We start from the raw sequence: 115343 nt of genomic DNA, 5'->3' as shown, positions 1-115343 counted from the left end.
CGGTGATGGGCATCGTCGGCTCGATCCTGGTCGCGCGCTGGGCGTTCGGCCTGCTGCGCGAGTCCGGCAAGATCCTGCTGGACGCCGAGATGGACCAGCCGGTGGTCGATGAAATCCGCGACGTGGTGCGCGATCAGTTCGCCACGGCGGCGGTCAGCGACCTGCACGTCTGGCGCGTCGGCCGCGACAGCTACGCCTGCATCCTCGGCCTGGTGGCCACCTCGGCGATCAGCGCCGAGGAAGTCCGCCGGCAGTTGGCCGTGCACGAGGAACTGGTGCACGTGACTGTCGAGGTCGCGGTGGCCTAGGGACGCTCTGATCTCGCATTCGCCACAACGTCGGTATGACGCGCCCGCCTGGGCAGCCGCTACCCGGGCGCGCCGAATCGATGGCGCCGGTCGCGGCTACGCGACCAGCGTTCCCTGGTGAAACACGATGACCCAGTCGTCGCCGTCGCGTCGCCAGATCGTGCTGCGCCGGCTGACGCGCTCGCCCTGTTCCAGCGTGTAGCTGAGCAGGTAGGTGTGCGCGCCGAGTTCGCGGCAGTGGAAGTCGCGGGTGATCCAGCTGTGTTCGGCGGGATCGGGGGTGCGGTGTTCCAGCACGTCGAGCACGCAGGCGCGGCTGTAGCACTGGCCGGAGGCGCCGATCTCGAAAAAGTCGGCAGCGGTCATGCGTTCGAAGTCGGCGCGCGTGCGACCGAACTCGGGGCGATGGAAGATCGGCTCGCGCTTGCGCAGGGCCTGCAGCACACCCAGCAGTTCCGGCGGCGTGACGGGATCGGGTTCGGGTTCGGGTTCGGCCGAAGGATGCATCGGCGGACTGTTCCTGCGCGAAGGGTCAGCTGATGGTATCGCCGCCTGCGTCCGCCGTTCCACGGCAAGGTCGCGCGTGGCGGCCTTGCCGCTGTGGTGCGGTCAAGCGTGCGTCTGGTCGAGCTTCTGCATCTTGAGCGCGCGCTGCACGCCGGGGTCGGCGCGCATGCGTCGCTCGAATGCCTGCAAGTTGGCGAGGCCGCCAAGGTCGACGTTCACCGCGTGGGTCCAGCGCAGGGTGACGAACAGGTAGGGGTCGGCAATGGAACGCTCGCCGGCCAGCCAGTCGCGTCCTTCCAGGTGCTTGTCCAGCCGCTCGAACCAGGTGCGCAGCTGCTGGCGCGCGGCGTCCTTGCTCTTCTCGATCATCGCCTCGTCGCCAAGGTAGCTGGTGGCGCCGAACAGCGGTTTGAACGCCGGGTGCACGTCGGAGTTGATCATTGCCAGCCAGCGGTTCACCTCGGCGCGGCCGCGCGGAGTAGGTTCGCCGCCCAGCTTTGCGGCGGGGAACTTGTCGGCAAGGTAGTTGAGGATGGCGGCGTTCTCGTTGAGCGCCCAGCCGTCGTCGTCGAGGATCGGCACCTGGCCGTTCGGGTTCAATGCGCGGATCGCCGGGCTCGCCAGATCATTCTTCTGCAGCAGTTGCAATTCGTAGGGCTGGCCGATCCATTCGAGCACGATGTTGGCGCCCAGCGCGCACGAGCCGGAAAAACTGTAAAGCTTCATGGATGTCTCCTTGGGTGAAGCGGATGCCGCGTGGCAGACGCGGCGGAATGGCGTGCAGCAGCACGTCCTGTCCAGATGCCGGCGGCAGCGGCGAACTTCAAGCCGCCGTCGGGGCCTGGGCCGGCGGTTGCCACAGTTCGATGCGGGTGCCTTCGGGATCGGTGATCCAGCCGAAGCGGCCGAACTCGCTTTCGTCGACGCGCTCGTCCACCTGGACGCCATCGGCGCGCAATTGCGCCAGCAGCGCGTCGAGGTCGTCGACGCGGAAGTTGATCATGTACGACTGCGGGCCCGCGCCGAAGTAGCTGGTGTCGGCCGCGAACGGCGACCACAGCGTGTAGCCGGGCCGCTGTTCGTCCTCGTCGAAGCGCACGCCGCCCCATGCCTCGGCATCCAGGCCGAGATGTTTCGCGTACCACGCCGCGAGCGCGGCGGGATCGCGCGACTTGAAGAAGATGCCGCCCAGTCCGGTGACCTTGGCCATGTCGTTGTCCTGTCGCGTCGGATGTTCCGGCCCATCGTATCCCGGCGCGTCACGTGCAGGGCGGGCGCTGCCCGCCGCTCCCCGGCCATGCAGATAAGGGGGAGAGTATCAACAAGGACAGGACAAGGAGCTCTCATTGCCTTCGTCCCCTTGTTCCTGTTCCGGAGAACCTCAAGCCGCCGCCGGCTCAGGCCTGCATCCTGACTGCCGGTTCGCGAAATGCGGGTCAACGAGCCGCGCCCTATTCCCGTATCATCTGCGCCGCCCGCCTCGACCTCGGTACGAATGGAATCGGATGAAACGCAACAAGCTCGTCACGCTGGCAATCCTGCTCGCCGTTCCCCTCGCCGCGTGCATGCAACCGCAGGATGCCGGGGAAGCACCACCGGCAAACCCCGCCAACAGCCCTGACCTGTCGGAAGCCTGCAGTTCGGTCGATGCCGAAACCGGTGCGCTTGTTCCCTTTGCGCGCCTGATCCAGGTGCACGTGGAATTGCGCTACCGCGTCGACTACCTCAGCGAATTCAACGACAACGACGGCACCGCAAGCAATCGAACCGAAATGCACGCGCTCGTCCAAGGCTCCGCAGACCTGCTCGCCTGTACATGGAAGGAGTTCGGCTACAACCAGTACATGTTCCATCCAGCGCGCGAAGACGAACTGCCTCCCTTTCCCGCCCCTGCGTCCGGCACGGTGAGCCTGAAGGGCCTGCGCACCGGGCGTGCCGTGGTACACGGCGAAACCATCACCACGAAGGAAACCGTGCAGGCCAGCGGCAAGCTGCGGGGGGTCACGCTGTCCGTCCCGACCCGCGATGAAACCATGCCGGACGGCGACGGCACCTGCATTGAAGTGGGTTTTGATGCGCCGATGTCCGGCAACTGGACTCTCGATGTCGCAAGCACCGATGGCACTCGCAAGCATGAGGAGAGGTCGCCGGAGTCGCTGGAAGGCAGCGTCTATTCGGCCTTTGCCGTCAGAACCTACGACACCGGCGAATCCGAGTTCATCAATCATTCGCTGACGCTCTGCGATGGCCCGCGCAACCGGCCCGACCAGATGACGCAGGGTCTGCCCGCCGGCGGCATGACGATCAGTCCGGACGAGTCCGTGTGGACCCGCAGCGGCGAGTGGGTCGGCCACAACACGGTACCGGCCGAGCATCGCTACATCGACTTTTCCCTCAAGGTCGTGCCTCGAACCCTGCCATATCCGAATCCGTAGCTGCCCGGGGCAACACGACGGCTGTCAGGGCGTGCCGGCAGCCAGCGCGGGTCTTCGGCCGGGTCTGTGAAGCAAAGGCTGGCGGGCGGCGCAGCCCTACGACGGCAGGTCGAAGAAGGCTTGCACGTCAGCCAGCTCGCGGGTGCGCGGCATCGGCGGGACACTGGCGAGGAACAGCTTGCCGTAGCCCTTGCCGGTGAGGCGCGGGTCGCACAGCACCAGCACGCCGCGGTCGTGCACGCTGCGGATCAGGCGGCCGGCGCCCTGCTTCAGCGCGATCACGGCGCTGGGCACCTGCCAGCCCATGAACGGATTGATGCCGGATTGTTCCAGCGCGGCGAGGCGCGCCATCAGCACCGGATCGTCGGGCGCGGCGAACGGCAGCTTGTCGATCACCACCACGCTGAGCGCCTCGCCGACCACGTCGACGCCTTCCCAGAAACTGGCCGCACCGAGCAGCACGCCGTGCCCGCTGGCGCGGAACTCCTCCAGCAGTCGCGGCCGCGGCGCGCTGCCCTGCACGAACAGCGGCCACGGCACCTTGTCCTGCAGCAGCTCGGCGGCGCGGCGCAGTGCGCGGTGCGAGGTGAACAGCAGGAAGGCACGGCCGTTGGAGGCCTGCAGCACCGGCAGCACCGCCTCGATCACCTGCTCGGTGTAGTCGCGTGCGTTCGGGTCGGGAAGGCCAGCGGGCAGGTAGCACAGCGCCTGGTGCGCGTAATCGAACGGGCTGTCCAGGCTCAGTGTCTGCGGCTCGTCCAGGCCGAGCTGGCGCGCGAAGTGGTCGAAGTTGCCGGCCACCGACAGCGTGGCCGAGGTGTGGATCCACGCCGCCTGGGTGCGTTCGCGCAGGCCGCGCATCGGCGCGGCGAGATCCAGCGGCGTGGCGTACAGCGCGAAGCCGCGCGGGAAGGTTTCGTACCAGCGCACGTCCTGGTCGCCATGCGTCTCGATGATGCGCTCCAGCCGCCCGCCGAACAGCGCGGCGCGTTCGTGCAGGTTGGCGAAGCCACGCGAGCGCTCGGCCTGCGAGGCGAGCAGCTCGGCCAGCGTGGCCAGCAGTTCGCCCAGTTCGTGCAGTGCGGCGCGCACCTCGGCGCGATCCTCCAGCAGCGCGAAGGCGCCGCGCGAGGGCAGCGGCTCCAGCGCCAGGCGCAGCTTGCGCAGCGCGTTCTGCAATGCCTCGACCGGTTCCAGCAGCAGGCCGATCGCGCCGGTGACGCCGCTGCATTCGGTCAGCGCGTCCTGCGCCATGTCGGTGAGCTGGCGCGCGCTGACGCTCTGCGAAAAGAACTGGCCGGCGAGTTCGGGAATCTGGTGCGCCTCGTCGAGGATGAAGGCCGTCGCGCCGGGCAGGATCTCGCCGAAGCCTTCCTGCTTCAGCGCCAGGTCGGCGAACAGCAGGTGATGGTTGACCACCACCACGTCCGCCTCCATTGCCTCGCGGCGTGCCTTGAACACGTGGCAGTCGTCGTAGAACGGGCACTCGACGCCGAGGCAGTTTTCCGCGGTGGAGGTGACGCGTGGCCACAGCGGCGACTCCTCCGGCACCTCGGCCAGTTCCATGCGGTCGCCGCGGCGGGTGCGCGCCGACCAGGCGCGGATCGCGGCCAGCTGCGCGGCCTGCGCCGGCGCCAGGCTGCCGCCATCGCGCACGGTCTGGTCGAGCCGGTACAGGCAGAGATAATTCGCGCGACCCTTCAGCAGCGCCGTCTTCAGGCGTGCGCCCAGCACCGAGCGCACCTTCGGCAGGTCACGGAAGTACAGCTGGTCCTGCAGCGCCTTGGTGCCGGTGGAGATGATCACGCGCTCGCCCGACAGCAGTGCCGGCACCAGGTAGGCGTAGGTCTTGCCGGTGCCGGTGCCGGCCTCGGCAACCAGCGTGTCGCGCCCGGCGATGGCCTGCTGCACTGCCCGCGCCATCGCCTGCTGGGCCAGCCGCGGCGCGAAGTTCGGCAGCTCGCGGGCGAACGGGCCGTCGGCACCGAGCAAGGCGCCGACGTCGTCGTCGGACACGGTGTCGTCGGGAGCGATCATCCGCCGATTATGGCCGAGCGACTGCCGTCGACAAAGCGGCGCGGGAACCGCGACGGTGGCCGGCGCATCCACTGGCATGCCACCCGCCCGCCACTCCAAGGAGGCAGCCGTGAGACTGTTCGCACCCGAAACCGCACCCGTACTCGACCTGGTCGACATCCACGGCCAGGCCATCGCGACCAGCCAACCCGGTCGGCTTACCCTGCTCTCGTTTTTCCGTGATGCGGCCTGCCCGTTCTGCAATTTCCGCATCTACGAGCTGACCCAGCGGCACCAGGAATTGTCCGAGCGCGGGCTGGACGTGGTGGCAGTGTTCAGCGCCTCGCAAGCCGAGGTGCTGCGCTTCGCCGGCCACCGCCCGCGGCCGTTTCCGCTGGCGGCCGACCCCACCTCGCGTGCGCACGAGGTCTACGGCATCGAGCGTTCGCTGTGGCGCAAGTTCAAGGCGATCGTGACGCGGGTGCCGACCCTGATCCGCGGCCTGCGCCTGGTCGGTTTCGCCGGCCTCAACACCGGCAACCTGATGCCGGCGGATTTCCTGATCGACGGCCGCGGCCGCATCGTGGAGGCCTACTACGGCCGCGACGCCGGCGACCGGATTCCGCTGCAGCGGGTCGAAAGCCTGCTGCGGCAGGATCGCAGCCGCCGCGCGGCGTAGCCTGGGGCCACTGGCGAGAAGCCGCGGCTGGATTCACCATGCGCCCACCATCGCCGGAGGAGTGCGTCGTGACGACCGAACTTTGCATGCTGCTGTGGAGTGTGGTGCTGGGGCTGGTGCAGATCGCCCTGGCGGCGAGCTGTTCGATCGGCCAGCGCGGGCTCGGCTGGATCGCCAGCGCGCGCGACGAGGTGAAGCCGCCGCTGACCGGCGTCGGCGGACGGCTCGATCGTGCCCGCGCGAACTTCCTGGAAACCTTCCCGCTGTTCGCCGCCGCGGTGCTGGCCGCGCAGGTGATGCAGCAGCACGACCCGCTCACCGTGCTCGGTGCGCAACTTTATTTCTGGGCACGCGTGCTCTACGTGCCGGTGTATGCCGCCGGCATTCCCTACCTGCGCACGCTGGTCTGGGCGGTGAGCCTCGCCGGCATCGTGTTGTTGCTGGTGGCGCTGCTCTGAGCGGCCGGGGCCCCGCCGCTCAATACCGGGGCACACCCGCCTTGCGGCACTGCTGCACCCACTTGCGCGCGGTCGACGCGCCGACCGTGTCGTTCGCCTGCAAGCGGGTCTCGACGATGGTCTGCCAGTTGCGCGCGCACAGCGGACCAAGGCGCGGGCCCAGCGTCCACGACTTGTGCGCCAGCTTTTCGGCGCGCACGAAATTCTTCAGCCGAATCGCGATCTCGGCGCGCTCCTGCAGCAAGTCGGGCGCATCGGGGCTGATCTGCAGCGCCTTGTCCAGCGTGGCGGCGGCGGCAGTGTAGTTGCCGCTGCGTTCGTCCTGTTCCGCCTGGACCATCAGCGCATCCACGGCCGGGTCGCGCAGCGGCTTCACGTCGATGACCGAATCGTCGTGCGCGCCGGCGGCACGGATCGCCGCCACCGCGTCATGCTCCGGCGCGGCCGGCGGCGCTGGTGCCGGCGCGGAACGAAACAAGCTGCAGCCGGCCAGGGTGGCAAGCAGCGCCGACAGCAGCAGCGGCGCGAGGCGTCGGGAAGTCATGGACATGGTCACGGCGTGGTGGTCGAGGGAGCGGGGGTGGCGGCGTCGCCGCCGAACAGGCTTTGCCAGAAGCAGCCCTCGGCATCGGCCGGCAGGCTGCCGGCGACCACCGGCACCTGCTGCGCGCCCTGGCATTGCGGCTCGGTGCGGCGGCCATCGGCGGGGTTGATCCAGGCCATTTCCAGGCCCGGTCCCGGCGCGGCGGACAATGGCGTGGTGGGCAGCTTGGCGAACAGGTCGCGCCAGGCGCGCAAGCCGCCGCTGGCGCCGAACAGCGTGGTCGGCTTGTTGTCGTCGCGGCCCATCCAGAACACCGCCAGGTGGTCGCCGGTGAAGCCGGCGAACCAGCTGTCGCGCATGTCGTTGCTGGTGCCGGTCTTGCCGGCGGCGTGCAGCGAGGCCAGCGCGGAGTTGCCGATCGCGCTGGCGGTGCCGTACTCAGCCACCTGCTGCATTGCCCAGGTGGTCAGCCGCACCGCCTCCTGGTATTCGCCGGGACCGGGCTGCACCTGGTAGCGCTTGATCGTGCGGCCGCTGCCGTCGAGCACGCCGCGCACCGCCAGCAGCGGCAAGGCGTGACCATCCGCCGCCAGATACTGATAGAGCTGCGCCACCTGCAGCGGAGACAGGTCCAGCGCGCCGATCAGCAGCGAGGGGCTGGGATTGACGTCGGTGAGCCCGAACGATTCGAGGAACGCACGGATACGCGGCAAGCCCACCGCCATGCCGAGGTGGATCGTGGCGAGGTTCCACGAATGCGCCAGCGCGTCGACCATGATCAGCGGGTCGTGGCTGCGGTGGTCGTCGTTCTGCGGCGTCCACATGCTGCCGTTGGGCTGGCGCATGCTGATCGGGCTGTCGTCCATCATGCTGGCCAGGTTCCAGCGCTCGGGCTGGGTCAGCGCGACCAGGTAGACGAACGGCTTGATCGTGGAGCCGATCTGCCGGCGGATGTCCAGCGCGCGGTTGAAACCCGGCTCGCCCGGATTGCGGTTGCCGACCACGGCAAGCACGCTGCCGGTGTGCGCATCGGTCACCACCGCCGCCGCCTGCACGCCGTCGCCGCGCTTGCCCAGGCCCTTGAGCGAACTGGTGATCGCTTGCTCGGTGTACAGCTGCGCGGCCGGGTCCAGCGTGGTGAAGATCGACAGGTTGCCTTCGCGCAACGCCTTCTCGTCGAAGTCGGTGGTGATCTGCTTGCGCACCAGATCCATGAACGCGGGGAAGCGGTTGTGCGGCAGCTGGCCGTTCTTGATCACGTCCAGCGGCGCAGCCTGGCCCGCATTGAGCTGCGCGGCGCTGATCAGGCCGGTGTCGAAGAACTCCTGCAGCACCAGGTTGCGCCGCGCCAGGGCGCGCTTGGGTGCGCGGCGCGGGTCGTAGTAGCTCGGCCCCTTCACCAGGCCGACCAGCAAGGCGATCTCCTGCGGCCGCAGCTCCTGCAGCCGGCGCCCGAAATAGAACTCCGACGCGGCGCCGAAACCGTGCACCGCCTGCGCCCCCTGCTGGCCCAGGAACACGTCGTTGACGTAGGCCTCCAGGATGCGCCCCTTGCTGTAGTGCGCCTCCAGCAGCAGCGACATCAGCGCCTCGTTGATCTTGCGCGTCAAGGTCTGGTCGCGGCTCAGGAACAGGTTGCGCACCAGCTGCTGGGTCAGCGTGGAACCACCCTGCACGGTGTGGCCGGCACGCAGGTTGGCCAGCGCCGCGCGCGCGATCGCGCCGAAGTCGATGCCGATGTTGTTCTTGAAATTGCGGTCCTCGACCGACTGCAGGCCCTTGACCAGCAGCGGCGGCACGTCGCGCAACTGCACGAAGCGTCGCTCCTCCTGGCTGGCGCCGTACAGCGTGGCGATGCGCGCCGGGTCGAGATGGGTCTGCTTGATCGGCTGCTTGTCCGCCGCGGTGTGCACCGAGGCCACCTCGCCGCCGCTCAGGGTCACCACGATGCGCTTGGGCAACTCGCCACCGTCGGGGCCGACGTAGCCACGCGAGGAGATCGTGTAGCGGCTGCCCTGCTTCATCCAGCTGCCGGGCACCTGGCCCTTGCCGTCGTGGCTGTAGCCGGCGAAGGTCAGTTCCAGTTCCAGCGCGGCGCTGGTCATCGGCTCGCCGGCCTGCAGCGGCAGCGGCCGCGCATACACCCGCGTGGGCACCGCGAACACCAGGTCGTTGAAACGATCCTGCACGCGCTTGTTGAGCACCAGCACGTACGGCAACACGAAACCGACCAGCAGGCCCAGGCCGATCCAGCACGGAATGCGCAGCCACGGCCAGCTGCGGCGGGCGAGGGAACGGGTACGGTCGAGGAAGCTCAAGGGCGGCGGAATCCGGCGATCAGGTTTCCCGATGATAGGGCGTGCATCCCGGCGCGCCCATGAACGCCGCGGCGGTTTTGCGGGCAATTCCCGGGCATGTGGATGGTAGGGCGGGCACTGCCCGCCGGTTTTGGGCATGCCTTGGCGTTCCGGGCGGCGGGCCATGCCCGCCCTACGCCGGTGGCTGCCACGTCCCCGCATCCGGCCGAAACGGCCGCGGGTGAATGCCCAGCAAGCGCTGCAACTCGCCGTTGTCGGCGACCAGATCGCGGTCCAGCCGGCTCAGCGGGCCACGCAGCGGCGGGCACGTGCGGGCAAGCAGCCGCAACAACCAGGCGGGCAGCGGCACTGTCACGGTGGCGCGCGGCAGGCTGTCGCGCACGCGCGCGAACATCTGCGGATACGGCAGCCGTTCGCCGCCGCCGATCGGCACGATGCGTCCCGCCGAGGCGGGACAATCCAGCGCGGCCAGCACTGCCTGCGCGACGTCGTCGGCATGCACCGGCTGGCGCAGGCCACGCGCGGCCGGGATCGGAAACAACCGCGTGCGCAGCGCACGGCGCGCGATCGGGGTGAGGCTGCGATCGAGCCCGGCGCCATACACCAGGGTCGGCCGCAGCACGGTCCACGCGCAGCCGTGGCGGGCGCAGGCGGTGGCCAGCGCAGCCTCGCCCTCGCGCAGCTGGCGCGCGATCGCGCGCTCGGCCGGCACCACCGAATCCCGCTTGCTTTCGGCGCTCATCGAACTGGTGGCCACCACCCTCGGCGCGCCGACCAGGCTGGCATGGGCCAGCCATTCGGCCAACGCCAGCAAGGGACCGAAACTGATGATTGCCGACAGTTCGGGCAACGTCGGCATGTCGTGCGGCAGGTTACCGCGCAGCCACTGCACCCCGTCGCGCGCGGGCCGCGGATGCCGGCTCAGCGCCAGCACCGGCTCACCGGTGGCGCGCAGGTGCGGCAGGAGGAAGTGGCCGATCTGGCTGCTGCCGCCGACGACCAGCACCGTCATGCCGGCCTCACGGATTGCCCTGCAGTCGCGCGGCGAGCTCGGTCACGCGCGGATGGTTGGGCGCGAGCTTACGCGCGCGCGCGAGCGACTGGCCGGCGCCGATGCGGTCGCCGCCATCGAGCTGCTGCTGGGCCCGATCGACCCAGGCGCTGGCCAGCTGGTTGCTCAGCCCCAGCTGTGCCGGATCGCCCGGCGCCAATTCGCCCAGGTTGGCCAGCATGTCGCCGGCCTGCTTCAGCTGGCCGGCCGCGAGGGCCTGCTTGAACAACTGTTCGACCCGGCCCGGCAAGGCCTGCAGGCCCTGCCGCGCAAGCACGTCGTTGCCGTCGATCGCCAGCGCGCTGCGGTACAGGTCGTACGCGCTGTCGCCGGGCGGCATCATGATGTTGCCGCTGGCGGTGGCCTGCTGCGCGCGCTGCACCAGTTGGGCCACGGCTGCGCTTTGCTGCGGCGACAACGCGGCGGCGACTACCGGGGCCTCGTCGGCCGCGTGCACCGTCTCGGCGGGTTCGTCCGCGGGTGGCTTGCTCGCCGGCGGCTTGCTCTGCAGCCGCGCGCGGGCGGCGGCCAGATCGGCCGACTTCGGCGCCAGCGCATTCGCCTGGCCGAGCAGTTTGGCCGCCTGCGCGCGATCGCCGTCATCCATCGCCGCATTCGCCTGCACGGTCAGCGCCTGCGCCACGTCGCCCAGCCCGGCCTTGGCCTCCTCGCTGTCCGGATCAAGCGCCAACGCAGCCCTGAAGTGCGCCAGCGCGGTGTCGTCGCCGGAGCCGGCGATGCGGCCGTCGCGCAAGGCCTCACGGCCCTGGGCAATGGCATCCTTTACCGCGCCATCCTGTTGCTGGCGCCGCTGCGCCTGCAGCGCGCGCAGCGCCGGCAGCGAGCCGTTGTTCGGCCGCAGCGCGGCGATCTGCAGCACCAGCGGATCGGCCTTGGCCAGGTCGCCCGCCTCCAGCGCGTCGTGTGCCTGCACCGCCAGCGCGTTGGCGACCTGGTCCAGCCCGTGCGCGGCCACTGCGTTGTCCGGGTCGGTGCGCAACACGCGCTGGTAGAGCGCGCCGGCGCCGTCGGCACCATCCAGCTTGCCCTGCGCCAATGCCTGCTTGGCCTGGTCGACCAGGTCGCCGGTGTGCATCTGGCCCGCCTGCGCCTGGCGGATGAGCATGTCGAGGCGATCCACGTCGCGCCCGCCACCGAGCAGTTCGCGGGCGACCGTGGCGCGCTGGGTGGCCTCATCCAGCCGGCCTGCCTGCAGCGCTGCATCGGCTTGCGACAACTCGGCCTGGCCAACCTGGCGCAGGCCGTCGCGGGCGCGATCGTTGTCCGGCTCGCTGGCCGCCACCTGCTGGAACAGTTCGCGCGCGCTGGTGCCGTCCTCGCCATCCAGGTGGCCCGCGTCCAGCGCCTGCTGCGCCTGCGCCAGCACGCTGTTGAGGTCGGTGCGCGGCAACATGCCGCGCAGCCGGTTCTGGCTGAACCAGAGCGCCGCGCCGAGCGCGACGACCAGCAGGATCAAGATCGGCAGCAGCCAGCCGCGACGCCCGCGCGATGCCGCGGTGCGAATCCCGCGGGCACGACGCCTTTCCACGGTGACCCGCGGCAGGCCATCGGCAGCGGACGCGCGCGGCTTGCCCTCCACCTGATCGAGGTCGCCCAGGGTGGGCTCGCTGCGGTTCGGTGGCCGGGCATCATGCGGGTTGCGGCGGCTGCTCATGATTCATGGCACTGGCGATAAGCGGTCGCAGCTTAACATCGCGCGACCGGACGGCCCGGCCTGCGCGATACCGGCGTTCAGCGTCCAGCGCTGCTGGCGAGGGCGGCGCGGCGCCCGGCACCCCGGCGCCACGCTAGGCGCTGATGCGGCGCACTTCAGTGACGTTGGGCAGCGCCAGCAGCTTGCCCAGCAGGGTGGACAGCTGTTCGAAATCGCGCACGCGCAGGGTGTAGCGCATCTCCACTTCGCCGGTCTGCGGACGCGAGCGGCTGGACGAGGCGATGATGTGGGTGCCGGCGTTGCTGATGAGGTTGGTGACGTCTTTCTGCAGCTCCTTGCGGTCGTAGCCGCGCAGTTCGATGTCCACCTCGTAAGCCTGGCTGGCGACGTGGCCCCAGCTCACCTCGATCACCCGGTCCGGGTCGCGCCGCGCGAGCCGCGCCAGGCTGCCGCAATCGGCACGATGCACCGAAACGCCGCGGCCCTTGGTGATGTAGCCGCGTACCGCGTCGCCCGGCAGCGGCTGGCAGCAGCGCGCCAGCGTGGTAAGCAGGTTGCCGACGCCTTCGATGCTCAGCGCGCCCTGGTCCAGCGTGGCCGGCCGCGCCGGCGGCGGTGCCGGCGCGGGCGGCGGCGGCTGCGCCGCCTCCTGCAGCACGCGGGCGATCTGGCCGGGCGTGACCTCACCCAGTGCCAGCGCGATCAGCAGCTCGTCCTGCGTCTGCAGGTGGAATTGGGCGGGCAGCTTGCCGATGTCGGCGGCGGGCAGCGCCAGGCGCTTCAGTTCGCGCTCGAGCATGGCGCGCCCGACGCCGAGGTTGGCGTCGTGCGCGATGCGGCGGAACCACGCGCGCACCTTGTCCTTCGCCCGCGCGGTGTTGAGGTAGCCATGGTGCGGCGAGAGCCAGTCGCGGCTGGGTTCGGCGACCTTGGTGGTGAGGATCTCCACGCGGTCGCCGCTCTGCGGCTGGAAGGTCAGCGGCACGATGCGGCCGTTGACCTTGGCGCCGCGGCAGCGGTGGCCGACCTCGGTGTGCACCAGGTAGGCGAAATCCAGCACGGTGGCGCCACGTGCCAGGTCGAACACCTCGCCCTTGGGGGTGAGCAGGTAGACGCGGTCTTCCAGCAGCTCGGTCTGCAGCTCGGCGGCGAGGTTGCTGTCGTCGCCGCTGCGCGGCTCCAGCAGCTTGCGCATCCAGGCGATCTTGGCCTCGAACTCGGCGTCGCTGCCGCCGCCCTCCTTGTAGCGCCAGTGCGCGGCCACGCCCAGTTCGTTGGCGCGATGCATCTCGTGGGTGCGGATCTGCACCTCCAGCGTCTTGCCCTGCGGCCCGACCACCGCGGTGTGCAGCGACTGGTAACCGTTGGGCTTGGGCCGCGCGATGTAGTCGTCGAACTCGTTCGGCAGGTGCGGCCACAGCGCGTGCACCACGCCCAGCGCGGCGTAGCAGTCGGTGACGCTGTCGACCAGCACGCGCACCGCGCGGATGTCGTAGAGGTCGGAAAAATCCAGCGACTTGCGCTGCATCTTTTTCCAGATCGAGTAGATGTGCTTGGGCCGCCCCGCCAGGTCGGCCTGCAGGCCGGAGGCGTCCAGCGCCTGTTTCAGCTCGTCCAGCGACTGGCGGATGAATGCCTCGCGATCGACGCGGCGCTCGTCGAGCAGCTTGGCGATGCGGCGATAGGTGTCCGGCTGCAGGTGGCGGAACGCCAGGTCCTCCAGCTCCCATTTCAGTTGCCAGATGCCGAGCCGGTTGGCCAGCGGGGCATGGATGTCGCGGCTCAACCGCGCCAACGCGGCGGCCTGCTCCGGCGGCAGCGACGCCGCGGCGCGCATCCGCGCGAGCTGGCGCGCCAGCAGCACGAACACCACGCGCAGGTCGCGCACGATCGCCAGCAACAGCCGGCGCAGGCCTTCGGTCGCCCCGCCGGGTGCGCGCTGCGCGTGCAAGGTCCACACCTGTTCGGCCGCCTGCTGGCCGGCGACCAGGCGCTGCACGTCCGCCGGCAGGCCCGGGCCGCGCGCAGCCCACAACGCCGGATCGACGCGCGCCAGCTCGAACCACAACGCCGCCGCCTGGGTCGACGCGTCACAACCGAGCATGCCGAGCAGGTCGAGGGTGTCGCCGCACTCGGCCTGGTCGACCGGATGCTCGCCGCAGGCCTCCAGCGCATCGGCCAGATCGGGTGACAGCGTGTCGGCGCGCTTGCGCCATGCGGCGAGGCTGCCTGAATGAGTGCGCGGGGCCATGATGGCGGCCATTGTAGTGGCATGGTCGCGGCGGGCGGCCTGCGGCGCTTGGCCTCGGGCCGCTTGGCGGGCAGAATCGGGATTCGCCATTCCGGCTTCGAGGAAATCCCCATGTCCTTCCGCGCACGCTGTCTCCCGCTGTTGCTGGCCCTCCCGTGCTGCGCCGTGTACGCGCAGCAGACGTCCGGCGACCTGCAGCAACGCATGAGTCCTTCCGAGTTCAAGGCCGCTGGCCTGGACAAACTCTCGCCGCAGGAACTGCAGAATCTCGACGCCTGGCTGCGCACGCACGCCAAGACCACCACCAAGATGGTCAGTGCCAGCGGCAAGCCGGTGTTCTACGCGAGCGATGCCAAGCGCGAGAAGATCGAGACCCGCATCAAGGGCCACTTCGACGGCTGGAGCGGCAACAACGAGTACACCCTGGACAACGGACAGGTCTGGCGGCAGATCGGCTCGGACAATGTGTCGTGCATGACTGCCGACAATCCCTCGACCAAGGTCAAACCCTCGATGATGGGCAACTGGCTGATGTACGTGTCCGGCTGCAACGGCAGCGTGCACGTGGAACGCGTGCGCTGATCCGGCCGCTCACGCGAGCGCGGCCAGCGCCTTCGCCAGCCGCTTGGCCGACACCGGCTCGGCGGTCTTCAGCTCCTGCGCGAACAGCGACACGCGCCATTCCTCGATCAGCCAGCGCAACTCGGCCAGTTCGGCCGAGTCGCCGCCGGCGGCGCGGTGTTGCAGGTACGCGCGCCAGTACGGCAGCACCTGCAGCATGCGTTGCTGGTCCTTCGCCGGGTCCTGGCGCAAGCGTTCGCCACGCAGGCGCATCGCCTTGAGGTAGCGCGGATAATGCGCCAGCCGTGAAGGCGGCAGCTCGCGCAGGAAACCGGGCACGAGCAGCGCGTCGAATTGTTCGCGCAGGTCGTCGTAGCTGGCGCGGGCGAAGCCGAGCAGCGGCGGCTCGAGCCAGGGCTTTGCCTCGGCCTGCTCCTCGATGATCGGCTCGGCCAGCTTGAGCCGCTCGACGCCGGCACCGAACAGTTCGCGCGAACACTGCGTGCGCAGCGCCTCGAACGCGCCGGCGGTACGCACGTCCAGTGCGTGGCGTTCCAGCAGATCGGTGAAGCCGCCTTCGAGCAGGTCTTCGCGCAAGCCGTCGACGCCGCCCAGCGGCGCGTATTTCAACGCCAGCGCGTTGCCGATCGGCAATCGCCGGCGCGCCTGCTTCGCCTCGCTGGCCAGTGCGTTGCGCAGCAGCCGCACCACGCCGGCGGCATGCGCCACGCGCGCTTCGTCGCTGCGCTCGAATACGCGCAGCGCCACCGTCTCGCCCAGGTCGACCAGGGCCGGAAACGCGGTGAGGCCGGCGTCCGAACGCACCTGCGCAGGGATCGCCTCGAAATCCCAGCTGGCCACGTCTTCGCGAGTCAGCTCGATATCGGTCTTGCGCGAGAACGCCTCACGCGCCTGGCCTTCCCACTGCCCACGCAGCGCAGCCAGGTCGCGGCCACTGGCCAGCGTCTTGCCGCGCTCGTCATGCAGGCGGTAGCGCATCAGGAAATGCGGCGGCAATTCGATGCCGGCGAACTCGCCGGCGCCGATGTCGACGCCGGTGGCGCGTTTCAGGAAGGCGGCCAGCGCCTTGACCAGCGACTCGTCGCGGGGCGATTCCGCCTCGGTGAAGGCGCGCGCGAAATCCGGCGCCGGCACGAAGTTGCGGCGCAGCGCCTTGGGCAGGCCGCGGATCAGTTCGGCCACCTTGTCCGCCAGCAGGCCCGGCACCAGCCACTCGCAGCGCGCCGCGGGCAGCGCATTCAACATTGCCAGCGGCAGTTGCAGGGTCACGCCATCGGCCTCGTCACCCGGTACGAAGCGGTATTCCAGTTTGTATCTCTGCGGCACCTCGATGGCGGCGGGAAACGCCTTCGCATCCAGCGCGGCACCAGCGCCCATCACGTCATCCAGCGACCAGCGCAGCGCGGCCTGTTCGGCCGGACGGGCCTTGCGATACCACGCGTCGAGCGCACGCGAGCTGGCGATCTCTTCGGGCAGCTTGCCCTCGAAGAACGCGACCAGTTCGTCCTCGTGACGGATCAATCCTTCGCGGCGCTGCCTTGCCTCGATGCCCAGCGCCTCTTCCAGCACGCGCTGGTTCGCGCGCACGAAATCCGCGGCCGCTCCTGCGCGTCCTGCGCCCGCGGCACTTGACCGTCCATGATCGGCGCCGTCGATGTCGCCGCGCACCAGCGCCTCGCGCAGGAAGATCGCGTGCGCCAGCGCCGGGTCCTGCTGCTGGAAGGTGACCGGCCGCTTCTCCACCAGCACCAGGCCGAACAGGCTGACCTGTTCGTACGCCACCACGCAGCCGCGCTTCTTCGACCAGTGCGCATCGCGGCAATGGATGCGCAACAGATGCGCCGCCTGCTGCTCGATCCACAACGGCTCCACCCGCGCATTCGCCATGCCCCACACGCGGCCGCCCACGTCGAGGATCTGCGCGGAGAAGATCCAGTTGGGTGGTGCCTTCGACAGGGCCGAACCGGGAAACACCTGGAACTTGCGCTCGCGCGTGCTCTGGTAGATGCCCTTCTCGTCCTTGCGGCCGACCTGGGTGGGCAGGCCGGCCAACAGGCTGCGATGGACCGCTTCGAAGAGGCGATCCATCGCAGCTTGCTGATCAATAACTCGTTCTTCGCGTTCGCCTCCTCTCCCCTCCGGGGAGAGGATTGCGACCGCAGGAAGTCCCCTTTTCGGGAAGGTGAGGGGCGGGTGCTCGCGCGAAGCCTCCCTGCCTTTGCTTTTCTTTCCGAGCTTTGATGCACCAGCCTGTGAAGTCTTCCGCGACCCCGCTCCCTCACCCCAACCCTCTCCCCGCAGGGGAGAGGGAGCAAGGCGCCAGCCCAGCTCTTCAACGACCAGCAGCAACTGCCGATGCAGCTCGCGCCATTCGCGCATGCGCATGAAGCTGAGGAAGTGTCGCGAGCACCAGTCGCGCAGCTTCGACTGGGTCAGTTCCTCGTGGGCGTCGTGATAGGCCCGCCACAGGTTCAGCACGCCGATGAAGTCGGACTTCGGGTCGGCGAACACGGCGTGCGCGGCATCGGCCTGCTGGCGTGCATCGCCGGGCCGCTCGCGCGGGTCCTGGATGCTGAGGAAGGCGACGATGACCAGCAGCTCGCGCAACGCATGCAGTTTCTCGCCTTCGACCAGCATGCGCGCCAGCTGCACGTCGATCGGCAGCCGCGCCAGCGTGCGGCCGATCGCGGTGAGCCTGCGCGCCTCGTCGATCGCGGAAATCTCGGTGAGCCGGCGGAAGCCGTCGGCGATCACGCGCGGGTCGGGCGCTTCCAGGAACGGGAACTCATCGACCTCGCCCAGCTTCAGCGCCAGCATGCGCAGGATCACGTTGGCCAGCGACGAGCGCAGCAGCTCCGGATCGGTGAACGCGGCGCGGCCGGCGAAATCGGCTTCGTCGTAGAGGCGATAGCAGACGCCAGGTCCGACGCGGCCGCAGCGGCCCTTGCGCTGGTCGGCGGCGGCCTGCGAGATCGGTTCGACATGCAGCCGCTCGAGCTGGCTGCGCTGGCTGTAGCGCTTGACCCGCGCGGTGCCGGTGTCGATCACGTAGCGGATGCGCGGCACCGTGAGCGAGGTCTCGGCGACGTTGGTGGCCAGCACCACGCGGCGCTTCACGCCGGGCTTGAACACGCGGTCCTGGTCGCCGGCGGAAAGCCGCGCGTACAGCGGCATGATCTCGGTCTCGCGGTATTGCCGGCGCGACAGCAGCTGGTGCGCGTCGCGGATCTCGCGCTCGCCGGGCAGGAACACCAGCACGTCGCCGCGCGGATCGTCGCGGGTGATTTCGTCGAGCACGGCGGCGATGTGTTCGGCGCTGCCCTGCTGCATGCCCTTGCCTGCGGCTTCCACCGGCCGCCAGCGCAACTCCACCGGGTACGCCCGTCCTTCCACCTCGACCACCGGCGCGCCGCCGAAGTGTTCGGCGAACCTTGCGGTGTCGATGGTCGCCGAGGTGACGATGATCTTCAGCTCCGGCCGCTTCAGCGCCAGACGCTTGAGGTAGCCGAGCAGGAAGTCGATGTTGAGGCTGCGCTCGTGCGCCTCGTCGATGATGATGGTGTCGTAGGCACTCAGCCACGGATCGCCCTGGGTCTCGGCGAGCAGGATGCCGTCGGTCATGAATTTGATCAGGCTGCGCTCGGACACCTGGTCGTTGAAGCGCACCTGGAAACCCACGACCTCGCCCAGCGGCGTTCCCAGTTCCTCCGCCACGCGGCGCGCCACCGAGCGCGCGGCCAGCCGACGCGGCTGGGTGCAGCCGATCATGCCCGCTTCGCCGCGGCCGGCGGCCAGGCACAGCTTCGGCAACTGGGTGGTCTTGCCCGAACCGGTCTCGCCGGCGATCACCACCACCTGGTGTTCGCGGATCAGCTTGACGATGTCCTCGCCGCGCGCGCTGATCGGCAGCGACTCGTCCAGCCGGATTTCGGGCTTGGCCGCGGCACGGTCGCGGCGTCTGGCCGCGGAGCGCTCGATATCGGCGGCCAGCGCCCCCATCTTCTTTTCGTCGGGTCGGCGCGACAGCGTGCGCCAACGTCCCAGCAGGCGACCGAAGTCGCGACTGCACACCGCATCCAGCTGCCGGCGCAAGGTGCGCAAGCCTGGATCGGCAGCGGGATCGGATGCGGGCGCGCAGTGGTCGTTCATCGAACTGCGCATGATAGCCGGTGGCACGCCTCGACCCGATAGTCGGCGACTATCGCCAACATCCGAAGGATTCATTTCCCGCGCGAGCGCCGAGCCACTACCGTTGATTCATTGCATCCACCCCCAAAGGAGCACGCCATGGCCATTTCCATCGGTATCGCCAAGAAGGACCGCGAAGCGGTCGCCAAGCACCTGTCCAAGCTGCTGGCCGACACCTACTCGCTGTACCTGAAGACGCACAGCTTCCACTGGAACGTCACCGGCCCGCAGTTCAACAGCCTGCACCTGATGTTCGAGACCCAGTACAACGCGCTGTGGCTGGCCGCCGACGAGGTCGCCGAGCGCATCCGCACACTGGACGTGTTCGCGCCCGGTTCCTACAGCCAGTTCGCCGAGCTCAGCTCGATCAAGGACGAGCCCGGCGTGCCGGACTGGCAGGAAATGGTCGGCCAGCTGGTCGAAGGCCACGAGATCGTCGCCGCCACCGCCCGCGACGCCCTCAAGGCCGCCAACGCCGCCGGCGACGACGGCACCGCCGACATGGTCACCGGCCGCCTCAAGGAACACGAGAAGACCGCCTGGATGCTGCGCTCGCTGCTGCGCTGATTTGCGCGTGGCATGAACGAAAGGGCCCGTCGATGACGGGCCTCTTCTGGCGACGTGCCGGGTCGCCTCAGCACGTGATCCCCACCCGTGGCTCGGTTGGAGCGCACTTTGCCCGCGAGAGTTTTTGTCCTCCGGCTCACTTGAATCGAGGCATTTGGCTGCGCCAGGCGAGCGACTCTCCGCCCAGTCGCGTTACCGCCGGCAGCGGATGCGTCCGGCATCGGTCACCCCGACGTCCCGGTCCGTCACCGCCTGCATGCCGCCACCCGCCATGACCTCACGCTGACTGCGGCGGCGCAGCATGATTGGCCGATGGCGTCACATTCGGTAAGCTCCTGCGGTTAAACCGCCTGTCGCGCAGGCCTTGCCGGGAACCTTCTTGAGCGCCACCGCAGCCATCCCACACAGCCGGTTCCCCCTGTTCAGCGCCATCGTGCTCGCGCTGCTGGCGGCGGCGCTGAACATCGCGCTGTGGTGGGGGGGCAACTACCCGCACGGGCCGGACGACTGGCACGGCAAGATCAGCGGCTTCGCGGTGTCGTTCTTCCAGCGCTACCAGAGCCCGTTCAAGCAGAGCTACCCGAGCGACGAGGAGCTCGGCGCCGACCTCAAGCTGCTGCACCGCTACACCGACCACATCCGCACCTACACCATGCAGCAGAACCCGCAGGTGTACCGGCTGGCACAGCAGCAGGGGTTGAAGGTGATGGCCGGCGCGGAGATCGACAAACGGCTGGAGAACAACGAACGCGAGATCGAGTTGCTGATCGCCAAGGCGCGCGCCTACCCGGACACGATCACCCGCGTGATCGTGGGCAACGAGGTGCTGTTCCGCAACGACCTCACGCCGGAACAGATGATGGCCTACCTCGACCGCGTGCGCGCGGCGGTGCGCCAGCCCGTGTCGATCGCCGAGCCGGACTACATCTGGCTGAAGTACCCCGAGCTGGCGCAGCACGTGGACTACATCACCATCCACCTGTTTCCGTTCTGGAACGGCGTGGTGCGCCACAACGCGGTGGACGCGGCCTATGGCGCGTACGAGTCGATCGTGCAGCGATTCCCCGGCAAGCCGGTGGTGGTGGGCGAGATCGGTTGGCCGTCGAACGGCGACCGCCACGAATACGCCGACCCGTCGACCTCCAACGAGGCGATCTTCGTCCGCGACTGGATGAACCGGGCCAAGGCCGCGCACATCGAGTACTACCTGCTCGAAGCGTTCGACCAGCCGTGGAAGGAGAACCTCGGCGAAGGCCGCACCGGCGCGTACTGGGGCATCTTCAACGCCGACCGCCAACTGAAGTTCCCATTGACCGGGCCGGTGGTGGAGGACACCGCCTGGCCGTGGAAGGCGCTGGCGGCGAGCCTGCTGGCATTGCTGCCGATGATCCTGTTTGCGCGCCGCTTCAGCCGCTTCAAGCTGGTCGGAAAGTTCTTCTTCTGCGCGCTGATCCAGCTCGCCTGCGGACTGATCGTGTGGGCGGCGACGCTGCCTTTCAATTTCTACCTGAGCTGGGTCGACTGGACCATGCTCACGCTGCTGTTCCCGGCGCAGATCGCGATCCTGGCGATCCTGCTGATCAACGGCTTCGAGTTCACCGAGGTGCTGTGGCGGCCGAAGTGGATGCGCCACGCCGGCATGCTGAAGCCGGATCATCCGGACCAGCAGCCGTTCGTGTCGATCCACCTGGCCTGCTACAACGAGCCGCCGGAGATGGTGATCGTCACGCTCGATTCGCTGGCCGCGCTGGATTACCAGAACTACGAAGTGCTGGTGATCGACAACAACACCAAGGACCCGGCGGTGTGGGAGCCGGTGCAGGCGTATTGCGAAAAGCTCGGCAAGCGCTTCCGCTTCTTCCACCTGGCGCCGTGGCCAGGCTACAAGGCCGGCGCACTGAACTTCGGCCTGAAGGAAACCGCGCCCGAGGCCGACGTGGTGGCGGTGATCGACGCCGACTACGAGGTGCGCGCCGACTGGCTGTCCACGCTCACCGGCTACTTCCACGACCCCAAGGTCGCCGTGGTGCAGTGCCCGCAGGCGCACCGCGAGTTCGAGCAGAATACGTTCCGCCGCATGACCGCGTGGGAGTACGACGGTTTCTTCCGCATCGGCATGCACCACCGCAACGAGCGCAACGCGATCATCCAGCACGGCACCATGACGATGGTTCGGCGCAGCGCGCTGGAAGGCACCGGCGGCTGGTCGGAGTGGACCATCTGCGAGGATGCGGAATTGGGCCTGCGCCTGATGCATGCCGGTTACGACCTGGTCTACGTCGACGAACTGATGGGCAAGGGCCTGACCCCGGCCGACTTCAAGGCGTACAAGAGCCAGCGCTACCGCTGGGCCTTCGGCGCGATGCAGATCCTCAAGGGCCGCTGGCACTGGATGACGCAGAAGGGCCCGCTCTCGGCCGGCCAGCGCTTCCACTTCCTCACCGGCTGGTTCAGCTGGTTCGCCGACGCGCTGCATCTGATCTTCACCCTGATGGCGCTGTTCTGGACCGCGGGCATGGTCGCCTTCCCGCAGTACTTCAGCCTGCCGATGCAGCTGTTCCTGATCCCGGTGATCGGCTTCTTCTTCGCCAAGGCGATCTTCGGCATCGTGCTGTATCGCGCCCGCGTGCCCTGCAGCTGGCGCGACACGCTGATGGCCTCGCTGGCCAGCATGGGCCTCTCCCACGCGATCGCCCGCGGCATCCTGCACGGACTGACCCGCGAGAAGACCTCGTTCGTGGTCACCGCCAAGAGCCGCCGCCTGGGCGGCAGCAACTTCGCCGCGTTCGCGCCGGTGCGCGAGGAGCTGCTGATGGCGCTGGCGCTGATGCTGTGCATCGCCGGCATGGCCGAGGCGTTCGGCACGCGTTATATCGAGGGCACGTTGTGGATGATCATCCTCGCCGCGCAGTCGATCCCCTACGTGTCGGCGGTGACCGGTGCGTGGATCGCGCATCGATCGGGCGACAAGGCCGGTTGAAATCCAGCGTGGCCCGCAGGCCCGGGCACCGAAGCCACCTGCCGGCATTCATGCGAGCCCTACGCCCATTTGGGTAAGCTGCGGCGACCTGTCATCCCGTCCAAGGACGCCCTTCGCGCATGCGCCGATGCCGCCGACGCCTGAGCCTGCTGTTGTTGCCGTTGCTTGCGCTGGCTTCGCTGGCGCACGCGGGCGTCGCGCTGCACGTGGACGGCGTGGAAGATCCGCTGAAGGCGGCGGTGATCGACCGCCTGGAGCTGTCGCAGTACGCCAAACGCGAGGTCACCGCCGCGCAGGCCGCGCGCCTGTACCAGCGCGTGCCGGAGCAGGTGCGCGCGGCGCTGCAGCCCTACGGCTACTACGACGCCAGCGTCACCGGCGAGCTCAGGCAGGTCGGCGCGGACTGGCAGGTGAACCTGCATGTGACGCCCGGCGAGCCGGTCAAGGTGACCAAGGTCGAACTGAAGCTGGATGATGCCGCCGGCAAGATCGCGCCGATCCGCCGCGCGCGCCGCGCGATCGAGCGGCTCGCCGGCAAGACGCTGAACCACGAAGCCTACGAGGAGGCGCGCGACGCCATGAGCGCGCAGCTGACCGCCAACGGCTACCTCGACGCCCGCCTGCTCACCCATCGGGTGGAGGTGAACCGCGGCGAACGGCGCGCGGTGGTCAAGCTGGCATGGGAAACCGGCCCGCGCTATCGCTACGGCCAGGTGCACTTCGAGGGCTCGCAATTCAACGAGGGCTTCCTCGACCGCTACGTTCCGTTCCAGTCCGGCGACTATTTTTCACAGGACCAGTTGCTGACCCTGCAGCAGGCCTTGAACGGCGCGGACTATTTTGCCGTGGTCAACGTGCTGCCCGACGTCGACGAGGCGAAGCACGGCGTCGTCGACGTCACCGTGCAGTTGGCCCCGGCCAAGCGCACGATCTACACCGGCGGCCCGTTCATCGGCACCGATACCGGCTTCGGCGTGCGCGGCGGCATCGAGCGGCGCTGGGTCAACCGGCGCGGGCACAAGTGGAAGAACGAACTGGTGGTGGCGCAGCGGCTGAAAACGCTCTCGACCATGTACACCATCCCGCTGCCCGGCCCGGACCAGCGCAGCTACAACGTCGGCGCGAATTTCCGCGACGCCGACACCGACACCTCGCAATCGCGGACGCTGGAGCTGGTCGGCAACGAAACGCGCCAGTGGCACGGCTGGACGCGCACGCTGGGCGTGCATGCGCTGGCCGGCACCTTCACCGTGGGCAAGCGCGGACGCGAACCGGACAACACGCCGGGCATCGAGCACGGCCGCAGCACCGAGGTGTTCGCCGAAGCCTCGCTGACCCGCAAGCAGGCCGACAACCCCGCCTTCGTGCACCGCGGCTGGTCGCTGACCCTGGCCGCGCGCAGCACCGCCGGCAGCCTGCTCTCCGACGCGAGCTTCAATCAGGTCAGCGCCGACGCCAAGTGGATCCGCGCGTTCGGAGCGAAGCAGCGCAACCGGCTGATCCTGCGCGGCAGCGCCGGCATCACCCGCACCGACGACTTCGCCGCGCTGCCGCCGCAACTGCGTTTCTTCGCCGGCGGCGACCGCTCCGTGCGTGGCTACGGCTACCAGTCGATCGGCCCGCGCAACAGCTACGACCGCGTCATCGGCGGGCGCAACCTGCTGGTGGCCAGCACCGAGGTGGAGCACTACTTCACCCGCAACTGGGGCATGGCCGCCTTCGTCGACGCCGGCAACGCCTACACCGGCACCGATTTCCGCCCGAAGATCGGCGCCGGCCTGGGCCTGCGCTGGCGCTCGCCGGTGGGCATGGTCCGGCTCGACCTCGGCACGCCGATCCACGATTCGGACCATCACGGCATCGAGTTGCACGTGGTGATCGGGCCGGATCTGTGAGCAGCCGGGATTCGGGAAAGGCTGAACTATTGACTATTGAACATGACGCTCACCACAAACACCTCACCCACCACCGCTCTCCCTGAGCGCAGGCCTGAAAGGCCGAAGTCGAAGGGCGCCCCGCGGAAGACTGCCCTTCGACTTCCTCGCTCCCCAAAGCAGCGGCCATCCATGGCCCCTCCCCGCGTGCGCTTCGCTACGCTCAGGGCGAACGGCAGTGGAAATTCCATCCGCGTAAACGGCAAGCGGAGCAGGCTGACGGCATGAAGTGGATCAAGCGCATTGCCGTCGCCGCTGTCGCGCTGCTGCTGGTGGCGACGCTGGCGTCGTGGTGGCTGCTCGGCACCGCTCCGGGCCTGCGGTTCGCCCTGGCGCGTGCGCAATCCCTGAGTGGCGGCACGTTGCAGGTGCAGCAGGCGCAGGGGCGGCTGGCCGGGCCGCTGCAACTTTCCGGCGTGCGCTACGACGACGGCCACGGCACCGTGGTGGATCTGGCCACGGTGCGGCTGGACTTGCGCTTCTGGTCGCTGCTGGGCAAGCGCGTGCACCTGACCGCGCTCGACGTGGAGCGCGTCACGGTGGCGTTGCCCGCCGCCAGCACCGATGAAAGCGCAAGCTCCGGCAGCCTGTCGCTGCATCTGCCGGTGGAGCTGATCCTGGATCGCGTGCACGTCGGCCCGATCAAGGTGACGCAGGCGGGCAAGGACGTGTTTGCCGCCGATCGGCTCGACCTGGCCGGGCGCTGGACCGACCGCGGCATCGCGCTGCGCCAGCTCGCGCTGCGCGCACCGGACGGCCATGCCGATCTCGCCGGCGAGCTGGTCTTCGGCAAGAGTTATCAAGGCAACGGCACGCTGGGCTTTGCGTGGAAAGCCGGCGACACCGATGTCGCCGGCACGCTCTCGATCCACAGCGACGGCAGGCGGGCCACGCTGGATGGCGCGCTCACCGCACCGGCGCCGATGAAGCTGCACGCCGAACTCGCCCAGGCCGGCGAATTCGGCTGGAGCGGCACGCTCGAGGCGCCGCGTTTCGACCCCGCGCCGCTGCTCGGCGAAGGCTCGCTGCAATCGCTGGCGTTCTCGCTCGCGGGGCACGGCGACCGCCACGGCGGCACGCTCGAAGGCCAGCTCGACCTGAACCAGTACCGCGTGCTGCTGCAGCCGCTGCGCGCGCGGTTCGACCCCGACTACCACACGCTCACGCTCGAACGACTCCGGCTCCGCTCGCCGCGCTTCAAGGGCAACGTGGAAGCGAGCGGCACCGTGCAGCTGGACGCCAAGCCGCTCGCCGCCAACCTGCAGATCGGCTGGACCGACCTGCAACTGCCGGCCGAGCTGGCTGGTCGGGAGTTGGCCAGCCACGGCCAGCTCAAGGCCACGGGCAGCGTCGACGCGTACCGCGTGCAAGGCAATCTCGCGCTGGGTCCGCCCGGCAAGCTGGCGCAGCTGGCGTTGGAACTGGACGGCACGCCGCAGCGCTTGCAGGTGCGCACGCTCGACCTGAAACAAGCCAAGGGCCGGCTCCAGGCGCACGGCGAGCTGACCTTGCAACCGGGGCTGGCGTGGCAGGCCGAGGTCCGCGCCGAGGCCTTCGATCCTGGCCAGTTGCTGGCGCACTGGGACGGCGCGCTCGATGCCGACATCGCCAGCCAGGGCCGGCGCACGGCCGACGGACTCGACGCCACGCTGGACATCCGCAAGCTCACCGGCAACCTGCGCAAGCGCGCGGTCAGCGGCCACGGCAAGCTGCACCTGTCGCCGCAGCGGGTGCTGGACGGTCGGCTGGAACTGGCCTCCGGTCCCAGCTCGCTGCAACTGACCGCGCGGCCCGGCGCCAGCAACGACGCCGAACTGCAACTGGCGATCGCCTCGCTCGGCGACTGGCTGCCCGATGCCAGCGGCCGTCTGGACGGCCATTTGCGAATCCAGGGCAAGCTGCCGAAGCTCGGCATCAACGGCCAGCTGCACGGAGAGGCGTTGGCCTGGCAGCAGCAGCGCGCACGGCGCCTGCGCCTGATCGTGGGGCTGCCGGACATCAGCCGCGTGGCCGGCAAGCTGGACCTGCAACTGGATGACACTACCGTGCAGGGGCTGACATTCCAGGATATCCACGCGCTGGCCGAAGGCAGCGATTCCAACCATCGGCTCGAAGTGCAGGCGCGCGGCAGCCAGCTGTCCGGCACGCTCGACCTGCACGGCGCGCTCGCCGGTTCGCGCTGGAGCGGCACGCTGTCGACGCTGAATCTGGAACCCCAGGGCCTGCCGCCGTGGCGTCTGCAGCATGCCACCCAGCTCGGCTACGACGATGGCGCGATGCAGCTTGCCGACCTGTGCCTCACCGCGGGCGACCCACTGCTGTGCGCCAGCGCGCGCCGCGACAAGGCCGGCAACCTCGACGCCAGCTATCGGCTGCAGGCCCTGCCGCTGGCGCTGCTGCTGAACGCCACCGGCGAAGCCGACCTGCCGCTGCGCGCCGACGGCGACATCGAGGGCAGCGGCAAGATCCACCGCAGCGCGGCCGGTGCGCTGAGCGGCCAGGCGTCGATCGGCTCGGCACACGGTGCGATCAGCTATACCGACGACGCACGCGCGCCGCTGCTGCGCTACGACCGCCTGCAGCTCGACGCCAATCTCGCGCCGCAGCGCCAGCAGATCGACCTGCATGCCGCGCTGAACGATGGCGGCCGCATCGACGGTCAGCTCGGCATCGCCGGCGCGCAACAGGCGCTGAGCGGCCAGCTGGAATTGCACCTGGGCAACCTCGCCTTCGTCGAGTTGCTCAGCCACGAACTGGCCAACGTGAAGGGCCGCGCCGACGGCCGCTTCCAGTTCGCCGGCAGCCTGGCGCAACCGCTGTTGACGGGCCAGGCCGAGCTGGGCGATTTCACCGCGGAGATTCCCGCCGCCGGGCTGACCCTCGCGCAGGGACAACTCCACGTGACCACGTTCGACGGACAGCAGTTGCAGATCCGCGGCAGCGTGCAGTCGGGCAAGGGCAGTGTCGCGGTGGACGGCAGCGCCAGCCTCGACGGCGCCCTGCCCACGCGACTCACCATCAAGGGCAGCCAGTTCACCGCGGTGGACATCCCGGCGGCCAGCGTGGTGCTCTCGCCCGACCTGCTCGTGCAGCAAGGCGCCAACGGCATCGACATCACCGGCGCGGTGAGCCTCGACCGTGCACGGGTGAACGTGGACAAGCTGCCCGGCGCCGGCGCCAGCGCCGCCTCGCCCGACGTGGTGGTGGTGGACGCCCGGCAGGCGCAGGGCGCCGCCAGCGGCACGCCGTTGAACGCGATGGTCAAGGTCAACCTGGGCGAGCAGACCCACGTCACCGGCATGGGCCTGGACGGCCGCCTCAGCGGCGTGCTGACGGTGATCGAAAAGCCTGGCCGCGCCACCATCGGCCAGGGCCAGATCGCGGTGAACGGCACCTACCGCGCGTACGGACAGGACCTGCAGATCCAGCGCGGCCAGCTGCTGTTCGCCAGCACGCCGATCGACAACCCCGGCCTGAACATCCGTGCGGTGCGCAAGCTCAACCCCAACGCCACCATCGACGAGGGCCAGGAAGTGGGCCTGTACGTCTCCGGCACCGCGCAGCGGCCGATCCTCACAGTGTTCTCCAACCCGGTGATGGAGCAGTCCGACGCGCTGTCGTACCTGATCACCGGCAAGCCGCTGTCCGAGGTCAAGGGTGGCGAAGGCAGCATGGTCAGCGCCGCGGCGCAGGCGCTGGGTTCGGCGGCGGGCGACCTGCTCGCCAAGCGGATCGGCTCGCAGCTGGGGCTGGACGACATCGGCGTGTCCAGCAATGAGGCGCTCGGCGGCAGTTCGGCGTTCACCGTCGGCAAGTATCTTTCGCCGCGGCTTTATCTCAGCTACGGCGTGGGCCTGTTCGAGCCGGGCGAGGTGATCACCCTGCGCTATCGGCTGAGCAAGCGCTGGAACCTGGAGGCGCAGCAGGCCACCGAGTTCAGCCGCGCCAGCCTCAACTACCGGCTCGAAAGATAGGGCCGCCGCGGCCGCCGACGGATTGCCGCGGCGGCAGACGGCCCTGGCCCGGCCCGCTAGAATGGCGGGTGCTGCGGCAATCACGTCCGCACCGTTTCGGAAAACCATGCGCCTCTACCTGCAATCCGTGCCCGGCAGTACCGACACGCCGCGCTATGTCCAGATCACGCTGGAGCAGGATCTGCTCGGCGGCTGGACGCTGTACCGCGAGTCGGGCACCCAGGGCGGGCGCGCCACCATGAAGCGCGAGCAGTTCCTGGAACGCGACGCGGCCATTGCCGCGTTCGAGAAGACCCGCGACGCGCAGCTCAAGCGCGGCTTCCGCCTGATGTTCGCCCAGGGCCAGGAAGGCCCGTACGGGCGCTGAAATCCCTCACCGTTGATTGCCATGCCCGATGCCCTGAACAACGACCGCTTCCTGCGCGCGCTGCGCCGCGAGCCCACCGACACCACGCCGATCTGGGTGATGCGCCAGGCGGGCCGCTACCTGCCCGAGTACCGCGCCACCCGCGAGCGCGCCGGCAGCTTCATGGGCCTGGCGCAGAACCCGGAATACGCCTGCGAAGTGACCCTGCAACCGCTGCGGCGTTTCGACCTCGACGCGGCGATCCTGTTTTCCGACATCCTCACCATTCCCGACGCGATGGGCCTCGGCCTCTCGTTTGCGCACGGCGAAGGCCCGCAGTTCGCGCGCCCCGTCCGCACCGCGGCGGACATCACCCGGCTCGCCGTGCCGGACATGGATGGCGAACTGCGCTACGTGATGGACGCGGTGCGGCTGATCCGCCGCGAACTGCACGGCCGCGTGCCGTTGATCGGTTTTTCCGGCAGCCCGTGGACGCTGGCCTGCTACATGGTCGAGGGCCACGGCTCGCGCGATTTCGCCACGCTCAAGACGCTGTGCTGGAACGAGCCGAAACTCGCCCACCAGCTGCTCGACACGCTGGCCCAGGCGGTGACCGCCTACCTGCTCGCCCAGGCCACGGCCGGCGCGCAGGCGCTGATGATCTTCGACACCTGGGGCGGCCTGCTCGGCCCGGCGCCGTTCCGCGAGTTCTCGCTGCGCTACATGACGCGGATCGTGGCCGCGCTGAAAGAGCACGCCGCTTCGCGCGAACTGCCGGTGATCCTGTTCTCCAAGGGCGCCCATGGCCAGTTGGCGGCGCTGGCCGACAGCGGCTGCGCGGCGCTTGGCGTGGACTGGACGGTCGACCTGGCCGACGCGCGTGCCGCCGTGGCGGGCCGCGTGGCGCTGCAAGGCAACCTCGATCCGGCGATCCTGCGCGCCAGCCCGGCGGTGATCCGCCGCGAGGCCCGCGCGGTGATGGACAGCTACGGCAACCACCCCGGCCACGTGTTCAACCTCGGCCACGGCATCACCCCGGAGGTCGATCCCGAGCACGTCAAGGTGCTGGTGGACGAGGTGCACGCCTACGGGCGCACGCTGCGCGCCTGATCGAGGACCGGCGCGCGCGCGGCACTCAAGATCGGCGACGCGACGCCGATACCCCAGTGGCATGGACCCCGGTGCGAGCAGCCAGGCCGCGGCCTGCGGCAGGCCGAATGCCTCGCGGCCCGGCATGAGATGCGCGGCAGTCGCACATCCGCCCGCATCCCGCGTACCGTGTGCGTCATCGACCCAACGAGCAGCTGCATGAAGGCCATCGAACAACTGCGAATCAACGGCGGCCTGCCCAGCCCGAAGGGTGTGGCGCTGGCGATCATGCAGATCAGTCGCCGCGACGACGCGACGCTGGAGGAAATCAGCCGCCTGGTGCAGAGCGACCCGGTCACCAGCGGGCGCCTGCTGCACATGGCCAACGCCGCCAGCATCGGCGGCCGCCCGCTGGCCAGCATCCCCGAGGCGATCATTCGCCTCGGCCTGGCCGCCGTGCGCCAGCTGGCGATGGGTTTCTCGCTGGTCGACCAGTACCGCAGCGGCGCCTGCAAGAGCTTCGACTACCCGCGCTTCTGGTCGCACTCGCTGCTGATGGCGGTGGCCATGCAGGAGCTCGGCAAGCGGGTGCGGCTCGCGTCGCCGGATGAGCTGTTCGCCTGTGGCCTGCTCGCCCGCATCGGGCAGCTGGCGCTGGCCACGCTGTACCCCGAGGAATACGCGCAGCTGCTGCAACGCGGCGGAGAGACCACGGTGGAGGCGGAGCGGCAACTGCTGCACGTCGACCACAACGAACTCACCGCGGTGATCCTCGAAGACTGCGGCATCCCGCGGGCACTGGCCGAGCCGGTGTTCTTCCACGAAAACGTCGAGTCGGCCAGCTTCGCCGAGGGCTCGCGTCCGTACCAGCTCACCCGGCTGTTCCACCTGGCCAGGCGGCTGGCCGACCTGAGCCTGGCGCCGGACGAGCAGCGTACCCAGCACATCGGCGAGCTGATGCTGCTGGGCGGCAAGATCGGCCTGGACGCCGGCGAACTCGGCATCCTGCTCGACCAGGTGCATGCGCAATGGCACGACTGGAGCGCGGTGCTGCAAGTTCCCGACGACAACGTGTCGGCCTTCACCGACCTGGTCGCCACCCCGGCCCCCGCCGCTGACAACGCGCCCGCCGTGGAGGTCTCGCGCGTGCTGTGGGTGGCCAGCGCGGCGCCGGTGCGCGCGATGCTGGCGGAGATCCTCGGCGGCATGCCCGATCAGGTGGTGCACTCGGCCGGAAGCGGCGAGGAAGGCCTCGCGCTGGCCGTGCAGCTGATGCCGCAGGTGGTGATCGCCGACTCGCGCATGCCCGGGCTGGACGGCTGGGCGCTGTGCCGCGCGCTGCGCGCCACGCCGTGGGGCCAGTCGATCTACCTGATCGTGCTGGCCAGCGTGACGTCCGAAACCGAGATCCGCCTGGCCACCGAGGCGCAGATCAACGATTGCGTGAGCCCGGCCCAGGCCGCTCGCATGTTGCCGTTGCGGATGGGCGCGGCGCGCCAGTACGTGAAGCTGCTCAACCAGTGGGAGCACGACCGCGCGCAGCTCAAGCGGTTCTCCGCCGAACTGGCGATGAGCAACCGCAAGCTGCAGCACTACGCGCTGATCGACCAGCTCACCGGCCTGCAGAACCGGCGCGCGGGGATGGAGTCGCTGGCCCAGGCGTGGAGCATGGCCGAACGCTCCGGCGATCCGGTGACGATGATGATGATCGACATCGACCGCTTCAAGGAGGTCAACGACACCCACGGCCACGCGGTAGGCGACCAGGTGCTGCTCGAAGTGGCCCGCACCATCCGCCGCTCCGCGCGCAAGGAGGACGCCGTGTGCCGCATGGGGGGCGAGGAGTTCCTGGTGATCTGCCGCAATGCCGACTTGTCCTCCTCATTGCACGCGGCCGAGCGCCTGCGCAAGGCGGTGGCCGGCCTGCGGGTGGCCGTCGAGGACCAGCAACTGGGCGTGACGATCAGTATCGGCCTGGCCGCGCGCGAGGACGGCATGGCCGACCCCGGCGCCCTGGTCAACGCCGCCGACAAGGCGCTTTACGCGGCCAAGAAGAAGGGTCGCAACCGCACCTGCCGCTACGAGGACGGCAAGCTTTACCTGGAAGGCTGAGCGCGACGCCTCAGGGCGTGCCGGCGAACGCGTGATCCAGCCAGTCGTGCATCAGCCGGTAGCTGCGCGCCGCGGCCGCGGCGTCGTAGCGGCAGCCGGGCGAGTTCTCGCCGACCTCGGTGAAGCAGTGCACCGCGTGGCCGAGCACCACGAACTGCCAATCGGCGGGGCTCATGCGCATCTCGTCCATGAACTTGCCTGCGTCCGGCATGGTGCCCTTGTCGTCGGCGCCGTTCATCGCCAGCACGCGCGCCTTGATGTGTTTGGCCAGCATCGGATCGTCGGTGGCCAGCCCGCCGTGGAACGACACCACCGCCGCCACGTCAGCGCCGCTGCGCGCCAGGTCGAGCACCGCCGAGCCGCCGAAACAGAAACCGATCGCCGCCAGCTTCGCGGGATCGAGCGGCGCGCCGGCGACCTGTGCCTTCAATTGCTCCAGCGCCACGCCGATCCGCTTGCGCATCAGCGCGCGATCGCCATACAGCGGCTTCACCGCGGCCTGCGCCTGCGCATTCGTGGTCGGGCGCACGTCCGCACCGTACATGTCGGTGAGCAGGATCACGTAATCCTTGCCGGCGATCATCTCGGCCTTCTTCACGGCCGCGTCGTTCACGCCGTACCAGTTCGGCACCATCACCAGGCCGGGGCGTTTGACCAGCGTGGCGTCGTCGTAGACCAGCACGCTGTGGAAACGGGTGCCGTCCTGCGTCCATTCGACCGGGCGATGCACCATCTTCGCCTGGACGGCGAGGCTTGATCCGGCAAGCAACAGCAGACAGCAGAGTCGGGCGATGCGCATGGTCGATCCTCCGGTGGCGTTACGCTGCCCTCCCCTGCGCGTTCCCGAGGAACCTCCTTCGGTCGCAGGCGAGGGCAAAGATCTAAAGTCCTGCGGCGTGATCCGACAGGCGCCGCTTCAACGGCGCCAGCCGATCGAGCAAGCGCACGCCGACGGCGCGCGCGGCGACCAGCGGCGGCGACTGCCAGGCGTAGATGCGCGCGAGCGCGTCGAAGCCGAGCGCATCCAGCGTGTCGGCGCTGCGCCGGCGCCGCGCATAGCGACGCAGCACGTGTTCAGCGCCGATGTCGCGGCCTGCCGCACGCGCCTGGACCAGGGTGTCGCGCAGCTCGGCCACGTCGCGCAGGCCCAGGTTGACGCCCTGCCCGGCCAGCGGATGCACCGCATGCGCGGCGTCGCCCAGCAGCACGAAGCGCTCGGCCTGGTAACGCTCGGCCAGTTGCAGCTTCAACGGAAACGCGGCGCGCGCCGTGCTGCCGGTAATCCGGCCCAGGCGGAAATCGCTGGCGGCGCCGAGCTCGTCGCAGAAGCGCCGGTCGTCCAGCGCCAGCACGCGCTGCGCCTCGGCCTCGGGCAGCGACCACACGATCGAGCTGCGCCCGTCGGCCAGCGGCAACAGGGCGAGCGGGCCGCCCGGCAGGAAGCGCTGCCACGCCGTATCTTCATGCGCGCGCTCGGTGTCTACATGCGCCACCACCGCACGCTGCGCGTAATCGCGCCCGCGCGTGCCGATGCCGGCCAGCTGGCGCAGCGGCGAGCCGGCGCCGTCGGCGGCCACCAGCACGGCAGCAGGCAGCGTCGCGCCATCGGCCAGTTGCAACTGGATGCGATCGTCGCGCGCCTCGAAAGCCGTCACTTCGGCCGGACACAGCCGGCGGACACCAGCTGTTTCCAGCGCCTGCCACAGCGTCCATTGCACCAGGCTGTTCTCGACGATGCAGCCGAGCAGGTCGCGACCTTCCGCAGCGGCATCGAAGTCGATCGACGCGCCGCTGGCGTCGTCCCACACGTGCATGCGCCGGTAGACCGAGGCACGCGCCTGGTGGATGGACGTCCAGACGTCCATGTCATCCAGCAGCGCGATCGACGAGGGCGCCAGCCCGACCACGCGCAAGTCCACCTCGGCATCTGCGCACCACGGCCGCGGCGCCCGTGCTTCCAGCAGGGCGACGCTGAAGCCCGCGCGGGCCAGCGCGAGTGCAGCCGCCGCGCCGACCATGCCGCCGCCGACCACGGCCACGTCGAGTGCCGCGGCGCGGCGGCGCGGGGCGACCTCGCCGATGGCGGCGTTCATGGCACCCGCTCCAGCACGGCGCGCGGCGGCGTACCGCGAAAGCCCATGCCGCGCCGCGCCAGCGCCCGCTGCAGCGGCGGCAACCGGTCGCAGGCCAGCAAGGCCAGCGAGCGCAGCGGCGCCAGCAACGGTTGCCGCAGGCAGGCCAGTTGCACGAGGCCGTGGCTCATCGCCATGGTGCCTTCGCGATCCGGCGCGCGGCGTGCCGCATAGCGGGCGAGCATGTCCGCGTCGCCGGGATCGGCCTGCGCGGCCACCAGCTCGGCCAGGGTCAGCGCATCGCGCAAGCCCAGGTTGAAGCCTTGCGCGCCGATCGGATGCACGGTTTGCGCGGCATTGCCGATCAGCACCGCGCGCGATGCGATCAATTGCGCCGCCGCGACGCGGTGGATCGCGTAGGGATGGCGCCTGCCCGGTCGGCTCAGTCGCCCCAGGCGCCAGCCGAAGCGTTGCTGCGCCAGCTCGATGAAGGCGGCGTCATCCAGTGCGGCCACCGCAGCCGCTTCGTCCGCGGCCACCGTCAACACCAGCCCGCAGCGGCGTTCGGCCAGCGGCAGCAAGGCGATCGGACCGGCATCGGAAAAACGCTCGAAGGCACGGCTGGCGTGATCGCGCTCGGGGGTGACGGTGCAGACGAACAGGGTCTGCCGGTAATCGTGGTGCTCGGCGTCGATGCCCAGTTGCGTGCGCACGAACGAGCCGGTGCCGTCGGCGCCGACCAGCAGCGGCGTGTCGATGTGGCGTGTGCCGTCGGCGGTGTTGACCTGCGCGCGCCAACCGCCAGCCAGCGGTTCGAGCGCGGACAGCGTGGCGGGGGCGAGCCGGGTCAGCCGGGTACAGGCGTCGAGCCGGCGCAGCAGGGCCGCGCCGAGTTCGCGCGCCGGCAGGGTCCAGCCCAGCGCGTCGACGCCTTGCTTGTCTGCGTCGATGCGCGCGCTGCCGAATTCACCGGCACGGCTGACCCGGATGTGCCGGATCGGCGTGGCGCGGGCGGCAGCGTGCTGCCATACGCCGATCGCGTCGAGCCCGTTGACGGTGGCCCTGGCCAGCGCGAGGTTGCGCTCGTCGTAGCTGGGCTGCGCATCGGCGCGCGGCGCGGCGGTCTCGACCAGGGTGGCGGCGACACCGGCCGCGTCCAGTGCGATCGCCAGGCTGGCACCGACCAGGCCGCCGCCGACGATCAATACGCTGCCGCAAACAGGGGAGCCGGAGGGATTCATGCCACGGATGATACGCGTCGACGCCGCACCGACGCATCGGGCCGGCCGCATTGGGCTAAACTTGCACGCCTGTATCCCGCAGCGCCGCACGGAGTTCCCATGGCAACCTCAACGACCCGACGCCTGGTCATCTTCCTGGGCTTGGCCCTGGTGATGGGCGTCACCCGCTTCCACCCCTCGCTGCTGCATCATGCGTTGTGGGACGCTTCGTGGGGCGTGTTTTTCCTCGCCGGCTTCTGGTTGCGCGGCCAGGGCCGCTGGGCCTTCCCGCTGCTGATGGCGGAAGCCGTGCTGGTGGATTACCTCGTGATCAGCGGCCAGGGCATCGACTTCTGGAGCCATTACTGCGTATCCCCGGCCTACTGGTTCCTGCTGCCGTCCTACGGTGCGCTGTGGCTGGGTGGCAGCTGGCTGGCGAAACACCAGCAGGGCCTGAACCTGCGTACGCTGGGCCTCGCGGCCGGCACGCTGCTGGTGGCCGAGGGCGTCTGCTACCTGATCTCCAACGGCAGCTTCTACTGGCTCAGCGCCAGCGTTCCCGCGCCGCGCAGCCTCGGTGCGTGGTTCGGCAACCTTGGCGACTGGTACCTGCCGTTCCTCACCGGCACCGCCGTCTACGTGGGGCTGGGTGCGCTGCTGCATGCGCTGGCAACCCAGCTGACGCACGCCGCGCCGCGCAGCAACCACGCCAGGCACTGACGTGGGCAACCGCCTCTCGCGGATCTACACGCGCACCGGCGACGATGGGTCGACTGGCCTCGGCGACGGCTCGCGCGTCGGCAAGGATTCGCCGCGGGTCAACGCCTACGGAACGGTCGACGAGCTCAACAGCACGATCGGCATGCTGCTGGCCGCCGATGGCGTCACCGACGAGGTGCGCGAGGTACTGACCCAGGTGCAGCATGACCTGTTCGACCTCGGCGGCGAGCTGTGCATCCCCGGCATGGCGATGGTCAACGACAGCGACATCGAACGGCTCGAGCACATCCTCGACCGGCTCAACGAGCCGCTGCCGCCGCTGAAGGAGTTCATCCTGCCCGGTGGCGGCATGGCCGCGGCCTGCGGCCACCTGGCGCGCACCGTGTGCCGCCGCGCCGAGCGCGAGGTGATCGCGCTGGCGCGGGTGGAGGATATCCGCCCCCAGCCGCAGCGCTACCTCAACCGGCTGTCGGACCTGCTGTTCGTGATCTCGCGGGTGCTGGCGCGCGCCAGCGGCCACGGCGAAGTGCTGTGGCAGCACGAGCGCCGCCCCAAGCCCAAACCCTCCGCCTGAGCTGCCGCATGCTGCGGCTGTACACCCATTCCGCCTGCCTGCGGCACGATCCGGGGCCGGGCCACGTGGAACGGCCGGCGCGACTGCATGCGGTATTGCAGGCACTCGATCACGACCGCTACGCCGCGCTCGACCGTGTCGAGGCACCGCCGGCCACCCGCGAACAGCTGCTGCGCGTGCACGACGCGGGACACATCGGCGAAGTCCTGCTCGGCGCGCCGGCGGGCGAAATGCTGGCGCTGGACCAGGACACCGTGATGGGCCCCGGCTCGACCGAGGCGGCCCTGCACGCTGCGGGCGCCGTGGTGGCGGCGGTCGATGCGGTGCTCGGCGGCAGCGCGCAACGCGCTTTCTGCGCGGTGCGCCCGCCCGGCCACCACGCCACGCGCGAGCGGGCGATGGGCTTCTGCCTGTTCGACAACGTCGCGGTGGGCGCCGCCCACGCGCTGGCCGCGCACGGGCTCAAGCGGGTCGCCATCGCCGATTTCGACGTGCACCACGGCAACGGCACGCAGGACATCTTCGAACGCGAGCCGCGCGTGCTGTTCGCCTCCAGCCACCAGTCGCCGCTGTACCCGGACAGCGGCCACGAGGACGAGCGCGGCTGCGGCAACATCGTCAACGGCGTGTTGTCGCCCGGCGCCGGCTCGCATGAATTCCGCGAACTGTGGGATGCCGTGCTGCTGCCGCGCCTGCACGCGTTCCGGCCGCAATTGCTGCTGATCTCGGCCGGCTTCGACGCCCACGCCAACGACCCCCTGGCCGACATCCGGCTGAGCGAGGAAGACTACGCCTGGCTCACCGAGCGGCTGGTCGCGCTGGCCCGCCGCCATGCCGAGGGGCGCATCGTCTCCACCCTCGAAGGCGGCTACGACCTCGCCGCCCTGGCCGCCAGCGCCGCCGCCCACGTGCAGGCCCTGATGGAGTGAATCGGCGCCCGCAGCCAAGCCCGCGCTGAACGCGCGGACGCATCGGAGGGGGCGTTTCTGCTAACTTGACCAGCCTTCGAGGTCGGCAGGTTCCATCGTGACATCAACGTTTCCTCCACGTCGCCTGCTGGCAGTCGCCGCCGCGCTGGCGCTCTTCGGCGGCCAGCTTCCCGCCGCCTCCGCCGCCCCGGCGGCACGCAAGGCGCCGGACCCGGCCGACCAGAGTTGCCCGCTGGGTTCGTTCCACTGCGCACCGCGCCCGCTCAACTACGCGATGTGCCGGCCCAACGCGCTGCTGGAGTTCTACGATCCGACGCTGAGCCGGGACAGCAGCCAGCGCGCGACCGCACCGGCGCACGTCACCGCGCAGCACGTGGACAGCTCCGACCAGTCGGTCTACCACCTCTCCGGCGACGTGCTGCTGCAGCGCGCCGACCAGCAGCTGCAGGCCGATACGCTCGACTACAACGACTCGACCACCGACTACGATGCGCGCGGCAACGTGCGTTACCAGGAGGCCGGGCAACTGCTCGCCGCCTCGCACCTGCGCGGCAACACCAATGCCAGCCGCGGTGTGGCCGACGACGTGCGCTACCAGATGCTGGAATCGCGCGGCAATGGCGTGGCGCGCCAGGGACACATGCTGGATGCCGAGCGCACCCGCTATTCCATGGCCACGTATTCCACCTGCGATGTCGGCCACCACGTGTGGGAGTTCCGCGCCAAGTCGATCAGCATCGACAAGGCCAGCGGCGTGGGCGTGGCGCGCGATGCCACCATGCGCATCGGCAAGGTGCCGTTCCTGTACCTGCCGTACTTCACTTTCCCCACCGACGACCGGCGCAAGAGCGGCTTCCTCTACCCCACGCTGGGCAACACCAGCCGCGCGGGTTTCCAGCTCAGCACGCCCTACTACCTCAACCTGGCGCCGAACTACGACGCCACGCTGGACCCGCGCTACTACAGCCGCCGCGGCCCGCTGCTGGCGGGCGAGTTCCGCTACCTGGTGCCCGGCAGCAGCGGGCAGCTCAACGTGGAGTACGTGCCCGAGGACCGCGGCAAGAGCGACGGCCTGGCCGACACCACCGGCAAGTCGCGCCACCTGGTGTCCTTCTCCGACCGCACCGCCCTGTGGGACGGCTGGCGCTTCAACGGGACGTACAACCACGTATCCGACGCCAGCTACCTGTACGACTACGGCAATGCGATGTCGCACAGCCCGGTGTACAGCCTGCGCTCCGGTGCGGCGATCAGCGGCGGCGGCAAGTGGTGGGACGCCTCCTTCGGCGCCACCACCTACCAGAACACCAACCCGTTCGCGACCGACTCCGCGCTGCCTTACGGGCAGCTGCCGTATGCACTGTTCAGCGCGGAAGTGCCGCTGTCGCGCTGGCTGCAGGCCGGCGTGGACACCAGCGCGGTGATGTTCCGCAAGCCCGGCTACGTCGAGGGACAGCGCGAGGACCTCTACCCCTACCTCGCGGCCGATTTCGGCAGTGCCGCGTGGTTCGTGCGGCCGCGCCTGGCCTGGCGCTACACCGCCTACCAGCTCAGCGACGGCTACCAGGACTACGGGCGATTCGGGCGGCTCAGCGGCACGGCAGTGTCGCCATTCACCGAGCAGTCGCCGACCCGCTCGCTGCCGATCGTCAGCCTCGACTCGGGATTGATGTTCGACCGCAGCACCTCGCTGTTCGGCACGCACTACACGCAGACGCTGGAACCGCGCCTGTACTACCTCTACGTGCCGTACCGCGACCAGGACAACCTGCCGCTGTTCGACACCAACCTGATGTCGTTCGACTACTGGCAACTGTTCTCGACCAACCAGTTCTCCGGCGCCGACCGCCAGATGGACGCGAACAACGTCACCGCGGCGCTGACCACGCGCCTGCTGGACGACGATGGCGTCGAGCGGCTGTCGGCCAGCATCGGCCAGATCCGCTACCTCAGCCGGCAACGCGTGCTGGGCACCGACTGGACCGGCTCGGCCTACGTGGCCCAGCTCGACCTGCAATTGAACGACCGCTGGCGGGTGAACAGTTCCTGGCAGTGGAGCCCGAACAGCCGCGCCGTGGAGGCGGCCACGTTCGGTCTGCAGCGCCGCCTCGGCGATGCGGGCATCGTCAACCTCGCCTACCACTATCGGCGCGGCCGGCTGGAACAATACAGCGCCTCGGCGGTCTATCCGCTGTCGGACAGGTGGCGGTTGTTCGGCGCCTGGGCGTTTGCCCCGGCGATCGACACCACCTACAAGCTCCCCAGCGGCACCGTCGACGCGATGCTTGGCGTGGAGTACGACAGCTGTTGCGTCACCCTGCGGCTGGTCGACCGCAATTACGTCAACCAGTCCTACTACGGCACCACGTCGCCACCTTCCGGAAGCAACCTCAATCGGCGCGACAACGCGATCATGTTCGAAATCGTATTCAAGGGGCTGGGCTCGACCGGCGGCCAGATCGAACCGCTGCTGCGCCGTGATATTCTCGGCTATCAATAATCCATCGCCTCGGCGATCCAGGCTTTTTTCTCGATGAAGCAATTCCTTGCATCCCTCCTGCTCGCCCTGGCGATCGCCGTGCCTGCCCATGCGCAGTTGCTGCAGTCGGCCGCACCGGCGAACCAGTCGCTCGATCGCATCGTCGCGGTGGTCAACGACGACGTCATCCTGCAGAGCGAGCTGGACGACGCGGTGCGCACGATCCAGCAGCAGTACGCCGGCCGCGGGCAACTGCCGCCGATGGACGTGGTGACGCGGCAGGTGCTGAACCGGCTGATCCTGATGCGCCTGCAGGTGCAGCGCGCGCAGGAACAAGGCATCTCGGTGTCCAGCGCCGACGTCGACCGCGCGGTCCAGGGGGTGGCGCAGCAGAACCGGCTCACCCCCGAGCAGTTGCGCGCGGCGGTCGAGCAGCAGGGCGGCAGCTTCGCCGCATTCCGCAAGGAACTGAGCGACCAGATCACCGTGCAGCGGCTGCACCAGAACGTGGTGCAAAGCTCGGTCTCGGTGACCGACAGCGAGATCGACAACCTGCTCGACAGCCCCACCTACAAGGCCGGCGAAGTGCACCTGGCGCACATCCAGGTGAGCATCCCCGGTGGCGCGGACGCCGCGGCGATCCAGGCCAGCCAGGCCAAGGCCGAGCAGGCCGCCGCCGCCGTCCAGGGCGGCATGGATTTCGGCGCCGCCGCGATCCGCTACTCCGACGCTTCCGATGCACTGGAAGGCGGCGACCTCGGCTGGCGGCGCATGGACGAGATTCCGCCGGCGTTCGCCGACACGGTCGTCACGATGAAGCCGGGCCAGGTCAGCCAGATCCTGCGCGGCCCGACCGGCTTCCACATCCTCAAGCTCGTCGACCAGCGCAAGGGCGACCGCAAGATCGTCACCGAGTACCACGCGCGGCAGATCCTGATCAAGCCGAGCGAGCTGCTGAGCTCCGCCCAGGCACAGCAGAAGGCGCAGGACCTGTACCACCGCATCGTCGACAAGCACGAGGACTTCGCCGCGCTGGCGAAGGAGTTCTCCAAGGACGACACCACCGCCAACATCGGCGGCGACATGGGCTGGTTCCAGCCCTCGGCGTGGGGCGCGACGATCGCCGCCAAGCTGGCCTCGCTGAAGGACGGCCAGGTATCCGAGCCGTTCCAGAGTGAAGCCGGCTGGCATCTGCTGCAGCGCCTGGGTACGCGCCAGAGCGACCAGACCGTGGAGATCGAGCGCAACCAGGCGCGCCAGGCCATCGGCAACCGCAAGGCCGAGCAGGTCTACGACGACTACCTGCGCGACCTGCGTTCCAACGCCTACATCGAAATCCTCGTGCCGTCCCTGCGCGAGCCCGAGCAGGCGCCCGCCGACGGCGCCGCACCCCAGGCCAGCTGAGCGCGATGGCGCTCACCCGGCTGGCCGTCACCGCGGGCGAGCCGGCCGGCGTCGGTGCGGAGCTGCTGGTGCGGCTGGCCGGCACGTCGCTGGCGGCAAGCCTCGTCGCGATCACCGACCGCCACCTGCTCGAGCGCGCGGCGACACGCTGCGGCATGCACCTCGAATTGATCGACGACGACGGCGCACCGGCAGACTCCCGCGCCGCCGGCGCGCTGCGCGTGCGTCACGTGCCGCTGGCGACGAGGGAAGTGCCCGGCCACCCCGACCCGCGCAACGCGAGCCACGTGCTGGCCACCCTGGCAGAGGCCGCCGACGGCTGCATGGCCGGCCGTTATGCCGCGGTGGTCACCGCGCCACTGCAGAAGTCCTCGATCAACGATGCCGGCATCGCCTTCCGCGGACACACCGAATTCTTCGCCGAACGCGCGGGCGCCGAGGTGGTGATGATGCTGGCCAGCCCGCAGCTGCGCGTGGCGCTGGCCACCACCCACCTGCCGCTGTCGGCCGTACCGGCGGCGATCACGCCCGCATTGCTGACCCGCGTGCTGCGCATCGTGGACGCCGAACTGCGCGGCAAGTTCGGCATCGACCAGCCACGCATCGCCGTGCTCGGACTCAATCCGCATGCCGGCGAGGGCGGCCACCTGGGCCGGGAAGAAATCGATACGCTGATCCCCGTGCTGGACGTCTTGCGCGGCGAGGGCATGCAGCTGCTCGGCCCGCTGCCCGCCGACACCGCCTTCGTGCCGGCGCAACGCACGCATTACGACGCGGTGCTGGCGATGTACCACGACCAGGCCTTGCCGGTGCTGAAGAGCGAAGCGTTCGATCGCACCGTGAACGTCACCCTGGGCCTGCCCTTCATCCGCACCTCGGTGGACCACGGCACCGCGCTGGATCTGGCCGGCACCGGCCGCGCCGATCCGTCCAGCCTGATCGCCGCAGCCAACCTCGCCATGACGCTGGTGGCGCGAAGGCGAGGAGTGAGTGGAGAGGAGTGAGGAGCGAGAGAGCCGCTCGCGCACTCATCTCCCCGACCTTCCACACACTCACTCCTCACTCCTCATTTCTCACTGCTCGCTCTGCCCCATGACCGCACGCCCCAAGAAAAGCTTCGGCCAGCACTTCCTGCACGACCGCCAATGCATCGAGCGCATCGTCGCGGCGATCGCACCGCGCGACGACGATTTCCTGGTCGAGATCGGCCCGGGCGAAGGCGCCCTGACGCTGCCCCTGCTGGGCGCGGCAGGCAAGCTCACGGCGATCGAGCTGGACACGGACCTGATCCCCGCCCTGCGTGCGCGCGCCGCCACGGTCGGTGCGCTGCACGTCGTGCACGCCGACGTGCTGAAGGTCGACTTCACCGCGATGGCGCACAGTCACGGCGTGCCGCGGTTGCGGCTGGCCGGCAACCTGCCCTACTACATCTCCAGCCCGATCCTGTTCCACTGCGTCGAGCACGCGGCGGCGATCGAGGACATGCACTTCATGCTGCAGAAGGAAGTCGTCGACAGGATGGCCGCCGCACCGGGCAGCAAAGTGTACGGCCGGTTGTCGGTCATGCTGCAGCTGGCGTGCCGGGTGGAACCGCTGTTCGACGTGCCGCCGGAGTCGTTCCGGCCGCCGCCGAAGGTCGACTCCGCCGTAGTGCGACTGCAGCCGCTGTCGCCGGAACAACGGCACGACGCCGACCCGGCGCAACTCTATGCCGTGGTGAAGGCGGCGTTCGCGCAACGGCGCAAGACGCTGTCCAACGCACTCAAGCAGGTGATGGACAGCGACGCGATCCGGCGCGCCGACGTGGACCCGCGCGCACGCGCCGAGACGCTGTCGCCGGCGGATTTCGTGCGCCTGGCCAAGGTCGCTCCCGCGGCGCAGTGAAGCCGTCGCGCACGCGCCGCCCCATTGGCGAGCGCAGGCCTTACAATCCGGGCATGACCGAACAATCCCCCTACACGATCGACGTGCAGGTGCAAACCCGCTTCGTTCCCGACCAGTCCAGGCCCGGGGACAACCGTTACGTTTTCGCCTACACCATCACCTTGCGCAACGCCGGCCAGCTGCCGGCGCGCCTGCTCGCGCGGCGCTGGCAGATCACCGACGCGAACGGCAAGGTCGAGGAAGTGAGCGGCGACGGCGTGGTCGGCGAACAGCCGTGGATGCGCCCCGGCGAGGATTTCGAATACACCTCCGGCGCGGTGCTGGAGACACCGGTGGGCATCATGGGCGGCAGCTACCAGATGCTCGCCGACGACGGCACCGAGTTCGAGGCGCCGATCCCGACCTTCACCCTGTCCATCCCGCGTACGCTGCACTGATGGCCCGGGACTGACATGGCTACGTACGCCATCGGCGACGTGCAGGGCTGCTATCCCGAATTGCAACGCCTGCTGGAGAAACTGCGCTTCGACCCCGCGCGTGACCAGCTGTGGTTCTGCGGCGACCTGGTCAACCGCGGCGGGCAGTCGCTGGAAACACTGCGACTGATCCACGACCTGCGCGACTCGTGCATTGTCACGCTGGGCAACCACGACCTCAGCCTGCTGGCGATCGCGCAGCGCAAGCCGGAGGCGCAGGCGCGGGTGAACCCCGAACTGCGCGAGGTGCTGTTTGCCGACGATGCACCGGTGCTGTTTGAATGGCTGCGCTCGCAGAAGCTGATGCACCACGACGAACAGCTCGACTGGGCGATGGTGCATGCCGGCCTCGCACCGGTGTGGACGCTGCGCCAGGCATTGCGTGCCGCCCAGGAGGTCGAGCGCGAGCTGTCCAGCCCGCGCCACCCGCGCCTGCTGCGCAACCTGTTCGGCAATCGTCCCGCGCAGTGGTCGAGCCGGCTGCAGGGCCAGGACCGTTACCGCGCCACCATCAACACCATGACGCGCATGCGCTACTGCGACGTCAACGGGCGCATCGACTTCGACGCCAAGGGCATCCCCGGCACGCAGAAGCCCGGCCTGTACCCGTGGTTTGCCGTGCCCGGCATGCGTCGACGCGACGTGCGTATCGTCTGCGGCCACTGGTCGGCGCTGGGCCGATTCGACGGACTGGGCGTGCACGCGATCGACACCGGCTGCGTCTGGGGCGGCAAGCTCACCGCACTGCAACTGGACGGCGAGGGGACGCACTACATCACCGTCAACGCCGAGCCGCATCGCAAGCGGCCGCCAGGCGGCGAGGACTGAAAGGCGAGGAGTGAGTGGAGAGGAGTGAGGAGTGAGAGCGGGCCGGACAGCTTTCTCTCACTCCTCTCCACTCACTCCTGCTTTCTGTCTCAGCTCAGCTGTCCGTGACAATGCTTGTACTTCTTGCCGGAGCCGCAGGGGCATGGCTCGTTGCGGCCGACCTTGGGGCCGGCATGCTGCACCGGTTGCGCGGCCAGGTGGGCACCGTCTTCCGGGGCCGCGCCGGCATTGCCGAACGCATCGGGCGGCGCGCCGCCGCCGGTGGCGAGCATCTGCTTCTGCAGGCGCTCGGCCATGCGCTGCTGCTCGGCCTCCATCGCGGCGACTTCCTCCTCGCTGCGGATGCGGATGCGCGCAAGCATCTGCACCACCTCGGACTTGATCCGCGCCAGCATGTCGGAGAACAGCTTGAACGCCTCGCGCTTGAACGCCTGCTTCGGGTCCTGCTGCGCGTAGCCCACCAGCGAGATGCCCTGGCGCAGGTAATCCATGCTGGAAAGATGGTCCTTCCAGGCGTTGTCGACCACGGTCAGCATCACGTGCTTTTCGAGCTGGCGCATGGTCTCGGCCCCGATCTGCGCCTCCTTGCCGTGGAACAGCTCGGCGACCGCCTCGTCCACGTGCTTGCGGATCATCTCGGCGTCGATCTCGCTCTGCTGCTCGACCCAGTGCTTGAGGTCGAGCGACAGGTTGAACTGGCTCTCCAGCTCGCGATCCAGGCCGGCGATATCCCACTGCTCGTCGATGGTCTGCGGCGGCACGTAGGCCTGCACCAGGGTCTGCACCACATCCTCACGGATGTCGGCGACGGTGGCCGCGACCTCCTCGCCCTCCAGCAATTCGTCACGCTGGGTGTAGATCACCTTGCGCTGGTCGTTGGCGACGTCGTCGAACTCCAGCAGGTGCTTGCGGATGTCGAAGTTGTGCTGCTCGACCTTGCGCTGGGCCTTCTCGATCTGCCGGCTGATCATGCGATCTTCCAGCGCGTCGTCGTCCTTCATGCCGAAGCGCTTCATCCAGCGCACCAGGCCTTCGCCGCCGAAGATGCGCAGCAGGTTGTCCTCCAGCGACAGGTAGAAGCGCGAGGAGCCCGGGTCGCCCTGGCGGCCGGAGCGGCCGCGCAGCTGGTTGTCGATGCGCCGCGATTCGTGCCGCTCGGTGCCGATGATGTGCAGGCCGCCGGCGGCCAGCACCTGCTCGTGCCGCTTCTTCCACTCGGCCTTGACGCGCGCGCGGTCCACCTCGCTGGCGCCTTCGGGCAGTTCGGCCAGCGCGGCCTCGAGACTGCCGCCGAGCACGATGTCGGTACCGCGGCCGGCCATGTTGGTGGCGATGGTGACCTGGCCGGGCGCGCCGGCCTGCGCCACGATGTGCGCCTCGCGCTCGTGATGCTTGGCGTTGAGCACCTCGTGCGCCACGCCCGCCTTCTTCAGCAACCCGGACAGCAGCTCGGACACCTCGATCGAGGTGGTGCCGACCAGCACCGGCTGGCCGCGCTTGTGGCAGTCCTTGATGTCCTCGATCACCGAGTTGTACTTCGGCGTCTGCGACAGGAAGATCATGTCCGGGTTGTCCTTGCGGATCATCGGCTTGTGGGTGGGGATCACCACCACCTCCAGGCCGTAGATGCTCTGGAACTCGAACGCCTCGGTATCGGCCGTGCCGGTCATGCCGGCCAGCTTCTTGTACATGCGGAACAGGTTCTGGAACGTCACCGTGGCCAGCGTCTGGTTCTCGCGCTGGATCGGCACGCCCTCCTTCGCCTCGACCGCCTGGTGCAGGCCGTCGGACCAGCGTCGGCCGGCCAGGGTACGGCCAGTGAACTCGTCGACGATGATCACTTCGCCATCGCGCACGATGTAGTCGACGTCGCGCTGGTAGATGCCGTTGGCGCGCAGGGCGGCGTTGAGATGATGAACCACCGCGAGATTCTTGGAGTCGTACAGGCCGCTGTCCTGGTCGATCACGCCGGCCTCGCGCAGCAGCTCGTCCGCGTGCTGCATGCCGGCCTCGGACAGATGCACCTGCTTCTGCTTCTCGTCGACCCAGTAGTCGCCCTCGCTGTCTTCCTCGGCCTGGCGGATCATCCGCGGCACGATCTTGTTGACGGCGATGTACAACTGCGGGGAATCCTCCGCCGGGCCGGAGATGATCAGGGGCGTGCGCGCCTCGTCGATCAGGATCGAGTCGACCTCGTCAACGATGGCGTAATGCAGGCCGCGCTGGTAGCGCTGCTCCTTGCTGAGCGCCATGTTGTCGCGCAGGTAGTCGAAGCCGAACTCGTTGTTGGTGCCGTAAGTGATGTCGGCCGCATACGCCGCGTGCTTGTCGGCGTGGTCCATGCCCGGGTACACCACGTCGACGGTCAGGTCGAGGAAGTTGTACAGCTTGCTCATCTGCGCCGAGTCGCGCCGCGCCAGGTAGTCGTTGACGGTGACCACGTGCACGCCTTTGCCCGCGATCGCGTTGAGGTATACCGGCAGCGTCGCCACCAGGGTCTTGCCTTCGCCAGTGCGCATCTCGGCGATCTTGCCCTGGTGCAGCACCATGCCACCGATCAACTGCACGTCGTACGGACGCATGCCCAGGGTGCGGCGCGAGGCCTCGCGGGCCACCGCGAAGGCTTCCGGCAGCAGCTTGTCCAGTGATTCGCCGGCGGCGTAACGCTGCTTGAACTCGGCAGTCTTGCCGCGCAACGCGGCATCGTCCAGTTTCTCCATCTCCGGTTCCAGCGCATTGATGCGATGGACCGTACGTGAAAGCTGACGCAGCACACGCTCGTTGCGGCTGCCAAACAGACTCGTCAGGGCACGATTGAACATCGATTTTCCGGTTGGGGGAACAAGACGCCCGCTGCACGCGCGAGCCAATCGGGCATGTTACTACATGCCCGGTACGGCTCACCCGCTCTGGCGGGATGGAGGTGCCCGCGCCGCGCGGGAACGCCGGCGAACCGTCAGGAACTGGCGGCTGCCGGGACCGGATTCAAGGGATCAGGGCATCCCTAGCGGTGGCTGCGCACGAACGCCAGCGGGTTGACCACGCGATCGTGGTACCAGACCTCGAAATGCACGTGCGAGCCGGTGGAGCGGCCGGTGGAGCCGGCCTGCGCGATCACGTCGCCGACCTGCACATGCTGGCCGGGATGCACGTCCAGCTTGCTGTTGTGGGCGTAGCGGGTCATGTAGCCGTTGCCGTGGTCGATCTCGACCACGTTGCCGTAGCCGCGACGCACGCCGGCGAAGGTCACCATGCCTTCGGCCACGGCATGCACCGGCGTGCCGAACGGCGTGGCGATGTCGATGCCGGTGTGCCGCGCCGACTGGCCGTCGAACGGGTCGGGACGCACGCCGAAATAGGATGAGATGTAGCCATGCACGGGCATGCCGGTGGGCTTCAGGTTCGACTCGATGCGGGCATCGAGCAACAGGCTCTGCAGCGCCGACAACTGCGCCTGCTGGACGTTGAACTGGCCGGTGAGGCGGTCGATGCCGACCTCCAGCGAGGGCGGCATGGCGTAACCGGTGCTGCTGGTGTCCTCGACACCACCGACGGCGGGCGGCTGGTCGAAGTTGAACTCGCCGCTGTCGAGCTTGCCCACCTGCACCAGGCGCTCACCGAGCGCGTTCAGGCGGGTCGACTGCGCCTGCAGCTGGCCCAGCTTGAGCGCCAGGGCGTCCAGGCTGCGCTGCGCATCCGCGCGCACGCCGCCGAGTTCGGCGTTCTGCCGGCGGATCTGCTGCTGCAGGTCGTGGATCTGGCTCAGCGCGCGGTCGCGCGGACTGGCGATGGCGAGGGTCAGCGCGCCGCCCAGGGCCAGGCAGCCCAACACGCCCAGCGACAACATCGAGAACAGCTTCCAGCGCACCCGCCGGCTGGCCAGATCCAGGGTTTTAGGCAGCTTGCGGGCACGTGAGACGAGTATGATCTGCATGTCTTTCCAAAATCGAATGTCGGCACCATGCACCGCGCGGAACCCGCCACTTCCCGTCGCCGCGACAACGGACCGAAATCCCTTGCCGATTGCGGCTCCTTCGCGTCGCTGGCCCGAAAGGCCGACGCGCTGGAAGCGCTGGACCGCGCACTGCGCCAGACGTTGCCATCGCCGCTGCGCGAACAGGTCAGATTCGCCAATCTGCGCAACAACCGCCTCGTCTTCCTGGCGTCTTCACCGGCCTGGGCGTCACGCCTGCGCTTGATGCAGGCACAGATCCTTGCCTCCGCAAGCGCCGTCGGCGCCTGCGCCAGTTCAGTCACCGTGAAAGTGGCTCCCCAACCACCGGCCGTTACCGTGCCGGAGCAGTCAAAACCGCTTTCTCCAGCCGCAGCCGCCCACCTCAGGGCTGCCGCTGCCTCGTCCACAGACCCCGAATGGCGGGATCTGTTCCTTCAGCTGGCGTCCTTCGCCGAAACCGCTGATTCCCCCGAGAAACCCTCGTACTGAAGGGCGTTCCTGCGAGACGCACCGCGTCTTGCCGCCGCGGCCGAACCCGCGAGAGCTGCGTTTATACCACGTGAAGAGTTAATGAAAAGTCCAGCCCTCGCCGGGCTGTGACCCAACCCGCGCGGCGAGTGTGTCGCGGTCAACAAAAATGGCCGGATCTTGCGATCCGGCCATTCGGGTGGGCAGTGCCGGAACAGGCCGGCGTGGTTTCGGGTGTCAGATCGCCTGGGCCGGGTGCGCGTAGGAGATCGGCGACACCGCCGGATCCTCGTGGTAGCTGACCTCTTCCCACGCCGAGGCATCGGCGATCAGGGCGCGCAGCAGCTTGTTGTTTAACTCGTGGCCCGACTTGTGCGCGTGATAGGCGCCGATCAGGCTGTGGCCGAGCAGGTACAGGTCGCCGATGGCGTCCAGGATCTTGTGCTTGACGAACTCGTCCTCGTAACGCAGGCCGTCCTCGTTGAGCACGCGGTAGTCGTCGAGCACCACGGCGTTGTCCATCGAGCCGCCCAGCGCCAGGTTGTGCTCGCGCAGCATCTCGATGTCACGCATGAAACCGAAGGTGCGCGCGCGGCTGACTTCCTTGACGAAAGAGGTGGTGGAGAAGTCGATCTCGGCGCGCGAGGTGCGCTTGGAGATGATCGGGTGGTTGAAGTCGATCGAGAAGCCCACCTTGAAGCCTTCGAACGGCTCGAAGCTGGCCCACTTGTCGCCTTCCTGCACCTTGATCGGCTTCTTGATGCGGATGAAGCGCTTGGCCACCGGCTGCTCCTCGATGCCGGCGGACTGCAGCAGGAACACGAACGGTCCCGCACTGCCATCCATGATCGGCACTTCCGGCGCCGACAGGTCGACGTAGGCGTTGTCGATGCCGAGCCCGGCCATCGCCGACAACAGGTGTTCGACGGTGGCCACGCGCACTTCACCATTCATGAGCGTGGTGGAAAGGCGTGTGTCGCCGACGTTGTCCTGGCGTGCGCGGATGTCCACCGGCGGATCGAGATCCGTCCGACGGAAAACGATGCCCGTGTTCGGCGCGGCGGGACGCAAGGTCATGTAGACCTTGTCGCCCGTGTGCAAGCCGACACCGGTCGCCCGGATGATGTTTTTAAGCGTACGCTGCTTGATCATTATTGTTGGGACCCGTGGAGGCAGCAGCCAATCAGGAGCGGATGCTAACACAGTTTTAACCTGGGATAAAAGCAAACCGCACCGTACAGTCTGGTTAAGCCTTCATCTTTCTTTCATCCTTGGGAACTGGCGCACATTTGGCGCCCGCCAGCGCCGAAAGATAAGGAGCGAAGCCCGGGCCTGGGACGGGAATCCGGCCCGGGACATCGCTTCGGCACCGCGGCGACAAATCCGCGGCCCTGCCCCGCGCGCCCATCCCGGCGCACGGCATCGGGTGCCAACCAACCGCCGTCGCCGCAGCCATCGTCGCGCCATCGCGGACCTTGCAAACAGCCTGCCGCAAGGCAGCCATTCGTGAGGCAATGGAGTGACTGACCGACCCGGCGGGCGATCGTTCAACGCATCGACATGCTCCGCAATGCTCCTCAATCAGCCTGCCGGCGCAGGAATGCCGGAATGTCCAGGTAATCGAGGCCGGCATCGCCATGCTTGGCCGCTGCGCTGGACTCGGTCCGACCCTGCACCTCCGGCTGGGCATAGTCCACCACCTCGTTGCCGGTGCCGGTACGCAGCACCACCGGGCGCGGACGCATCTGCATCTGCTGGGTTTCGACCATGCGGATCGGCGGCTGGCTGCGCGAGGCATTGGCGCGGTTGAGGCCGGTGGCCACCACGGTCACGCGCACGTCGTCCTTCATGTCCGGGTCCAGCGAGGTGCCGATCACCACGGTGGCGTCTTCGCTGGCGAAGTCGTGGATGATGCGGCCGATCTCGTCGAACTCGCGCATGGTGAGGTTCGGACCGGCGGTGACGTTGACCAGGATGCCGCAGGCGCCGTTCAGGTTGACGTCCTCCAGCAGCGGGTTCTTGATCGCCGCCTCGGCCGCCGCCTGGGCGCGATCGTCACCGCGGGCGGTGCCCGAGCCCATCATGGCCAGGCCCATCTCCGACATCACGGTGCGCACGTCGGCGAAGTCGACGTTGATCAGGCCAGGGGCGGTGATCAGGTCGGCGATGCCCTGCACGGCGCCCTGCAGCACGTCGTTGGCGGCCTTGAACGCGTTGAGCAGGGTGACCTCGCGGCCGAGCACGCTGAGCAGCTTCTCGTTCGGCACGGTGATCAGCGAGTCGACGTGCTGCGACAGGTCCTCGATGCCCTTCAGGGCGACCTGCATGCGCCGGCGGCCCTCGAACGGGAACGGCTTGGTGACGACCGCGACCGTCAGGATGCCCTTCTCCTTGGCCAGCTGCGCCACCACCGGCGCCGCGCCGGTGCCGGTGCCGCCGCCCATGCCGGCGGTGATGAACACCATGTCGGCGCCTTCGAGCATCGCCTCGATCCGTTCGCGGTCCTCCAGCGCGGCCTGCCGGCCGACCTCGGGATTCGCGCCGGCGCCGAGACCCTTGGTCACGTTGCCGCCGAGTTGCAGGTGGGTGCGCGAGCCGCAGTTGGTCATCGCCTGGGCATCGGTATTGGCGACGACGAACTCGACGCCTTCGATGTTGGCGTTGAGCATGTGCGCCACGGCGTTGCCACCGCCGCCGCCCACGCCGATCACCTTGATGACTGCATTGGGTGCAAGTTTATCGATCAGTTCAAACATTTCCCGTCCTCCGTAGAGTTGTTGTCGTTTTAACCGCGGGGAGCGACTCCTGTCGGCCCGTGGTGGTGGGTGGATTTCCTTCCACCCGGGGCGGCAGCTCCTGCGCCGCCCGAAACCGCATTGCTAGAAATTCCGCGTGAGCCAGCCGCGCAGCTTGTCGACCATCCCGCCCATGCTGCTGCCCACCGGTCCGCCGACCCGCGCGCCGCCGGCGCGCGCGCCATGCAGCAGCAGACCTACGCCAGTGGCATGCAACGGACTGGAAACCACCTCGCCGAGACCCTCGACTTGCTGCGGCAGGCCGATGCGCACCATCTTGTGGAAGATCTCCTCGGCCAGCTCCAGCGCGCCTTCCATCTTCGAGGCGCCGCCGGTAAGCACCACGCCGGCGGCGACCAGGCTCTCGTAGCCGGAGCGGCGCAACTGGTCCTGCACCATCTCGAAGATTTCCTCGTAGCGCGCCTGCACGCTCTGCGCCAGCGACTGCCGCGCCAGCCGGCGCGGTGGACGATCGCCGACGCTGGGCACCTGGATGGTTTCCTCCGCATGCGCCAGCCCGGTCAGCGCGCAGGCGTACTTGATCTTGATCTCCTCCGCGTGCGCGGTAGGCGTGTGCACGCCGTAGGCGATGTCGCTGGTGACCTGGTCGCCGCCGACCGGCAGCGACGCGGTGTGGCGAATCGAACCCTGGGTGTAGATCGCAATGTCGGTGGTGCCCGCGCCGATGTCGACCAGGCACACGCCGAGCTCGCGCTCGTCGTCGGTCAGCACCGCCTTGGCGCTGGCCAGCGCGGAAGGAACCAGCTCATCGACGGTGAGTCCGCAGCGCTGGATGCACTTGGAGATGTTCTGCACCGCGGCGGCCGCGCCGGTGACCAGGTGCACGTTGGCCTCCAGCCGCACGCCGCTCATGCCGACCGGGCGGCGGATGCCGTCCTGGCCGTCGATGCGGTATTCCTGCGACTCCTTGTAGAGCACCTTGCGATCGGCCGGGATCGCCACCGCGCTGGCGGCTTCCAGCACCTGTTCCAGGTCGGCGGCGGTGACCTCGCGCTCGCGGATCGCCGCGTTGCCGTGCGAGTTGCGCGTTTCCAGGTGGCTGCCGGAGATCGAGGCGTAGACCGATCGGATGTCGCAACCGGCCATCAGCTCGGCCTCCTCCACCGCGCGCTGGATCGAGTGCACGGTCGATTCGATGTCGACCACCGAGCCACGCTTCATGCCGCGCGAGACGTGGGTGCCGATGCCGATCACGGTGATCGGCTCGCCCGGTTCGTACTCGCCGACGATCGCCACCACCTTGGAGGTGCCGATGTCCAGGCCGACGACCAGCTGCTTTTCATTGCGCGTTTTCATGGCGAGACAGTCATGAGCGGGGTGAACCTCCAGCCGGGGCGCCGGCCGCGTCGGGCCAGCGCACGGCAAAGCCGTTGGTGTAGCGAAGATCGGCGTAAACGAAGCCGTCGGCATGGCCGGCGATCAGCTGCGGGTAGACGTCGAGGAAACGATGCAGCCGGCGGCCGGCCTGCTCGCGGTCGCCGATCACGATGCGCGCGCCGCTGCCGGTGGTGACGCTCCAGCTGCCACGCTCGGTCAGCGCCACGCCATTGATGCGCAGGTGGGTGCCGGCAAACGCCTTGCTGACATCGGCGTAGAAGCTCACCACCTCGGCCAGCCGCGCATCCGGACCACTCAGGCCGGGCAAGGCGGTCAGCTGATCTACGCCGGGGGCGTCGAACACGCGGCCCTGGCGGCTGATCAGCTGCCTGTCATTCCAGCGCGCGAACGGCTGGCGCTCGTAGATGCGCAGTTGCAAGGTATCGGGCCAGCGCTTGCGCGCCTCCACCGACTCCACCCACGGCAACGCGGCGACAGCCTTCTGCACCGCATCGAGATCCAGCGCGAAGAAACCCTTGCCCAGTCGCGGCAGCACCGCCGTGCGGATCTCGGCAGCAGTGACGTGCTTGAACTCCGCCTGCACGGTCAGCTGGGTCACCGGCCAGCGATCGGCGGCAAACCACCCGCGCAGCAGCCCGACGACCGGCAACGCGACGAGCGCGATCGCCAGGCACCAGGCAGCGAGGCGGATGGGGCCTTTCACTTTGCGTCTCCTTCGGAGTCGCGGGAATAGGGAATAGGGAATGGGGAATAGGCAGAGCCGGCGTCTGCTGTTTGATGTTCCGATTCCCTATTCCCTATTCCCCATTCCCGCTGGAAGCTTGTTTCCAGCACACGCCAGCACAGTTCCTGGTAGTCGATGCCGGCGGCGGCGGCGGCCTTGGGCACCAGCGAGTGCGAGGTCATGCCGGGGGCGGTGTTGACCTCCAGCAGCCAGGGACGGCCGTTGCGGTCGCGCATCACGTCGACGCGGCCCCAGCCGGCGCAACCCAGCGCGTCGAACGCAGCCAGCGACAGCACCGCCAGTTCGTCCGCCGCGGCACCTTCGGCACCGGGGCAGATGTACTGGGTGTCCTCGGCCACGTACTTGGCGTTGTAGTCGTAGAACGCTCCCTTGGGCACGATATGGATGCTCGGCAGCACCTGGCGGCCGAGAATGGCGACGGTGAGTTCGTCGCCCTCGATCAGGGTTTCCATCAGCAGATCGCCCGGATAGCGCTCGGCCAATTCGACCGCCGCGGCCAGGTCCTGCTCGGCGAACACCCGGGTCACGCCGACGCTGGAGCCTTCGCATGCGGGCTTGACGATCAGCGGATAGCCGATCCGCCGCGCCGCGGCGAGCACGTCCGCGCCACGCGGCAGCGCGGCGAAGGTCGGCGTGGACAGGCCCAGCGATTGCCACACGCGCTTGGAGCGGGTCTTGTCCATCGACAACGCCGAACCGAGCACGCCCGAACCGGTGTACGGCACGTGCAGCGATTCCAGCGCACCTTGCAGCACGCCATCCTCGCCACCGCCGTGCTGGCCGTGCAGGATGTTGAACACACGCGCGAAGTGGCCCGCGCGCAGCGCGTCGAGCAGGGCCGGGATACCGTCGATCGCATGCGCGTCGACGCCGCGCGCGCGCAGTGCGACCAGCACGTTGCGGCCGGAATCCAGCGACACCTCGCGCTCGGCCGAGCTGCCGCCCATGACCACCGCCACACGGCCGAACTGCGCGGGATCGGTGATGCGGGAGGTGCCCGGATTCGTGATTGCGGCCATCATGCGGCCCCCTTCGTCTTGAGTTGGCCGGCGTTCGCCAGCTCGACCGCCGCCGCGCCGATGTCGCCGGCGCCGAGCAGCAGCAACAGGTCGCCGTCGTGCAGCAGGCTGGGGAGGCTGGTGCGGAACTCGCGCGGATGCTCTACCAGCACCGGGTCGACCCTGCCGCGCGCACGCACGGCACGCGCCAGCGCGCGGCCGTCGGCGCCGGCGATCGGCGCCTCGCCGGCCGGGTACACATCGGTCAGCACCAGCACGTCGGCGTCGGCCAGCACGTTGGCAAAATCGTCCAGCAGGTCGCGCGTGCGGCTGTAGCGGTGCGGCTGGAAGGCCACTACCAGGCGCCGCTCCGGCCAACCGCCGCGCACCGCCGCGAACACCGCCGCAATCTCGCGCGGGTGGTGGCCGTAGTCGTCGACCAGCAGCACGCGGCCGCCATCGATGGCGAGTTCGCCACGCCGATGGAAGCGCCGGCCCACGCCCTGGAAACCCTTCAGTGCGGCGGCGATCGCCGCCACCTCGACACCGAGCTGCCAGCCGATCGTGGCGGCGGCCAGCGCGTTGAGCACGTTGTGCCGCCCGGGCAGGTTCAGCGTGACCGGCACGGCCGCCGCGCCATCGGGCAACTGCAGTTCGAAATGCATCTCGAAACCCTGCTGGCGCAGGTTCAGCGCGCGCACGTCGGCGTCCGCGCTGTCGATGCCGTAACGGATCACCCGGCGATTGGTGGCCTTGGCCAGCGCGGCCACTTCCGGGTCGTCCACGCACAGCACCGCCAGGCCGTAGAACGGCAGCCGGTGCAGGAAATCGGCGAACGCCTTCTTCACCTCGGCGAAGTCGCCGTGGTAGTTCTCCAGGTGGTCGGCGTCGATGTTGGTGATCGCGGCGATCACCGGCGACAGCAGCAGGAAGGAGCCGTCCGACTCGTCCGCTTCGGCCACCAGGTACTGGCCGGTGCCGAGCCGCGCGTTGGCGCCGGCCGCATTGAGCTGGCCGCCGATCACGAAGGTCGGGTCGTAACCGGCCTCGGCCAGGACGCTGGCGGTGAGGCTGGTGGTGGTGGTCTTGCCGTGCGTGCCGGCGATCGCGATGCCGCGGCGAAAACGCATCAGCTCGCCCAGCATTTCCGCACGCGGGATCACCGGGATGCGCGCCGCGAGAGCAGCAGCCAGCTCCGGGTTGTCCGCCTTGATCGCGCTGGAGGTGACCACCACGTCGGCGCCGGCGACGTTCTCCGCGGCGTGGCCCACGTGCACGGTGAGGCCCAGCCGCTGCAGCCGCTGCACCGTGGGTGAGCCGGCACGGTCGGAACCGGACACCGCGTAGCCCAGGTTGTGCAGCACCTCGGCGATGCCGCTCATGCCCACGCCGCCGATGCCGATGAAATGCACCCGGCGGAACGTGCTCATCGGGTCCTGCTGGGCGGAGAGCCGGCTCATGCAGCCACCTCCGTGCAGGCGCGCGCGATCACCTGCGCCGCGTCGGGCTTGGCCAGCGTGCGTGCCGCTTCGGCCATGGCCAGCAGGGCGGTTCGATCGCCGAGCAGCGCAGCCAACCGCTGCGCCAGTTGTTGGTTGTCCAGTGCATTCTCCTGCATGATCTCGGCGGCGCCGACCGCCGCAAGCGCCTCCGCGTTGCGCGTCTGGTGGTCGTCCACCGCGTACGGAAACGGCACCAGCAAGGCGCCGAGCCCGGCGGCGGAAAGTTCGGCCAGGGTCAACGCACCAGCACGGCAGACCGCCAGGTCCGCCCAGCCGTAGGCATCGGCCATGTCGTCGATGAAGGCCACCACGCGCGCTTCCACGCCGGCCTGCGCATACGCCGCGCGTGCCTCGTCGAGGCCACGACTGCCGCACTGGTGCAACACCTCGGGACGCTGCCCGGGTTCGAGTCGGGCCAGCGCCTGCGGCACCGCGAGATTCAGCGCACGCGCCCCAAGGCTGCCGCCCAGCACCAGCAGGCGTGGCGCACCCGGGCGATCGGCCATGCGTTGCGCCGGCGGCGGCAGCGCGCCGATCACCGCACGCACCGGATTGCCGACCCACTGCGCCTGCGGCAGCACGCCGTCGAAGCCGGCCAGCACGCGGCGCGCCAATGCGGCCAGCTTGCGGTTGGTGAAACCGGCCACGCGATTCTGTTCATGCACCAGCAGCGGCCGCCGCAGCAGCCACGCGGCGAGACCGCCGGGGCCGGCCACGTAGCCACCCATCGACAGCACGCTGCGCGGACGCAGCCGCCGCAGCAACGCCAGCGAGGCAAGAAGCGCGCGCAGCAGCATCAGCGGCGCCAGCAGCCGGGTCTTCCAGCCCTTTCCGCGCAAACCGCCCACCGCCACCGTGTGCAACTCGATCCCGTGCGCCGGCACCACCCGCGTCTCCATCCCGCCGACCGCCCCCAGCCACGCCACCGGCACACCTTGCCCGCGCAGGCATTCGGCCACCGCCAGTCCCGGGAAGATGTGTCCACCGGTGCCGCCGGCCATGATGAGCACCGGTCGCGGATCGGCAAAAGCAGGCCGCGCCCCGCGCCGGTCTTCGCCCATTCCCGATTCCCGCGTCGCGGCGTTCATGCGGCCTCCGCCTCGCGCGGCGTCACCGCGGCATTCGCGTCGGCCACGGTCACGGCTGCCGGCATGCGCGTGGCCATCTGGCGGGCGTCCAGCGCGCGGTTGATCTCGAAGGTGGCGCGCAGCAGCACGCCGGCCATGGCACAGGTGAGCACCATCGAGGAGCCGCCGTAGCTGATCAGTGGCAGGGTCAGGCCCTTGGTCGGCAAGGCGCCGAGGTTCACGCCCACCGACACGATCGCCTGCATCGCCAGCATCAGCGACACGCCGAACGCCACGTAGCCGGCGAAGCGCTGGCCCACGTCGACACCCTTCAGGCCCACCTGCAGGCCGCGCCACACGGCCAGCGCGAACAGGCCGATCACCAGCACCACGCCGGCCAGCCCCAGCTCCTCGCCGATCACCGCGAAGATGAAATCGGTGTGCGCCTCGGGCAGGTAGGAGAGTTTCAGCACGCTGGACCCCAGGCCCACGCCGTCCCACTCGCCGCGGCCGATCGCCATCAGCGACTGGGTCAGCTGGAAGCCGTCGTTGAACGGGTCCTTCCATGGGTCGAGGAACGAGGTCAGCCGCTTCATGCGGTAGCTCTCGCCGGTCGCCGCGATGTACAGCAGCGGCATCAGCGGCAGGCCCATCAGGAACAGGAAGATCGGCCGCGCCCCGCCCAGCCAGACCATCGCGATGGTCACCGCGATCACCAGCGTGGCCGAGCCGAAATCCGGCTGCACCAGCAGCAGCAGCACGATGATGCCGGCCACGGCGATCGGCTTGATCAGGCCGAGGAAACGGTTCTCCACGCTGTCGCGGTGGCGTACCAGATAGCTGGCGATGTAGATCACCAGGATCAGCTTCACCGCCTCCACCGGCTGGAACGTGGTCACCAGCAGGTTGAGCCAGCGCCGCGCGCCGTTGATGCGCATGCCCAGGTGCGGCACGAACACCGCCAGCAGCAGCAGGAACGCCAGGGCCAGCAGCGGAAACGCGTACTTCTCCAGCAGCCGCAGCTCCGTGCGCATGGCCAACCCGGCCGCGACCATGCCGATCCCGAGGAACACCAGGTGCCGGCGCAGGAAATAGAACGCACCCAGCTCCTGGCTGTCCGCCACCGCGATCGAACTGGACGCCACCATCACCACCCCGATGCTGGCCAACCCCACCAGCGCAACCAGCAGCCACGGGTCGAAATGCCCCCGCGGGCCATTGCGACGACGAGCCTGGGAGGCGGCGTCAAACATTTGCTTGCTCCGCTGCGAGGGAATAGGAAATAGGGAATAGGGAATGGGAAGAGCATGCGGGCGCACGGTCGCGACGCACTGCGCGCTCTTTCCCATTCCCTATTCCCGATTCCCTATTCCCGGCTCTCATCAGCGCACCTTCAACGTGGCAAGACCGACCAGCACGAGGACGACGGAGATGATCCAGAAGCGCACGATCACGCGCGGCTCGGGCCAGCCCTTCAGTTCGAAGTGGTGGTGCACCGGCGCCATGCGGAACACCCGCTTGCCGGTGAGCCTGAAGCTGGCCACCTGGATCATCACCGAGGCGGTTTCCATCACGAACACGCCGCCCATCACCAGCAACACGATTTCCTGGCGCACGATCACCGCGATGCAACCGAGCGCCGCGCCGATCGCCAGCGCGCCCACGTCGCCCATGAACACCTGTGCGGGATACGTGTTGAACCAGAGGAAGCCGAGCCCGGCGCCGGCCAGCGCGCCGGTGAAGATCGCCAGCTCGCCCGCGCCGGGAATCGCCGGCACGCCGAGGTACTCGGAGAACACGCGGTTGCCGGCCACGTAGGCGAACACGCCCAGCGCGCCGGAGACCAGCACGGTCGGCATGATCGCCAGGCCGTCCAGGCCGTCGGTGAGGTTCACCGCGTTGGAAAAGCCCACGATCATGAAATAGGTGATCACCACGAAAAACAGCCCCAGCGGCACCACCACGTGCTTGAACAGCGGCACGTACAGCGCGGTCTCCGCCACGGTGGCGCCATGCACGGCGTGCGGCGCGGTGTAGAACAGGAACAGCGCGGCGCCGAGGCCGAACACCGACTGCCAGAAATACTTCCAGCGGCTGGCCAGGCCGCGGCTGTCCTTCAGCACCAGCTTGCGGTAGTCGTCGTAGAAACCGATCGCACCGAAGCTCAGCAGCACGCCGAGCACCACCCATACGTAACGGTTGTGCACGTCGGCCCACAGCAGGGTGGCCACGGTGACCGAGAGCAGGATCATCACGCCGCCCATGGTCGGCGTGCCGGCCTTGACCAGGTGCGTCTGCGGACCGTCGCTGCGCACCACCTGGCCGGCCTTCAGCGCGGCCAGGCGGTTGATCAGCCACGGCCCGCACAGCAGCGACAGCGACAGCGCGGTGAGCGCAGCCATGATGGCGCGGAAGGTGATGTACTGGAACAGATGCAGGGCGGTGAAATGCCGCGCCATCCAGTCGGCCAGCTCAAGCAGCATCGTTCGCACCTCCGTGGGCGGGCGCGGCAATGAGCGCGGCCACCACCTGTTCCATGCCGGCCGAACGCGAACCCTTGACCAGGCAGGTGACGCCCGCATGCAGCTGCGCGCGCAGCGCGTCGATCAGGGCCGGCTTGTCGGAAAAATGCTCGCCGCCGGCGCCGAACGCCTCCACCGTGGCCGCGCCCAGCGGGCCGACCGCGAACAGGCGATCGACGCCGCGCTCGCGCGCCCGCTCGCCGATGCCCGCATGCAGCGCACGCGCGTCCGCGCCCAGTTCGGCCATGTCGCCCAGCACCAGCCAGCGCTCGCCGCCGGCCAGCAGCAGCGTGTCGATGGCGGCCGCCATGGAACCGGGGTTGGCGTTGTAGCTGTCGTCGATGACCGTCCAGCCGCCGACGGCAACCAGGCGGCGCAGGCGACCGGCCACGCCGGAAACCTGCTCCAGCCCGGCAACGATGGTTTCCAGCGGCACCTGCAACGCCAGCGCCACCGCAGTGGCGGCCAGTGCGTTGGCCACGTTGTGGCGACCGGGCAGCGGCAAGTTCACCTCGGCCTCGCCCGCCGGCGTGTGCAGCATGAAGCGCGAACCGTCGGCGCGCAGTTCGATCGCACCGGCGCGCACGTCGGCCGGTTGCTCCAGGCCGAAACGCAGCGTCTTGCGCGCACCGGCGAGCCCGCCGAAGAAGCTGGCAAAGCTGTCGTCCGCGTTGATGATGGCAATGCCGTCGGCCGGCAAGGCCTGGTACAGCGCGCCCTTGGTTTCGGCCACGCCCTCGATGCTGCCCATGCGTTCAAGATGGGCCGGCGCGATGAGCGTGACGAGGCCGATATCTGGCCGTGCGATGGCAGCGAGATAGGCGATGTCGCCGGGCTTGCCCGCGCCCATCTCGAACACCGCGTATTCGGTGTCGCGCGGCATTGCCAGCAGGCTCAGCGGCAGGCCCAGCTCGTTGTTGTAGTTGCCGCTGCTGACGTGCGTGCGGCCATGGCGCGACAGGATCGAGGCGACCAGGGTCTTCACTGTGGTCTTGCCGTTGGAACCGGTGATGCCGACCACGCGCACGTCGCGTTGCGCGCGCACCGCGCTGGCCAGGTCGCCCAGCGCCACCTCGACGTCGTCGACGCGCAGCTGCGGCAGCGCGCTGTCGACCGGATGCGTCACCAGCGCCGCCACCGCGCCGCGGGCCAGCGCTTCGTCCAGGTAGTCGTGGCCGTCCACGTGCTCGCCCTTGATCGCCGCGAACAGTTCGCCCGGGCGCAGCTTGCGCGTGTCGATCGCCACGCCGGTGATCTCGGCCTGCTCCAACGTCGCGTCGCCGTCGAGCAGGCGACCGTGCAGCCACATCGCGATGGCGCCCAGCCGCATCATGCGTGCGACTCCCGGCCCAGCCGGTCCAGCGCGGTGCGCGCCACTGCCAGATCGTCGAACGGATGCTTGCCGGTGGCGCCGTCCTGGTAGGTTTCGTGGCCCTTGCCGGCAATCAGCACCACGTCGCCGGCGCGGGCCAGCTCCAGCGCGTCGGCAATCGCCACCGCGCGATCGCGCTGGACCGCCATCGCCTTTGCGTCGGCCATGCCGGCCACGATTTGCGCCACGATCGCGTCGCCGTCCTCGCCACGCGGGTTGTCGTCGGTGACGATGGCGATGTCCGCCAGCCGCGCCGCGATCGCGCCCATCAGCGGGCGCTTGCCGGTGTCGCGTTCGCCGCCGCAACCGAACACGCAGATCAGCTTGCCCGCGCAATGCGCGCGCAGGGCGGTCAGCGCCTGCTCCAGCGCATCAGGCGTGTGCGCATAGTCGACTACCACCAGCGGCAGGCCGTGCCATCCGCCCAACCGGTTCATCCGGCCATTGACCGGTTGCAACTGCCCGGCCACCTGCACGATGCGTTCGAACGGTTCGCCCAGTGCGCCAAGGCAGGCGATCACGGCGAGCAGGTTGGCGACGTTGAAGCGGCCGAGCAGGTGGCTGTGCAGTGCGCGGCTGCCCCACGGCGTGCGCAATTGAAAGCTGAGCCCGCTGGCCGAAGTCACCACGTCTTCGGCGGCGACATCCGCCGCGCTCTCGCCGGCCGCGCTGAAGCGCAGCACGCGCAGGTTGTCGGGCAGCGTGCCGGCCAGTTCGCGGCCGAAGCCGTCGTCGCTGTTGAGTGCTGCCACGCGCAGGCCCGGCATCGCGAACAGCATGGCCTTGGCCGCGCCGTAGGCTTCCATCGAGCCGTGATAGTCGAGGTGGTCGCGGGTGAGATTGGTGAAGGCCGCCGCCTCGAATTCCACCCCGGCCACGCGCCCCTGCACCAGCGCGTGCGAGGACACTTCCATCGCCACGTGGCTGACGCCGGCATCGCGGAAGCGCGCCAGCAGCGCCTGCACGCTGATCGCGTCGGGCGTGGTGCGCTCGCCTTCGAGCAACTGGCCATGCACGCCGGCGCCCAGCGTGCCGATGGTCGCGGCGCGGTGGCCGAGCGCCGTCCAGGCCTGCGCCAGCAACTGCACGCACGAGGTCTTGCCGTTGGTGCCGGTGACGCCGACCACGCGCATCGACTCGCTGGGCCGGTCGTGGAAGCGCGCCGCGATCTCGCCCACCTGCGCATGCAGGTCGTCGATCCACAGCACCGGCACGTCGAGCGCCGCGACATCCTCGGCCGGGGCTTCGGCCAGCACCACGCGGGCACCACGCTGCACCGCGTTGGCGGCGAACGCGATGCCGTGCGCGCGGCCGCCGCGCAGCGCGAAGAACGCATCGCCGCGGCGCACCTGGCGCGAGTCCAGGGTCATGCCGGACACCACCATGCGCGCCGCCGCCGGGTTTGCCGCCAGCTGCGCATCGGCGATCCCCAGCAGCAGCTGATCGAGGTGGCCGGTGCTCATGGCGTGCCCTCGTCGATCGGCGCGTCGTCGATCGGCGCTTCGACCGGCGGCTTGCTGCCCGCGAGGCCGCCGGCGCCCTGAAGCGGGCCGCCGACGTACCAGCGGCCGATGTTGTCCGGCGGCACGTCGAGCAGGCGCAGCGCACCGCTCATCACGCGCGAGAACACCGGCGCGGAGACCATGCCGCCGTAGTAGCTGCCCTTGCTCGGGTTGTCGACCACCACCACGCCGACCAGGCGCGGGTTGGTGGCCGGCACGATGCCGGCGAATGCCGCGGTGTAGCTGTGCTTGTCGTAGCCGCCGGCGTTGGCCTTGTGCGCGGTGCCGGTCTTGCCGGCGACCGCGTAATTGGCGATGCGCGCCTGCGGCGCGGTGCTGCCGGGGCCGGTCACGGTCTCCATCATCCCGATCAGCTCGTGCGCCACCTCGGGCGAGATGATCTGGCGCGAGGGCGTCTCCGCGTCCTTGATGAAGCTCGGGCCATGCATCAGGCCGTTGTCGGCGATGGTGGCGTAGGCGTTGGCCAGCTGCAGCACGGTGACGTTGAGGCCGTAGCCGTAGCCGAGGATGGCCTTTTCCAGCGGCCGCCAGTCGGCGCCGATGCGCAGGTAGCCGGAGGCTTCGCCGGGGAAGCCGCTGTTGGTGCTGTTGCCGAAACCGAAGGCGCGGTAGGTGTCGTACATCAGCGTGGTGTCCAGATCCATCGCGATGTGCGCCGCGCCCACGTTGCTGGACTTGGTGATCACGCCGGTCGGCGTCAGCAGGCCGTAGTTGTGCGTGTCGTGGATGTCGTGGCCCTGGAAAAACCAGTGTCCGCCGGTGGTGTCGATGATCGGGCTGGTGGGGGTGAACTTGCCGCTGGACAGCGCCGCGGCCATCAGGATCGGCTTGATCGTCGAGCCCGGTTCGAGCACGTCGGTCATCGCGCGGTTGCGGCGCTGGCCGGCGCGGCTGGAGTCGAGCGCGTTGGGGTTGTAGGTGGGCAGGTTGACCATCGCCAACACCTCCCCGGTATGCACGTCGAGGATCACCATCGAGGCCGAATCGGCCTGGAACTTGTCCACGGTGCTCTTCAGTTCGCTGTAGGCCAGGAACTGGATGCGCCGGTCGATGCTGAGGGTGAGGTTGCGTCCCGGCTTGGGTGCGCGCACCTGCTCGACGTCTTCCACCACGTGGCCCATGCGGTCACGGATCACCCGCTTGGCGCCGGGCTTGCCCGAGAGCCAGTCGTCGTAGGCCAGCTCCAGCCCCTCCTGGCCGTGGTCGTCGATATTGGTGAAACCCAGCACGTGCGCGGTGACCCCGCCGGATGGGTAGAAGCGCTTGAACTCGCGCTGGCCGTTGATGCCGGGGATGCCCAGGTCCAGTACCGCCTGCGCGGCTTCGGGCGACATCTGGCGACGCAGATAGACGAACTCGCGGTCCGAGCGCTGGGCCAGGCGGCTCTTCAGCTCGTCCGCATTCACGCCCAGCGCGCGCGCCAGATCCGGGATGCGCTGGTCGTTGTCCAGCACCTCGGAGGGATTGGCCCAGATCGAGGTCACCGGCGTCGACACCGCCAGCGGCTCGCCATTGCGGTCGAAGATGGTGCCGCGCGAGACCGGGATCGGCATCTCGCGCAGGAAGCGCGCGTCGCCCTGGCGCTGGTAGAACTGCTTGCGTACCACCTGCAGGTCGAACGCTCGCGCGACCAGGCCGGTGGCGGTAAGCCCGAGCAGGCCGGCAACCAGATACATGCGCCGGCGCGCGCTGGGGCCGCTCGCCTGGCGGCGACCGCGTGCGGCTGGCTTGGCGTGTTTGCGCATGTCCATCAGCGCAGCAACCGGATGTCTTGCGGGCGCGGATCGACCATGCCCAGCTTCTGCCGTGCCTCGTCGTCGATGCGACGCGGCTCGGCGTAGGTGGCCTGCTCCAGTTCCAGGCGGCCGTATTCGATGTTGAGGTCGTCGCGCTGGTTCTGCAGCTGGGTCAGTTGCACGAACAGCACGCGGCTTTCGTGGCGCGTCCACACCACGCCCAGCGCGCTGGCCACCGCGGCCACCAGCAGGAGTGCGCAGATCACGGTGCTGATCAGCTTCACGCGGCGACCTCCCGCGACAGCTTCTCGGCCACGCGCAGCACCGCCGAGCGTGACCGCGGATTGGCGGCCAGCTCGGCTTCGGACGGGAATTGCGCCTTGCCGATTGCCACCAACTGCGCCGGCGCCCCCTGCACTGGCGGTCCGCGACGACTGTTCTGCACGCGTCCGGAGTGGTCGCGGATGAACAGCTTCACCGCGCGATCCTCCAGCGAGTGGAAACTGATCACCGACAGCCGCCCGCCCGGCTTGAGCCGTTCCAGCGCGGCGTCCAGACCCTGCTGCAAGGCGTCCAGCTCGCCGTTCACGCGAATGCGCAGCGCCTGGAAGCTGCGCGTGGCCGGATGCTTGCCCGGCTCGCGCCGGCCCACCACGCGCTCGATCAGCGCGGCCAGCTGGCCGGTGCGGGTGAACGGGGTGGCGTCGCGATCGGCCACGATGGCGCGGGCGATGCGCCGGCTGTGGCGCTCCTCGCCGTAATTCCACAGCACGTCGGCGATCTCGCGCTCGCTGGCGTGAGCGAGGAAATCGGCGGCGCTCTCGCCCTGCGTGGTATCCATGCGCATGTCCAGCGGCGCATCGGCCATGAAGCTGAAGCCGCGCGCGGCCTCGTCCAGTTGCGGCGACGAGACGCCCAGGTCGAGCAGCACGCCGTCGAGCCCGGCGGCGGTCTCGTCCCACTCGGCCAGGCTGGAGAAGTTGGCGTGGCGGATCGCCACCCGTGCGTCGGCGGCAAACTCGGCCCGCGCAGCGGCGATCGCGGCCGGATCGCGATCCATCAACAAGAGCCGGCCGGCCGGACCCAGGCGCGACAGCACCGCGCGCGCATGACCACCGCGCCCGAACGTGCCGTCCAGATAGCGCCCGTCTGAGTGCACGGACAATCCCTCCACCGCCTCGCCCAGCATCACCGGGACATGCTGCAATTGCACCGAGCGCACTCCCGTCCCATCCCGCATGATTCCGCCACGCCCGCGCCTGTGGATTACAGGCGCAGCTCTGCCATTTCGCTGGTGATCTCGTCTTCGCCGATGCTCTGGCGGATCTTGGCCAGGTGCGCCTGCTCGCTCCACAGTTCGAATTTGTTGCCCATGCCGAGCAGTACCGCCTTCTTCTCGATGCCGGTGGTGGCCCGCTGGCTGGCCGGCAGCAGGATGCGCGCGGCACTGTCGGGCTCGACCACGGCGGCGGCGCCGACCAGCTTCATCTGCATGTCGCGATGGGCCGCCTTGACCTTGGGCAGCTGGTTCACCTGATCGCGCACCTTTTCCCACTCGTCATGCGGAAACAGCCACAGGCAACCCGGTTCGAACGGGTTGTAGGTGACCACCAGACGATTGGCGCACTCGCCCGCCACCTGCTCCCGATACGCGGTCGGGATGGCCAGGCGGCCCTTGTCGTCGATGGTGATGGCGGTTTCGCCCTGGAACACGGTCAGCAGACTCCACTAAAACCCACGATTTCACACTGAAAGCCACGATAGTCTCGCCCGCTGAGACTGTCAAGCCGAAATTGCTTGTGAATCAAGGAGTAAAGGCGAAGTCTGAATGTATGTGCAGGATATTCTCAGGAAGGCCGACAAGGTGGTTGAAAGCAGGGAATTTTTTGCGGTGACCCTGCAGCCGGTTTGCGGCCGAGGCCAGCCGCTTGGCGCTTCCGCGCCCCCGTGACCGACGCACGCGGATGAATCGCCGTTCATCGGCACGCGCAGCCGACGCCGCGACAGGTCAGTCGCGGCGTCGGCGGTACGGAAAGAGGTGGAGTCGGCCTGTAAGCCGGGTTCTGTACGCCTTGCGGCGCGACAGTCATTCCTCTCGGCCAGGCGTCGCCGCCTGGCTCCAGCAACCTACCCGGGAACAACGCGGGCCGCGTTATCGTTCCCCTATTTGGTCTTGCTCCGAGTGGGGTTTACCGTGCCGTACGGCGTTGGCCCCGTACGCGGTGCGCTCTTGCCGCACCCTTTCACCCTTGCCTGATCCTCTTGCGAGGCCATCGGCGGTCTGCTCTCTGTTGCACTGGCCGTCAGCTCACGCTGCCCAGGAGTTACCTGGCACTCTGCCCTGTGGAGCCCGGACTTTCCTCGATGCGCTTGCGCGCGACGCGACTGCCCGGCCGACTCCGTGGGGAAGTGTAGCGCGATAGCGTCAGTAACATCCCATCACTCGCCGGGAGAGGGTGCCCACAGGGTGGGGAAGGTTCGCCTTCGCGGCAATTAGATCGACAGCCTTTCGAGCTGTCAGGAACTTGATCGAGCTCCCCTCGCTGAGTGAGCAGAGGACAAACAGATAGCGCCAGATGGCCATGAACTCTCACAGGATCGGCGTTCGCCTACACGTAGTGTCGGCATTACCAGCTTCATTTTAAGTTTGTATATGCTTGGTCGATTCCGATACTTGACACCGCGCATTGGGGGGGGGATAGCGTTTTTGAACAGGGGATAAATTAGGAGTATCAAAGATGAGGACTATCAAGATGAAATCCGGGTCTGTTCCGGGCAAAGCGAAAGCCATTGCGCTGACTCTGCTGATAACGTCCATCGGTTTGGGTAGTGCGGCATTTGCGGCATCGTCCGCACACAGCAAGACTGGAATCCAAGGTACCGCCGTCGCGGCGACTACCCAAACCCAGTCATCGTCCGCAGGCTTCGAACTGGACTACTTCCACGCCGAAAGAGTATCCAAGACCTACGCCATTCGGCTCAAAAATGGATTAAGTGCTTCGTTTGACTTCCAGAATGGCACCGCCACACTAACGGATGTTACGGGGCACCAGACAACGCTCCCACTGGAGCAGGTTCTGCTGCAAGCCACTAATGGTAATAGCCAAGCGGCTGCCCAGATGTACGATCAATTGTATCAGTCCATCAGCGCCGCCAAGTCCGACGCGATCATGGCGCATGCAGGACCAGCGAGCGCTAGCGCCAACTTTCGTCAGCCGATTGGCGGAACAAGGAACGTCAGTCCGAATTTTTTCTTTCCGCCACCACGCGATACGGGCGGGCTTGGCGACGACGACGGTTCACTGTGGGCCACTCCAACCGGTGGCGACTGCTTTCCCATCCCTGGTTCATGCAACGAATGGTCGGGAGGCTTGTCAGACTGGGGTCCTGGCGGGATGTCAAATTGGGGCTCGTACAACCTCTGGTGGGGCAGTGCCTTCGGAGATCCTCCGCCGACTTCTCAACCGCCGCGCCCCGACGGGTGTGCTCCCAACGACATTGATTGCATCCTTTGGGAACACGACCGAAAAAACGCATGTGACGATTTGGTATCGGACAACTTGTCTCAAGGCGGAATGGATGTAGCCACAGGGGCTATGTGCGCAGTCGCAGAGACCCCGCCCACAGCTCTGGGTTGTCTGGGCGCATTCATCACATGGGGAGTAGGCTTGCACACATTGCACAAACATACCGAGCAATGCCACACCCCTTATCCGGGTCCAGGCCACTGAATTCTCTACCACGAACAGCACGGTCGTAAATCTGCATGGCTTATCCGACAAAAAATCCGGTTTCCCCGCAACATGCCAGCAAGCCGACGACATGGCGACGATGGGTCTTCTGGCTTGGATTTTTGACTCTAGTTATCATTAACGGCGTAGCGGCGTTTCGTCATCGCCGTAGCGGCGAAGATTGGCTTTCAGCCTTCGGATTCGCGTTTGACCGGGACCTTCTCCAGATCTTGGGCGACGCCGCCGTCCCGCTCATCGGGGTTGTGTTCATCCGCGTGCAAGTGATGAGGCTGCCGCCAAGCCGAGAGAAAACCGTCCTGACTTGGCTGACCTGGTCGCTCTTCCTATTTTTGTTAGCGTGGTGGTCACTGCATATTGCACTTTTTGGATCACTGTAGAACGCATTTGAGAAGCGGCAGTTCCGTACTACGCAGAAACTGCCGTTCACACGAACGCGCCGCCGCCCCGGCCCGAGGGTCGAGACGACGGCGGGTGCGCGATGAGGTGGAGTCGGCCTGTAAGCCGGGTTCTGTACGCCTTGCGGCGCGACAGTCATTTCTCTCGGCCAGGCGTCGCCGCCTGGCTCCAGCAACCTACCCGGGAACAACGCGGGCCGCGTTATCGTTCCCCTATTTGGTCTTGCTCCGAGTGGGGTTTACCGTGCCGTACGGCGTTGGCCCGTACGCGGTGCGCTCTTGCCGCACCCTTTCACCCTTGCCTGATCCTCTTGCGAGGCCATCGGCGGTCTGCTCTCTGTTGCACTGGCCGTCAGCTCACGCTGCCCAGGAGTTACCTGGCACTCTGCCCTGTGGAGCCCGGACTTTCCTCGATGCGCTTGCGCGCGACGCAACTGCCCGGCCGACTCCACGGGGGAGTGTACCCTGATGGGGATGGCGGCAGGAACATCCGCTCTCCCGCTGGACAGTGCCCGCAAGACAGGTGAGAGTGCCCCTTGCCGCAAAGACCTCGACGGCCTTGTCGTGTTCTCGGTCGAGCCTCGCTCACCGAATGAATAGAGGAGAGGCAGACACCGCCAGGTGGCTTTGCCCCAGGCAATGCCACACTCCGCACCCAGACCATTAGTCTTCCGGGCACTTCGATATATATGAAAAATACATTGCAAAAGCCGAACAATGTAACCAAGCCTGCGAAACCAGCGATTGGTCACCGCCCCGGATTCTGGTGGACAGTGGGGATTCTTCTATTCGTTATATCGATCTTTGTACCTGCGTACAAACTTCACCAAAGCGGCGAGGACTGGCTGTCGGCGTTCGGATTACCGCTCGATAGGGTTTTTTTCCGCCTTATCGGCGACGCTGCAATCCCGATATTCACGATCACGTTGATTTTGCAACAAGTGAGGAAGCTGACGCCGAGCCGGGAGAAAACCGCATTGAACTGGCTTGGTTGGTCGCTCTTCGCCTTTCTGCTCGTGTGGTGGTCCCTTCTGGGGAATATGGTTTTCGGACCATAGCAACGGGGAACGGGGGGAAGCCAAAGCTCGCGCGCCGCGCTTTTCCGATTCCCTATTCCCCATTGCCTATTGCCCGCTCGCCATACAAGAGCTTCCGCGGCGCCCCGCTGATCGCCGCCGCCAGCTTCGCGGCCTTCGCCGGCGGCAACTCCTCACGCAGGATTGCGAAGATGCGCTTGCCTTCGGCGAGTTTCGCGTCGGCTTCCTCACCGCGCCCCGCCACCAGGATTACGTGTTCGCCGCGTTGCTGGTCGGGATCGGCGGCGACGCGCGCGGCCAACGCCGCCAGCGGTTCGCCAAGCACGGTTTCGAACATCTTGGTCAGTTCGCGCGCGAGCACGGCTTCGCGCTCGGCGCCGAACACGTCGCGCATGTCGGCCAGGCTTTCGGCGACGCGGTGCGAGGACTCGTAGAAGATGATCGTGCGCGACTCGCCGGCCAGTTCCTGCAGCCGGCTGCGCCGCGCGGCGGCCTTGGCCGGCAGGAAGCCCTCGAACACGAAACGGTCGCTGGGCAGCCCGGCGACGGACAGCGCGGCAATCGCCGCGCAGGCACCCGGTATCGGCGCACAGCGGATGCCTGCCGCGCGCGCCGCGCGCACCAGGCGGAAACCCGGATCGGAAATCAGCGGCGTGCCGGCGTCGGAAATCAGCGCCACCGATTCACCACCCTGCAGGCGCGCCACCAGCGCATCGACCACCTCGCGCTCGTTGTGGTCGTGCAGGGCGACCAGCGGCGTGGCGATGCCGTGATGGAGCAACAGCGGGCGACTGTGGCGAGTGTCTTCGGCGGCGATCAAGGCCACCGCGCGCAGCGTCTCGATGGCGCGGGCGGACAGGTCGTCGCGATGCCCGATCGGCGTCGCCACCACCCACAGGCAGCCGGGTTGAACACGGGACATCGGACACTCCATGGGCCGGCGGAACGATCGGCTATCATCGCGCATTGACGACCATGACGACCAAGGGATTTCCCATGCGCTTCATGCGCCTCGCGCGAGTCATCCTCACGACCCTGCTGTTCGCGCTCGCACTGAATGCGTGCGTGCCGACCGGCGCAGTGCGTTCGCCGGCCGAAATCGCCGCCGCGCAGCACGCCAGCGCGCTGGCGCAGCAGGGCCAGTTCGACCAGGCCGCCCAGGCCTGGCTGCAGCTTGCCGCGCAATCGTCCGCGCACGCAGACAGTTATCGCCTGCAGGCCGCCGAGGCATGGCGCCAGGAAGGCCGCATCGAACAGGCCGCGCCGGTGCTGGACAAGATCCGGCGCGAGCGGCTGAGCGGCGACGAACCGCTGCGCCTGGACCTGCTGCGGGCGGAGTTGGCGCTGGACCAGCACGACGCGCGCACCGCCCTGCGCCTGACCAGCCAGCCGAACGTGTCCGTGCCGCCTTCGCTGCAGCTGCGCCTGCTGGAACTGCGCGCCCGCGCCATGAAGGATTCCGGCGACCTGTGGGGCGCCGCGCGCACCCGCGTGCAGATGGATGCCGAACTGCAAGGCTTCGACCAGGCGCAGAACCGGCGCCAGGCGCTGGATCTGCTCGCCAGGCTCGGCATCGCGCCGCTGCAACACCGCGCCGCCGCGATGAAGCCCGGCGACCGCATGCTGCCGTGGATCAACGAGGCCCTGCGCCAGCTCGGTGTCAGCGTGGCGCAGCCGCAGCCGGAATTGCAGCAAGCGGTGGGCATGCTGCTGCCCGAAGCCGGCGCCAACGTGCGCGAAGGCTACAAGGTGCCGGCCCAGGTCGCCCTGCTGTTGCCGGCCGATGGCGACTACGCCGCCGCCAGCACACCGATCCGCCAGGGTTTCTTCGCCGCCTATTTCGATGCGGGCCGCAACCACGCGCCGCGGCCGACGGTACGCAGCTACAACAGCCACGGCACGGCCGACGGCGCGGTGCAGGCCTACCAGCAGGCGGTGCGCGACGGCGCCCGGCTGGTGGTCGGCCCGTTGACCCGCGGTGAAGTCGCGGCGGTGTTCGCGTTGCCGCAACTGCCGGTGCCGGTGCTGGCGCTGAACCACCCGGACGACCGCCAGCTGCCCGCCGGCAACGCCAGCGAGTTCGGCCTGCTGCCGGAAACCGAGGGCGCGCAGGCCGCCGACCACATGGCCGAGCGCGGTCTGCTGCACGCCTACGTGATGATCTCCGGCGACGACTTCGCGCAACGTGCGGCGAGCGCATTCAAGGCCGAGCTGATCTCCCGCGGCGGCGACGTGGTGGCCATGACGGTGCTGCCGAGCGGCGCCACCAGTTTCGCCGACGCGATCAAGAACCTGCAGTTGCCCACGGCCAGCGCGGCACCGGCGCCTGCCGCCGCGACAAGCACCGCCGACGCCGCGACGGCGACGCCCGCCGCCCCCGCCGATACCGGCATCTTCATCAGCATGCGCCCCAACCAGGCGCGGCTGCTGATGCCGCAACTGCGCATCGCCCAGGTCCAGCTGCCGGTGTTCGCCACCTCGCACGTGTACGCCGGCAGCGACGACGCGCCAGCCAATCGCGACCTGGACGGCGTCGAGTTCTGCGACGCGCCCTGGCTGTTCGACGCGCAGCCCGGCCTGCCCGACCGTGCGGCGATCGCGGCGAAGCTGCCCGCCGCCCGCGATGGCGCCGCGCGCCTGTTCGCGTTCGGCATGGACGCGTGGAGCCTGGTGCCCTACCTCGACTGGCTGAAGGCGCATCCGGGCAGCTACATGCCGGGCGCCACCGGGCAGCTGGCCGCCGATCCGTTCGGCCGCATCCGCCGCGTGCTGACCTGGGCGAAGTTCGAGAATGGCGTGGCGCGCCCGCTCAGCGGCAACCTGCAGATCGACTCGGTACCTTCGCCGCCGCCGGCGGCGCCGGCGCCGGCCAGTTCCAGCGCCGACGCCAACCCCGCCGGCTGATGCGCGCGGCCGGCGACGACTTCGAACAGCGCGCCTGCGTCGCGCTCGAACGCGCCGGCCTGAAGCTGCTGGCGCGCAACTACACCACCCGCCACGGCGAACTGGACCTGGTGATGCGCGATGGCGACACCGTGGTCTTCGTCGAGGTGCGCTACCGCAAGAGCGCCAGCCACGGCGACGCCGCCACCTCGGTCACCGCAAGCAAGCAGGCCAAGCTGATCCACGCCGCGCAGCACTGGCTGGCCGCCCACCCGCAGCATGCGCGACGCCCGTGCCGCTTCGATGTGGTCAGCTACGACGGCCCGGTCGACGCACTGCAAAGGCAATGGTTGCGTGGTGCCTTCGAGGCGGGTTGAGTCCGGCGCGGTGCGATAATCGCGGCATGGCCCTGCCCGTCCCCCTGCTCGACACCCTGCGCGCGATCTTTCCCGGCGACGCGCTGGACAGCGGCGACGACGCCCTGCGCACCGCGGCGGGCGACTACTCGCGCCATGCGCACCGGCCGGACGTCGTGGTCTATCCCGCCACGCACGCGCAGGTGGAGTCACTGGTTCGCGCCTGTCGCGAGCATCGCGTGCCGCTCACCGCGCGCGGCGGCGGCACCAGTTCCACCGGCGCTTCGGTGCCGCTGGCCGGCGGCGTGGTGGCAAATTTCCAGCGCATGGATCGTATCGTGCGCATTGCGCCAGGCGATCGCCTCGCGGTGGTCGAACCGGGCGTCACCAACGAGGCCTTGCAGCAGGCGCTGGCCCCGCACGGGTTCTTCTGGGCGCCCGATCCGGGCTCGGCACCGTGGTGCACGATAGGCGGCAATCTCGCCTGCAACGCAGGCGGACCGCGCGCGCTGAAATACGGCGCCACCCGCGACAACGTGCTGGGCTTGCGCGCCGTGGCCGGCACCGGCGCAGGTTTCGCGGCCGGCACGCACACCACCAAGGATTCCACCGGCTACGACCTCACGCGCCTGATCATCGGCTCGGAAGGCACGCTGGCGCTCGTCACCGAGGCCACGCTCAAGCTCACGCCCCGGCCCTCCGCGGTGCGCTCGCTACGCGCCACCTATCGCGACACGGCCAGCGCGGCGCAGGCGGTCGCGCGCATCATGGCGCAGCCGGTGACGCCCGCGGCGCTGGAATTCATGGATGCGCTGGCGCTCAAGCTGGCGCGCGACCACGCGCCGGACGCGGACGTGCCGCAGGCGGGCGCGCTGCTGCTGATCGAGGTCGACGGCACGCCGGAAACCGTCAGCTTCGCGCAGGACGCCGTGGCGCGCGCCGCGCGCGGCGAAGGCCTGATCGCGCTGGACATCGCGGCGGACGCCAGCGAAAACGCCGCGCTGTGGGCCGCGCGCAAGGCGCTCTCGTTCGCCCAGCGCGCGGCGACCCAGCACAAGATCAACGAAGACGTGGCGGTGCCGGTGAGCCGTCTGCCCGAACTCGTCGCCGGCGCGCAGGCGCTGGCCGCCAAGCATGCGGTCCCGCTGGTGTGTTTCGGCCACGCCGGCAACGGCAACCTGCACGTGAACCTGCTGCCGCGCGACGTGGACGAGATCGAACGTGGCTACGCCGCACTGCCCGAACTGTTCGCGCTGGTGATCGCGCTGGGCGGCACGCTGTCGGGCGAGCATGGCATCGGCGTGGTGAAGCGCGACTACCTGCCGCTGGCGCTGGGCGAATCGACCATCGCGTTGATGCGCTCGGTCAAGGCCGCGTTCGATCCGGATGGCATCCTCAACCCCGGCAAGGTGGTTTGAGAGCCGGTAATGGGGAACAGGAAACAGGGAATGGAGAAGACGAAGAAAAGGCCAGGCCTGAGGCAGCAGCAGCACGCCATGGATGCCCTGCTGGCGGAGATCCGCTGCGGCCACACCTGCGCGATGCAACAGCCGCCGGGGCGGCGGCCGGTGCTGCAGGCTTCCGTGCGGTCGCGCCTGCTGATCGTCAGCCAGGCGCCGGGGCGCAAGGTGGAGGAGAGCGGCATCCCCTTCGATGACGTCAGCGGCGAACGCCTGCGCGACTGGCTGCAGATCGACCGCGACACGTTCTATGACGCCGAGCGCGTGGCGATCGTGCCGATGGATTTCTGCTATCCCGGCAAGGGCAGGAGTGGCGACCTGCCGCCGCGGCCGGCATGCGCCGCGATCTGGCATCCGCGCCTGTTTTCGTTGCTCACCGGCGTGCAACTGACGCTCGCCATCGGGCAGTACGCGCAAGTCGGCATGCTCGGCGACGCACGCGATGCCACGCTCACCGACACCGTGCGCAACTGGCGCACGCACCTGGCCCGCGGCGTGCTGCCGCTGCCTCATCCGAGCCCGCGCAACCGGCCGTGGGTGATGCACAACCTGTGGTTCGAAGCCGAGTTGCTGCCGGTGCTGCGCGAGCGCGTCGCGGGCGCGCTGAACACCGTCCCCGAACCAGGATAGCCCGCAGGAGCCCGCTCGCGGGCGATGCTTTTGGGGCCGGATCAGGGATTCGCAATTCGCAAAGGCGAGAGCAAGGGCATCGCCCGCGAGCGGGCTCCTATGGGCGGCGCGACGGCTTCCGTTGCAACGTGCCTTGCCGGTTTCCGGGGGATTCTCTAACCTGCCCCGCTACGACATCGTGGCCACGGGGCCGACCCCGGCCTTGCAGGGGAACCCTCGTCCATGAGCCTCAAGCTCCGCCTCACCGTACTCAATTTCTTCCAGTACTACATCTGGGGCGCGTGGCTGCTGACCATCGGCACCTGGTGGTTCCAGAACCAGCACTGGTCGGGTACCAGCTTCGGCGCGATCTTCTCGACCATGGGCATCGCCTCGCTGTTCATGCCCTCGCTGGTCGGCATCGTGGCGGACAAGTGGATCAATGCCGAACGCCTGTACGGCATGCTGCAGATCTGCGGCGCGGTGGTGCTGTTCTCGATCCCGCACGTCACCGATCCGGAACAGATGTTCTGGGTGATGCTGCTGAACATGTGCTTCTACATGCCCACCATCTCGCTGGCGATCACGGTGGCCTACAACGCGCTCAAGCAGGATGGGCTCGACGTGGTCGTCACCTACCCGCCGATCCGCGTATGGGGCACGATCGGTTTCATCGCCGCGACCTGGACCACCAGCCTGCTCGGCTTCAAGGCCTCGCCCGCGCAGTTCCACGTGGCAGCGGCTGCTTCGCTGCTGCTGGGCCTCTACGCCTTCACCCTGCCCAAGTGCCCGCCCAAGCTGGGCGCCGCCGAGGGCCGCAGCCTGGTCGACCGGCTCGGCCTCACCTCGTTCGTGCTGTTCAAGAACCGCAACATGGCGGTGTTCTTCATCTTCGCGATGCTGCTGGGCGCGGCGCTGCAGCTGACCAACGCCTACGGCGACGCCTTCCTCAGCGACTTCGTCAAGGTGCCCGAGTACGCCAACCTGCTGGCGGTGAAGTACTCGACCATCATCATCTCCATCTCGCAGTTCTCCGAAACCGCGTTCATCCTGACCATCCCGTTCTTCCTCAAGCGCTTCGGCATCAAGGCGGTGATGACGATGAGCATGCTGGCCTGGGTGCTGCGCTTCGGCCTGTTCGCGTTCGGCGACCCGGCCGGCGGGCTGTGGATGATCGTGCTCTCGTGCATCGTCTACGGCATGGCGTTCGACTTCTTCAACATCTCCGGCTCGCTGTTCGTGGAAAGCCAGGCCGACCCGAAGATCCGCGCCAGCGCGCAAGGCCTGTTCATGCTGATGACCAACGGCGTGGGGGCGGTGCTGGGCAGCCTGATCGCCGGCTTCGTGATCGACCATTTCTTCACCGACCACACCTGCAATGACACGGTGCTGATCTGCAAGGACTGGCACGGCATCTGGCTGGCCTTCGCCGGCTACTCGCTGGTGATGGCGCTGCTGTTCGTGCCGCTGTTCAAGCACCGGCACGACCGCGCCGCCGCGCAACGGGTGGTGCCCACGCACTGATCCGTCGGCGGCCGGTCACGGATTGTTATTGCGAATCATTTTCATTTACCATGCGCCTCCTCATGCCGGAGGCCACATGTCCCTTTCCGTTCGCCCGCTCATCCCCTTGCTCGCCCTTGCCCTCGCCGGCACCGCCCAGGCGGCCGACCAGATCTCCGCCGTCACGCTCGAACGGGTCGAGGTTTCCGAAAGCACCCTGCGCATGCCGCAGAGCCAGGGCGCGCTGCCGACCACGATCACGGTGATCACCGCCGAGGATCTGCGCCAGCAGTTGGCGATCAACCCGGACCTCTCCGACGCCATCGGCAACCTGCTGCCCTCGTTCGCCCCCTCGACGCAGAAGCTCAGCTCGCGCGGGCAGACCCTGCGCGGACGCAACCCGCTGTACATGATCGACGGCGTGCCGCAATCGAGCCCGCTGCGCAACGGTTCGCGCGATGCCTACACGATCGACCCGGCGATGATCGAGCGGATCGAGATCGTCGAAGGCTCCAACGCGATGCAGGGGCTGGGCGCCGCCGGCGGCATCATCAACATCATCACCAGGCGTGCACCGAAGCAGGATGGCGTGCGCCAGGAAGTCACCGCCAACGCCAGCGCGCCCACCCGCGGCGGTAACGGCCTGGGCTACGGCGCCTCGTACCTGCTCGCCGCGCGCAGCGGCGCGTTCGAGCTGGTCGCCGGCGCGGCGTGGCGCGAGCGCGGCATGTACGCGGACGCCAAGGGGCGGCTGATCGGCGTCGACGGCACCCAGGGCGACCTGATGGATTCGGCGAGCACCGACGGCTTCCTCAAGCTCGGCTACGACTTCACCGACACGCGCCACCTGCAGCTCACCGTCAACCGCTTCGACCTCAAGGGCCACGGCGACTACACCGCCGTGTCCGGCGACATGGCCAACGACCTGCCGACCACGTCGGTGCGCGGCAAGCAACCCGGCGACGCCCCGCGCAACCGCGTGCTGACCAGCAGCCTGGACTACCGCGACACCGCGCTGGCCGGCGGCGAGCTGCGCGCCCAGCTCTACCACCAGAAGAACCGCGAGCTGTTCGGCGGCGGCACGTTCGGCACCTTCCAGGACCCGGCCTATGGCCCCGGCCTGCTGTTCGACCAGTCGCAGAATGTCTCGACCAAGGACGGCGCGCGGCTGTCATGGGCACGGCGCGGCCTGCTCGACGACACGCTCACCGTGCTGGCCGGCGCCGACGGCTACCGCGACACCACCTTCCAGGAACTGACCCACACCGGCCGCCACTGGGTGCCGGACAGCACCTACACCGGCTGGGCGCCGTTCCTGCAGGCCGAATACTGGCCGCTGCACACGCTGTCGCTGTCCGGCGGCCTGCGCCGCGAGCACGGCACGCTGGATGTGCCCACGTTCCAGACGCTCGCCTTCTACAACGCCGTCACCGTGCAGGGCGGCAAGCCCAGCTTCAGCAAGACGCTGCCGAACTTCGGTGCGGTCTGGTACCTCACCGGCCAACTCAACCTGTTCGCCAGCTACGCCGAGGGCTACACCCTGCCCGACGTGGGGCGCGTGTTGCGCGCGATCAAACAGCCCGGCCAGAGCGTGGCCGACTTCCTCGACCTGAAACCGGTGGTGTCGGACAACCGCGAGGCGGGCGTCGAGTATCTCGGCGAACGCGCGGGGGCGCGCCTGAGCTACTACGTCTCGCGCTCGCGGCTGGGTTCGGTGCTGGTGTTCGACGCGCCCAACCAGGTCTACAACGTGATGCGCCAGCGCGTGTCCATCAGCGGCTGGGAGGCGCGCGCGAACTGGCAGCCGCTGGAAGGCACCCGGCTGGATGCCTCCTTCGCGATCAACCGCGGCCGCTCCGACCGCAACAGCGACGGCAGGATCGACTCGGACCTGGACGGTGCCAACATCGCGCCCAACCGGCTCAACCTGTCGTGGACGCAGCGCTGGAACGACGCCTGGTCGAGCTACCTGCAACTGAGCCACCTGTACAGCCGCGACTTCAGCACGCTGGGCCAGCGCACGGCGCACTTCGACGGCTACGGCACCGCCGACGCCTACGTGAAATGGCAAACCAGGAGCGCCGGCGACTGGACGCTGGGCGTGCAAAACCTCGCCAACAAGCAATACATCAACTATGTCTCGCAGACCGTCGGCGACGCCGACTCGTACTTCGCCGGCCGCGGCCGCGTGGTCTCGCTGACCTGGCAGCAGGCCTTCTGAAGTGTCCGCCGCCGCGACCGCGATCGAGGCATCCGCGCGCCGCGCCGACGCGGTGCGGTACTGGCTCAAGCGCCTGCACCGGTGGGTCGGCCTCAGCGTCGGGCTGGTCTACGCGCTGATCGCGCTCAGCGGCAGCGTGCTGGTGCTGCAGGGTCCGCTGCTGCGGCTGCTGCATCCGCCGCTGGCCGCACATGCGTTGCCCGACGCGGCGGCGCGCGCGGCCGTGCTGTCGCGCATCACGCACGAATGGCCGTCCAGGGGACTGCGCGGCGCCGATCTGCCGACCGCCGGGCTGCCGGTATGGCAACTGTATTTTTCCGACGGCTCACGGCGCTACCTCGATCCCACCAGCGGCGACCTGCTGCTGACGCGTGCACCCGGCAGCGACCTGCTGCTGACCTTGCGCGACTGGCACACCCACCTGCTCGCCGGGAAAACCGGCGAGGCCGTGCTGGGCGTGCTTGGCTGGCTCATGCTGGGGCTGCTGCTTTCCGGCGTGTGGCTGTGGTGGCCGGGCCGGCGGAACCTGCGCGGCAGCCTGCGCCTCCATACCCAGCCACCGGCACGGCGCTGGGTCAGCTGGCATCGCAGCATCGGCGCGCTCAGCCTGCCGTTGCTGCTGCTGGTGACCCTGACCGGCACCTTGATGGTCTACGGCAAAGGCACCCGGCACGTCCTGCAGACACTGTTCGCGGATGCGCCGGCCACGCCGACGCCGGCCCGCATCGCGCCGCGCCCACAGGCGATCGACTGGGCGGCGGTGCTCGACGCCGCGCAGCACGCGCTGCCGGGCGCCGAATTGCGCCGCATCGCGCTGCCCTCGGCCGACGACGGCCGCGTGACGATCCGCGCGCGGGCGCCGGGCGAATGGCATCCGGTCGGGCGCAGCCAGGTGTGGCTCGATCCCTACCGGGCCCAGGTGCTGGGCGCCGTCGACGCCACCGCCGAGGGCACCGGCGCGCGCATCAGCAACGCGGTCTATCCGCTGCACGCCGGCAGCGTGGGCGGCCTGGCCGGGACGCTGCTGGTGCTGCTGTGCGGCCTGCTGCCGCCATTCTTCCTGGTGACCGGGTTCCTGTTCTGGCGCACGCGCCAGCGGCGCCAGCGCCGATAAGCCAGCGCCGATAAGCGATCCCGGAGGCCGTCGGCGCGGCCGTTTCCGCGATTCACCTACAATGGGCGGATGCAAATCGGCCCTTACCTGATCGACCCGCCGCTGGTGCTCGCCCCGATGGCGGGCGTCACCGACAAGCCGTTCCGCCTGCTGTGCAAGCAGCTGGGCGCGGGCCTGGCCGTGTCCGAGATGACCAGCGCCGACCCGTCCCTGTGGCAGACGCGCAAGTCGCTGCGCCGGATGGACCACGCCGGCGAACCCGAGCCGGTCAGCGTGCAGATCGCCGGCTACGATCCCGCGATGCTGGCCGAGGCGGCCCGCTTCAACGTCGCCAATGGCGCGCAGCTCATCGACATCAACATGGGTTGCCCGGCGAAGAAGGTGTGCAATGTGTGGTCCGGTTCCGCGCTGCTGCAGGACGAGCCGCTGGTGGCACGCATCGTGAAGGCGGTGGTGGAGGCGGTGGACGTGCCGGTGACACTCAAGATCCGCACCGGCTGGAACCGCGAGAACAAGAATGCGCTGAACATTGCGCACATCGCCGAGGACGCCGGCATTGCCGCGCTGGCCGTGCACGGCCGGACCCGCGCCGACAAGTACGAGGGCGAGGCCGAGTACGCCACCATCGCCGCGGTGAAGGCCAGCGTGCGCATCCCGGTGCTGGCCAACGGCGACGTCTGCACGCCGCAGCAGGCGAAGCACGTGCTCGCCGTCACCGGCGCCGATGCCGTGATGATCGGCCGCGGCGCGCAGGGCCGGCCGTGGATCTTCCGCGAGATCGCCCACTACCTCGCCACCGGCGAACTGCTGCCCGAACCCGAACCGGCCGAAGTCGCCGCGATCCTGCTCGGCCACCTCGAACACCTGCACGCGTTCTACGGCGAACCGGCCGGCGTGCGCATCGCGCGCAAGCACCTGGGCTGGTACGCGAAGGACCGTCCCGAGAACGCCGCGTTCCGGCAGGTGGTCAACCGCGCCGAGACGGCCAGCGAACAGTTGCGGCTCACCCGCGATTACTTCACCGCGCTGGCGAGCGGTCTGGCCATGGCGGCCTGAGCGCGCAGGCAGTCACCGCGGCAGCTGTCCGCGCAAACCGCTGTCCATCTCAGGCCATCGCGCGTTCCAGATAACGCTGGCGCTTGCGCGGTCGCAGGCATTCCAGATCTACTTCGATCAGGCCATCGATGGAGCCGCTGAACTCCGGGTCCACGCCGAAAGCGAGGAAGCGCGCGCCGCCGGGTTCGCACAGTTCGGTGTACTGTTTGTACAGCGTCGGCACCGAGGTGCCGAGCCGGGCCAGCGCGGTTTTCATCGCCTCGAACGCGGCGGCGATGTCGAGTCCGTCGAAGGTCGGTGCCGGCGCCGCGAAGGCGAACGGCCGGCGCGCGCTGGCCAGCGTCCGTTCGCTGCCGTAGAAACGCTGGTAGTAGCCGACCAGCTGCTCGCTGGCATGCCGCGGCAACGCCGCACTGATCGACACCGCACCGTAGAGGTAGCGCACGCCCGGGTGGCGCCGCAGGTAGGCGCCGATGCCTTGCCACAGGTAATCGAGGCTGCGGCTGCCCCAGTAATCCGGCACCACGAAGCTGCGACCCAGCTCCAGCCCGGCGGCCAGCCGCGGCACGGCCGCGTCGGCGTAGCGGAACAGCGAGGCGGTGTACAGGCCGGCCAGTCCGGCGCGGGCCAGCGCCTCGGCGCCGCGCAACACGCGGTAGGCGCCGGCGATGCGGCCGGCCTGCGCGTCCCACACCAGGATGTGGTCGTAACTGGCGTCGTAGCGGTCGAGGTCGCGGCTGCAGCCGGTGCCCTCGCCGACCTGGCGGAAGGTCAGCTCGCGCAGGCGGCCGATCTCCTGCAGCAGCGGCGAACCGCCGGCATTGCGCGCCAGGCGGATCTGCTTGCCGTCGCTGGTGGCGCCGAGCAGCTCGGTCGCGTCCACGGCGCGCGCCAGTTCGCGCGCGCCGATGGCCGGCGCCAGCGGCAACGGGCCCACGGGTGCGGGCGTTTCCGCGCGGCCGGCGGCATCCAGCGCGTGGCGGACGCGCCGCACGGCCGCGTGCTCGCCTTCGCTCTCGCCGATCGTCAGCAAGTCGCCCACGTGCAGGTGCAGCGGACGGCGGTGGCGGGTGAACATCTCGCGCGCCAGCAGCGCCGCCGATGCCGGCCGGCACAGCGCCGACATGCCGTAGAACAGCGCGGAATTGCGCGCCTCGACACGCACCGGCAATACCGGCGCCGACGCACGCCGCGCAAAACGCAGGAAGCCGGCGCGCCAGCGGCCGTCGCGCACGCCGCGCAAACCCAGCCGCGACACCTCGCCGGCGGGAAACACGATCACGCATTCGCCCCGGCGCAAGGCACGTTCGACCCGGCGCAACTCGGCCACGCCGGCGGCGCCGCCGAACACGCGCACCGGCAGCAGCAGTTCCGCCAGCGGTTCCACCAGCGCCAGCACCTCGTTGGCAAGCACCCGCACGTCGCGCCGCACGCGTCCCACCATGTCCAGCAGGGCCAGCGCATCGAGCGCGCCGCAGGGATGGTTGGCGACCACCAGCAGCGCCCCGTGCGCGGGTATGCGCGCCAACGCGGCGGTGTCGACCTCATGGCGCGGTTCCAGTTCGCGCAAGGCAGCCGCGACGAAGGCCAGTCCGCGCAGCTGCGCATGTTCGGCATGGAACGCGTCGATCCGGCCGAGACCCGACCAGCGCGCCCACCGCTGCAGCAAGCTCGCCGCGAGGCGCCCGCGCCGACCGCGAAACCAGCGTGGATAACGCTGCCGCAAACGCTGCTCGATGGCTTGCATGTCACGCCCCTCGCGTTGGCCTGACGCCAGCTTGCGGAGCTTCGGCGACACCACGATTGCCCCGCTGCGACAGCGGCGTGACAGCCGTGGCGTCGACCCACTCCGCCACGACACGCAGGCCATGCCTGCGTTAGGCTCGGGATTGCCGTGCCCGCATCCGGACGTCCGAGGAGTACCGATGAGAAAACACCTGTGGCCGCTGTGCCTGCTTTTCCTGCTGGCGCTGATGTCCGTCAGCGGAGTCCGCGCTGCCGGCCAGACCATCAAGGTCTACCCGATCGCCGCCGGTACCGCCGCGACGGTGACGCCGGCCACCGAGCTCAAGCGGGCGAACCAGCCACTGCTGGTCGGGGTGAAGGTGGCGCCGCCGTTCGTGATCGAGGACCACGGCCACTACAGCGGCCTGGCGATCGACCTGTGGCAGGAGATCGCCGCCGACCACGGCTGGAAATACGTCTACCGGCCCTACGACCTGGACGGCCTGCTGCAGGCGGTCAGCGACAGCAAGGTGGACGTGGCGCTGGGCGCGATCACCGCCACCGCCGCGCGCGAACAGCGGATGGATTTCGCCCACCCGATCACCAGCTCGGGCCTGGCCGTGGCGGTGCGCGGCGGGCAGACCGCCGGCTGGCTGGCGGTGGCGCGGGCACTGGTGTCGCCGGCCTTCCTCAAGGTGATCGGCTCGCTGACGCTGCTGTTGCTGGTGGTCGGCTTCCTGGTCTGGCTGCTCGAACACAAGCGCAACCCGGAGCAGTTCGGCGGCAGCCGCCGCCAGGGCATCTTCTCCGGCTTCTGGTGGGCGATGGTGACGATGACCACGGTCGGCTATGGCGACACCGCGCCGCGCACGGTCGGCGGACGCATCATCGGCCTGGTGTGGATGCTGGCCGCGCTGCTCATCGTGTCGTTCTTCACCGCGGCGATCACCAGCGCGCTGACCGTCGGCCAGCTCAGCGAGCGCATTCGCAGCGCCGCCGACCTGGGCGGCATGCGCATCGCCAGCGTGCCGGACAGCACCAGCGCCAACTGGCTCGACCGCGAGCAATTCGACTACGCCAAGGCCCGCGACGTCGATGCCGCGCTGGCGGAGCTGGCCGCCGGCCGCGTCGACGCCGTGGTCTACGACGAACCCCTGTTGCGCTGGAACATCCGCCGGCACTTCCGCGGTCAGCTGAAGGTGCTGCCACTGCTGCTGGAGCGGCAGGACTATGCTTTCGCCCTGCCCACCGGCAGCCGCCTGCGCGAACCGATCGACACCTCGCTGCTGCAGCGGATCAACGCGCCGGACTGGCCGCAGCGGCTGGACAAGGCCTTCGGCGCAACCGGCCAGTGAACGGGCCAACGCGCGACGCCAACCCGTTCGGCCGTCCATACGGCTGAACGGAAACCCACCCCCGCCGCGCCCCGCGGACGGGGAGGCTGCAAAGTCGAAGTGGTCGATGTATCATGCCCGACCTCTTTTATCTTTCTATCCGTACAAAGGGATATAAACCGCGATGTCCAACTACCTGTTCACCTCCGAATCGGTCTCCGAAGGCCATCCGGACAAGGTCGCCGACCAGATCTCCGACGCCGTGCTCGACGCGATCATCGCGCGCGACCCGCGCGCCCGCGTGGCCTGCGAAACCATGGTCAAGACCGGCGTGGCGATCGTCGCCGGCGAAATCACCACCGGCGCCTGGATCGACCTCGAAGCGATCACCCGCAAGGTGATCCTCGACATCGGCTACAACTCGTCCGACGTCGGCTTCGACGGCGCCACCTGCGGCGTGATCAACCTGATCGGCAAGCAGTCGCCGGACATCAACCAGGGCGTGGACCGCAAGAACCCGGAAGACCAGGGCGCCGGCGACCAGGGCCTGATGTTCGGTTACGCCACCAACGAAACGAAGGATTTCATGCCGGCGGCGATCTACTACTCGCACCGCCTGGTCGAGCAGCAGGCGAAGATCCGCAAGCGGAAGAACTCGCCGCTGCCGTGGTTGCGCCCGGACGCCAAGAGCCAGGTCACCCTGCGCTACGAGAACGGCGTGGCCACCGCGATCGATGCCGTGGTGCTGTCGACCCAGCATGACCCGTCGGTGAAGCAGAAGGACCTGATCGAAGCGGTGCGCGAGCACATCCTCAAGCCCGTGCTGCCGGCCAAACTGATGCACAAGGCCACCAAGATCCACATCAACCCGACCGGCAAGTTCGTCATCGGCGGCCCGGTGGGCGACTGCGGCCTGACCGGCCGCAAGATCATCGTGGACACCTACGGCGGCTGGGCCCGCCACGGCGGCGGCGCGTTCTCCGGCAAGGACCCGTCCAAGGTCGACCGCTCGGCCGCCTACGCCGCGCGCTACGTGGCCAAGAACATCGTGGCCGCCGGCATCGCCGACCGCTGCGAGGTGCAGGTGAGCTACGCGATCGGCGTGGCGCACCCCACCTCGATCTCGGTCACCACCTTCGGCACCGGCAAGATCAGCGACGAGAAGATCGAGAAGCTGATCCGCAAGCACTTCGACCTGCGTCCGTACGGCATCCTGCAGATGCTCGACCTGATCCACCCGATGTACCAGCAGACCGCCAGCTACGGCCACTTCGGCCGCACCCCGCAGGTGGTCAAGGACGCCAGCGGCAAGTCCTACACCACCTTCTCGTGGGAAAAGACCGACCGCGCCGAGGCGCTGCGCAAGGACGCGAAGCTGTAGGAGCGCATCTTGTGCGCGAACACCGCGCACCGAAAAAAACGGGCCGCCTCGCGCGGCCCGTTTCGTTTTGCCGTCGTACGCCTCACCGTCCCGGGACACGACGCGCGCCAGCGCAATCATCGCTGATTTCTTTGCCACCGCGGGCAGCATTGCCCTACGCCCATCCGCGCGCCGCACCGATTCCACGCCCGTTCCGCCGGACTCATGCTGAACTTTTCACCAATGCAGATCGCAAGGAAGCCGCATGCCTTCAGTCCCGCGCCGCCACCATCCCTTTGCCCTGACTGCCGTGCTTCTGCTGGCGCTGGCACCCCCGCTCGTTGCGGCGCAGACCGGGCAAATGGAAGGCGAGAACCTGCTGATGTCGCTCCCCGACGGCTTCGTTCCCGCCTACCACAATCAAAAGGGTTCCGTGGCGATCTCCGAGATGATCCCCAGCGGCGAGACGCTCGATCACTGGAGCGAGATCCATACGATGCTCGTCCTCTACGGCGGCGGTAACCTGCCGATCGATGCCTATGTCGAGCGCGTGGGGCAAAGCTTCCGCAAGGATTGCGACATGGCCGACACGGTTCCGATCGCCAGTGGCACCGAGAACGGCTACAAGTTCGCGTTCTGGCTGCAGACCTGCTCGTACTTCGACCGGAAGAAGCCGCCGGAAACCACCTGGTTCAAGATGATCAACGGCAACGACAGCAGTTATGTCGTGCAGCACGCGGTGCATGCCGAGCCGACCACGGAGCAGACCGTGCGCTGGGCCCGGTACTTCGCCACGGTCAAGGTTTGCGACTCGCGCATTCCCGACCGGGCTTGCCCGCACGTCCAATAGCCGGCTCGGGCGCCGCCGGTCACGCCGCAACGTCGCTGCCAAGTACAATGGGCGGATGTCCCTTATCCAATTGCAACGCGTCGACTTCAGCATCGGCGGCCCGCTCCTGCTCGAACACGTCGATCTGTCGATCGAGGCGAACGAGCGTGTCTGCATCGTCGGTCGCAACGGCGAAGGCAAATCCACCCTGATGAAGCTGATCGCCGGCGAGCTGCACGCCGACGACGGCGAGGTGCGCATCCAGAACGGCGTGGTGGTAGCGCGGATGGCGCAGGAAGTGCCGCAGGGCACGGCCGGCAGCGTGTTCGACGTGGTCGCCGAAGGGCTGGGCGATCTCGGTCGCCTGCTGGCGCGTTATCACCACCTGCTGGCCGAAGGCGACTTCGACGCGCTGGGCGACGTGCAGCACCAGATCGAGGCGCAGCACGGCTGGGACCTCGACCGCCGCGTCAGCGACGTGCTGACCCAGCTGGAACTGCCCGGCGAGACCGACTTCGCCGCGCTGTCCGGCGGCATGAAGCGCCGCGTGCTGCTGGCCCAAGCGCTGGTGCGCAAGCCCGACGTGCTGCTGCTGGACGAACCGACCAACCATCTCGACATCGAGGCGATCGGCTGGCTGGAAACCTTCCTCAAGCAGTTCGCCGGCAGCATCCTGTTCGTCACCCACGACCGCAGCTTCCTGCGTGCGCTGGCGACGCGCATCGTCGAGATCGACCGCGGCGCGCTCACCGACTGGCCGGGCGACTACGACAACTACCTGCGCCGACGCGAGGAACGCCTGCACGCCGAGGCGCAGGCGAACGCGCTGTTCGACAAGAAGCTGGCGCAGGAGGAAGTGTGGATCCGCCAGGGCATCAAGGCCCGGCGCACCCGCAACGAAGGCCGCGTGCGCGCGCTGAAGGCGCTGCGTGCGGAACGTGCGCAACGCCGCGAGCTGGGTGGCAACGTGAAGATGACGGCGGCCAGCGCGCAGGCTTCGGGCAAGAAGGTGATCGAGCTCAGGCACGTGCACCAGGCCTACGACGGTCGCGTGCTGATCGACGACCTCACGACCACCGTGATGCGCGGCGACCGCATCGGCATCATCGGCCCCAACGGCGCCGGCAAGAGCACCCTGCTGAAGATCATGCTGGGCGAACTCACCCCGCTGCGCGGTACCGCCGAGCTGGGCACCAATATCGAAATCGCCTACTTCGACCAGCACCGGCTGCAGCTCAACGACAAGCTCAATGCGCTCGACAACGTGGCCGAGGGCCGCGAGTTCATCGAGCTCAACGGCCAGCGCAAGCACATCATCGGCTACCTGCAGGATTTCCTGTTCTCGCCCGAGCGCGCCCGCGCGCCGATCACCCGCCTCTCCGGCGGCGAGCGCAACCGCCTGCTGCTGGCCAAGCTGTTCGCGCAGCCGTCGAATCTGCTGGTCATGGATGAACCGACCAACGACCTCGACGTCGAGACGCTGGAGCTGCTGGAAGAACTGCTGACCGACTACCAGGGCACCCTGCTGCTGGTCTCGCACGACCGCGCCTTCCTCGACAACGTGGTCTCCAGCACCCTGGTGCTGGAAGGGGAAGGCCGCATCGGCGAATACGTGGGCGGCTACAGCGACTGGCTGCGCCAGCGGCCCACCGCGCGCAGCACCCCGGCCACCGGCAAGGCCGCCGCGCCGGCTCCGACACCTGCGGCGCCCGTGGCGGCAAAGCGCAAACGCAGCTTCAAGGAACAGCACGAGCTGGAGCAACTGCCGAAGCGCATCGAGCAACTGGAAGGCGATATCGCCGCGCGCACCGCCGCGATGAACGAGCCGGCCTTCTTCCAGCAGGACAGCGCGGCCATCGTCAAGGCGAACGAGGCGCTGGTGAAGTTGCAGGCCGAACTGGATGCAGTCTACGCGCGCTGGTCGGAATTGGATGGCTGAGCGAAGCAGGAGTGAGCGCCGAGCAGAGACCTCCCGCTCATGTGCTTTCTCTCGTTTCTCACGCCTCTCCACTCACTTCTCGCCCTTCCTCCCGGCGTATCATTCGGGGATCTTTCCCACGGACTGCCACGCATGTACACGCTCTACTACGCCCCGGGTTCGGCCAACCTGCTGGTGCACCTCGCCCTGCTCGAAATCGGTGCCCCGCACGAGCTCAAGCGCATCGATCTCGACAAGGGCGAACAGCGCAGCGCCGCGTACCTGGCGATCAACCCGAATGGCGTGGTGCCCACCCTGCTGGTCGACGGCCAACCGCACGGCGAGGCGGCAGCGCTTGCCTTGCTGCTGGCCGAGAGGCATCCCGAGGCGGCACTGGCGCCCGTCCCCGGCAGCGCGCAGCGCGCCGACTACCTGCAATGGATGCTGTACTTCGCCAACAACCTGCAGCCACTGTTCCGCCAGTGGTTCTACCCCGGCGAACACCTGGCCGACGGTGCCGACACGATCAAGCAGGCCGCCCGCGCCGGCATCGAAAAATGCTGGACGAAGATCGACGCCCATCTCGCCGCGCATGGCCCGTACATGCTCGGCGACCGCTTCAGCATGGTCGACCTCTACGCCCTGATGCTGATGCGCTGGTCGCGCAACATGCCCAAGCCCGCCACCGAATGGCCGCAACTGGCCGCACTGGCCACGCGCCTGAAGGCACGGCCGTCGTGGAAACAGGTCTGCGATGCCGAGGGCCTGATCGAGTGGGCCTGAGTCCATGAGCGACACCCCCGGCACGGACGCCTGGGCCGTCTACCTGCTCGAATGCGCCGACGGCCGCGTCTACACCGGCATCGCCCGCGACCCCGAACAACGCTACGCGAAACATCTCGCCGGCAAGGGCGCGCGCTTCACCCGCTCCAACCCGCCGAAGCAACTGCTCGGCTGGGTCTGGGTTGAAAGCCACGGTGACGCGCTACGCCTGGAGATGGCGTGGAAAAAGCTCCCCCGCGCCCAGCGCCTCGCCGCCCTCCAGGCAAGCCTTGAGCCGTAGGGCGGGCACGGCCCGCCACTCGCCGTGATGCGCCCGGACAACGGGCTGGACTTCGCCGAGAGCCGGCGGGCAGTGCCCTACATCCCGCTTGGGAAATCGCCGGCCGCGCTGCTCCTACGACGCCGTGCGGTTGGGCAGCCAAAGTTGCGCGATCGCGCCCCTGCCCTCACGGGCGCCGAGGCTGACGCCACCTTCGTGCGCTTCGGCGATCTGCCGCACCAAGGCCAGGCCGATGCCGGAGCCGCCGGGCTTGGTGGTGAAGAACGGCACGAACAGGTTGTCGCTGGCGGGCAGGCCGGGGCCGTCATCGAGGATCTCGATCAGTGCGCGCTCGCCTTCGCTGCGCCAGCGCATCAGCACCTGGCCACGGTTTGGCAGGCTCGCTTCGACGGCGTTGCGCAGCAGGTTGATCAGTGCCTGCTCCAACTGGTCGGGATCGGCCTGCACGAGCAGCGGTGCGCCGGCTTCCACCTGCACAGCCATGCGCTGCTCTAGCCGCGCCACCGCCGTCACCAGCACGGCCAGGTCGAGTTCGCGTTTCTGCGGTGACGGCAGCGCGGCGAGTCGGCTGTAGCCGGCGAGGAAACGCGCCAGCGATTCGGCCCGGTTGCCGATCACCTGCAGGCCGCCCTGCGCATCCTCGCGCCAGTCGTCGGCCAGCGGCTCGCGTGCGATCACGGTGGCCAGGGTACCGGCCAGCGAGTGGATCGAGGCCAGCGAATTGTTGACCTCGTGACCGAGCACGCGCAGCAGGCGCTGCCAGGCCTGCCGCTCTTCCTCGCGCAGCACGCGACTGACGTCGTTGATCACCAGCAACCGACCGCTGCGGCCTTCGTTGCGCAGCGGCGCGTGACGGATGTCGAAGCGGCCGCTGCGGCCCGGGAACGTATGCCTGACGACCTGTGCCGACGGTGCGGCCAGCAGCACGTCGAGCGCCAGCTCGTCGGCGCGACAGCCGAGCAGCGCATGTCGCTCGTCGGCAAGCAGGCGCTGCGCGGCAGGATTGAGCAGGCGCAACCGTGCATCGTGATCGAACACCAGCACCGCGCTGTCCAGCGCAGCCAGCGTCTTGCCGAGCAGGCGCGCGGAATCCTCGAATTGCAGGCGCTCCTTCTGCAGCCGGTCGGCCAGCGCGTTGATGTCGTAGATCGCATCGCCGAGCACGCCGCCCTGCACGCCGCGCATGCTGTAGTCGCCCTCGCGCAGGGCTTCCAGCAAACCGGCCAGGGTGTACAGCGGATACACCACGCGACGATGTTGCCAGCGCGCGATCAATGCGGTGGCCACGACGACCACGATGGCCAGCAGCCAGCACAGCGCACGCTCAGGCACGCCGACCAGCAACAGCGCGGCCATACCAAGCAGCGCCGGCACGCCCACCAGCCAGCTGCCCAGCAGCACGCGCCGCTCGAACGCGGGCATGTAGCCGCGGCGGCGGGTGGAATCAGTCGGCATCGTCGGTCGAGGGATCGCGCAGCCCGTGCTTTTCCATGCGCCGATACAAGGTCTGCCGGGTGATGCCGAGCGCGTCGGCGGCATGCTGCAGGTTGCCGTCGTGGCGTTCCAGCGCGCTTCGTACCAGATGCGCCTCGGCCTGGTCGATGGTCATGCCGTCGAGATCGGCGGGTGCAACGCCGGTGGTCGGACCGGGGCCGAAGGCTAGCGCCGAATCGCTGACCAGGTCGTGCTCGGCCAGCAGCGCGGCGCGCTCCATCAGGTGGCCCAGTTCGCGCACGTTGCCCGGCCAGCGCCAGGCGAGCAAGGCGCGTTCGGCCGAAGGCGCCAGCCGCAGTCCGTGGCGGCCGTACCGTGCGGCGCTGCGTTCGAGGAAGCTGCGCGCCAGCGGCAGGATGTCGTCACGACGCTCGCGCAAGGGCGGCAGGTAGACCTCCAGCGTGTTGAGGCGATACAGCAGGTCCTTGCGGAAGCGCCCGGCCTCCACTTCGACGGCGAGGTCGGCATTGGTCGCCGAGACCAGCCGCACGTCCACGCCCTGCGTACGCGAGGAACCGAGCCGCTCGAACTCGCCGTCCTCCAGCACGCGCAGCAGCTTCGGCTGTTGCGACGCCGGCACGTTGCCGACCTCGTCGAGGAACAGCGTGCCGCCATCGGCCAGTTCGAAACGGCCGATGCGTTCGCTCTTGGCGTCGGTGTAGGCGCCGCGCACGTGGCCGAACATTTCCGACTCGAACACGTTCTCGGCGATGGCGCCCATGTTGACCTTGACCAGCGCTTTCGCCGCGCGCCGCGACTGCGCATGCAAGGCCCGGGCGATCACGCCCTTGCCGGTGCCGTTCTCGCCCAGCACCAGCACGTTGGCATCGCTGGGCGCGACCCTGGCCACCAGCTCCAGCACCCGCCGCATCGCCGGCGACTCGGCGATCAGCGGCTCGCTGGCGCCGCGCAGCAAGGCGTTCTCCGCCTCCAGCCGGCGTTGCCGCCGCGAGGCTTCGGCCAGCGCGATCTGCGTGCGCACGATGCTGAGCGCACGGGTGTTGTCCCACGGCTTCTCGATGAAATCACCGGCGCCACGGCGCAACGCATCCACCGCCAGCGGCACGTTGCCCCACGCGGTCATCACCACCACCGGCAGCTCCGGCGCGTGCTGGCGCAACGCGTCGAGCAGGGCCAGGCCCTCCTCGCCCGAGGTGGTGTCGCGGGTGTAGTTGAGGTCGATCAGCGCGCAGCTGAAATCGCGCTGGCGCACGGCCTGCAGTGCCGCCGCGGGGCCGTCCACACCGAAGCTGGCGATGCCCTCGGACTTCAGCAGCAGGCGCAGCGCCGCGCGCACGTCGGCCTGGTCGTCGACCAGCAGCACGGTGGTTTGGGTTTCGCGCGTCATATCTTTCCATTCGTCCCGACAACTTGCCGCCCGCAGCATACCGACACCGGGAGCGCACCCTGTGCGCGATACCTTTCGTCACGTGACGGAGAGCATCGCGCACAGAGTGCGCTTCTACGGATTCCCGCGCGTCACTCGTAGCGCAGGGCGATCGCGGGATCGACGCGCAACGCGCGCAGCAGCGGCACCAGCGAGGCGACCAGCGCGACCAGCAACACGATCAGCAGGACCGGCGCGAATACCCGCAGGTCGTGCGCCTGCGTGTGCAAGCCGGGATCGGCGAGCAGCGCCGACCACGGCCACGCCAGCAGCAGGCCGATGCCCAGCCCCAGCCCGAGCTGCCACAGCAACTGGTGCCCCACCTCGCGCATGATCGCGCGGCTGCCCGCGCCGATGGCACGGCGGATGCCGATCTCGCGGGTACGCTGGGCCACCGAGAACGCCAGCACGCCATACAGTCCCGCGCCGGCCAGCAACAGCGCGACCAGCCCCAGCGCGCCGAACACGGTACTGAGCACGGTCAATCCCGCCCGCGCCTCGGCCATCGCGGCGGCCTGGCTTCGCACGCCGTACACCGCCGCCTGCGGCTCGACCGCGTGCACGGCATCGGCCAGTTGCTGCGCGGAAACGCCGCCGGCGACGTGCGCGCGCACCGCCAGGCCCACGGCATGCAGCGGCAACTGGCCGGCCGACTGGTCCAGCGGCAGCAGCAGGCCCGGTCGCGGCTTTTCCAGCACGCCATCCAGCTGCAACGGCTCGATCACGCCGATCACGGTCAGCGTGGCGGCAAACGGACGGCCGGGCCACAACACCAGCTTGCGGCCCACGGCGTTGTCGTGCGGCCACATCGCGGTCGCCATCTTCGCGTCGACCACGGCCACCGGTGCGCTGTGCGCACGGTCGCGCGTGTCGAAGAAGCGGCCTGCCCGCAGGTGAACGCCGTAGGTCCCGAGGAAATGCGGATCGACGATACCCATCTGCGCGCGCGGCCAGCCCTCCGCGGGCTGCGGGTGGCCCGGCAGCGAGACGTCCTCGTGGCTGCCCAGCACCGCGCCGGGCACGGTATCCGATCCGGTGGCGTCGACCACGCCCGCATCCTGGCGCAGGTATTCGCCCACCGCGTCGAAAAAGCGGATGCGCCGCGCATCGTCGGTATAGCTGGCCGCCGGCAGCATCACATCGGCGGTGAGCACCTGCGTCGCATGCGCCGCACCGGCCACCGGCTGCGACAGCACGCTGCCCACCGCGCGCACGAAGGTGCCCGCCCCCACCAGCAGCACCACGGTCAGCGCGACTTCCGCCACCACCATGACCCGGGCCACGCGGGCGAAGCCGGCACCCGAACCCTTGCCGCCGTCGCGCAGCACGTCCTGCAGGTCGGCGCGCGCGGCGCGCCAGGCCGGGATCACGCCTGCCAGCGCGGTGCTCAGCACGGCAGCCACGAAAGCCGCCACGAGCACCCGGCCGTCGAGGCCGAAATGATGGAAGGGCGCGGCGCCCGACGCATCGTTGAAGTACACCGAGACGATCCAGCGGTTGCCCCAGTGCACGATCGGCAGCGCCACCGCCAGCGCGGCCAGGCTCAGCAGCAGGCTCTCCGTCAGCGCCGCGGATACCAGTCGCATCCGACTGCCGCCCAGGGCGCCGCGCAGCGCCAGCTCGTGACGCCGCTGCAGGGTCTGCACCAGCTGGAGGTTGGCCACGTTGACGCAGGCCAGCAGCAGCACCAGCGCGGCGGCGCCGAACATCAGCCATACCCACTGGCGCATGTCCTCCGGCACAAAGCTGAACTTCCACGGTTTGAGCGTGACGCCACGGGTGTGCTTCCCCGCTGGCAGCGCGGCCTGCAGGCGCGCCGCCCACGTGTCCAGCTCCGCGCGCGCCTGCGCCAGCTGGTGGTTGGCCGCCAGGCGAACCACGCCCCACACATCGCGGTGCTGCCCGGGCGGCAGCTTCAGCGGCAGCCAGACCTCGCTGCCGCTGACCGGCATGCGCGCCGCCCTTGCCGGCAGCACGCCCACCACGGTGGCCCACTCGCCATTGATCCGCACCTCGCGGCCGGCGATGTGCGGATCGGCCTTGAAACCACGCCGCCACAGGTTCTCGCCCAGCAACACCACGTCCGCGGCGCCGGGCGCCTCGTCCGACGGCAGCAGGCCGCGCCCCAGCAGCGGCGTGACGCCCAGCAGCGGCATCATCGAGGCGGTCACGCGGCTGCCCGGGTAGTACGTCGCGCCGCCGTTTTCCTCCACGCCCGCGCCAATGGGGACGTAGGCACCCACCTCGTCGGCGCTGCGCAGGCCGTCGCGCAGGGCCAGGTACTGGTCGCTGTCGAGGCTGCCGATGCCGTTGCCGCTGTGCGACGGTTCGCCCAGCGCCATGAGGCGTTCGGGATGCGGTACCGGCAACGGTTCGAGGATCAGCGTGTTGACCAAGCTGAACAGGAACAGCGTCACCCCCAGCCCCACGCCCAGCACCGCCACCGAGAGCAGCGCATAGCCGGGCCGCCGCGCCAGCCGTCGCCAGGCCTCGCGAAGTTCGCGCACGATCATCGTCACTCTCCCCTCAAGGCACGCATCGGCGCCACGCGTGCCGCTCGCAGCGCCGGCAACAGGCAGGCCAGCAAGCCGGCGAACGCAAGCACCACGCTCACACCGGCCATCACCAGCGGGTCCAGCGCACCGGCGCGGCCAATCAATCCCATCAGCACCTGCGATGCCGCACGTGCCGCCAGCCACGCCCCGGCCATGCCCAGCGCCAGCCCCGCCGCAATCTGCAGCAAGCCGCCGCGCAGCACCAGCTCCAGCAGTCGCGAAGGTCTGGCACCCAGCGCCATGCGCACGCCGAACTCTCGTTCGCGCGTGGCCACCGCCACCGCCATCACGGCGTACAGCCCCGCCGCGGCGAGCAGCAGCGCGAGCGTGGCGAACAAGCCGATCAGCCACAGGCTGAGCCGTGCGCTCGCGGTGGTCTGCTGCACGACGTTCCGCATCGTGCGCAAGTTGGCGATCGGCTGCTCGGGCGCGATCTCGGCCAGCGCCGCGCGCACGCCGTCCTGCCAGTCCATCGGGTTGCCGTGGCCGCGCAACGCGAAGCGCAGCGGCTCCAGGTGACGGACCAATGCCATCACCGGATCGGGTACCTGCGCCAATGGCACGTACAGCACCGGTTGCATGGGCTGCAACGGCCCCTTCTGATAGGTGGCGCCCACTACGCCGACGATGTGCAGCGAAACAAGCTTGCCGTCAACGCCTGTCATCTCGATCCGCTTGCCCACCGCATGACCGCCGTAGAACCTGTCAGCCAGATCCTGGCTGACGATGGCCACCTGCTCGCCTCCTGTCGTGTCGTCACGCGAGAAGTCCCTCCCCTTGAGTAACGGGATGGAGAACAAGCGGAAAAAGTCGTCCCCGATACCGTGGTACTGGGACGCGAACTCCCGCCCATCCGGGGTGTGCAGGGTGGTTTGCAGCTGACCCATCATGCCGTTGCTGGCAGGCAGGTTCGTGGTCACCACGGCGTCGGCGACGCCCGGGATCACGCGCAGCCGCTGCACCAGCCGCCGCGACAGGCCCCACACCGAGGCGACATCCGGGTAATCGGCCCGCACCGGCGCCAGGTCGAAGGTGAGCACATTGCTGTCGGCAAAGCCAAGATGCATCCGCGAGGCGTCATAAAGCCCATGCATGAACACGCCAGCCGCGCACAGCAGCACCGTCGCCAACGCCACCTGCGCCACTACCAGTACGCGGCCCAGCCGCCCGCCGCGCAGACCGATGCCGCTACGGCCGCCCTCGCGCAATTCGTCCACCGTCGTCGCGCTGCGGCTGCGCCACAACGCGAGCCCCGCCGCCAGCAGCGCGCCGAGCATGCCCACGGCGAACGCCAGCAGCCACGCCGAAGCACGGACATGCAGGCGACCGCCCCACAACCACTCGGCGGGAATGAAGCCTTGCAGCAAGGCCAGGCCAGTCGTCCCCAGCGCCATGCCCGCCAGCGCGCCAGCGCCACCGACCAGCAGGCCCTCGCCCAAGGCCGGCAGTATCAGCCGCAACAGCGGTGCGCCCAGCGCGCCGCGCACCGCGGCGTCGTGGTTGCGCGACAACGCACGCAGCAGCATCAGGTTGGCGAGGTTCACCAGCGCAATCAGCAGCACCAGCACCGCGCTGGTCATGAACAGCAGCAGCATCGGCCGCGCGTCCTGCCGCATGACGGACGCCAGATGCAGGGCGCCGAAGCGCGGCTTCTTCCAGTTGCCGCCCATGCCCATGTCGCGGTACATGGTGCGCTCGCGCGCATCGGCCTGCGCCGACACGGCGGCGATGTCGGCACCGGGTGCCAGCCGTGCAAGCGCCAGAGTGCCGTTGTGGCTGTAATCGCGGCTGCCCACCGGCACCGCCGTCGGCAGCACCACGTCGCCCGACCCAAGCACGGTGTTGAAGGCCGCCGGCAGCACACCCACGATGGTGTGCGGCACGCCTTCCACCTGCAGGCTGCGGCCGATCACGCTGCGGTCGCCGCCGTAACTGCGCAGCCAGAAGCCGTAGCCGAGCATCACCACGGGCGGGCCGTGCGGATGATCCTCCTGCGCATCGAAGTTGCGCCCCAGCACCGGCTGCAGATCCAGCGTGGGCAGCAATCCCTTGTCCATGCGGATCAGCGGAACCTGCGCCGGCACACTCACGCCGGCGACATTCACCATCGAACCCGGCCACCACAACCCCAGCGAGGCCACGCCGTCGAGCTTGTCCAGGTACTGGTATTCGTGCGGCGAGATGCCGCCCACCTGACTGGTGTCGCGGATCTGGCCCAGCACCACCAGTCGCGACGGCTGCGGTACCGGCAGGGGTCGCCACAAGCTGTTCTGAATCAGCGTGGTTACCGCCACGCTGGCGCCGACGCCGAGCGCCAGCACGCCGGCAGCCAGCAACAGGAAGCCGGGCCGGCGCAGGCTGGCGCGCCACGCGCGCCAGATCTCGGCAAGCCAGACGTTCACGCGCCGACTTCCACGCGCTGGCCGATCAGCGCGTCCAACCGCTGCTCGTCCTCGTGGCGCAGGCGCTCGTAGGTTTCCTCGTCGACCACGCGGCCGTCGAACAGGCGGATCTTGCGCTGGGCGAGTTCCGCGTAGCGCGCGTCGTGGGTGACCATGCAGAGGGTAGCGCCGCCCTTGTGCAGTTCGTCGAGCAGGGCCATCACCGCCTCGCCGTTGCGCGAGTCGAGGTTGCCGGTGGGCTCGTCGGCGAGCAGGATCGCCGGCCGTCCGACCAGCGCGCGGGCCACCGCCACGCGCTGTTGCTGGCCGCCGGACAACTGCGCCGGGTAATGCCGCATGCGATGCGCCATGCCGACGCGCTCGAGTGCTTCCTGCACGCGCTCACGCCGTTCGGCGGCGCCGATGCCGTTGCGGTAGGTCAGCGGCAGTTCGACGTTCTCCTGCACGCTCAGGTCGCCGATCAGGTTGAACGCCTGGAAGATGAAGCCGATCTCGGCATTGCGGATGCGCGCGCGCTCGGCCGCGTTCAGTGCCGCGACGTCATGCCCGTTCAGCACGTAGCGGCCGGCGCTGGCGGTGTCGAGCAGGCCGAGGATCGACAGCAGGGTGGTCTTGCCGCAGCCGGACGGCCCGGAGATGGAGACGTACTCGCCGCGCGCGATGGACAGATGCACGTCAGCGAGTGCATGGGTTTCCACCTCGTCGGTCTGGAATACCTTGCGGATGCTGTCGAGGGTGATGACGCTAGTTGACTGGTTCATGACGATACCGAGAGACATGAGGAGTGAGGAGTGAGTGGAGAGAAGTGAGTGAGGAGCATGAGGGTGCGGGCTTTTCTCTCATGCCTCACTCCTCTTCACTCACTTCCAACCCCAGTTAGCGCAGGCGCAGGCGGTCATATTTGTCCCACTGGCTGGTGTCGGACAGAATGACCTTGTCGCCGGTTTTCAATCCACGCAACACCTGCACGCGATCGACCGAGGCGCTGCCGATGCGTACCGGTACGCGGGTGGCCGTGTCGCCGTCGGGTTCCAGCCGAAACAGGCTGAGGTCGCTGCCGGCGGCAGCCAGCGCGGGACGCCCTACCGACAGCACGTCGTGCAGTTCGGCGATGCGGATGCGGCCGTCGACGGAAAGATCGGGCCGCGCACCCGGCGGCAGCGCGCCGGCGAGCGTGACATCCACCCGCACGCTGCCGTCGCGCACGGCCGGATCGATGCGTTCGACCTTGCCGGCGATCACGCCGTCGTGGGTATCCACGTTCACCGCCATGCCCATCAATACATCCTTGGCCTGCACCTCGGGCACCTGCAATCGTGCGATCAGCACGTCGGTGCGCGCCACCCGTGCCAGGTTGGCACCGGTGGCGACCTGGGCGCCTTCCTGCACAGCCACTTCCTGCAGCACGCCGGCGATGCCGGCGCGCACCTGGAGCGCATCGGCCTGGCGCTGGCGCAGTTGCAGGTTGCTCTGCTGCTGCAGCAGTTTCGCCCGCACCGCATCCAGCTGAGCCTGCATGCTGCCGCCGAACGCCCGCACGCGCTGCTGTTCGACCTGCATGCGGTTCTTCAGCTGGGCCAGGGCGATCTGTTCCTGTTCGTAGCGCACCTCGGGAATCAGATGCCGGGCCACGGCCTTGGCGTCGGCGTCGGCCTTGACCTTGGCCGAGGCATAGTCGGCCTGCGCCTGCGCCTGGGCCGAGCGGTGGTCGAGCAACTGCGACTGCAGTTCGGCGCGCCGGGCGGCCACGTCGGCGCGTGCCGCCGCCACCTGGGCCTGGGCGTTGCGCAGGCTGTCCTGCACTTCGGGGTTGGCGAGGGTCATCAGCACGGTGTCCGGCTTCACCACCGTGCCCGGCCACACCAGGATCCGGTCCACCTGGGCGGCGGTGGCCGCCGCCAGCCAGCGCGAAGTGCGCGGCACCAGGGTGCCGGTGGCGCGGATCTCCTGCAGCATGTCGCCGCGCTGCACGGTATCGATCCACAGGCTGGCACGATCGGCCCGCGGCAACGCCGGTCCGAGGCGCAGCAGCAACACGGCCAGCATCACGACGGGCACGCCGACCGCCGCGGCGAGCAGGAGACGCCGCCGGCGCTTGCGCAGTTTCAAGGTGGGGTTGGCCATGTCCATGGGGCGAGGAGAGCAAGCCCCGTGCCACGACGCCAAACGCACTCCATGCAGGGATTTCGTGCCATGCGGTGCGCCAGCGTCGTTCGCCAGCGGACACTCGTGTCCGGGTTCGTACGCGCACACCGGGGCGATGCCCCGGACCCGGCGAACCGGGCCACGCCCCGTGTTGCCGCGCTCAGCCGGTATTCTGCAGCCCCTGCGCCACGCCGTTGACGCAGGCGACCAGGGCCTGCAGCAGCGCGTCGTCCTCGCGGTCGCTCTCGCGCCAGCGCCGCAGCAGGTCGACCTGCAGCAGGCTCATCGGATCCACGTACGGGTTGCGCAGGCGGATCGAGGCGGCCAGCCGCGGGGCGTCCTGCAGCAGGGTGCGGTGCCCGTTCAACTGCAGCAGCACGCGGCGGGTGCGCTCGAACTCGCCGCGGACCAGGCCGAACATTTCCTCGTGCAGCGGCCCGGACAGGCGCGAGAACGCCTCGGCGATGTCGAGGTCGCACTTGGCCAGCACCATTTCCACGTCGTCCAGCATGTTGCTGAAGAACGGCCAGTCGCTGGCCATCTCGGCCATCGCCTCCTCGCCGAACTCGCGCACGCCGTGGCCCAGCGCACTGCCGAGGCCGTACCAGCCGGGCAGGATCGAGCGGCACTGGGTCCACGCGAACACCCACGGGATCGCGCGCAGGTCCTGCACGCCGCGCATGCTGCGGCGACTGGCCGGGCGCGAGCCGAGGGTCATGCGCTCGATCACGTCGATCGGCGTGGCGCTGCGGAAGTACTCGACGAAGTGCGCGTGTTCGACGAAGGCGCGGTAAGTCTCGCGGCTGGCTGCCGACAACACGTTCATCCGCGCGCGCCATGGCTCTTCGCGCGGATCGTCGGCGCGCGGGCGCAGCGAGGCACGCAGCACGGCGCTGACGGTCTGTTCCAGGTTGCGCAGCGCCAGCGCGCGGATGCCGTACTTGCGGTGGATCACCTCGCCCTGCTCGGTCACCCGCAGCACGCCGGCCACCGATCCGCGCGGCGAGGACATCAGCGCCGGCGCGATGCGCACGCCGCCGCGGCTGGCCGAGCCGCCGCGGCCGTGGAAGAACGCCAACTCGATCCCCGCCGCACGCGCCACTTCCAGCAGCTCCACCTGCGCGCGTTGCAAACCCCAGCGCGAGGCCAGCGTGCCGCCGTCCTTGCCGCTGTCCGAGTAGCCCAGCATCACCCATTGCTGGTCGCCGCGCGCGGCGAGGTGGCGGCGATAGACCGGGTCATCGAGCAGTGCCCGCAAGGTGGCCGGCGCGTTCTTCAGATCGTCCACCGTCTCGAACAGCGGCGCGATGTTGAGCGGCACGTTGTCGTCCTGCACCAGCCCGCCGTAGCGCGCCAGTGCCAGCACCGCCAGCACGTCGGCCGCGCTGCGCGCCATGCTGATGATGTACAGCCCCACCGCCTCGCTGCCGTAACGCCGGCGGGTGTCGCCCAGGGTGGCGAACACGTCGTACAGCGTGGTGACCACCTCGGCATGGCTGATCGCGAAGCGTGCATCGCCGCTGGCATAGTCGCGCAACTGGCGCGTGCGGTCGGCGGCCGGCCGCGCGGCCCAGCCCTCGTCGGCCAGCAGCGCGGCCAGCGCGTCGTCGTGCACGCGCGAATCCTGGCGCACGTCCAGCCGCGCCAGGTGCAGGCCGAAGGTGCGTACGCGCCGGATCAGCCGCTGCACCGCATAGGCGCCGGCGTGCAGGCCGCGATGGGCGATCAGGCTGTCGACGATCAGCTGCAGGTCGGCCTGCAGTTCGGCGGCCGAGGCATAGCCGTCGGCGTCATCGTCGTGCAGGCTGGCTTCCAGCCGCGCGCCGATCAGGGTGAGCAGGCAGCGATACGGCATGTCGGCGTGGCGCGGGCGGATGCGCTCGGCGGCCCGCGGGAAGCGCTCGCGATAGTCGGCCAGCCGCTGCTGCAACGCCGGCGCCACCTGCACCCGGCTGTCGGTCTGGCTGAGCAGGCGCGCGAGGTTGGCGACATCCGCCACGTAGTGCTCGATCACGTGCGTGCGCTGGGTGGCGAGGCTGGCGGCGATGGTGTCGGCGCCGACGTTGGGATTGCCGTCCATGTCGCCGCCGACCCAGGTGGCGAAACCCAGCAGGCGCGGCAGCTCGACCGCCACGCCGTAGACCGCCTGCAGAGCTTCGGCCAGCGCCTCGTACAGCGCCGGCACCACGCGGTACAGCGGGTTGGCGAGGTAGAAGCCGACGTGGTGGTGCTCGTCCTGTACCGTGGGGCGGATCGGCGACGCCTCGGCGGTCTGCCAGCCGGCGGACAGGGCCATGTAGATGCGCTCGTCGTCCGCGGCGCGTTCCTGCGGCGTGCGCGCGGGGTCGAAGCCATCGACCAGCGAGCGCACGATCGCCTGCTCCTTCTCCAGCAGCGAGCGCCGCACCGCCTCGGTAGGATGCGCGGTGAACACCGGCTCGATCCACAGGCGATCGAGCCAGCCCAGCAATTCGGCCGCATCCACGCCCTGCGCCTTCAGCTGGCCCAGCGCATCGAGCAGCGATTCGGGCTGCACCTGGTCGCTTTCGCGCTGGTAGTCGCGGCGGCGCCGGATGCGGTGCACCCGCTCGGCGGTGTTGACCGCGTGAAAATAGGTGGCGAACGCCCGCGCCAGCGCCTCGGCACGATCGGGCTCCAGGCCGGCCAGCGAATGCGCCAGCTCGTCGGTCGAGGCGCCCTCGGCGCGCCGCCGGATCGCGGCGATGCGCACCTGTTCGACCCGCTCGAAGAACGCCTCGCCGCCCTGCTCGGCCAGCATCCGGCCGACCATCGCACCCAGCCGACCCACGTCTTCGCGCAGCGGGCCGTCGTGCGGCAGGAATTCGGGCTCGCGATCTGTCTCCACGCCGTGCTCCACGTTGCGGCCAAGCGCCCAGCCTACCGAATCGGCGCGGCCGCGGCACCACGCCGGCGGGCATAAGCTTATGTCTGCCGCTACAATGGCAAGCTGCACTGCCCGCCGAGGGGCGCTGCGACCGTTGGCGTGAGGCAGATCCATCTGCAGCCCCACGCATCGGCCAGGCTCGGCGCGGCACGTTCCACAACGGCGCCCGGTTGTCTGTACGCGAGTCCCTTCGCGAAAAGACCGGCCATCCATGGCCGGACCCTTCGCAAGAGCCCCGCACTAACCGGAGATACTCATGAACGCCGCACTCAAAGAAAACCATCAGGACTACAAGATTCGCGACATCTCGCTGGCCGATTTCGGCCGCAAGGAGCTGGACATCGCCGAGCACGAGATGCCGGGCCTGATGTCGATCCGCAAGAAGCACGCCGCCACGTTGCCGCTCAAGGGCGTGCGCGTGACCGGCTCGCTGCACATGACGATCCAGACCGCGGTGCTGATCGAGACGCTGAAGGACATCGGCGCCGACGTGCGCTGGGCTTCGTGCAACATCTTCTCGACCCAGGACCACGCCGCCGCCGCGATCGCCGCCAGCGGCACGCCGGTGTTCGCCTGGAAGGGCGAGACGCTGGAGGAATACTGGGACTGCACGCTCGACGCGCTCTCCTTCCCCGACGGCAAGGGCGGTTTCCTCGGGCCCCAGCTGGTGGTGGACGACGGCGGCGACGTGACGCTGCTGATCCACAAGGGCTACGAGCTGGAAAACGGTTCGAAGTGGGTGGACGAGAAGGCCTCCTCGCACGAGGAGCAGGTGATCAAGAACCTGCTCAAGCGCGTGCATGCCGAGCGCCCCGGCTACTGGCACACCGTGGTGAAGGACTGGAAGGGCGTCTCCGAGGAGACCACCACCGGCGTGCACCGCCTGTACCAGCTGGCCGAGGCGAAGTCGCTGCTGGTGCCGGCGATCAACGTCAACGACTCGGTCACCAAGAGCAAGTTCGACAACCTGTACGGCTGCCGCGAGTCGCTGGCCGACGGCCTGAAGCGCGCGATGGACGTGATGCTGGCCGGCAAGGTGGCCGTGGTCTGCGGCTACGGCGATGTGGGCAAGGGCTGCGCGCATTCGCTGCGTGCCTACGGCTCGCGCGTCGTCGTCACCGAGATCGACCCGATCAACGCACTGCAGGCGGCGATGGAAGGCTTCGAGGTCAACACCGTCGAGAGCACGCTGGGCCGCGGCGACATCTATGTCACCACCACCGGCAACAAGGACGTGCTGACGCTGGAGCACCTGAAGTCGATGAAGGACCAGGCGATCGTCTGCAACATCGGCCACTTCGACAACGAGATCCAGGTCGATGCGCTGAACGCGATGGCCGGCGTCGAGAAGCTCAACATCAAGCCGCAGGTGGACAAGTACGTGTTCCCGGACGGCCGCGCGATCTTCCTGCTGGCCGAAGGCCGCCTGGTGAATCTCGGCTGCGCCACCGGCCACCCGAGCTTCGTGATGTCCAACTCGTTCTCCAACCAGACCCTGGCGCAGATCGACCTGTGGGCGAACAAGGACAAGTACGAGGCGAAGGTCTACATCCTGCCGAAGAAGCTGGACGAGGAAGTCGCCCGCCTGCACCTGGAGAAGATCGGCGTGAAGCTGACCACGCTGACGAAGGAGCAGGCCGGCTACCTCGGCGTGCCGGTGGAAGGCCCGTACAAGCCGGACCACTACCGCTACTGAGCCGCCAGCGGGTCATCGGTCGGTTGCAGCAGAACGGGCGCGCAAGGCGCCCGTTCTGCCATCACCGGCTCACCACCGGGCAGCGTGCACCGTGCGGCCAGCGCCGCGCCGGATCATACTTTCGTACCGATCCAACACGGTCGAACCCACGGGAGACGGCGTCGATGTCGCCAAAGCCAAGCAGCGCCGACCGGCGATTGTTCAGCCAGCTTCGCAGTGAAATGGACCGGATGACCGCGTCCGAACGGGTGATCGCGAACTTCCTGCTCACCAACCGGCAGGCGGTGCCGTTCGAGACCGCCAACTCGCTCGCCGCCAAGCTCGCCATCAGCGCCGCGACGGTGGGCCGGTTCTGCCGTCGCCTCGGCTACCGGAACTTCCGCGAGCTGAAATCGGCTTTCAAGTTCGACGTGGCCGTCGCGCCATGGCCGATCGGCGAAGGCCTGCGCTCGATGCTGCAGACCGGCAGCGGCGAACCGGCGCTGCAACGCGACCTGGACCTGACCATCGCCGGCATCATCGAGGTCTACCGCCGCGCGGAGACGCGCGAATGGCAGGATATCGTCGCGCGCCTGGCGCACTGCTCGACCCTGCACATCGTGGGATTCCAGACCGAGCGCGGGCTTGCGGCCCACTTCGCCAGTTTCCTGCAATACGTGCGCCCGCGGGTGCGGGTGGCCGACCTGGCTACCGGAAGCTTCTCGGAGGTGCTGCTTGACGGCACCGACAAGGATTGCGTCGTGATCGTGGAGACGCGCCGCTACTCGCGCCAGGCACAGCTGCTCGCCCGTCATTGCCGGCAACGCGGGCTGCCGCTGGTGATGATCACCGACAAGTATTGCCACTGGGCCAGCGAATACACGCCGCACATCCTGGCATTGCCGACGGAAAGCGGGATTTTCTGGGGCACCACCGTTCCGATCCACGCGGCGCTGGCGCTGCTGGTCAACGGCGTGGTTCTCGCGCTCGGCGACCGCGTGGAGCAACGCCTGGCCCACGTCTCCGACCTCTACCAGGAATTCGTCGGCCACGTCGGGAAACCCGCGCGCGGGCGGCGCAAGAAGGGCGGCGACATCGAGCCTTGAGCACGCAGCGCACCGTCGGGCCGAGGCCCCGCGCTTCTGCGGAACCAGGAGCGCCGCTCCCGCTCAGCGCGACCGCACGTAGACCACGTAGATGACCAGGCCGGCCGCGAAATAGCCGCCGACGATCGCCAGCGGCAGCACGTCGCCGCGCGTGGCGCGCAGCACCATGTCGATCAGCAGCGGCAGGCCCATCAGCGCGGCGAAGGCGATGCCGAGTGCCGGAATGATGCCGATCCACCAGCCACGCACGCGGATGCCGCCCAGCGGCACCCGGAACGATCGCGGCCGATCGGGCTCGACCACGCGCAAGCGCATGACCGCCGCGCAGACGATCGCGAACGCGACCGCCGTGCCGAGGCTGATCAGGTCGCCGAGCAGGCTGATCGGCAGGCACGCCGCGAGCAACGCCATGGCCACGCCGGTATAGATGGTGCCGACCTGCGGCGTGCGCGTCCTGCCGTCGATCCGCGCGAACACCGGCGGCAGCATGCGATCGCGCGCCATCGCGTAGAAAATGCGGGTCTGGCCGTAGATTGACGTCAGCAGCACCGAAAGCAGGCCGATCACTGCCGCGGACTTGACTGCGATGCCGAACATCGGCAGCTGCATCGCGTCGACGGCGACGGCAATCGGGTCGGCGACGCCGAGCCGGGCATAGGGCACGATGCCGGTCATCACCGCGGCAACGGCCATGTACAGCACCGTGCAGACCGCCAGCGTCATGAAGATGCCGATCGGCAGGTCGCGCTGGGGGTTGCGCGCCTCGGCTGCGCTGGTGGACACGGTCTCGAAGCCGACGTAGGCGAAGAAGATCGCCGAGGCGCCGCGCAGCACGCCGGGCCAGCCGAACTCGAAATCGCCCCGCGCCGGCGGCACGAACGGCGTGAGGTTGGCCGGGTCGATGAAGGCGATGCCGACCAGCACGAAGGCGACCAGCGCGGCAATCTTGAGCAGCACGATGGCCGTGTTGAACGCGAACGACTGCTTCACCCCGCGCAACAGGACAGCCGTCACCACCAGGATCGCGCCGGCGGCGACAAGGTTGATGCCGCCGCCGAACTGCAGGCGGTTGCTGCCGCCGTCGGTGCGGAAGTCGAGCATCGGCGTGGTGATCGAAGCCGGCAGGTGCAGACCGAACTGGTCGAGCAACGCCACCGCGTAGCCGGCGAAGCCGACCGCGACCGTCGCCGCGGCAATGCCGTACTCGAGCAGCAGCAGCCAGCCGGCGCACCACGCGGTGAAGCGGCCAAACGTGAGCAACGCATACGAATAGCTCGAACCGGACAACGGCATCGTGCCGGCAAGCTCGGCATAGCAGAACGCGGTGAATCCACAGGCGATCGCCGCCACCACGAACGACAACACCACCGCCGGCCCGGCATGAGTCGCCGCCGCGGTGCCGGTCATGACGAAGATGCCGGCGCCGATGACGCAGCCGACACCGATCATCGTCAACTGGAGCGGGCCGAGCGTGCGCGCCAGCCCGGGTTCGTCATCATTCGCCGATTGCAAGTTTTCTTTCATGAGAGTTACTATGATATAAATTGTGCATACTCGTCCAGAGGCCGATTTGCATGCAGACCGAGGTTCGCCACGAACGCTGGGAGCTCGCCGCGCCATTCGTCATCGCGCACGAGACCTACCTGCATGCCGACGTCATCGTGGCAACGCTGTCGTGCGATGGTGCCGTCGGCCGCGGCGAATGCACGCCCACGGCGTTCTACGGCGAGAGCGTGGACGGGGTGATGAAGACCGTGCGCGAACTGCTCGCCCGCCTCGCCCGCGGCGAGTCATGGGACCGCATCCACGATCGCGTGCCGGCCGGCGCCGCGCGCAACGCGGTCGACTGTGCGTTCTGGGATCTGCGCGCGAAACTGGCGAAGCAGCGTGTCTGGGAGCTGATCGGAGTCCCCGCCCCGGGCCAGGTGCGCACCGCACAGACCATCAGCGTGGGCGAAGCGGCGCAGCAGGCGGACAAGGCGCGCACGATCGTCGCCACCGACGGCGACGGCGCCCTGATCAAGCTGAAGCTCGATGCGCACGACGTCGTCGCCCGCGTCGCGGCCGTGCGCGATGCCGCTCCGGCGGCGACCCTGGTCATCGACGCGAATGAATCCTGGGACCCGGTGTTGCTCGCCGGCGTCATGCCGGCGCTGCAGGCCGCGCATGTCGCGATGGTCGAGCAGCCGCTGCCCGTGGGCAAGGACGACGCGCTGGCGCGGATCGAACGCCGCGTGCCGGTCTGCGCCGACGAGTCGGCGCACGTCGGCGCCGACCTCGACGCGCTGCGCGGCCGCTACGACCTGGTCAACGTGAAGCTGGACAAGACCGGTGGCCTGACCGAGGCGCTGCGCATGACCGCCCGCGCGCGCCAGCTCGGCTTCGGGTTGATGGTGGGCTGCATGGAGGGGACATCGCTCGGCATGGCACCGGCGACGCTCGTCGCCGGTGCCGCACGCTTTGTCGATCTCGATGGCCCGCTCCTCATCGGCCGCGACCGCGACCCGGGCCTGCACTACCAGCGTGGCCTCGTCTCGCCGCCCAGCGCGGCGCTGTGGGGCTGAACCGCATGTTTTCCAGGAGAACCGATTCCATGACGAGCCGAACACTGATCTCGCTGCTGCTGGTCGCACCGCTGGTCGTGTTGCCAGCCGGCCGTGCAGCGGCGGCCGACTTCATCGTGCGCCATGCCGTCGTCGTCGACGGCACCGGCGCCGCGGCGCAGCACGTCGACGTGCGCGTCGCCGACGGCCGCATCGCCGCCATCGGCGAACTCGCACCGCGGCGCGGCGAGCAGGTGGTCGACGCCCGTGGGCTGGTGCTCGCGCCGGGGTTCATCGACACGCACAGCCACCACGACCGCGGCCTCGACAGCCAGCTCGACGCGCTGCCGGTGACCAGCCAGGGCGTCACCACGATCGTCATCGGCCAGGACGGCTTCTCGCAGGAGCCGATCGCCGATCTGTTCCGCCGCTACGACGCCACGCCGGCGGCGATCAACATCGCCTCGTACGCGGGCCACAACTCGCTGCGCGAGAAGGTGATGGGCGTCGACGCCAGCCACGCCGCGACGCCAGCGCAGCTGCAGGCGATGCGCCAGCTGCTCGCCGCCGACATGAAGGCCGGCGCGCTCGGCCTGTCGACCGGCCTTGAATACGACTCGGGCCTCTACTCCACGCGCGCCGAGGTGCTCGCGCTGGCCGACGCGGTCGCACCCTACGGTGGCCGCTACATCAGCCACATGCGCAGCGAGGACCGCAAGGTCTGGGATGCGCTCGACGAACTGCTGACGATCGGCCGCGAGGCGAAGATCCCGGTGCAGGTCAGCCACGCCAAGCTGGCGATGACCGACTGGTGGGGCCAGGCCGACCGCTTCCTTGGCCTGCTCGACAAGGCGCGCGCCGAAGGCGTCGACGCGACGCTCGACGTCTATCCCTACGACAGTTGGCACAGCGAGTTGATCGTGCTGTGGCCCGAACGCGACTTCGGGAACCGCGCGACCGCGGAATTCGTGCTCAAGCACCTCTCCCCGGCCGACGGCCTGCGCCTGTCGCAGTTCAAGCCCGAACCGGACCTGGTCGGCAAGAGCGTGGCCGATATCGCGCGCCTGCGCGGCACCGACGACGCGGATACGGTGATGGCCCTGATCCGCGAATCGGAAGCGGCCCACAGCATCGCGCAGGTCATCAGCCGCAGCATGGACGAGCGCGACATCGCGAAGTTCATCGCCTGGCCGCAGGCGAACATCTGTTCCGACGGCAGCCTCGATGGCCTGCATCCGCGCGGCTACGGCACGTTCCCGCGCGTGCTGCGCGTGTACGTGCGCGAGAAGAAGATGCTGACGCTCGAGCAGGCCGTGCACAAGATGACCGGACTGGCAGCGCAGCACATGGGCCTGCGCGACCGCGGCCAGATCCGCGTCGGCGCGGCGGCCGACCTCGTCCTGTTCGATCCGCGCACGGTGGCCGACCGCGCCACCTACGAGAAGCCGCACGAGCTGTCGGTCGGCATCGCGCGCGTGTGGGTCAACGGCATCGCGGTCCTCGCCGACGGCAAGGCGACCGGCGCCCGTCCGGGCCAGGTGTTGCGCCGCCAGGAGGCACGCTGACATGCAGATCGCCGCCCCATACCTCCTCTTCCTCGGCAACACCCCGCACCGCCTCGACGCCAAGACGGCCAGCGGCATTCTCGACTGGCGCCCGGAACTGTGCGCCGGGCAATGCCGGCTCGACGCCGACACGGTCGACCTCGGCCTGCCTGACATGACGCCGGCCGGGGCCGCCGCCGCCGGCGTGCGCACGCTGGTGATCGGCGTGGCCACCTTCGGCGGTGCGCTCGACGAGGCGTGGATCGACACCCTGCTGGCCGCGATCCACGCCGGCCTCGACATTGCCAGCGGCATGCATGCACGCCTCGGCGAGAATCCGCGGATTGCCGCGGCCGCGCGCCTGGCCGGCGTGCGGCTGTTCGACGTGCGCCACGCCGACACGCAATTCGACGTCGGCTCCGGCCGCAAGCGCAGCGGCCGCCGGATGCTGATGGTCGGCGTCGATTGCGCGGTCGGCAAGAAGTACGCCGCGCTGGCCATTCACCGCGCCTTCGCGCGACGCGGCATCGCTGCCGATTTTCGCGCGACCGGGCAAACCGGCATCCTCATCGCCGGCGCCGGCGTCGCGATCGACGCGGTCGTCGCCGATTTCGCCGCCGGTGCGGCCGAAGCGCTGTCGCCCGACAACGAGCCCGGGCACTGGGACGTGATCGAAGGCCAGGGCTCGCTGTTCCACCCGGCCTATGCCGGCGTCAGCCTCGCCCTGCTGCACGGCTCGCAGCCGGACGCACTCGTGCTGTGCCACGACCCGCGACGCACGCACATCGACGGCTATCCGGACTATCCGCTGCCGACGCTCACCGCCTGCATCGCCGCCAACGAACAGGCCGCGCGCCTGACCAACCGCGCCGCACGCTGCATCGCCGTCGCGCTCAACACGCACGGCATGAGCGAAAGCCAACGCGCGGACGCGTTCGCCCGCGCGCACGCCGAAACCGGCCTGGTCGTCTTCGACCCGATCGCGACCGGTGCCGACGCGGTCGTCGAAACGCTGCTCGCGGAAGCGCGCGATCTCCCGCAGGCAAGTCCACACACCCCGGGGGATCGCCCATGAAACGCAAGACTCCGGCCATGGCCACCGTGCTGGCCTGTTCCCATGGCGACGCGCCTGCGAGGCCCACGGGTCATTTCATCAGGTTGCGATAAGGCTCGGCAGGTTTGGTTGCTCCGTTACGCTCACGGGGGAGGTGGCAGATCATGTCCAAAGGTCATTTCAAGTGTGGTGGCAAGGCGCAGCGGGTGATGTTGGCGCGCTTGCCGCTCGCGGCGGCGATCAGTTTTGCCGTGGCGGCACCAGCGCTCGCCCAGGATGTTGCCGAGCAGCCCGCATCGGCCGCGACGACCTCGGCGGCAGCGCAAAAGGTCAAGACCCTGGGTACGGTCACGGTGACCGCGCAGAGGCGCACCGAGGATCTGCAGAAGGTGCCGATCAGCATCAACGTGCTGGCACAGGATCAACTCGAGGCCCTGCACGTCCAGAACTTCAAGGACTACGTGAAGTACCTGCCCAGCGTGTCCTTTCAGGACAACGGTGGCGGCAATGGCGCGCAAGGCTTTGCCATCATCTACATGCGCGGTGTCAGCAGCGGCAGCGGCGGGGACTATACCGGGTCGCGGCCGAGCGTCGGCGTGTACCTCGACAACCAGCCGATCACCACGATCCAGGGGCCGGTCGACATCCACATGTACGACATCGCCCGCATCGAGGTGCTGGCCGGACCCCAGGGTACGTTGTATGGCGCCAGCGCCGAAGCCGGTGCGTTGCGCATCATCACCAACACGCCCGACCCCAGCGCTTTCGCGGCAAACTACACGCTCGGCGCCGACAAGGTTGCACACGGTGGCATCGGCTCCACCGTCGAGGGCATGGTCAACATTCCGCTCAGCAAGAGTGCCGCCATTCGCCTCGTGGGTTGGCGCGAACACGATGCGGGCTACATCGACAACAAGGCCGGCACGCGTACCTACCCGTCTTCCGGCATTACCATCAGCAACGCCGACGACTGCACCCCCGGCGTGCTGCTGCAATGCCACGGACGCGCCCGCAAGCACTACAACGAAGCCGACACCCAGGGCGCACGCGCCGCGCTGAAAGTGGACCTGAACGACAACTGGTCGATCAGCCCGACGCTGATGGGGCAACAGACGATCTCCCACGGTTCATCTTCCAGCGATCCGAGCGTGGGCGATCTCGCCGTCACGCACTTCTTTCCCGAACGCAACAACGATCGCTGGTGGCAGGGCGCGCTGACCGTGCAAGGCAAGATCGGCAATTTCGATGCGACCTATGCCTACGCGCACCTCAAGCGCAACCAGGAGCAGGAGTCCGACTACACGGACTACTCATTCTGGTACGACACCCTGTACGGCTCCGGTGTCTATTTTTACGATAACGGCGGAGACCTGATCGATCCGTCGCAGCATCCGTTTTTCCGCGATCACTACACCAACAACAGCCACGAACTGCGTCTTGTCTCGCCCAGCGACGATCGCCTGCGTCTGGTCGCTGGCGCGTTCTGGCAGAAGCTGAAACACGATATCCAGTACCAGTACAAGATCAGCGGCCTGGCCGATTCGCTGACGGTTACCGGCTGGCCGGACACCCTCTATCTGAGCCGGCAGGTCCGCTACGATCGCGACCAGTCGGTGTACGGCGAACTGTCGTGGGACTTCATCCCCGATGTCCTCACGGGCACGATCGGCGAGCGCTATTACCGCGACAGCGGCAGCTTTTACGGCTTCTTCGGTTTCAGCGAGGGCTATTTCCCCGGCTCGAGTTACGGCGAGGCCGGCTGCATCTCGCCCGAGCCATTCGAGGGCGCGCCCTGTCTGGACTTCAACAAGCGGGTGAAGCAAAGCGGGTCGCTCAACAAGGTCAACCTGACCTGGCATGCCACACCCCATGCCATGGTCTATTTCACCCGGTCCGAGGGCTATCGCCCGGGTGGCATCAATCGCAACGCGTCGCTGCCGCCCTATCAGGCGGATTTCCTGACCAACCTCGAACTCGGCTGGAAGACCTCGTGGTTCGACAATCGGCTGACCTTCAACGGGGCCGTGTTCCGCGAGACCTGGGATAATTTCCAGTTCGACATCACGGGTCCGAACGGTATTTCCGAAATCCTCAATGCCAATTCGGCCCGCATCGACGGACTGGAGTCGCAGCTGAACTGGCAGGCGACCTACAACCTGCAGCTGAGCGCCGGCATCGCGTTGTATGACGCCAAGTTGACCGCCAACTACTGCGGATTCACCGACAACAACAACCGCCCCGTCACCGACTGTCCGGCCGGCTCGATCAATACACAAACGGGCGACACGGTGGACGGGCCGCTGGCACCAACGGGCACCCGCCTGCCCATCACGCCACGGTTCAAGGGCAACCTCATCGCGCGTTATACCTTTGATGTCGGCAGCAAGAGTGGCTTCGTCCAGGGCGCATTGACGCATGTGGGGGACCGCACGACGAGCCTGCTCCTGCTCGATCGCAGCCTCTATGGCGGACTGCCTGCCTACAATTCGGTCGACCTCTCCGCCGGTCTCCAGGGGGACAACTGGTCGGTGAGTGCCTATATAAACAACGCGTTCGACAAGCGCGCCGCGCTGTACAAGTTCTCCGAGTGTGCGGTAACGGTTTGCGGTGCGCACGGCGTGGTGCCGGAATACCCGAATGGACAGGTGTACACGGGCTTCAGCCAGCCGCGCACGTTCGGCATCAGCTTCAAGCAGGATTTCTAGTCGAGCGGTCGATTGCCGCACCGGACGAAAGCCCTGGCGTCGGCCAGGGCTTTTCGTCGCCCGCCCGATGGCGGGCAACGCCTCGCCGACAGATGGCCCTTTGAGGGGAGTGGTTCATGCCCGTCTTCATTCGCACCGCCTGCATGTCGATTGTCGCGGCCATCGGGCTGTCGACAGCGATGCCATCTGCGGCTGCCGGCGTCGAGTACGACACCATCATCCGCAACGGCCACATCATCGACGGTACGGGTTCGCCCTGGTACGCGGCCGATATCGCCGTGAAGGATGGTCGCATCGCCGCGATCGGCAACCTCGCCGACGCGCATGCCAGGCAGGTGATCGACGCCCACGGCCTGGTCGTGGCGCCGGGATTCATCGACATGCTTGGTCAATCGGAAATCACCATGCTGGTCGATCCGCATGTGCCGTCGAAGATCTTCCAGGGCATCACCACCGAGATCACCGGAGAAGGCGAATCGGTGGCGCCGCTCGACGCCGAGATGATCAGGCAACGCCAGGCGGCGTACGCGCATTATCGGATAATGCCGGACTGGCGCACGTTCGAACAATATTTCGCGCGCCTGCAAAAGCAAGGCATGGGTATCAACGTAGGCACGTACGTGGGCGCCACTTCAGTGCGCGAGATGGTCATTGGCTACGAGAATCGCGCACCCACGCCGGACGAGTTGAAGAAGATGCAGGCGCTGGTCGCGGAAGCGATGAAGCAAGGTGCGCTGGGGCTGTCCACGGCGCTGGAGTACACGCCGGCGCCTTACGCCGGAACCGACGAGTTGATCGCCCTGGCGAAGGTTGCCGCACGCCATGGCGGCATTTACGCGACCCACATGCGCAACGAGGGCGATGCCGAGATGGCTGCGCTGGACGAAACCTTCCGGATCGGCCGCGAGGCGGATATTCCGGTGGAGATTTTCCATCTCAAGGCCACCGGCAATCTCAAGGGCAAGATGGCACGGGTGATCGCGCGCATCGACGCGGCTCGTGCCAGCGGCGTCGACGTGGCGGCGGACACCTACGCCTATACCGCGTGGCAGAACGATCTGTCGGCCTTCATCCCGCCCTGGGCCCATGACGGCGGCAACCTGAAGCTGATCGAACGCCTGAAGAATCCGGCCACGCGTGCGCGCATCCGCAAGGACATGCTCACTCCCAGCGATGCCTGGGACAATGAGTGGCTCGCGGCCATCGAGCAGGCGCACGGCATCATGATCGGCAGCGTCAACAACAAGGCGTTGCAGAAGTACGTCGGCAAGCGGGTCAGTGAGATTGCAGCGGAGTGGCACGAGGATCCGATCGACACGATCTGCGACTTCCTGATCAAGGACAACGCCGCCACCAGTTCGGTGGTGTTCGGCATGCAGGAGTCCGATGTCGAGCTGGCGCTGAAGCAGCCGTGGGTTTCGATCGACACGGACTATGAGGGAACCTCGCCGGATGGCCTGCTCGGCAAGGATCGTCCGCACCCACGCGCCTACGGCACCTTTCCGCGCATTCTCGCCAGGTACGTGCGCGAGCAGAAGCTGCTCACGCTTCCGGACGCCATCCGCAAGTTCAGCGCATTGGCGGCCCAGCGTGTGCATCTGCCGGATCGCGGCGTGCTCAAGCAAGGCATGTGGGCAGACATCGTCGTGTTCGACCCGGCTGCGATCCGCGATGTCGCCACCTTCACCGACCCGAACCAGCTGTCGGTCGGGATGCAATATGTGCTGGTCAACGGGGTCCCGGTGATCGATGGCGGCAAGATGACGGACGCGCTGCCGGGAGTGGTATTGCGCGGTCCGGCTTACTCCGGCAGATAGCCGAATTCCGAAAGGAACGGGTACTGGGGTTTCGGTGGCAAGAGCTGATTCGGCAACTCCCTGCACCCCACCCTTCAAGCGGCCTTCGGGCCGCTCTCTTGTTGGCACCGTACGCGCATGGCGGCGCAGCCGGCTGCCGGAGGGCTTTGCACGCAAGCCGTGCGGTGGCCTAGGATGGCGCACCGGCGGGCGAGCAGACAGCCGCCGGGAGGTTCGCAGGGGAACCCTCAACGGTGGAACGGCGCCTCGACAGGCGCCTCGCTGACGCTCTCTCCAGCGAAAAGGACGCGCGACGATGGCCACGCTACCGACAACCCGCATACTCGATCCCGCGGATTATCCGCGCTGGGTCGCCGCGGTCGCCGCCTCCCCCGATGGCAGCGTGTATTCGCTGCCCGAGTATCTCGACGCGCTGTGCGCCGCCACCGGCGGCCGCTACCGCGTGCTCGCCGCCGAGCGCGACGACCACATCGTGGGCGGCATCGCGCTGTTCGAATGCAGCGACCGCCGCGGCGCCTTCGTGTCGCCGCGGCGGCTGCTCTACTACAACGGCCTGGTGCTGGTGCCGCATGCCTGCAGCTGCCCGGCCACTGCCACCTCGCGCCGGCTGCAGACCATGGATGCGCTGGAGCACGCGCTCGCGCGCCTGCCGCTGGGGCGGCTGCGCTTCAAGAGCCGCTCCACCTGCACCGACCTGCGCACGTTCCAGTCGCGCGGCTGGAGCGTGCAGCCGACCTACACTTATGTGGTAGAC

Annotated in this window: 87 protein-coding genes, 2 other RNA genes and 1 riboswitch (2 of these 90 only partly in view); of the genes, 47 read left to right on the top strand and 42 right to left on the bottom strand. The window is 68.7% G+C overall.

Translation table 11 applies throughout. From position 1 onward, the window contains the following. Positions 1-308 carry the 3' portion of a CDF family Co(II)/Ni(II) efflux transporter DmeF gene (gene dmeF / locus ACVCL3_RS14485; RefSeq protein ID WP_447099529.1) on the top strand. The gene continues 631 nt to the left of window position 1, outside the view, so 308 of the gene's 939 nt are visible here — the last part of the coding sequence; its start codon lies off the left edge, out of view; it ends in the stop codon at positions 306-308. A 96-nt stretch (positions 309-404) separates the two neighbouring features. On the opposite strand, the gene ACVCL3_RS14480 is transcribed toward dmeF, so the two are convergent. The 3 genes from ACVCL3_RS14480 to ACVCL3_RS14470 all read right to left on the bottom strand — a co-directional run bounded on the left by ACVCL3_RS14480 (position 405) and on the right by ACVCL3_RS14470 (position 2025). Further along, entirely contained in the window at positions 405-815 is a 411-nt protein-coding gene (locus tag ACVCL3_RS14480) for a nuclear transport factor 2 family protein (protein WP_447098189.1), read from the bottom strand. A 102-nt stretch (positions 816-917) separates the two neighbouring features. Then, positions 918-1541 (bottom strand): glutathione S-transferase family protein, encoded by a 624-nt coding sequence (locus ACVCL3_RS14475; protein ID WP_447099766.1) that lies wholly within the window; start codon positions 1539-1541, stop codon positions 918-920. 97 nt (positions 1542-1638) lie between these two features. Then, positions 1639-2025: a VOC family protein gene (locus ACVCL3_RS14470; RefSeq protein ID WP_447098187.1), complete on the bottom strand. Its 387-nt coding sequence runs from the start codon at positions 2023-2025 to the stop codon at positions 1639-1641. 295 nt (positions 2026-2320) lie between these two features. On the opposite strand from ACVCL3_RS14470, the gene ACVCL3_RS14465 reads away from it, so the two are divergent. After that, the gene (locus tag ACVCL3_RS14465; RefSeq protein WP_447099765.1) at positions 2321-3250 is read left to right on the top strand and encodes a hypothetical protein; all 930 of its coding nucleotides are present in this window, start codon (positions 2321-2323) and stop codon (positions 3248-3250) included. Positions 3251-3346: 96 nt separating this feature from the next. On the opposite strand, the gene ACVCL3_RS14460 is transcribed toward ACVCL3_RS14465, so the two are convergent. Further along, a complete protein-coding gene (locus ACVCL3_RS14460) occupies positions 3347-5287 on the bottom strand; it encodes an ATP-dependent DNA helicase (RefSeq protein WP_447099764.1) in 1941 nt (646 codons plus the stop codon). 109 nt (positions 5288-5396) lie between these two features. Here ACVCL3_RS14460 and ACVCL3_RS14455 point away from each other — a divergent pair, with 109 nt between their 5' ends. Beyond that, on the top strand, positions 5397-5945 hold the full coding sequence (locus ACVCL3_RS14455; protein ID WP_395120063.1) for a redoxin domain-containing protein: 549 nt from the start codon (positions 5397-5399) through the stop codon (positions 5943-5945). Positions 5946-6013: 68 nt separating this feature from the next. Beyond that, entirely contained in the window at positions 6014-6403 is a 390-nt protein-coding gene (locus tag ACVCL3_RS14450; protein ID WP_395120064.1) for an MAPEG family protein, read from the top strand. A 19-nt stretch (positions 6404-6422) separates the two neighbouring features. On the opposite strand, the gene ACVCL3_RS14445 is transcribed toward ACVCL3_RS14450, so the two are convergent. The 5 genes from ACVCL3_RS14445 to ACVCL3_RS14425 form a co-directional block, all read right to left on the bottom strand. Next, on the bottom strand, positions 6423-6947 hold the full coding sequence (locus tag ACVCL3_RS14445) for a tetratricopeptide repeat protein (RefSeq protein ID WP_447099763.1): 525 nt from the start codon (positions 6945-6947) through the stop codon (positions 6423-6425). Between the two features lie 8 nt (positions 6948-6955). After that, positions 6956-9265, bottom strand: a complete 2310-nt coding sequence (mrcB, locus tag ACVCL3_RS14440) for a penicillin-binding protein 1B (protein ID WP_447099762.1) — start codon at positions 9263-9265, stop codon at positions 6956-6958. A 172-nt stretch (positions 9266-9437) separates the two neighbouring features. Beyond that, the gene (locus ACVCL3_RS14435) at positions 9438-10277 is read right to left on the bottom strand and encodes an SDR family oxidoreductase (RefSeq protein ID WP_447099761.1); all 840 of its coding nucleotides are present in this window, start codon (positions 10275-10277) and stop codon (positions 9438-9440) included. Between the two features lie 7 nt (positions 10278-10284). Beyond that, positions 10285-11991 (bottom strand): hypothetical protein, encoded by a 1707-nt coding sequence (locus ACVCL3_RS14430; protein WP_447098181.1) that lies wholly within the window; start codon positions 11989-11991, stop codon positions 10285-10287. A 133-nt stretch (positions 11992-12124) separates the two neighbouring features. After that, complete coding sequence (locus ACVCL3_RS14425) at positions 12125-14242, bottom strand: RelA/SpoT family protein (RefSeq protein ID WP_447099760.1); 2118 nt, start codon at positions 14240-14242, stop codon at positions 12125-12127. A gap of 111 nt (positions 14243-14353) precedes the next feature. Here ACVCL3_RS14425 and ACVCL3_RS14420 point away from each other — a divergent pair, with 111 nt between their 5' ends. Continuing rightward, on the top strand, positions 14354-14824 hold the full coding sequence (locus tag ACVCL3_RS14420; protein ID WP_395120070.1) for a hypothetical protein: 471 nt from the start codon (positions 14354-14356) through the stop codon (positions 14822-14824). Between the two features lie 9 nt (positions 14825-14833). On the opposite strand, the gene hrpA is transcribed toward ACVCL3_RS14420, so the two are convergent. Then, positions 14834-18973 (bottom strand): ATP-dependent RNA helicase HrpA, encoded by a 4140-nt coding sequence (hrpA, locus tag ACVCL3_RS14415; protein ID WP_447099759.1) that lies wholly within the window; start codon positions 18971-18973, stop codon positions 14834-14836. Between the two features lie 138 nt (positions 18974-19111). Between hrpA and ACVCL3_RS14410 the strand changes: the two genes are divergently transcribed. From ACVCL3_RS14410 to ACVCL3_RS14380, 7 genes are all read left to right on the top strand, one after another. Beyond that, positions 19112-19579: a Dps family protein gene (locus tag ACVCL3_RS14410; RefSeq protein ID WP_447099758.1), complete on the top strand. Its 468-nt coding sequence runs from the start codon at positions 19112-19114 to the stop codon at positions 19577-19579. Positions 19580-19958: 379 nt separating this feature from the next. Next, on the top strand, positions 19959-22559 hold the full coding sequence (locus tag ACVCL3_RS14405) for a glycosyltransferase family 2 protein (RefSeq protein WP_447099757.1): 2601 nt from the start codon (positions 19959-19961) through the stop codon (positions 22557-22559). Positions 22560-22678: 119 nt separating this feature from the next. Then, complete coding sequence (locus ACVCL3_RS14400; RefSeq protein WP_447099756.1) at positions 22679-24454, top strand: autotransporter assembly complex protein TamA; 1776 nt, start codon at positions 22679-22681, stop codon at positions 24452-24454. A 263-nt stretch (positions 24455-24717) separates the two neighbouring features. After that, positions 24718-28467 (top strand): translocation/assembly module TamB domain-containing protein, encoded by a 3750-nt coding sequence (locus tag ACVCL3_RS14395; protein WP_447099755.1) that lies wholly within the window; start codon positions 24718-24720, stop codon positions 28465-28467. Positions 28468-28573: 106 nt separating this feature from the next. Beyond that, a complete protein-coding gene (locus ACVCL3_RS14390; RefSeq protein ID WP_395120076.1) occupies positions 28574-28834 on the top strand; it encodes a WGR domain-containing protein in 261 nt (86 codons plus the stop codon). 21 nt (positions 28835-28855) lie between these two features. After that, positions 28856-29923, top strand: a complete 1068-nt coding sequence (gene hemE, locus ACVCL3_RS14385) for a uroporphyrinogen decarboxylase (protein WP_447099754.1) — start codon at positions 28856-28858, stop codon at positions 29921-29923. Between the two features lie 198 nt (positions 29924-30121). Continuing rightward, positions 30122-32014, top strand: a complete 1893-nt coding sequence (locus ACVCL3_RS14380; RefSeq protein ID WP_447099753.1) for a GGDEF domain-containing response regulator — start codon at positions 30122-30124, stop codon at positions 32012-32014. Positions 32015-32024: 10 nt separating this feature from the next. On the opposite strand, the gene ACVCL3_RS14375 is transcribed toward ACVCL3_RS14380, so the two are convergent. From ACVCL3_RS14375 to ubiH, 3 genes are all read right to left on the bottom strand, one after another. Continuing rightward, positions 32025-32813 (bottom strand): dienelactone hydrolase family protein, encoded by a 789-nt coding sequence (locus ACVCL3_RS14375; RefSeq protein WP_395120079.1) that lies wholly within the window; start codon positions 32811-32813, stop codon positions 32025-32027. Positions 32814-32895: 82 nt separating this feature from the next. Beyond that, positions 32896-34107 (bottom strand): UbiH/UbiF/VisC/COQ6 family ubiquinone biosynthesis hydroxylase, encoded by a 1212-nt coding sequence (locus ACVCL3_RS14370; RefSeq protein ID WP_447099752.1) that lies wholly within the window; start codon positions 34105-34107, stop codon positions 32896-32898. Next, complete coding sequence (ubiH, locus tag ACVCL3_RS14365; protein ID WP_447098165.1) at positions 34104-35327, bottom strand: 2-octaprenyl-6-methoxyphenyl hydroxylase; 1224 nt, start codon at positions 35325-35327, stop codon at positions 34104-34106. The genes ACVCL3_RS14370 and ubiH overlap by 4 nt, the downstream gene beginning before the upstream one ends. Before the next feature lie 99 nt (positions 35328-35426). On the opposite strand from ubiH, the gene ACVCL3_RS14360 reads away from it, so the two are divergent. The 9 genes from ACVCL3_RS14360 to ACVCL3_RS14320 all read left to right on the top strand — a co-directional run bounded on the left by ACVCL3_RS14360 (position 35427) and on the right by ACVCL3_RS14320 (position 44600). Then, complete coding sequence (locus ACVCL3_RS14360; protein WP_395120082.1) at positions 35427-36026, top strand: hypothetical protein; 600 nt, start codon at positions 35427-35429, stop codon at positions 36024-36026. 1 nt (position 36027) lies between these two features. After that, entirely contained in the window at positions 36028-36600 is a 573-nt protein-coding gene (locus ACVCL3_RS14355; protein WP_447099751.1) for a cob(I)yrinic acid a,c-diamide adenosyltransferase, read from the top strand. Between the two features lie 8 nt (positions 36601-36608). Continuing rightward, positions 36609-37529, top strand: a complete 921-nt coding sequence (locus tag ACVCL3_RS14350) for a histone deacetylase family protein (RefSeq protein ID WP_395120084.1) — start codon at positions 36609-36611, stop codon at positions 37527-37529. A 97-nt stretch (positions 37530-37626) separates the two neighbouring features. Further along, on the top strand, positions 37627-40029 hold the full coding sequence (locus ACVCL3_RS14345; RefSeq protein ID WP_447099750.1) for an LPS-assembly protein LptD: 2403 nt from the start codon (positions 37627-37629) through the stop codon (positions 40027-40029). Between the two features lie 33 nt (positions 40030-40062). Beyond that, positions 40063-41412, top strand: a complete 1350-nt coding sequence (locus tag ACVCL3_RS14340; RefSeq protein WP_447099749.1) for a peptidylprolyl isomerase — start codon at positions 40063-40065, stop codon at positions 41410-41412. A 5-nt stretch (positions 41413-41417) separates the two neighbouring features. Continuing rightward, entirely contained in the window at positions 41418-42416 is a 999-nt protein-coding gene (pdxA, locus tag ACVCL3_RS14335; RefSeq protein WP_447099748.1) for a 4-hydroxythreonine-4-phosphate dehydrogenase PdxA, read from the top strand. A gap of 88 nt (positions 42417-42504) precedes the next feature. After that, positions 42505-43296 (top strand): 16S rRNA (adenine(1518)-N(6)/adenine(1519)-N(6))-dimethyltransferase RsmA, encoded by a 792-nt coding sequence (rsmA, locus tag ACVCL3_RS14330; protein ID WP_447099747.1) that lies wholly within the window; start codon positions 42505-42507, stop codon positions 43294-43296. A 53-nt stretch (positions 43297-43349) separates the two neighbouring features. Next, complete coding sequence (gene apaG, locus ACVCL3_RS14325; protein WP_395120089.1) at positions 43350-43733, top strand: Co2+/Mg2+ efflux protein ApaG; 384 nt, start codon at positions 43350-43352, stop codon at positions 43731-43733. A 15-nt stretch (positions 43734-43748) separates the two neighbouring features. Then, entirely contained in the window at positions 43749-44600 is an 852-nt protein-coding gene (locus ACVCL3_RS14320; protein ID WP_447099746.1) for a symmetrical bis(5'-nucleosyl)-tetraphosphatase, read from the top strand. Between the two features lie 89 nt (positions 44601-44689). On the opposite strand, the gene secA is transcribed toward ACVCL3_RS14320, so the two are convergent. Together secA and ACVCL3_RS14310 are read right to left on the bottom strand one after the other, a co-directional pair. Further along, entirely contained in the window at positions 44690-47422 is a 2733-nt protein-coding gene (secA, locus tag ACVCL3_RS14315) for a preprotein translocase subunit SecA (RefSeq protein WP_395120091.1), read from the bottom strand. Positions 47423-47604: 182 nt separating this feature from the next. After that, the gene (locus tag ACVCL3_RS14310; protein ID WP_447098158.1) at positions 47605-48534 is read right to left on the bottom strand and encodes a peptidoglycan DD-metalloendopeptidase family protein; all 930 of its coding nucleotides are present in this window, start codon (positions 48532-48534) and stop codon (positions 47605-47607) included. 27 nt (positions 48535-48561) lie between these two features. Here ACVCL3_RS14310 and ACVCL3_RS14305 point away from each other — a divergent pair, with 27 nt between their 5' ends. Then, entirely contained in the window at positions 48562-49044 is a 483-nt protein-coding gene (locus ACVCL3_RS14305; protein WP_447098157.1) for a DciA family protein, read from the top strand. Positions 49045-49260: 216 nt separating this feature from the next. Here the strand turns inward: ACVCL3_RS14305 and lpxC are convergent, their stop codons facing one another. From lpxC to rnpB (ACVCL3_RS14225), 16 genes are all read right to left on the bottom strand, one after another. After that, positions 49261-50175 (bottom strand): UDP-3-O-acyl-N-acetylglucosamine deacetylase, encoded by a 915-nt coding sequence (lpxC, locus tag ACVCL3_RS14300; RefSeq protein WP_395120094.1) that lies wholly within the window; start codon positions 50173-50175, stop codon positions 49261-49263. Between the two features lie 425 nt (positions 50176-50600). Continuing rightward, positions 50601-51779: a cell division protein FtsZ gene (gene ftsZ, locus ACVCL3_RS14295; RefSeq protein WP_395120095.1), complete on the bottom strand. Its 1179-nt coding sequence runs from the start codon at positions 51777-51779 to the stop codon at positions 50601-50603. A gap of 123 nt (positions 51780-51902) precedes the next feature. After that, positions 51903-53135 (bottom strand): cell division protein FtsA, encoded by a 1233-nt coding sequence (ftsA, locus tag ACVCL3_RS14290; protein WP_447098155.1) that lies wholly within the window; start codon positions 53133-53135, stop codon positions 51903-51905. A 10-nt stretch (positions 53136-53145) separates the two neighbouring features. Then, on the bottom strand, positions 53146-53880 hold the full coding sequence (locus tag ACVCL3_RS14285; RefSeq protein WP_395120097.1) for a cell division protein FtsQ/DivIB: 735 nt from the start codon (positions 53878-53880) through the stop codon (positions 53146-53148). Beyond that, the gene (locus ACVCL3_RS14280) at positions 53877-54941 is read right to left on the bottom strand and encodes a D-alanine--D-alanine ligase (protein WP_447099527.1); all 1065 of its coding nucleotides are present in this window, start codon (positions 54939-54941) and stop codon (positions 53877-53879) included. Before ACVCL3_RS14280 ends, ACVCL3_RS14285 begins: the two co-directional genes overlap by 4 nt. After that, a complete protein-coding gene (gene murC, locus ACVCL3_RS14275) occupies positions 54941-56380 on the bottom strand; it encodes a UDP-N-acetylmuramate--L-alanine ligase (protein WP_447099745.1) in 1440 nt (479 codons plus the stop codon). Before murC ends, ACVCL3_RS14280 begins: the two co-directional genes overlap by 1 nt. After that, a complete protein-coding gene (gene murG, locus ACVCL3_RS14270; RefSeq protein WP_447101535.1) occupies positions 56377-57483 on the bottom strand; it encodes an undecaprenyldiphospho-muramoylpentapeptide beta-N-acetylglucosaminyltransferase in 1107 nt (368 codons plus the stop codon). Before murG ends, murC begins: the two co-directional genes overlap by 4 nt. 23 nt (positions 57484-57506) lie before the next feature. After that, on the bottom strand, positions 57507-58742 hold the full coding sequence (gene ftsW / locus ACVCL3_RS14265; protein WP_395120099.1) for a putative lipid II flippase FtsW: 1236 nt from the start codon (positions 58740-58742) through the stop codon (positions 57507-57509). A gap of 129 nt (positions 58743-58871) precedes the next feature. Next, complete coding sequence (gene mraY, locus ACVCL3_RS14260; RefSeq protein WP_447099744.1) at positions 58872-59972, bottom strand: phospho-N-acetylmuramoyl-pentapeptide-transferase; 1101 nt, start codon at positions 59970-59972, stop codon at positions 58872-58874. After that, a complete protein-coding gene (locus ACVCL3_RS14255; RefSeq protein WP_447099743.1) occupies positions 59962-61344 on the bottom strand; it encodes a UDP-N-acetylmuramoyl-tripeptide--D-alanyl-D-alanine ligase in 1383 nt (460 codons plus the stop codon). The genes mraY and ACVCL3_RS14255 overlap by 11 nt, the downstream gene beginning before the upstream one ends. Then, positions 61341-62846: a UDP-N-acetylmuramoyl-L-alanyl-D-glutamate--2,6-diaminopimelate ligase gene (locus ACVCL3_RS14250; RefSeq protein WP_447098153.1), complete on the bottom strand. Its 1506-nt coding sequence runs from the start codon at positions 62844-62846 to the stop codon at positions 61341-61343. Before ACVCL3_RS14250 ends, ACVCL3_RS14255 begins: the two co-directional genes overlap by 4 nt. Then, positions 62843-64657: a peptidoglycan D,D-transpeptidase FtsI family protein gene (locus ACVCL3_RS14245; RefSeq protein ID WP_395120103.1), complete on the bottom strand. Its 1815-nt coding sequence runs from the start codon at positions 64655-64657 to the stop codon at positions 62843-62845. Before ACVCL3_RS14245 ends, ACVCL3_RS14250 begins: the two co-directional genes overlap by 4 nt. Next, positions 64657-64917, bottom strand: a complete 261-nt coding sequence (ftsL, locus tag ACVCL3_RS14240) for a cell division protein FtsL (protein WP_395121244.1) — start codon at positions 64915-64917, stop codon at positions 64657-64659. The genes ACVCL3_RS14245 and ftsL overlap by 1 nt, the downstream gene beginning before the upstream one ends. Before the next feature lie 5 nt (positions 64918-64922). Further along, complete coding sequence (gene rsmH, locus ACVCL3_RS14235; RefSeq protein ID WP_447099742.1) at positions 64923-65882, bottom strand: 16S rRNA (cytosine(1402)-N(4))-methyltransferase RsmH; 960 nt, start codon at positions 65880-65882, stop codon at positions 64923-64925. A 26-nt stretch (positions 65883-65908) separates the two neighbouring features. After that, positions 65909-66355 (bottom strand): division/cell wall cluster transcriptional repressor MraZ, encoded by a 447-nt coding sequence (gene mraZ, locus ACVCL3_RS14230; protein ID WP_395120105.1) that lies wholly within the window; start codon positions 66353-66355, stop codon positions 65909-65911. Between the two features lie 323 nt (positions 66356-66678). Beyond that, an RNA gene (rnpB, locus tag ACVCL3_RS14225) (RNase P RNA component class A) lies at positions 66679-67043 on the bottom strand. A gap of 337 nt (positions 67044-67380) precedes the next feature. On the opposite strand from rnpB (ACVCL3_RS14225), the gene ACVCL3_RS14220 reads away from it, so the two are divergent. Further along, the gene (locus tag ACVCL3_RS14220; protein ID WP_447099741.1) at positions 67381-68373 is read left to right on the top strand and encodes a hypothetical protein; all 993 of its coding nucleotides are present in this window, start codon (positions 67381-67383) and stop codon (positions 68371-68373) included. A 35-nt stretch (positions 68374-68408) separates the two neighbouring features. After that, positions 68409-68771, top strand: a complete 363-nt coding sequence (locus ACVCL3_RS14215; RefSeq protein ID WP_447099740.1) for a hypothetical protein — start codon at positions 68409-68411, stop codon at positions 68769-68771. Between the two features lie 104 nt (positions 68772-68875). Here ACVCL3_RS14215 and rnpB (ACVCL3_RS14210) read toward each other — a convergent pair. Continuing rightward, positions 68876-69239, bottom strand: an RNA gene (rnpB, locus tag ACVCL3_RS14210) — RNase P RNA component class A. A 239-nt stretch (positions 69240-69478) separates the two neighbouring features. Between rnpB (ACVCL3_RS14210) and ACVCL3_RS14205 the strand changes: the two genes are divergently transcribed. Continuing rightward, positions 69479-69847 carry a hypothetical protein gene (locus tag ACVCL3_RS14205; protein WP_447099739.1) on the top strand — a complete coding sequence of 123 codons (369 nt, stop codon included), beginning with the start codon at positions 69479-69481 and terminating at the stop codon, positions 69845-69847. Positions 69848-69899: 52 nt separating this feature from the next. Here the strand turns inward: ACVCL3_RS14205 and rsmI are convergent, their stop codons facing one another. After that, positions 69900-70748, bottom strand: a complete 849-nt coding sequence (gene rsmI, locus ACVCL3_RS14200; RefSeq protein ID WP_447099738.1) for a 16S rRNA (cytidine(1402)-2'-O)-methyltransferase — start codon at positions 70746-70748, stop codon at positions 69900-69902. Positions 70749-70822: 74 nt separating this feature from the next. Here rsmI and ACVCL3_RS14195 point away from each other — a divergent pair, with 74 nt between their 5' ends. The 8 genes from ACVCL3_RS14195 to dusB all read left to right on the top strand — a co-directional run bounded on the left by ACVCL3_RS14195 (position 70823) and on the right by dusB (position 81028). Beyond that, a complete protein-coding gene (locus ACVCL3_RS14195; RefSeq protein ID WP_447099737.1) occupies positions 70823-72730 on the top strand; it encodes a penicillin-binding protein activator in 1908 nt (635 codons plus the stop codon). Then, a complete protein-coding gene (locus ACVCL3_RS14190; protein WP_395120109.1) occupies positions 72730-73086 on the top strand; it encodes a YraN family protein in 357 nt (118 codons plus the stop codon). Before ACVCL3_RS14195 ends, ACVCL3_RS14190 begins: the two co-directional genes overlap by 1 nt. A gap of 26 nt (positions 73087-73112) precedes the next feature. Further along, complete coding sequence (locus tag ACVCL3_RS14185) at positions 73113-74483, top strand: FAD-binding oxidoreductase (RefSeq protein WP_447098147.1); 1371 nt, start codon at positions 73113-73115, stop codon at positions 74481-74483. Positions 74484-74561: 78 nt separating this feature from the next. Beyond that, on the top strand, positions 74562-75155 hold the full coding sequence (locus ACVCL3_RS14180; RefSeq protein ID WP_395120111.1) for a uracil-DNA glycosylase family protein: 594 nt from the start codon (positions 74562-74564) through the stop codon (positions 75153-75155). 222 nt (positions 75156-75377) lie between these two features. Continuing rightward, positions 75378-76658, top strand: coding sequence for a nucleoside permease (locus ACVCL3_RS14175; RefSeq protein ID WP_395120112.1), 1281 nt, complete (start codon positions 75378-75380; stop codon positions 76656-76658). Between the two features lie 76 nt (positions 76659-76734). Continuing rightward, positions 76735-78858: a TonB-dependent receptor gene (locus ACVCL3_RS14170; protein WP_447099736.1), complete on the top strand. Its 2124-nt coding sequence runs from the start codon at positions 76735-76737 to the stop codon at positions 78856-78858. Position 78859: 1 nt separating this feature from the next. Continuing rightward, complete coding sequence (locus ACVCL3_RS14165) at positions 78860-79972, top strand: PepSY-associated TM helix domain-containing protein (protein WP_447098143.1); 1113 nt, start codon at positions 78860-78862, stop codon at positions 79970-79972. A 69-nt stretch (positions 79973-80041) separates the two neighbouring features. Continuing rightward, positions 80042-81028, top strand: coding sequence for a tRNA dihydrouridine synthase DusB (gene dusB / locus ACVCL3_RS14160; RefSeq protein WP_447098142.1), 987 nt, complete (start codon positions 80042-80044; stop codon positions 81026-81028). A gap of 49 nt (positions 81029-81077) precedes the next feature. Here dusB and ACVCL3_RS14155 read toward each other — a convergent pair whose 3' ends face one another. Beyond that, positions 81078-82775 carry a lysophospholipid acyltransferase family protein gene (locus ACVCL3_RS14155; RefSeq protein ID WP_447099735.1) on the bottom strand — a complete coding sequence of 566 codons (1698 nt, stop codon included), beginning with the start codon at positions 82773-82775 and terminating at the stop codon, positions 81078-81080. Positions 82776-82953: 178 nt separating this feature from the next. Here ACVCL3_RS14155 and ACVCL3_RS14150 point away from each other — a divergent pair, with 178 nt between their 5' ends. From ACVCL3_RS14150 to ACVCL3_RS14125, 6 genes are all read left to right on the top strand, one after another. After that, entirely contained in the window at positions 82954-84108 is a 1155-nt protein-coding gene (locus tag ACVCL3_RS14150) for a transporter substrate-binding domain-containing protein (protein ID WP_447099734.1), read from the top strand. Between the two features lie 163 nt (positions 84109-84271). Then, positions 84272-85468: a methionine adenosyltransferase gene (gene metK / locus ACVCL3_RS14145; protein ID WP_447099733.1), complete on the top strand. Its 1197-nt coding sequence runs from the start codon at positions 84272-84274 to the stop codon at positions 85466-85468. A gap of 244 nt (positions 85469-85712) precedes the next feature. Next, the gene (locus tag ACVCL3_RS14140; protein ID WP_447098138.1) at positions 85713-86297 is read left to right on the top strand and encodes a hypothetical protein; all 585 of its coding nucleotides are present in this window, start codon (positions 85713-85715) and stop codon (positions 86295-86297) included. Positions 86298-86352: 55 nt separating this feature from the next. Next, positions 86353-88215, top strand: coding sequence for an ATP-binding cassette domain-containing protein (locus ACVCL3_RS14135; protein ID WP_395120121.1), 1863 nt, complete (start codon positions 86353-86355; stop codon positions 88213-88215). A gap of 132 nt (positions 88216-88347) precedes the next feature. Continuing rightward, on the top strand, positions 88348-88977 hold the full coding sequence (locus ACVCL3_RS14130; protein WP_447098137.1) for a glutathione S-transferase family protein: 630 nt from the start codon (positions 88348-88350) through the stop codon (positions 88975-88977). A gap of 4 nt (positions 88978-88981) precedes the next feature. Next, the gene (locus ACVCL3_RS14125; RefSeq protein ID WP_447099732.1) at positions 88982-89257 is read left to right on the top strand and encodes a GIY-YIG nuclease family protein; all 276 of its coding nucleotides are present in this window, start codon (positions 88982-88984) and stop codon (positions 89255-89257) included. 114 nt (positions 89258-89371) lie between these two features. Here the strand turns inward: ACVCL3_RS14125 and ACVCL3_RS14120 are convergent, their stop codons facing one another. The 7 genes from ACVCL3_RS14120 to ppc all read right to left on the bottom strand — a co-directional run bounded on the left by ACVCL3_RS14120 (position 89372) and on the right by ppc (position 102106). Continuing rightward, complete coding sequence (locus ACVCL3_RS14120) at positions 89372-90712, bottom strand: sensor histidine kinase (RefSeq protein ID WP_447099731.1); 1341 nt, start codon at positions 90710-90712, stop codon at positions 89372-89374. Next, positions 90702-92099: a sigma-54-dependent transcriptional regulator gene (locus ACVCL3_RS14115; RefSeq protein WP_447099730.1), complete on the bottom strand. Its 1398-nt coding sequence runs from the start codon at positions 92097-92099 to the stop codon at positions 90702-90704. Before ACVCL3_RS14115 ends, ACVCL3_RS14120 begins: the two co-directional genes overlap by 11 nt. Positions 92100-92230: 131 nt before the next feature. Next, on the bottom strand, positions 92231-94651 hold the full coding sequence (locus ACVCL3_RS14110) for an ADOP family duplicated permease (protein ID WP_447099729.1): 2421 nt from the start codon (positions 94649-94651) through the stop codon (positions 92231-92233). Positions 94652-94653: 2 nt separating this feature from the next. Further along, positions 94654-97095, bottom strand: a complete 2442-nt coding sequence (locus ACVCL3_RS14105; protein ID WP_447099728.1) for an ADOP family duplicated permease — start codon at positions 97093-97095, stop codon at positions 94654-94656. Next, the gene (locus tag ACVCL3_RS14100; RefSeq protein WP_395120129.1) at positions 97092-97856 is read right to left on the bottom strand and encodes an ABC transporter ATP-binding protein; all 765 of its coding nucleotides are present in this window, start codon (positions 97854-97856) and stop codon (positions 97092-97094) included. Before ACVCL3_RS14100 ends, ACVCL3_RS14105 begins: the two co-directional genes overlap by 4 nt. Before the next feature lie 115 nt (positions 97857-97971). Then, positions 97972-99219 (bottom strand): efflux RND transporter periplasmic adaptor subunit, encoded by a 1248-nt coding sequence (locus ACVCL3_RS14095; RefSeq protein ID WP_447099727.1) that lies wholly within the window; start codon positions 99217-99219, stop codon positions 97972-97974. Between the two features lie 181 nt (positions 99220-99400). Next, complete coding sequence (gene ppc, locus ACVCL3_RS14090; RefSeq protein ID WP_447099726.1) at positions 99401-102106, bottom strand: phosphoenolpyruvate carboxylase; 2706 nt, start codon at positions 102104-102106, stop codon at positions 99401-99403. 110 nt (positions 102107-102216) lie between these two features. Further along, positions 102217-102320: riboswitch (S-adenosyl-L-homocysteine riboswitch) on the top strand. Between the two features lie 81 nt (positions 102321-102401). Here ppc and ahcY point away from each other — a divergent pair. Next, positions 102402-103841, top strand: coding sequence for an adenosylhomocysteinase (gene ahcY / locus ACVCL3_RS14085; protein ID WP_447098128.1), 1440 nt, complete (start codon positions 102402-102404; stop codon positions 103839-103841). Positions 103842-103864: 23 nt separating this feature from the next. Further along, positions 103865-104926: a MurR/RpiR family transcriptional regulator gene (locus ACVCL3_RS14080; protein ID WP_447099725.1), complete on the top strand. Its 1062-nt coding sequence runs from the start codon at positions 103865-103867 to the stop codon at positions 104924-104926. Positions 104927-104989: 63 nt separating this feature from the next. On the opposite strand, the gene ACVCL3_RS14075 is transcribed toward ACVCL3_RS14080, so the two are convergent. Beyond that, positions 104990-106450 carry an APC family permease gene (locus ACVCL3_RS14075; RefSeq protein ID WP_447099724.1) on the bottom strand — a complete coding sequence of 487 codons (1461 nt, stop codon included), beginning with the start codon at positions 106448-106450 and terminating at the stop codon, positions 104990-104992. Positions 106451-106500: 50 nt separating this feature from the next. On the opposite strand from ACVCL3_RS14075, the gene dgcA reads away from it, so the two are divergent. The 6 genes from dgcA to ACVCL3_RS14045 all read left to right on the top strand — a co-directional run. Beyond that, the gene (dgcA, locus tag ACVCL3_RS14070) at positions 106501-107490 is read left to right on the top strand and encodes an N-acetyl-D-Glu racemase DgcA (RefSeq protein WP_447099723.1); all 990 of its coding nucleotides are present in this window, start codon (positions 106501-106503) and stop codon (positions 107488-107490) included. Between the two features lie 29 nt (positions 107491-107519). After that, positions 107520-109034, top strand: coding sequence for an N-acyl-D-amino-acid deacylase family protein (locus tag ACVCL3_RS14065; RefSeq protein ID WP_447099722.1), 1515 nt, complete (start codon positions 107520-107522; stop codon positions 109032-109034). A 1-nt stretch (position 109035) separates the two neighbouring features. Further along, positions 109036-110088: a DUF1611 domain-containing protein gene (locus ACVCL3_RS14060; protein WP_447099721.1), complete on the top strand. Its 1053-nt coding sequence runs from the start codon at positions 109036-109038 to the stop codon at positions 110086-110088. A gap of 143 nt (positions 110089-110231) precedes the next feature. After that, positions 110232-112772: a TonB-dependent receptor gene (locus ACVCL3_RS14055; RefSeq protein ID WP_447099720.1), complete on the top strand. Its 2541-nt coding sequence runs from the start codon at positions 110232-110234 to the stop codon at positions 112770-112772. Positions 112773-112888: 116 nt separating this feature from the next. Next, the gene (locus ACVCL3_RS14050; protein ID WP_447099719.1) at positions 112889-114589 is read left to right on the top strand and encodes an N-acyl-D-amino-acid deacylase family protein; all 1701 of its coding nucleotides are present in this window, start codon (positions 112889-112891) and stop codon (positions 114587-114589) included. A gap of 295 nt (positions 114590-114884) precedes the next feature. Beyond that, a protein-coding gene (locus tag ACVCL3_RS14045; protein WP_447099718.1) for a GNAT family N-acetyltransferase crosses the window boundary here: on the top strand, positions 114885-115343 show its start. Its footprint extends 600 nt past the window's final position; the window shows 459 of its 1059 coding nt (coding positions 1-459); its start codon is at positions 114885-114887; its stop codon lies off the right edge, out of view.

It is taken from the genome of Rhodanobacter sp. UC4437_H4, from assembly GCF_052978425.1.
The sequence above is the reverse complement of the archived record's forward strand: the minus strand, read 5'-3'. Positions and strand labels throughout refer to the sequence as shown.

Bases quoted from the DNA above. Each gene is read 5' to 3' on its own strand.
- ACVCL3_RS14140 (WP_447098138.1), top strand. From the start codon at position 85,713: ATGCCTTCAGTCCCGCGCCGCCACCATCCCTTTGCCCTGACTGCCGTG.
- secA (WP_395120091.1), bottom strand. From the start codon at position 47,422: ATGTTCAATCGTGCCCTGACGAGTCTGTTTGGCAGCCGCAACGAGCGT.
- ACVCL3_RS14130 (WP_447098137.1), top strand. From the start codon at position 88,348: ATGTACACGCTCTACTACGCCCCGGGTTCGGCCAACCTGCTGGTGCAC.
- dusB (WP_447098142.1), top strand. From the start codon at position 80,042: ATGCAAATCGGCCCTTACCTGATCGACCCGCCGCTGGTGCTCGCCCCG.
- ACVCL3_RS14060 (WP_447099721.1), top strand. From the start codon at position 109,036: ATGCAGATCGCCGCCCCATACCTCCTCTTCCTCGGCAACACCCCGCAC.
- ACVCL3_RS14155 (WP_447099735.1), bottom strand. From the start codon at position 82,775: ATGCAAGCCATCGAGCAGCGTTTGCGGCAGCGTTATCCACGCTGGTTT.
- murC (WP_447099745.1), bottom strand. From the start codon at position 56,380: ATGAGCCGGCTCTCCGCCCAGCAGGACCCGATGAGCACGTTCCGCCGG.
- ACVCL3_RS14470 (WP_447098187.1), bottom strand. From the start codon at position 2,025: ATGGCCAAGGTCACCGGACTGGGCGGCATCTTCTTCAAGTCGCGCGAT.
- hrpA (WP_447099759.1), bottom strand. From the start codon at position 18,973: ATGAACGACCACTGCGCGCCCGCATCCGATCCCGCTGCCGATCCAGGC.
- ACVCL3_RS14245 (WP_395120103.1), bottom strand. From the start codon at position 64,657: ATGGACATGCGCAAACACGCCAAGCCAGCCGCACGCGGTCGCCGCCAG.
- ACVCL3_RS14135 (WP_395120121.1), top strand. From the start codon at position 86,353: ATGTCCCTTATCCAATTGCAACGCGTCGACTTCAGCATCGGCGGCCCG.
- ACVCL3_RS14360 (WP_395120082.1), top strand. From the start codon at position 35,427: ATGGCAACCTCAACGACCCGACGCCTGGTCATCTTCCTGGGCTTGGCC.
- ACVCL3_RS14250 (WP_447098153.1), bottom strand. From the start codon at position 62,846: ATGAGCACCGGCCACCTCGATCAGCTGCTGCTGGGGATCGCCGATGCG.
- hemE (WP_447099754.1), top strand. From the start codon at position 28,856: ATGCCCGATGCCCTGAACAACGACCGCTTCCTGCGCGCGCTGCGCCGC.
- ACVCL3_RS14180 (WP_395120111.1), top strand. From the start codon at position 74,562: ATGGATGCCCTGCTGGCGGAGATCCGCTGCGGCCACACCTGCGCGATG.
- ACVCL3_RS14320 (WP_447099746.1), top strand. From the start codon at position 43,749: ATGGCTACGTACGCCATCGGCGACGTGCAGGGCTGCTATCCCGAATTG.
- ACVCL3_RS14310 (WP_447098158.1), bottom strand. From the start codon at position 48,534: ATGCAGATCATACTCGTCTCACGTGCCCGCAAGCTGCCTAAAACCCTG.
- ACVCL3_RS14095 (WP_447099727.1), bottom strand. From the start codon at position 99,219: ATGGCCAACCCCACCTTGAAACTGCGCAAGCGCCGGCGGCGTCTCCTG.
- rsmH (WP_447099742.1), bottom strand. From the start codon at position 65,882: ATGCGGGATGGGACGGGAGTGCGCTCGGTGCAATTGCAGCATGTCCCG.
- ACVCL3_RS14305 (WP_447098157.1), top strand. From the start codon at position 48,562: ATGCACCGCGCGGAACCCGCCACTTCCCGTCGCCGCGACAACGGACCG.
- ahcY (WP_447098128.1), top strand. From the start codon at position 102,402: ATGAACGCCGCACTCAAAGAAAACCATCAGGACTACAAGATTCGCGAC.
- ACVCL3_RS14125 (WP_447099732.1), top strand. From the start codon at position 88,982: ATGAGCGACACCCCCGGCACGGACGCCTGGGCCGTCTACCTGCTCGAA.
- ACVCL3_RS14110 (WP_447099729.1), bottom strand. From the start codon at position 94,651: ATGATCGTGCGCGAACTTCGCGAGGCCTGGCGACGGCTGGCGCGGCGG.
- ACVCL3_RS14400 (WP_447099756.1), top strand. From the start codon at position 22,679: ATGCGCCGATGCCGCCGACGCCTGAGCCTGCTGTTGTTGCCGTTGCTT.
- ACVCL3_RS14100 (WP_395120129.1), bottom strand. From the start codon at position 97,856: ATGAACCAGTCAACTAGCGTCATCACCCTCGACAGCATCCGCAAGGTA.
- ACVCL3_RS14120 (WP_447099731.1), bottom strand. From the start codon at position 90,712: ATGCCGACTGATTCCACCCGCCGCCGCGGCTACATGCCCGCGTTCGAG.
- ACVCL3_RS14170 (WP_447099736.1), top strand. From the start codon at position 76,735: ATGTCCCTTTCCGTTCGCCCGCTCATCCCCTTGCTCGCCCTTGCCCTC.
- ACVCL3_RS14395 (WP_447099755.1), top strand. From the start codon at position 24,718: ATGAAGTGGATCAAGCGCATTGCCGTCGCCGCTGTCGCGCTGCTGCTG.
- ACVCL3_RS14425 (WP_447099760.1), bottom strand. From the start codon at position 14,242: ATGGCCCCGCGCACTCATTCAGGCAGCCTCGCCGCATGGCGCAAGCGC.
- ACVCL3_RS14465 (WP_447099765.1), top strand. From the start codon at position 2,321: ATGAAACGCAACAAGCTCGTCACGCTGGCAATCCTGCTCGCCGTTCCC.
- ACVCL3_RS14370 (WP_447099752.1), bottom strand. From the start codon at position 34,107: ATGAACGCCGCCATCGGCGAGGTCGCCCCGCGCCGCCGCGCCGCGGCA.
- ACVCL3_RS14460 (WP_447099764.1), bottom strand. From the start codon at position 5,287: ATGATCGCTCCCGACGACACCGTGTCCGACGACGACGTCGGCGCCTTG.
- ACVCL3_RS14410 (WP_447099758.1), top strand. From the start codon at position 19,112: ATGGCCATTTCCATCGGTATCGCCAAGAAGGACCGCGAAGCGGTCGCC.
- rsmA (WP_447099747.1), top strand. From the start codon at position 42,505: ATGACCGCACGCCCCAAGAAAAGCTTCGGCCAGCACTTCCTGCACGAC.
- ACVCL3_RS14150 (WP_447099734.1), top strand. From the start codon at position 82,954: ATGAGAAAACACCTGTGGCCGCTGTGCCTGCTTTTCCTGCTGGCGCTG.
- dgcA (WP_447099723.1), top strand. From the start codon at position 106,501: ATGCAGACCGAGGTTCGCCACGAACGCTGGGAGCTCGCCGCGCCATTC.
- ACVCL3_RS14435 (WP_447099761.1), bottom strand. From the start codon at position 10,277: ATGACGGTGCTGGTCGTCGGCGGCAGCAGCCAGATCGGCCACTTCCTC.
- ACVCL3_RS14280 (WP_447099527.1), bottom strand. From the start codon at position 54,941: ATGGCCGCAATCACGAATCCGGGCACCTCCCGCATCACCGATCCCGCG.
- ACVCL3_RS14205 (WP_447099739.1), top strand. From the start codon at position 69,479: ATGAAAAATACATTGCAAAAGCCGAACAATGTAACCAAGCCTGCGAAA.
- ACVCL3_RS14185 (WP_447098147.1), top strand. From the start codon at position 73,113: ATGGCCCTGCCCGTCCCCCTGCTCGACACCCTGCGCGCGATCTTTCCC.
- ACVCL3_RS14115 (WP_447099730.1), bottom strand. From the start codon at position 92,099: ATGACGCGCGAAACCCAAACCACCGTGCTGCTGGTCGACGACCAGGCC.
- ACVCL3_RS14050 (WP_447099719.1), top strand. From the start codon at position 112,889: ATGCCCGTCTTCATTCGCACCGCCTGCATGTCGATTGTCGCGGCCATC.
- ACVCL3_RS14075 (WP_447099724.1), bottom strand. From the start codon at position 106,450: ATGAAAGAAAACTTGCAATCGGCGAATGATGACGAACCCGGGCTGGCG.
- ftsW (WP_395120099.1), bottom strand. From the start codon at position 58,742: ATGTTTGACGCCGCCTCCCAGGCTCGTCGTCGCAATGGCCCGCGGGGG.
- ACVCL3_RS14065 (WP_447099722.1), top strand. From the start codon at position 107,520: ATGACGAGCCGAACACTGATCTCGCTGCTGCTGGTCGCACCGCTGGTC.
- ACVCL3_RS14480 (WP_447098189.1), bottom strand. From the start codon at position 815: ATGCATCCTTCGGCCGAACCCGAACCCGAACCCGATCCCGTCACGCCG.
- ACVCL3_RS14195 (WP_447099737.1), top strand. From the start codon at position 70,823: ATGCGCTTCATGCGCCTCGCGCGAGTCATCCTCACGACCCTGCTGTTC.
- ACVCL3_RS14175 (WP_395120112.1), top strand. From the start codon at position 75,378: ATGAGCCTCAAGCTCCGCCTCACCGTACTCAATTTCTTCCAGTACTAC.
- ACVCL3_RS14420 (WP_395120070.1), top strand. From the start codon at position 14,354: ATGTCCTTCCGCGCACGCTGTCTCCCGCTGTTGCTGGCCCTCCCGTGC.
- ACVCL3_RS14215 (WP_447099740.1), top strand. From the start codon at position 68,409: ATGGCTTATCCGACAAAAAATCCGGTTTCCCCGCAACATGCCAGCAAG.
- ubiH (WP_447098165.1), bottom strand. From the start codon at position 35,327: ATGAATCCCTCCGGCTCCCCTGTTTGCGGCAGCGTATTGATCGTCGGC.
- ACVCL3_RS14350 (WP_395120084.1), top strand. From the start codon at position 36,609: ATGCTGCGGCTGTACACCCATTCCGCCTGCCTGCGGCACGATCCGGGG.
- ACVCL3_RS14220 (WP_447099741.1), top strand. From the start codon at position 67,381: ATGAGGACTATCAAGATGAAATCCGGGTCTGTTCCGGGCAAAGCGAAA.
- lpxC (WP_395120094.1), bottom strand. From the start codon at position 50,175: ATGATCAAGCAGCGTACGCTTAAAAACATCATCCGGGCGACCGGTGTC.
- ACVCL3_RS14190 (WP_395120109.1), top strand. From the start codon at position 72,730: ATGCGCGCGGCCGGCGACGACTTCGAACAGCGCGCCTGCGTCGCGCTC.
- ACVCL3_RS14375 (WP_395120079.1), bottom strand. From the start codon at position 32,813: ATGCGCATCGCCCGACTCTGCTGTCTGCTGTTGCTTGCCGGATCAAGC.
- rsmI (WP_447099738.1), bottom strand. From the start codon at position 70,748: ATGTCCCGTGTTCAACCCGGCTGCCTGTGGGTGGTGGCGACGCCGATC.
- mraY (WP_447099744.1), bottom strand. From the start codon at position 59,972: ATGCTGCTTGAGCTGGCCGACTGGATGGCGCGGCATTTCACCGCCCTG.
- murG (WP_447101535.1), bottom strand. From the start codon at position 57,483: ATGGGCGAAGACCGGCGCGGGGCGCGGCCTGCTTTTGCCGATCCGCGA.
- ACVCL3_RS14430 (WP_447098181.1), bottom strand. From the start codon at position 11,991: ATGAGCAGCCGCCGCAACCCGCATGATGCCCGGCCACCGAACCGCAGC.
- metK (WP_447099733.1), top strand. From the start codon at position 84,272: ATGTCCAACTACCTGTTCACCTCCGAATCGGTCTCCGAAGGCCATCCG.
- ACVCL3_RS14445 (WP_447099763.1), bottom strand. From the start codon at position 6,947: ATGACTTCCCGACGCCTCGCGCCGCTGCTGCTGTCGGCGCTGCTTGCC.
- ftsA (WP_447098155.1), bottom strand. From the start codon at position 53,135: ATGAAAACGCGCAATGAAAAGCAGCTGGTCGTCGGCCTGGACATCGGC.
- ACVCL3_RS14055 (WP_447099720.1), top strand. From the start codon at position 110,232: ATGTCCAAAGGTCATTTCAAGTGTGGTGGCAAGGCGCAGCGGGTGATG.
- ACVCL3_RS14340 (WP_447099749.1), top strand. From the start codon at position 40,063: ATGAAGCAATTCCTTGCATCCCTCCTGCTCGCCCTGGCGATCGCCGTG.
- apaG (WP_395120089.1), top strand. From the start codon at position 43,350: ATGACCGAACAATCCCCCTACACGATCGACGTGCAGGTGCAAACCCGC.
- ftsZ (WP_395120095.1), bottom strand. From the start codon at position 51,779: ATGTTTGAACTGATCGATAAACTTGCACCCAATGCAGTCATCAAGGTG.
- ACVCL3_RS14380 (WP_447099753.1), top strand. From the start codon at position 30,122: ATGAAGGCCATCGAACAACTGCGAATCAACGGCGGCCTGCCCAGCCCG.
- ACVCL3_RS14390 (WP_395120076.1), top strand. From the start codon at position 28,574: ATGCGCCTCTACCTGCAATCCGTGCCCGGCAGTACCGACACGCCGCGC.
- pdxA (WP_447099748.1), top strand. From the start codon at position 41,418: ATGGCGCTCACCCGGCTGGCCGTCACCGCGGGCGAGCCGGCCGGCGTC.
- ACVCL3_RS14255 (WP_447099743.1), bottom strand. From the start codon at position 61,344: ATGATGCGGCTGGGCGCCATCGCGATGTGGCTGCACGGTCGCCTGCTC.
- ACVCL3_RS14475 (WP_447099766.1), bottom strand. From the start codon at position 1,541: ATGAAGCTTTACAGTTTTTCCGGCTCGTGCGCGCTGGGCGCCAACATC.